The sequence below is a fragment of the Sanguibacter massiliensis genome (assembly GCF_900240335.1).
GTDB classification, from domain to species: Bacteria; Actinomycetota; Actinomycetes; order Actinomycetales; family Cellulomonadaceae; genus Flavimobilis; species Flavimobilis massiliensis.
Map to the genome: position 1 here is coordinate 1,849,716 of NZ_LT964979.1, position 115,343 is coordinate 1,965,058.

The 115,343-nt window shown below is 71.6% G+C and carries 94 protein-coding genes, 4 tRNA genes, 1 other RNA gene, 5 pseudogenes and 1 riboswitch (1 of these 105 only partly in view); of the genes and pseudogenes, 37 read left to right on the plus strand and 67 right to left on the minus strand.

Going from position 1 to position 115,343, the window contains the following annotated elements; translation table 11 throughout:
- Window positions 1–122: 122 nt before the first annotated feature.
- The 4 genes from C1729_RS08635 to ffs all read right to left on the minus strand — a co-directional run bounded on the left by C1729_RS08635 (window position 123) and on the right by ffs (window position 3,658).
- A complete protein-coding gene (locus C1729_RS08635; RefSeq protein WP_102509585.1) occupies window positions 123–821 on the minus strand; it encodes a methionine ABC transporter permease in 699 nt (232 codons plus the stop codon).
- The gene (locus C1729_RS08640; protein ID WP_102509586.1) at window positions 818–1,915 is read right to left on the minus strand and encodes a methionine ABC transporter ATP-binding protein; all 1,098 of its coding nucleotides are present in this window, start codon (window positions 1,913–1,915) and stop codon (window positions 818–820) included. The genes C1729_RS08635 and C1729_RS08640 overlap by 4 nt, the downstream gene beginning before the upstream one ends.
- 174 nt (window positions 1,916–2,089) lie before the next feature.
- The gene (locus C1729_RS08645) at window positions 2,090–2,992 is read right to left on the minus strand and encodes a MetQ/NlpA family ABC transporter substrate-binding protein (protein ID WP_102509587.1); all 903 of its coding nucleotides are present in this window, start codon (window positions 2,990–2,992) and stop codon (window positions 2,090–2,092) included.
- A 569-nt stretch (window positions 2,993–3,561) separates the two neighbouring features.
- An RNA gene (gene ffs, locus C1729_RS08650) (signal recognition particle sRNA small type) lies at window positions 3,562–3,658 on the minus strand.
- Between the two features lie 133 nt (window positions 3,659–3,791).
- On the opposite strand from ffs, the gene C1729_RS08655 reads away from it, so the two are divergent.
- The 4 genes and pseudogenes from C1729_RS08655 to C1729_RS08670 all read left to right on the plus strand — a co-directional run bounded on the left by C1729_RS08655 (window position 3,792) and on the right by C1729_RS08670 (window position 6,119).
- Window positions 3,792–3,876: transfer RNA gene (locus C1729_RS08655), tRNA-Ser, on the plus strand.
- Between the two features lie 252 nt (window positions 3,877–4,128).
- A complete protein-coding gene (locus C1729_RS08660; RefSeq protein ID WP_102509588.1) occupies window positions 4,129–4,731 on the plus strand; it encodes a copper resistance CopC family protein in 603 nt (200 codons plus the stop codon).
- A gap of 240 nt (window positions 4,732–4,971) precedes the next feature.
- A pseudogene (locus tag C1729_RS08665) lies at window positions 4,972–5,262 on the plus strand (type II toxin-antitoxin system VapB family antitoxin); the annotation flags it as partial.
- A gap of 134 nt (window positions 5,263–5,396) precedes the next feature.
- Complete coding sequence (locus C1729_RS08670) at window positions 5,397–6,119, plus strand: LytR C-terminal domain-containing protein (protein ID WP_102509589.1); 723 nt, start codon at window positions 5,397–5,399, stop codon at window positions 6,117–6,119.
- A 121-nt stretch (window positions 6,120–6,240) separates the two neighbouring features.
- On the opposite strand, the gene C1729_RS08675 is transcribed toward C1729_RS08670, so the two are convergent.
- From C1729_RS08675 to C1729_RS08685, 3 genes are all read right to left on the minus strand, one after another.
- Entirely contained in the window at window positions 6,241–7,551 is a 1,311-nt protein-coding gene (locus tag C1729_RS08675; protein ID WP_102509590.1) for a uracil-xanthine permease family protein, read from the minus strand.
- Between the two features lie 180 nt (window positions 7,552–7,731).
- Complete coding sequence (locus tag C1729_RS08680; RefSeq protein ID WP_102509591.1) at window positions 7,732–8,532, minus strand: tetratricopeptide repeat protein; 801 nt, start codon at window positions 8,530–8,532, stop codon at window positions 7,732–7,734.
- Between the two features lie 175 nt (window positions 8,533–8,707).
- Window positions 8,708–10,375 carry a glycoside hydrolase family 13 protein gene (locus C1729_RS08685; RefSeq protein ID WP_102509592.1) on the minus strand — a complete coding sequence of 556 codons (1,668 nt, stop codon included), beginning with the start codon at window positions 10,373–10,375 and terminating at the stop codon, window positions 8,708–8,710.
- Window positions 10,376–10,505: 130 nt separating this feature from the next.
- On the opposite strand from C1729_RS08685, the gene C1729_RS08690 reads away from it, so the two are divergent.
- Window positions 10,506–11,108, plus strand: a complete 603-nt coding sequence (locus tag C1729_RS08690) for a CueP family metal-binding protein (protein WP_102509593.1) — start codon at window positions 10,506–10,508, stop codon at window positions 11,106–11,108.
- A 106-nt stretch (window positions 11,109–11,214) separates the two neighbouring features.
- Window positions 11,215–12,504: a right-handed parallel beta-helix repeat-containing protein gene (locus C1729_RS08695; protein WP_102509594.1), complete on the plus strand. Its 1,290-nt coding sequence runs from the start codon at window positions 11,215–11,217 to the stop codon at window positions 12,502–12,504.
- Window positions 12,505–12,582: 78 nt separating this feature from the next.
- On the opposite strand, the gene C1729_RS08700 is transcribed toward C1729_RS08695, so the two are convergent.
- The 9 genes from C1729_RS08700 to C1729_RS08740 form a co-directional block, all read right to left on the minus strand.
- Window positions 12,583–12,671, minus strand: a tRNA-Ser gene (locus C1729_RS08700).
- Between the two features lie 83 nt (window positions 12,672–12,754).
- Window positions 12,755–13,453: an L-ribulose-5-phosphate 4-epimerase gene (locus tag C1729_RS08705; RefSeq protein ID WP_102509595.1), complete on the minus strand. Its 699-nt coding sequence runs from the start codon at window positions 13,451–13,453 to the stop codon at window positions 12,755–12,757.
- Window positions 13,454–13,487: 34 nt separating this feature from the next.
- Window positions 13,488–15,092, minus strand: coding sequence for an FGGY-family carbohydrate kinase (locus C1729_RS08710; RefSeq protein ID WP_207204585.1), 1,605 nt, complete (start codon window positions 15,090–15,092; stop codon window positions 13,488–13,490).
- A 70-nt stretch (window positions 15,093–15,162) separates the two neighbouring features.
- On the minus strand, window positions 15,163–16,110 hold the full coding sequence (locus tag C1729_RS08715; RefSeq protein WP_102509597.1) for a sugar phosphate isomerase/epimerase family protein: 948 nt from the start codon (window positions 16,108–16,110) through the stop codon (window positions 15,163–15,165).
- Window positions 16,107–17,228: a LacI family DNA-binding transcriptional regulator gene (locus C1729_RS08720; protein ID WP_102509598.1), complete on the minus strand. Its 1,122-nt coding sequence runs from the start codon at window positions 17,226–17,228 to the stop codon at window positions 16,107–16,109. Before C1729_RS08720 ends, C1729_RS08715 begins: the two co-directional genes overlap by 4 nt.
- Before the next feature lie 67 nt (window positions 17,229–17,295).
- Window positions 17,296–18,375 carry an ABC transporter permease gene (locus C1729_RS08725; protein WP_207204586.1) on the minus strand — a complete coding sequence of 360 codons (1,080 nt, stop codon included), beginning with the start codon at window positions 18,373–18,375 and terminating at the stop codon, window positions 17,296–17,298.
- Window positions 18,372–19,373: an ABC transporter permease gene (locus C1729_RS08730; protein WP_102509599.1), complete on the minus strand. Its 1,002-nt coding sequence runs from the start codon at window positions 19,371–19,373 to the stop codon at window positions 18,372–18,374. The genes C1729_RS08725 and C1729_RS08730 overlap by 4 nt, the downstream gene beginning before the upstream one ends.
- The gene (locus tag C1729_RS08735) at window positions 19,370–20,908 is read right to left on the minus strand and encodes a sugar ABC transporter ATP-binding protein (RefSeq protein WP_102509600.1); all 1,539 of its coding nucleotides are present in this window, start codon (window positions 20,906–20,908) and stop codon (window positions 19,370–19,372) included. The genes C1729_RS08730 and C1729_RS08735 overlap by 4 nt, the downstream gene beginning before the upstream one ends.
- A gap of 65 nt (window positions 20,909–20,973) precedes the next feature.
- Window positions 20,974–21,984 carry an autoinducer 2 ABC transporter substrate-binding protein gene (locus tag C1729_RS08740; RefSeq protein ID WP_207204587.1) on the minus strand — a complete coding sequence of 337 codons (1,011 nt, stop codon included), beginning with the start codon at window positions 21,982–21,984 and terminating at the stop codon, window positions 20,974–20,976.
- 294 nt (window positions 21,985–22,278) lie between these two features.
- Here C1729_RS08740 and C1729_RS08745 point away from each other — a divergent pair, with 294 nt between their 5' ends.
- Entirely contained in the window at window positions 22,279–23,166 is an 888-nt protein-coding gene (locus tag C1729_RS08745; RefSeq protein WP_102509601.1) for an NAD-dependent protein deacetylase, read from the plus strand.
- Entirely contained in the window at window positions 23,163–23,990 is an 828-nt protein-coding gene (locus tag C1729_RS08750) for a tyrosine-protein phosphatase (protein ID WP_102509602.1), read from the plus strand. The genes C1729_RS08745 and C1729_RS08750 overlap by 4 nt, the downstream gene beginning before the upstream one ends.
- Window positions 23,991–24,095: 105 nt before the next feature.
- On the opposite strand, the gene C1729_RS08755 is transcribed toward C1729_RS08750, so the two are convergent.
- Window positions 24,096–24,965 (minus strand): sigma-70 family RNA polymerase sigma factor, encoded by an 870-nt coding sequence (locus C1729_RS08755; RefSeq protein ID WP_165375463.1) that lies wholly within the window; start codon window positions 24,963–24,965, stop codon window positions 24,096–24,098.
- A gap of 85 nt (window positions 24,966–25,050) precedes the next feature.
- On the opposite strand from C1729_RS08755, the gene C1729_RS08760 reads away from it, so the two are divergent.
- Window positions 25,051–25,818 carry a hypothetical protein gene (locus C1729_RS08760; protein WP_165375464.1) on the plus strand — a complete coding sequence of 256 codons (768 nt, stop codon included), beginning with the start codon at window positions 25,051–25,053 and terminating at the stop codon, window positions 25,816–25,818.
- 157 nt (window positions 25,819–25,975) lie between these two features.
- On the opposite strand, the gene C1729_RS08765 is transcribed toward C1729_RS08760, so the two are convergent.
- From C1729_RS08765 to C1729_RS08825, 13 genes and pseudogenes are all read right to left on the minus strand, one after another.
- On the minus strand, window positions 25,976–26,380 hold the full coding sequence (locus C1729_RS08765; protein WP_277985809.1) for a heat shock protein transcriptional repressor HspR: 405 nt from the start codon (window positions 26,378–26,380) through the stop codon (window positions 25,976–25,978).
- Window positions 26,381–26,385: 5 nt separating this feature from the next.
- The gene (locus C1729_RS08770) at window positions 26,386–27,360 is read right to left on the minus strand and encodes a DnaJ C-terminal domain-containing protein (RefSeq protein ID WP_102509606.1); all 975 of its coding nucleotides are present in this window, start codon (window positions 27,358–27,360) and stop codon (window positions 26,386–26,388) included.
- A gap of 70 nt (window positions 27,361–27,430) precedes the next feature.
- On the minus strand, window positions 27,431–28,060 hold the full coding sequence (gene grpE / locus C1729_RS08775) for a nucleotide exchange factor GrpE (protein ID WP_102509607.1): 630 nt from the start codon (window positions 28,058–28,060) through the stop codon (window positions 27,431–27,433).
- On the minus strand, window positions 28,057–29,904 hold the full coding sequence (gene dnaK, locus C1729_RS08780) for a molecular chaperone DnaK (RefSeq protein WP_102509608.1): 1,848 nt from the start codon (window positions 29,902–29,904) through the stop codon (window positions 28,057–28,059). Before dnaK ends, grpE begins: the two co-directional genes overlap by 4 nt.
- 430 nt (window positions 29,905–30,334) lie before the next feature.
- Window positions 30,335–31,339: a cold-shock protein gene (locus C1729_RS15205; RefSeq protein ID WP_102509609.1), complete on the minus strand. Its 1,005-nt coding sequence runs from the start codon at window positions 31,337–31,339 to the stop codon at window positions 30,335–30,337.
- A gap of 177 nt (window positions 31,340–31,516) precedes the next feature.
- Window positions 31,517–31,981 carry a P-loop nucleotide/nucleoside kinase family protein gene (locus C1729_RS08790; RefSeq protein ID WP_102509610.1) on the minus strand — a complete coding sequence of 155 codons (465 nt, stop codon included), beginning with the start codon at window positions 31,979–31,981 and terminating at the stop codon, window positions 31,517–31,519.
- A 220-nt stretch (window positions 31,982–32,201) separates the two neighbouring features.
- Window positions 32,202–32,570, minus strand: a complete 369-nt coding sequence (locus C1729_RS08795; protein WP_102509611.1) for a fluoride efflux transporter FluC — start codon at window positions 32,568–32,570, stop codon at window positions 32,202–32,204.
- Window positions 32,567–33,136: a CrcB family protein gene (locus tag C1729_RS08800; protein ID WP_102509612.1), complete on the minus strand. Its 570-nt coding sequence runs from the start codon at window positions 33,134–33,136 to the stop codon at window positions 32,567–32,569. The genes C1729_RS08795 and C1729_RS08800 overlap by 4 nt, the downstream gene beginning before the upstream one ends.
- A gap of 340 nt (window positions 33,137–33,476) precedes the next feature.
- Window positions 33,477–33,710 (minus strand): annotated as a pseudogene (locus tag C1729_RS08805) (glycoside hydrolase family 3 C-terminal domain-containing protein); the annotation flags it as partial.
- 153 nt (window positions 33,711–33,863) lie between these two features.
- On the minus strand, window positions 33,864–34,217 hold the full coding sequence (locus C1729_RS08810) for a hypothetical protein (protein ID WP_102509613.1): 354 nt from the start codon (window positions 34,215–34,217) through the stop codon (window positions 33,864–33,866).
- Window positions 34,218–34,278: 61 nt separating this feature from the next.
- Window positions 34,279–35,322 (minus strand): ABC transporter ATP-binding protein, encoded by a 1,044-nt coding sequence (locus C1729_RS08815; protein ID WP_102510603.1) that lies wholly within the window; start codon window positions 35,320–35,322, stop codon window positions 34,279–34,281.
- 26 nt (window positions 35,323–35,348) lie between these two features.
- Window positions 35,349–37,133, minus strand: coding sequence for an ABC transporter permease (locus C1729_RS08820; protein WP_102509614.1), 1,785 nt, complete (start codon window positions 37,131–37,133; stop codon window positions 35,349–35,351).
- Between the two features lie 6 nt (window positions 37,134–37,139).
- A complete protein-coding gene (locus C1729_RS08825) occupies window positions 37,140–38,252 on the minus strand; it encodes a thiamine ABC transporter substrate-binding protein (protein WP_242493767.1) in 1,113 nt (370 codons plus the stop codon).
- A 65-nt stretch (window positions 38,253–38,317) separates the two neighbouring features.
- Window positions 38,318–38,431: riboswitch (TPP riboswitch) on the minus strand.
- Between the two features lie 329 nt (window positions 38,432–38,760).
- Here C1729_RS08825 and C1729_RS08830 point away from each other — a divergent pair.
- Entirely contained in the window at window positions 38,761–39,036 is a 276-nt protein-coding gene (locus C1729_RS08830) for a DUF4235 domain-containing protein (protein ID WP_165375465.1), read from the plus strand.
- A 15-nt stretch (window positions 39,037–39,051) separates the two neighbouring features.
- Here the strand turns inward: C1729_RS08830 and C1729_RS08835 are convergent, their stop codons facing one another.
- From C1729_RS08835 to C1729_RS08845, 3 genes are all read right to left on the minus strand, one after another.
- Complete coding sequence (locus C1729_RS08835) at window positions 39,052–40,005, minus strand: VOC family protein (protein WP_102509617.1); 954 nt, start codon at window positions 40,003–40,005, stop codon at window positions 39,052–39,054.
- Window positions 40,006–40,128: 123 nt separating this feature from the next.
- Entirely contained in the window at window positions 40,129–40,380 is a 252-nt protein-coding gene (locus C1729_RS08840) for a hypothetical protein (RefSeq protein ID WP_102509618.1), read from the minus strand.
- A 22-nt stretch (window positions 40,381–40,402) separates the two neighbouring features.
- On the minus strand, window positions 40,403–41,089 hold the full coding sequence (locus tag C1729_RS08845; RefSeq protein ID WP_242493768.1) for a DsbA family oxidoreductase: 687 nt from the start codon (window positions 41,087–41,089) through the stop codon (window positions 40,403–40,405).
- 116 nt (window positions 41,090–41,205) lie between these two features.
- Here C1729_RS08845 and C1729_RS08850 point away from each other — a divergent pair, with 116 nt between their 5' ends.
- The 4 genes from C1729_RS08850 (at window position 41,206) to C1729_RS08865 (ending at window position 46,806) form a co-directional block, all read left to right on the plus strand.
- Entirely contained in the window at window positions 41,206–42,183 is a 978-nt protein-coding gene (locus tag C1729_RS08850; RefSeq protein WP_102509620.1) for a hypothetical protein, read from the plus strand.
- A 283-nt stretch (window positions 42,184–42,466) separates the two neighbouring features.
- On the plus strand, window positions 42,467–43,444 hold the full coding sequence (locus C1729_RS08855) for an ATP-binding cassette domain-containing protein (RefSeq protein WP_207204588.1): 978 nt from the start codon (window positions 42,467–42,469) through the stop codon (window positions 43,442–43,444).
- Window positions 43,441–46,110, plus strand: a complete 2,670-nt coding sequence (locus tag C1729_RS08860) for a YhgE/Pip domain-containing protein (protein WP_102509621.1) — start codon at window positions 43,441–43,443, stop codon at window positions 46,108–46,110. Before C1729_RS08855 ends, C1729_RS08860 begins: the two co-directional genes overlap by 4 nt.
- 96 nt (window positions 46,111–46,206) lie before the next feature.
- Entirely contained in the window at window positions 46,207–46,806 is a 600-nt protein-coding gene (locus C1729_RS08865) for a TetR/AcrR family transcriptional regulator (protein WP_242493769.1), read from the plus strand.
- 84 nt (window positions 46,807–46,890) lie between these two features.
- Here the strand turns inward: C1729_RS08865 and C1729_RS08870 are convergent, their stop codons facing one another.
- The 3 genes from C1729_RS08870 to C1729_RS15365 form a co-directional block, all read right to left on the minus strand.
- Window positions 46,891–47,148, minus strand: a complete 258-nt coding sequence (locus tag C1729_RS08870; RefSeq protein WP_102509622.1) for a hypothetical protein — start codon at window positions 47,146–47,148, stop codon at window positions 46,891–46,893.
- A 39-nt stretch (window positions 47,149–47,187) separates the two neighbouring features.
- Complete coding sequence (locus C1729_RS08875; protein WP_102509623.1) at window positions 47,188–48,066, minus strand: nuclease-related domain-containing protein; 879 nt, start codon at window positions 48,064–48,066, stop codon at window positions 47,188–47,190.
- Window positions 48,067–48,229: 163 nt separating this feature from the next.
- On the minus strand, window positions 48,230–48,856 hold the full coding sequence (locus tag C1729_RS15365) for a restriction endonuclease (protein WP_422917657.1): 627 nt from the start codon (window positions 48,854–48,856) through the stop codon (window positions 48,230–48,232).
- Between the two features lie 141 nt (window positions 48,857–48,997).
- On the opposite strand from C1729_RS15365, the gene C1729_RS08885 reads away from it, so the two are divergent.
- The 4 genes from C1729_RS08885 to C1729_RS14770 all read left to right on the plus strand — a co-directional run bounded on the left by C1729_RS08885 (window position 48,998) and on the right by C1729_RS14770 (window position 54,480).
- A complete protein-coding gene (locus tag C1729_RS08885; protein ID WP_102510605.1) occupies window positions 48,998–49,414 on the plus strand; it encodes a (deoxy)nucleoside triphosphate pyrophosphohydrolase in 417 nt (138 codons plus the stop codon).
- A 38-nt stretch (window positions 49,415–49,452) separates the two neighbouring features.
- Window positions 49,453–52,539 (plus strand): DEAD/DEAH box helicase, encoded by a 3,087-nt coding sequence (locus C1729_RS08890; protein ID WP_102510606.1) that lies wholly within the window; start codon window positions 49,453–49,455, stop codon window positions 52,537–52,539.
- Window positions 52,540–52,991: 452 nt separating this feature from the next.
- The gene (locus tag C1729_RS14615) at window positions 52,992–53,585 is read left to right on the plus strand and encodes a DUF6318 family protein (RefSeq protein ID WP_165375372.1); all 594 of its coding nucleotides are present in this window, start codon (window positions 52,992–52,994) and stop codon (window positions 53,583–53,585) included.
- A 229-nt stretch (window positions 53,586–53,814) separates the two neighbouring features.
- Entirely contained in the window at window positions 53,815–54,480 is a 666-nt protein-coding gene (locus C1729_RS14770; RefSeq protein ID WP_242493885.1) for a PKD domain-containing protein, read from the plus strand.
- A gap of 67 nt (window positions 54,481–54,547) precedes the next feature.
- On the opposite strand, the gene C1729_RS08910 is transcribed toward C1729_RS14770, so the two are convergent.
- From C1729_RS08910 to C1729_RS08935, 5 genes are all read right to left on the minus strand, one after another.
- Window positions 54,548–57,769 carry a putative Ig domain-containing protein gene (locus tag C1729_RS08910; protein ID WP_165375466.1) on the minus strand — a complete coding sequence of 1,074 codons (3,222 nt, stop codon included), beginning with the start codon at window positions 57,767–57,769 and terminating at the stop codon, window positions 54,548–54,550.
- A 2,661-nt stretch (window positions 57,770–60,430) separates the two neighbouring features.
- Window positions 60,431–61,162: a glutamine amidotransferase gene (locus tag C1729_RS08920; RefSeq protein WP_102509629.1), complete on the minus strand. Its 732-nt coding sequence runs from the start codon at window positions 61,160–61,162 to the stop codon at window positions 60,431–60,433.
- A gap of 267 nt (window positions 61,163–61,429) precedes the next feature.
- Window positions 61,430–64,552 carry an efflux RND transporter permease subunit gene (locus tag C1729_RS08925; protein ID WP_165375467.1) on the minus strand — a complete coding sequence of 1,041 codons (3,123 nt, stop codon included), beginning with the start codon at window positions 64,550–64,552 and terminating at the stop codon, window positions 61,430–61,432.
- A gap of 92 nt (window positions 64,553–64,644) precedes the next feature.
- Complete coding sequence (locus tag C1729_RS08930; RefSeq protein WP_207204590.1) at window positions 64,645–65,385, minus strand: TetR/AcrR family transcriptional regulator; 741 nt, start codon at window positions 65,383–65,385, stop codon at window positions 64,645–64,647.
- 228 nt (window positions 65,386–65,613) lie between these two features.
- Entirely contained in the window at window positions 65,614–67,206 is a 1,593-nt protein-coding gene (locus tag C1729_RS08935; RefSeq protein WP_102509631.1) for an aspartate-alanine antiporter-like transporter, read from the minus strand.
- A gap of 253 nt (window positions 67,207–67,459) precedes the next feature.
- Between C1729_RS08935 and C1729_RS08940 the strand changes: the two genes are divergently transcribed.
- The 3 genes from C1729_RS08940 to C1729_RS08950 all read left to right on the plus strand — a co-directional run bounded on the left by C1729_RS08940 (window position 67,460) and on the right by C1729_RS08950 (window position 72,391).
- The gene (locus tag C1729_RS08940; RefSeq protein WP_102509632.1) at window positions 67,460–69,271 is read left to right on the plus strand and encodes a methyl-accepting chemotaxis protein; all 1,812 of its coding nucleotides are present in this window, start codon (window positions 67,460–67,462) and stop codon (window positions 69,269–69,271) included.
- 10 nt (window positions 69,272–69,281) lie between these two features.
- A complete protein-coding gene (locus tag C1729_RS08945; RefSeq protein ID WP_102509633.1) occupies window positions 69,282–71,201 on the plus strand; it encodes a heavy metal translocating P-type ATPase in 1,920 nt (639 codons plus the stop codon).
- A gap of 122 nt (window positions 71,202–71,323) precedes the next feature.
- Window positions 71,324–72,391 (plus strand): pirin family protein, encoded by a 1,068-nt coding sequence (locus tag C1729_RS08950; RefSeq protein WP_102509634.1) that lies wholly within the window; start codon window positions 71,324–71,326, stop codon window positions 72,389–72,391.
- A gap of 79 nt (window positions 72,392–72,470) precedes the next feature.
- Here C1729_RS08950 and C1729_RS08955 read toward each other — a convergent pair whose 3' ends face one another.
- Together C1729_RS08955 and C1729_RS08960 are read right to left on the minus strand one after the other, a co-directional pair.
- Window positions 72,471–74,963: a YhgE/Pip domain-containing protein gene (locus tag C1729_RS08955; RefSeq protein ID WP_102509635.1), complete on the minus strand. Its 2,493-nt coding sequence runs from the start codon at window positions 74,961–74,963 to the stop codon at window positions 72,471–72,473.
- Entirely contained in the window at window positions 74,960–77,845 is a 2,886-nt protein-coding gene (locus C1729_RS08960) for an MMPL family transporter (protein WP_207204591.1), read from the minus strand. Before C1729_RS08960 ends, C1729_RS08955 begins: the two co-directional genes overlap by 4 nt.
- Before the next feature lie 111 nt (window positions 77,846–77,956).
- On the opposite strand from C1729_RS08960, the gene C1729_RS08965 reads away from it, so the two are divergent.
- Together C1729_RS08965 and C1729_RS08975 are read left to right on the plus strand one after the other, a co-directional pair.
- Window positions 77,957–78,676: a TetR/AcrR family transcriptional regulator gene (locus tag C1729_RS08965; protein ID WP_165375468.1), complete on the plus strand. Its 720-nt coding sequence runs from the start codon at window positions 77,957–77,959 to the stop codon at window positions 78,674–78,676.
- Window positions 78,677–78,855: 179 nt separating this feature from the next.
- A complete protein-coding gene (locus C1729_RS08975; RefSeq protein WP_102510609.1) occupies window positions 78,856–78,930 on the plus strand; it encodes a ribosomal protein bL36 in 75 nt (24 codons plus the stop codon).
- A 225-nt stretch (window positions 78,931–79,155) separates the two neighbouring features.
- Here the strand turns inward: C1729_RS08975 and C1729_RS15375 are convergent.
- The 3 genes and pseudogenes from C1729_RS15375 to C1729_RS08990 all read right to left on the minus strand — a co-directional run.
- Window positions 79,156–79,209 (minus strand): annotated as a pseudogene (locus C1729_RS15375) (hypothetical protein); the annotation flags it as partial.
- Window positions 79,210–79,268: 59 nt separating this feature from the next.
- A complete protein-coding gene (locus tag C1729_RS08985; protein WP_102509639.1) occupies window positions 79,269–79,883 on the minus strand; it encodes a phosphoribosylanthranilate isomerase in 615 nt (204 codons plus the stop codon).
- Window positions 79,874–81,151, minus strand: a complete 1,278-nt coding sequence (locus C1729_RS08990; RefSeq protein WP_102509640.1) for a hypothetical protein — start codon at window positions 81,149–81,151, stop codon at window positions 79,874–79,876. The genes C1729_RS08985 and C1729_RS08990 overlap by 10 nt, the downstream gene beginning before the upstream one ends.
- A gap of 244 nt (window positions 81,152–81,395) precedes the next feature.
- Between C1729_RS08990 and C1729_RS08995 the strand changes: the two genes are divergently transcribed.
- A complete protein-coding gene (locus C1729_RS08995) occupies window positions 81,396–82,010 on the plus strand; it encodes a PadR family transcriptional regulator (RefSeq protein ID WP_102509641.1) in 615 nt (204 codons plus the stop codon).
- A gap of 23 nt (window positions 82,011–82,033) precedes the next feature.
- On the opposite strand, the pseudogene C1729_RS15020 reads toward C1729_RS08995, so the two are convergent.
- Window positions 82,034–82,333: pseudogene (locus C1729_RS15020) on the minus strand (family 1 glycosylhydrolase); the annotation flags it as partial.
- A 61-nt stretch (window positions 82,334–82,394) separates the two neighbouring features.
- A pseudogene (locus C1729_RS15380) lies at window positions 82,395–82,538 on the minus strand (family 1 glycosylhydrolase); the annotation flags it as partial.
- 150 nt (window positions 82,539–82,688) lie between these two features.
- Between C1729_RS15380 and C1729_RS09005 the strand changes: the two are divergent.
- A complete protein-coding gene (locus C1729_RS09005; RefSeq protein ID WP_102509643.1) occupies window positions 82,689–83,147 on the plus strand; it encodes a hypothetical protein in 459 nt (152 codons plus the stop codon).
- Window positions 83,144–83,452, plus strand: a complete 309-nt coding sequence (locus C1729_RS09010) for a sulfurtransferase TusA family protein (protein ID WP_242493771.1) — start codon at window positions 83,144–83,146, stop codon at window positions 83,450–83,452. The genes C1729_RS09005 and C1729_RS09010 overlap by 4 nt, the downstream gene beginning before the upstream one ends.
- Before the next feature lie 41 nt (window positions 83,453–83,493).
- Here C1729_RS09010 and C1729_RS09015 read toward each other — a convergent pair.
- A tRNA-Arg gene (locus C1729_RS09015) sits at window positions 83,494–83,566 on the minus strand.
- Window positions 83,567–83,779: 213 nt separating this feature from the next.
- Here C1729_RS09015 and C1729_RS09020 point away from each other — a divergent pair.
- From C1729_RS09020 to C1729_RS09035, 4 genes are all read left to right on the plus strand, one after another.
- A complete protein-coding gene (locus C1729_RS09020; RefSeq protein ID WP_102509644.1) occupies window positions 83,780–84,361 on the plus strand; it encodes a DUF2231 domain-containing protein in 582 nt (193 codons plus the stop codon).
- A gap of 41 nt (window positions 84,362–84,402) precedes the next feature.
- The gene (locus C1729_RS09025; RefSeq protein WP_102509645.1) at window positions 84,403–85,461 is read left to right on the plus strand and encodes an iron-containing redox enzyme family protein; all 1,059 of its coding nucleotides are present in this window, start codon (window positions 84,403–84,405) and stop codon (window positions 85,459–85,461) included.
- Complete coding sequence (locus tag C1729_RS09030; RefSeq protein ID WP_102509646.1) at window positions 85,458–85,664, plus strand: CDGSH iron-sulfur domain-containing protein; 207 nt, start codon at window positions 85,458–85,460, stop codon at window positions 85,662–85,664. Before C1729_RS09025 ends, C1729_RS09030 begins: the two co-directional genes overlap by 4 nt.
- A 62-nt stretch (window positions 85,665–85,726) precedes the next feature.
- Window positions 85,727–86,944 carry an alcohol dehydrogenase catalytic domain-containing protein gene (locus C1729_RS09035; RefSeq protein WP_102509647.1) on the plus strand — a complete coding sequence of 406 codons (1,218 nt, stop codon included), beginning with the start codon at window positions 85,727–85,729 and terminating at the stop codon, window positions 86,942–86,944.
- Window positions 86,945–87,151: 207 nt separating this feature from the next.
- Here the strand turns inward: C1729_RS09035 and C1729_RS09040 are convergent, their stop codons facing one another.
- The 7 genes from C1729_RS09040 to C1729_RS09070 form a co-directional block, all read right to left on the minus strand.
- Entirely contained in the window at window positions 87,152–88,420 is a 1,269-nt protein-coding gene (locus C1729_RS09040; protein ID WP_102509648.1) for a threonine/serine exporter family protein, read from the minus strand.
- Window positions 88,421–88,591: 171 nt separating this feature from the next.
- Window positions 88,592–88,677 (minus strand) — tRNA-Ser (locus tag C1729_RS09045).
- A 37-nt stretch (window positions 88,678–88,714) separates the two neighbouring features.
- Entirely contained in the window at window positions 88,715–89,158 is a 444-nt protein-coding gene (locus C1729_RS09050) for a hypothetical protein (protein WP_129590710.1), read from the minus strand.
- A gap of 184 nt (window positions 89,159–89,342) precedes the next feature.
- Window positions 89,343–89,936 (minus strand): GTP-binding protein, encoded by a 594-nt coding sequence (locus tag C1729_RS09055; protein WP_102509650.1) that lies wholly within the window; start codon window positions 89,934–89,936, stop codon window positions 89,343–89,345.
- Entirely contained in the window at window positions 89,917–90,315 is a 399-nt protein-coding gene (locus C1729_RS09060; RefSeq protein ID WP_102509651.1) for a DUF742 domain-containing protein, read from the minus strand. Before C1729_RS09060 ends, C1729_RS09055 begins: the two co-directional genes overlap by 20 nt.
- 15 nt (window positions 90,316–90,330) lie before the next feature.
- On the minus strand, window positions 90,331–90,774 hold the full coding sequence (locus tag C1729_RS09065) for a roadblock/LC7 domain-containing protein (RefSeq protein ID WP_102509652.1): 444 nt from the start codon (window positions 90,772–90,774) through the stop codon (window positions 90,331–90,333).
- A gap of 20 nt (window positions 90,775–90,794) precedes the next feature.
- Window positions 90,795–94,817 (minus strand): sensor histidine kinase, encoded by a 4,023-nt coding sequence (locus C1729_RS09070; protein WP_165375469.1) that lies wholly within the window; start codon window positions 94,815–94,817, stop codon window positions 90,795–90,797.
- 182 nt (window positions 94,818–94,999) lie between these two features.
- Between C1729_RS09070 and C1729_RS09075 the strand changes: the two genes are divergently transcribed.
- Window positions 95,000–96,019, plus strand: coding sequence for a zinc-binding dehydrogenase (locus C1729_RS09075; RefSeq protein ID WP_277985810.1), 1,020 nt, complete (start codon window positions 95,000–95,002; stop codon window positions 96,017–96,019).
- 159 nt (window positions 96,020–96,178) lie between these two features.
- Here C1729_RS09075 and C1729_RS09080 read toward each other — a convergent pair whose 3' ends face one another.
- From C1729_RS09080 to serS, 6 genes are all read right to left on the minus strand, one after another.
- The gene (locus C1729_RS09080) at window positions 96,179–97,138 is read right to left on the minus strand and encodes a carbohydrate ABC transporter permease (RefSeq protein ID WP_102509654.1); all 960 of its coding nucleotides are present in this window, start codon (window positions 97,136–97,138) and stop codon (window positions 96,179–96,181) included.
- On the minus strand, window positions 97,135–98,070 hold the full coding sequence (locus C1729_RS09085; protein ID WP_102510612.1) for a carbohydrate ABC transporter permease: 936 nt from the start codon (window positions 98,068–98,070) through the stop codon (window positions 97,135–97,137). Before C1729_RS09085 ends, C1729_RS09080 begins: the two co-directional genes overlap by 4 nt.
- A 240-nt stretch (window positions 98,071–98,310) precedes the next feature.
- Window positions 98,311–99,723 (minus strand): ABC transporter substrate-binding protein, encoded by a 1,413-nt coding sequence (locus C1729_RS09090; protein WP_102509655.1) that lies wholly within the window; start codon window positions 99,721–99,723, stop codon window positions 98,311–98,313.
- 173 nt (window positions 99,724–99,896) lie between these two features.
- Window positions 99,897–100,919, minus strand: coding sequence for a LacI family DNA-binding transcriptional regulator (locus tag C1729_RS09095; RefSeq protein ID WP_102509656.1), 1,023 nt, complete (start codon window positions 100,917–100,919; stop codon window positions 99,897–99,899).
- Window positions 100,920–100,967: 48 nt separating this feature from the next.
- A complete protein-coding gene (locus tag C1729_RS09100; RefSeq protein ID WP_242493773.1) occupies window positions 100,968–101,858 on the minus strand; it encodes an HAD family hydrolase in 891 nt (296 codons plus the stop codon).
- On the minus strand, window positions 101,855–103,144 hold the full coding sequence (gene serS, locus C1729_RS09105; RefSeq protein ID WP_102509657.1) for a serine--tRNA ligase: 1,290 nt from the start codon (window positions 103,142–103,144) through the stop codon (window positions 101,855–101,857). Before serS ends, C1729_RS09100 begins: the two co-directional genes overlap by 4 nt.
- Window positions 103,145–103,206: 62 nt before the next feature.
- On the opposite strand from serS, the gene C1729_RS09110 reads away from it, so the two are divergent.
- Entirely contained in the window at window positions 103,207–104,319 is a 1,113-nt protein-coding gene (locus tag C1729_RS09110; RefSeq protein WP_242493774.1) for a diacylglycerol/lipid kinase family protein, read from the plus strand.
- A gap of 84 nt (window positions 104,320–104,403) precedes the next feature.
- Window positions 104,404–106,533: a thioesterase domain-containing protein gene (locus tag C1729_RS09115; RefSeq protein ID WP_102509658.1), complete on the plus strand. Its 2,130-nt coding sequence runs from the start codon at window positions 104,404–104,406 to the stop codon at window positions 106,531–106,533.
- An 84-nt stretch (window positions 106,534–106,617) separates the two neighbouring features.
- Here C1729_RS09115 and C1729_RS09120 read toward each other — a convergent pair whose 3' ends face one another.
- The gene (locus C1729_RS09120) at window positions 106,618–107,490 is read right to left on the minus strand and encodes a glycosyltransferase family 2 protein (protein ID WP_207204592.1); all 873 of its coding nucleotides are present in this window, start codon (window positions 107,488–107,490) and stop codon (window positions 106,618–106,620) included.
- 252 nt (window positions 107,491–107,742) lie between these two features.
- A complete protein-coding gene (locus C1729_RS09125; protein ID WP_102509659.1) occupies window positions 107,743–108,573 on the minus strand; it encodes a DUF5926 family protein in 831 nt (276 codons plus the stop codon).
- Window positions 108,574–108,677: 104 nt separating this feature from the next.
- Between C1729_RS09125 and pgm the strand changes: the two genes are divergently transcribed.
- Complete coding sequence (gene pgm / locus C1729_RS09130; RefSeq protein ID WP_102509660.1) at window positions 108,678–110,360, plus strand: phosphoglucomutase (alpha-D-glucose-1,6-bisphosphate-dependent); 1,683 nt, start codon at window positions 108,678–108,680, stop codon at window positions 110,358–110,360.
- Window positions 110,361–110,429: 69 nt separating this feature from the next.
- On the opposite strand, the gene C1729_RS09135 is transcribed toward pgm, so the two are convergent.
- The 3 genes from C1729_RS09135 to C1729_RS09145 all read right to left on the minus strand — a co-directional run bounded on the left by C1729_RS09135 (window position 110,430) and on the right by C1729_RS09145 (window position 112,903).
- Complete coding sequence (locus tag C1729_RS09135; RefSeq protein WP_242493775.1) at window positions 110,430–111,203, minus strand: hypothetical protein; 774 nt, start codon at window positions 111,201–111,203, stop codon at window positions 110,430–110,432.
- A 533-nt stretch (window positions 111,204–111,736) separates the two neighbouring features.
- A complete protein-coding gene (locus tag C1729_RS09140) occupies window positions 111,737–112,015 on the minus strand; it encodes a GNAT family N-acetyltransferase (RefSeq protein WP_102509662.1) in 279 nt (92 codons plus the stop codon).
- 48 nt (window positions 112,016–112,063) lie between these two features.
- Window positions 112,064–112,903 (minus strand): hypothetical protein, encoded by an 840-nt coding sequence (locus C1729_RS09145; protein WP_129590711.1) that lies wholly within the window; start codon window positions 112,901–112,903, stop codon window positions 112,064–112,066.
- A 356-nt stretch (window positions 112,904–113,259) separates the two neighbouring features.
- On the opposite strand from C1729_RS09145, the gene C1729_RS09150 reads away from it, so the two are divergent.
- From C1729_RS09150 to C1729_RS09160, 3 genes are all read left to right on the plus strand, one after another.
- Window positions 113,260–114,492: an MFS transporter gene (locus tag C1729_RS09150; protein WP_102509664.1), complete on the plus strand. Its 1,233-nt coding sequence runs from the start codon at window positions 113,260–113,262 to the stop codon at window positions 114,490–114,492.
- Between the two features lie 103 nt (window positions 114,493–114,595).
- On the plus strand, window positions 114,596–115,261 hold the full coding sequence (locus tag C1729_RS09155) for a hypothetical protein (protein WP_102509665.1): 666 nt from the start codon (window positions 114,596–114,598) through the stop codon (window positions 115,259–115,261).
- On the plus strand, window positions 115,261–115,343 hold the start of the coding sequence (locus C1729_RS09160; protein WP_102509666.1) for a helix-turn-helix domain-containing protein. 181 nt of this gene lie beyond the right edge of the window; 83 of the gene's 264 nt are visible here — the first part of the coding sequence; the start codon lies at window positions 115,261–115,263; the stop codon falls past the right edge of the window. Before C1729_RS09155 ends, C1729_RS09160 begins: the two co-directional genes overlap by 1 nt.

A 115,343-nucleotide genomic window follows, 5' to 3' on the forward strand; every position in this document is an offset into this window, starting at 1 on the left:
CTGCGAGTGTGACAGCAGCTGGTCGGTCTAAGTCTCCGCATGCAACTCAATTCGCTGATTTTATGTGTTTTGTGAGGTACGGAGAGCCCCAGAAACGTAGCCGTCGGGCGGTGTCGGCAGCGTCAGATGTGTATACGCGACACCCGCAGCACCTTGCGGGCCAGGAGGTTGCCGGCCCCCTGGACGATCTGCACGACGACGACGATGACGATGACCGCGACGTACGTGACCTCCCAGTTGAAGCGCTGATAGCCGAAGCGGATCGCGAAGTCACCGATGCCGCCGCCGCCGATGAGCCCCGCCATCGCGGACATGTCGACGACCCCGATGAAGAGGAACGTGTAGCCGAGGATGAGCGGCCCGAGCGCCTCGGGGATGAGCACCGACCACACGACCCGGAACCGCGACGCACCCATGGCGCGCGCGGCCTCGACGACCCCGGGGTCGACCGCGACGAGGTTCTGCTCGACGAGCCGCGAGAACGCGAACGACGCCATGATCGTCATCGGCAGGATGACGGCCCTCGTGCCGATCGTCGTGCCGACGACCGCATAGGTGAGGGGCCCGATCGCCGTGAGGAAGATGATGAACGGGATGGGCCGCACGATGTTGACGAGCACGTTGAGCACGACGTTGACGACGCGGTTGCCGTAGAGGTTGCCCGCGCGCGTCACGTAGAGCGCGAGGCCGAGCGCGAGCCCGACGGCTCCACCGATGACGACGGCGACGCCGACCATGTAGAGCGTCTGGCCGAGCGACTCCCACATGACGGGCAGGAGCCGGTCCCAGTCCGTGGGCCGGGCAGCAGCGACGAGGGTCATGCGGGCTCTCCCTTCGAGGCACGCGGCCCGACGGCGTCGGGGTCGACGAGGGGGTGGTCGGCGGTGCCGAGGTCGAGGACCGTCGTGGTGCGTCCGAGGTCGGCGACGAACGCCGCGATCGCGTCGTCGTCACCGGCGATCTCGAGCGTGAGCGACCCGTAGGGGCGCTCCGCGATCTCCGTGATGCCGCCGTAGATGACGGTGCCGTCGACGGGGTGGTCGCGCAGCGCGCGCGTGAGCTCGCCCGACGCGCCGCCGTCCTCGCGGACGCCGACCGTGATGATGCGGCCCGGGTGCCGTCGTCTCAGCCGCTCGAGCGCGGCCGGGCTCGGCCGGTCGCGCAGCGCCGTCCCGACGAAGCGACGGGTCGCGGCGTGCCGGGGCCGCGCGAAGACGTCGTACACGTCACCGTGCTCGACGACCATGCCGTCCTCCATGACAGCGACGCGGTCGCACACGTACTTGACGACCTCCATCTCGTGCGTGATGACGACGACGGTGACGCCGAGCTCGACGTTGACGCGCTTGACGAGGTCGAGGACGTCCTGCGTCGTCTCGGGGTCGAGCGCGCTCGTCGACTCGTCGGCGAGGAGGATCGTCGGGTTCGTCGCGAGGGCGCGGGCGATGCCGACGCGCTGCTTCTGGCCGCCCGAAAGCTGCGACGGGTACGCGCGGGCCTTGTCGGAGAGGCCGACGAACTCGAGGAGTTCGGCGACGCGCGCGGCGCGTCGGGCACGCGACCACCCGGCGACCTTGAGCGGATAGGCGACGTTGCCCGCGACCGTGCGCGAGGCGAGCAGGTTGAACTGCTGGAAGATCATGCCGATGCCGGCGCGGGCCGCGCGCAGCTCGGACTCCTTGAGGGAGTGGACGTCACGGCCGTCGACGAGCACGCGACCGCTCGTCACCGGCTCGAGCGCGTTGATGAGGCGCACGAGCGTCGACTTGCCGGCGCCCGAGTAGCCGATGACGCCGAAGATCTCGCCGTCGCCAATCGCCAGGTCGACGCCGTCGACCGCACGCACCTCGCCCTTCGCCGTGCGGAAGATCTTCGTGGCGTTCTCGAAGAGCACCTTGGGCTGGGTCTGGCTCATGCGGCGTGGGTCCTGTCGTCGTCAGGGCGTGCGGTGCCACCCCTATCGTGCCGTGCTCGAACGGTCGCCGCCCAGGGCCCCCTGAAATCCCGGGCGACGACCGCGACGGTGACGCCTGCCCCGGCCGCACCGTCGTCATGCCCGGGGCGCGCGCTGCGCGCCCCGGGCATGTACTCACTCGCCTGCGCGCACCTGCGCCTCGACGTCCGCGAGGTAGCCCGCGAGGGTTGCGGCGTCCTCGTGGACGATGACGCCCGTGCCGCCCGACGCGGTCTTGAGCGCCTCCTCGACCTCGGGGGTCTGGGCGAGCTCGATGAGCTTGAGGAACGTCGGGTTGTCCTTGTCCTCGGCGCGGGCGGCCCACACGTTGATGTACGGACGCGCGCCGACGGACGCCGGGTCGTCCTGCGCGAGGGCGTCGGTGGGCTCGAGGCCCGCGTCGGCGATGAAGTCGTTGTTGATGATCGCGCCGTCGACCGACTTCAGGGAGATCGCGGTCTGCGCAGCGTCGACCGGCGTCACCTTGACCTTCGACTCGGGCAGGACGTCGAGCTCGGTCGACGAGAGGGTTCCACCGTCACGGAGCTGGACGAGGCCCGCGCTCTGGAGGACGAAGAGCGCACGGTTGAGGTTCGTCGGGTCGTTCGGGACGGCGATCTCGCCGCCCTCGGGGATGTCGGCGACCGACGTGTGCTTCTCGGAGTAGAGCGCGAGCGGGTAGATCGCGGTCGAGCCGAGCGCGACGAGGTCCTCGTCGGCCGAAACGTTGTAGTCCGCGAGGTACTGGATGTGCTGGAACTGGTTGAGGTCGAGCTGGCCCTGCGTGAGCGCGGGGTTGGGCTCGGGGTAGGCCGTGAAGTTCACGAGCTCGACCTCGATGCCCTCGGCCTTGGCCTTTTCGACGAGCACGGGCCACTGGTCGTCCTGCGAGCCGACGACGCCGACGCGCACCTTGACGGGCGTCGTGCCGCCGGACGTCGTGCCCGTCGCGGCGGGCGTGCCGTCGTCGGAGGAGCAGGCGGCGAGACCGAGCGCGAGGGCGGCGGTCGCGGCGAGTGCGGTGAGCTTGCGGTTCATGGGAGTTCTCGCTTCGTGTGTCTCGCGTGCAGGGGCTGCACGCTGCGGCGCGTGTGCGCCAGGAGGCATGGGGATCCGGGGTCTGCTCCGAGGCACGACCGTCCGGAGGCGTGCTTCTGGGGTGAGGCGGGGATCAGGGCACCTGGGGTGCCCGGCAGGGAGGCCTTCCGACTGACGACCGCGGCGCGGTCGGGTCCCTCTGGACGCGGCTCGGTGGCTCAGGCCTGCGCGGCCCGCTGCGGCATTCGCCCGCACATCACGTCGCGACGACAGGTCGCGGCGGTGCGGGTCGTGGTGCAGCGGGTGGCGGTCATGGGACAACCATGCGCCGACGACGACGGCGAGGGCCAGCCAGCACCGGCAGAATCTCGCATGGTGGACCGTACGATCTCGCGACGGCAGTGCATCGAAGGACGTGAACGCGGAGATTCCGCCGATGCTGCTCGTTCACGAGTGTCCACATGGCGAGTGCTTCGTGGGCTCACGATTGCGCGCCGGCCCCCGACGTGACCGGGCATCGCTGGGCGCCTCCGTGGCGCGCCTCCGTGGCGCGGAGAGACAGCGCGGACACAAAGGACCCCCCGTGCACCCGCCAGAGCTCACCTACCCTTGCTGCCTTCCGGCCCTGGGGGAGTTCAGCGAGATAACGCCGCACGAGGGGTCTGCCCGGAAGTCTAGCGGAGGGCCACGCCCCCGGCCGAATCGGCCCGCCCCGCGCCGCAGCGCCCCGCTGCGGGGCTGGCCCGCGCGGATTCGGCCTGCGAGCCATCCTCGGGTATTCTCGGAGACGCTGTTGCCAGGAGGATTCGCCTAGTGGCCTATGGCGCCGTCTTGGAAAGGCGGTTGGGTGCAAGCCCTCGGGGGTTCGAATCCCCCATCCTCCGCAGAATGAGAGAGACCCTCGAACCACGCTTTTCGGTTCGAGGGTCTCTCTCGTTCTGCGAACGCACGGAGCGGATTCGGGAGGGCCCGCAGCGAAGCGAGGAGCCCGGCTCCCCCGACTCGTAGGTCTCCAGCACATCGAACAGTGCCCAGCACCTACGAGTCGCGGGGAGGGACCGCGCCGGGTGGGTCGGTTGCGGCATGTCCTACCCAGGGCCGAGTCGCGACGCGCCGAATGGTGGGACCATGGGGCCATGCGTTCTGTCCTTCGTGGTTCCTGCGTGCTCGCGGCCGTCCTGCTCGCGCTTTCGCCCGTTCACGCCTCCCCGGCATCGGCGCACAACCCGCCCCCGGTCCCGACGCCCGCCGACGGCGCGACGCTCGACGCCGCGCCCGCGGAGGTGCGTCTCGACTACAGCGCCCCGATCCTCGCGGTCGGTTCGGTGCTCGAGGTCACGGGCCCGGACGGGTCGACGGTGTCCGACGGCGCGAGCGTCGTCGGTGAGAAGGACGTCGTCCAGGCGATCACGGACGCGGGCCCGGGCGAGTACACGCTCGTGTGGCGGGTGACGTCCGAGGACGGTCACCCGGTCGACGGCACGAGCACGTTCACGGTCACGGCTGCGGAGCCGACGACGGCTCCCGAGGAGACGTCGGCCGCGCCGACGAGCGAGGCTCCGACGACGGACGCTCCGACGTCCGAAGCACCGACGACTCCCGCCCCCTCGGCGACGGCCGCTCCGACGCCCGCGCCCGAGGACGGCTCGGACCTACTCGTCGTCGGCGGCGCCGTGGCCTTGGTGCTCGCGGTCGTCACGGCCGCCGTCCTCGTCGTCCGCAAGGCCCGCACGCGCTGACGCGTGCTCGCCCCGCGAGACACGCGGCACGCACCCACCAGCGCGACGTCCCACCCGCCGCCGCCCCGAGCCCACCCACGACCCCACCCCGGAGGTGCACCCATGTCCGCAGGCCAGATCCGTCGGACGAGCGTCCGTGAGGTCTACGTGCGTCGCGCCCAGGCCGCGTCCGGTGAAGGTCGTGCGCAGGACGGCGGGCTTCCCGGGTCCCGGGACGACGCGCGCCCTAGACTCGCTGGCGTGATCTTCCGTGGCGTCGGCGAGGGCCGTCCGTACCCCGACCACGGCCTCGTCACGCCCAAGGACTGGTCGGCGGTGCCGCCGCGTCAGGTGCGGCTCGACGAGCTCGTGACGACGAAGAAGACACTGAGCCTCGACTCGCTGCTCTCGGACGACTCGACGTTCTACGGCGACCTCTTCGCGCACGTCGTCCAGCACAAGGGCGTCATGTACCTCGAGGACGGGCTGCACCGCGCTGTGCGCGCCGCGCTTCAGCAGCGTGCGGTGCTGCACGCGCGCGTCCTCGTCGTCGCGGACGACGCCGCGCCCGTGACGCCGGCTGCCACGTCGAGCGACGGCACGCCGAGTCCCGCGCCCGCGCCGTCGCCCGCGACCCCCGCTCTTCCTGCTGATGACGACTCCACGACACCGCCGAGGACCACCCTGTGAACGCACGCTTCACCCCCGAGCAGGCCCGCGCCCTGCGCCGTCGCCGCGAGCACGAGCGTCAGACCGTGATCTTCGGTGTGCTCATCGCGACGCTCGCGGTCGCCGGCCTCGGGGGCGTCGCGGCGTACACGGGCAACTTCTCGCTGCCCGGTTCCTCGGACTTCATCTCGAAGGAGCCCGAGGGGACCCCGGTGACGTGGGACCAGCCGTGCGTCCCTGCGGACAAGAAACCGGCCGGTCGCGCGAAGATCAAGGTCACGGTGCTCAACGGCACCAAGCGGGCGGCCCTCGCGGTGACGGTCGCCGAGGAGCTCGCCGACCGTGGTTTCGCGATCGAGGGCACGGGCAACGACACGCGCCTGCCTCGTCAGACGCTCGTGACGTCGGGGCCGTCGGGCCTCGTCCAGGCGTACACGGTGCTCGCGCGGTTCCCGGAGGCACGGCTCGTGCTCGACGACCGCCCGGGCAAGTCGGTCGACGTGACGATCGGCGCCGAGTTCACGGTCGTCACGCCCGAGGACGAGGTTCAGCTCGACTCGAAGGTTCCGTTGACGTCCGTCGAAGGCTGCGTCGAGGCCGCGCAGATCACGCCGCAGCCTGCGCCCGCGCGCTTCGACGAAGCGAAGAAGAAGGCCGCTGAGAAGGCTGCGAAGGACGCGGAGGAGGAGGAGAAGGCGGCGAAGGACGCCGAGTCCTCCGACAGTTCGACGACGGAGTAGTGACGCGACGACGACGACCGTGCGGTCGGCTACGTCATCGGTGCCGCCGACACACAAGAGTCCGAGCGGATCGCTGCTCGCAGCAGCCATCCGCTCGGACTCTTGGGGGCGGGTTGAGGACTTACGCGTCCGGGTTGCCGACCGCCGTGTCCGGGACCGAGCTCGGGCTTGCCGGCTCGGCCGACGTCCCGCGCCACACCGCGATCGCGCGCATGCCGTGGTAGAGCACGAGCGCCGCGATCGTTCCGGTCGCGATGCCGCCGAGGGTGATCGAACCGATCGTGAACGTGTAGTCGCCGATGCCCATGATGAGCGCGACCGCCGCCGACGTCAGGACCACGGGGTCGGAGAAGTTCACCTTGTTCTGCACCCAGATGCGGGCGCCGAGCAGGCCGATCATGCCGTAGAGGATCGTGCCGGCGCCGCCGAGGACGCCCGCGGGCATCGCCTGGATGATCGCGCCGACCTTCGGGGAGAACGCGAGGAGGAGCGCGGTCGAGCCGGCGACCCAGTAGACGGCCGTCGAGTAGACGCGGGTCGCGGCCATGACGCCAATGTTCTCCGCGTAGGTCGTCGTGCCGGAGCCGCCGCCGACGCCCGCGAGCATCGTCGAGACGCCGTCGGCGACGAGGGAGCGGCCGACGCGGTCGTCGAGGTTCTCGCCCGTCATCGCGGCGACGGACTTCACGTGGCCGATGTTCTCGGCGACGAGGACGAGGACGACGGGCACGAACATGATGAGCAGGCCCGGGTCGGTGAACGTCGGCGTGTGGAAGTCGGGCAGACCGAAGAGGTCCGCGTCCCTGATCGCCTTCGAGCCGAAGTCGATCTCGCCGCGGATCGCGGCGACGACGTAACCGACGACAATCCCGACGAGGATCGACAGGCGCCCGAGGATGCCCTTGAAGAGCACGGAGACGACAGCGACGGTGAGGATCGTGACGAAGCCGGTGACCTCGTGGCCCTTGAAGTTGCCCCATGCGGCGGGCGCGAGGTTGAGGCCGATGAGCGCAACGATCGTGCCGTTGACGGCCGGCGGCATGAGCTTATCGATCCAGCCGACGCCCGCGAAGTGGCCGAGCGCGCCGACGACGACGAGGCACGCGCCGGCGAAGAGGATGCCGCCCGAGGCGTCGCCCATCGTCGCGGCCGCACCGATGGGCGCGAGGAACGCGAAGCTCGAACCGAGGTAGCTCGGGAGCCGGTTCTGGTTGACGAGCAGGAAGATGAACGTGCCGATCGCGCTGAAGAACAGCGTCGCGGTCGCCGGGAACCCGGTGATCGCGGGGACGAGCAGCGTCGCGCCGGACATGGCGACGACATGCTGCATGCCCATGCCGATCGTCCGCGGCCAGGAGAGTCGTTCGAGGGGGGCGACAGCCTCCCCGGGTCGGACGGTCTTGCCGTCACCGTGCACGGTCCACAGAGCCATGTGGGTTCCCATCAGGAGTCTGGTGCGAGAGGGAGCGCGCGCAGGGGCGCCGCGCCGCGGAGCATCCTACTCCTCGTCCCACCTGTCGAGAGGACGGTCTCGCGGCGCGCTCGCGACGCGAACCTGCGGTAATGCGGGTTGGCGGTGCGCGTCAGGCGGGGGCGCGTCAGGTGGGGCGTGTCACGCGGGGTGCTGCTCGAGGAGCCGCTGGGCGAGCGCGTCACCGCGCAACGCCGCGTCGACCCATGCACGGCGGGCGGCCTCGAGGTCGCCGTTGTCACGCCAGTGCGTGCCGAGGTTCGTGAGCGCCTGGACGTCACCGGCTTCGGCGGCGACGAGGAGCACCGCCTCGGCGTCGTCGGCCCGGCCGTCCTCCTCGAGGAGCAGCGCAAGCGTCACAGCGACGCGCGTCTCGCCGCGCGACCAGTGGTGGTCGAGGTGCGTGAGCCCCTCGGCCACCGGGGTCGTGTCGCGCAGCGCGTGCTCGACCGCGGACTCCCAGCTCATGGCGGCGGACTCGGCGACGATGTCGTCGGCCTCCTGTGCGAGGCCGATGCGACGCAGGACGCGCGCAAGCCGCACGGGGGTCTCCGGGAGCTCGAGTGCCCGCGCGTAGTGGAGCGCCGCACGGTCGTCGTCACCGCAGGCCTCGAAGATCTGCGCCGCCATGAACGCACCCTTGGCGTCACCCGCCTCCGAGGCCGCGACGAACCCGGACCGCGCAGTCTCGGTGCGGCCATGCTCGTGGTGGAGCAGCGCGAGGTTGTATGTGGCCTCGGGGACACCCGCCTCGATGGCCTTCTCGTAGAACGGCACGGCCGCGTCGTCGCAGCCGAGCGCACGCAGGTCGTTGGCGATGTTGAAGAACTCCTCGGGCGCCGACGAGCTCAGCCGATGCAGGGCGACGCGGATGTCCTCCGCTGCGTCGCGCGGCTCCGACACCGTCGTCGGGTGCGAGTGCGTCGTCGTGTCTGCGGCCATCGCAGGACTCCTCGGTGTGAGGGCGACCGGATCGTTCCGGGCGCACCGCCTTCCCTGGCGCAGAGCGGACAGGGGTCGTGCACTCAGAAGTCTGGCAACGCGCGCGGGGGGCAGCAACCGGTACAGCGGTGGGTCACCCGTCGCCGAGCACCCTCACCCGCCCGACCGCCCGCGGTCAGGCGAGGACACACGCAGACTCGCCCGCGAGCATCCCCCCGACGAGCGGCGCAGTCGCGAGGAGCAGCTCACCGTCGGGCAGCGGTGCCGCCTCCTCACCGAGGTTGACGACGAGCGTGAGCGCCCGGCCCCCGACGCCCGCGGCCGGGGTCCGGCGCAGCACGAGGCGCGTCGCCGTCTGCTCGAGCCACTCGACGTCACCGCCCCGCAGCGCGGGCTCGGCACGCCGGAGCGTGCCGAGCGCCCGGTAGAGCGCGAGCATCGAGGCGTCGTCGTCGGCCTGGGACTCCGCCGTCAGCGACGCCCAGTCCTCCGGCTGCGGCAGCCACGTCGTCGTGCCGTCGGGCGCGAAGCCGTACGGCGGCCGCGAGCCCGCCCAGGGCAGCGGAACGCGGCAGCCGTCGCGCCCGCGCGACGTGCCGCCCGAGCGCGCGACGATCGGGTCCTGGAGGACCTCGGCAGGGAGGTCGACGACCTCCGGGAGCCCAAGTTCCTGCCCCGCGTACACGTAGGCCGCGCCCGGCAGCCCGAGCAGGAGCACCGCCATGGCGCGAGCGCGGCGCGTGCCGCGAGCGAGCGCGGCGCCGTCGAGCGGGAGCTCAGCCGTCGAACCCGGCACGTACTCGCCCTCGAGCCGCACGTCCGCGCCGTAGCGCGTCACCGAGCGCGTCGTGTCGTGGTTGTCCGTCACCCACGTCGTCGGCGCACCCACTGCGCCGTACGCCGCGAGTGACTCGTCGACCGCCGCGCGGATCGCGGCCGCGTCCCAACCCGCCTTGACGAAGCGGAAGTTGAACGCGAGGTGCATCTCGTCGGGCCGGAGAAAGAGCGCGACGACGTCGTCGGGCGCCCCCGTCTCGATGACGGCCATGCGGTCGCCGTCGTAGGAGTCCATGACGGCGCGGAACGCCCGGTAGATCTCGTGGACTCCGCTCGCGTCGTCCTTGGGGATGAGCGGGTTGCCGTCAGGCGTGTCCTCCCACGCCGTGTCCTTGATGAGCGCGTCGGACACGTCGATGCGGAAGCCGTCGATGCCGCGGTCGAGCCAGAAGCGCAGGATGCGCTCGAACTCGGCGAGGACCTCGGGGCGGCCCCAGTTGAAGTCGGGCTGCTCGGGCGCGAAGAGGTGGTAGTACCACTGGCCCGGCGTGCCGTCAGGCTCGGTGACGCGCGTCCACGACGGTCCGCCGAACGCGGACCGCCAGTTGTTCGGGGGGAGCTCGCCGTGCTCACCGCGCCCGTCGACGAAGTGGAAGAGCTCCCGCTCGGGGCTGCCGGGGCCGGCCGCGAGCGCGGCCTGGAACCAGGGGTGCTGGTCGGAGCAGTGGTTGGGGACGAGGTCGATCGTCACGCGCAGGCCGCGCGCGTGCGCGGCCGCGACGAGCGTGTCGAGGTCGTCGAGCGTGCCGAACATGGGGTCGACGTCGCAGTAGTCGGCAACGTCGTAGCCTGCGTCGACCTGCGGCGACGGGTAGAAGGGCGAGAGCCACAGGGCGTCGACACCGAGCGAGGCGACGTGGTCGAGGCGGGCCGTGATGCCGGCGAGGTCGCCGGTGCCGTCGCCCGTCGTGTCCCCGAAGGACCGCGGGTACACCTGGTAGAAGACGGCCTCGCGCCACCAGGGCTGGGTCGTGGCGGGCGAGGTCTGGGCGCTCTGCGGGGTCACGCCCCCAGCCTATGCGTGCTCGCTGCAACGTTGCTCGCGTGTCAGATCCGACGGGACCTTCGTCCCTCCCGCGCACAATACCCCGGCGGGGTACCTTAGAGTCTTGAATCCCCACCGAAGGAGACCGCACGTGCGACGCCGCCACCTGCTCACCGCAGCACCCGCCCTGGCCGCAGCCCTTGTGCTCAGCGCCTGCACCCCCGGGCCCGACGCCGCCCCCACCGCGCCGTCGACCGCACCGGCCGCCATCGACGCCGCAGCACTGCTCGCACCGTTCAACCTCACCGGCCGCGACGGCCGCGAGCTCGTCGACCACCTCGAGACCCTCGGCGGCGACGACCGCCCCAGCGAGCTCATGGCGAGCGTCCGCACCGACCACCTGCTCCTCACGACCGACGCCGGCGAAGCCACCCTGCCTCTGCCCGCCGACCTCTTCTACGTCTCGGTCGCACCCTTCGCCGAGACGACCCACGAGTGCTTCTACCACTCCCTCACGACCTGCCAGGGCGAGCTCGTCGACACGCCCGTCACCCTCACCGTCACGGACGGGGACGGCACCGTCGTCCACACCGCCGAGACCCGCACCGGCGCCAACGGGTTCGTCGGCACCTGGCTGCCCCGCGGCACCACCGGCACGCTGTCCGTCACCACCGAGGACGGCCGCACCGGCCAGGTGAACCTCGGCACCAGCGACGACGACCCGACCTGCGTGACGACGCTCCGGGTGGCCTGACAGAACCGCCCGCAGGGGGGTGCGGGCACCCCCCGCGGTCCACCATCCGGGACGATCCCGGCGTTCCGGGGGACAGGTCGCCGCTCGCGGGCACACCATCATTGGCATGCATCGCCCTCGCCCGCGCCACGTCCTGCTCGTGTCGTCGCTCGCCGCAGCCGTGCTCGCCCTCACCGCGCCGGTCGGGCTGACCGTCATCGGCCGGATGACGGCCGAGCCGCTGCCCGCAGACTTCTTCGGGCCCGCGACAGTTACCACGGACGGTCACGGTGACGCCGGCGCTCCGGCATCCCGCTCCATCCTGCGCGACCCGGTGGGGGTGACGCGCACGCCGCCCGACGACGTCCCCACGACGCCCGGCACCACTGACGCGGAGGCACCCAGCGCCTCACCGTCCACGACCCTCGACCCGTCGGGCGCCCCTGGCGCTCCCGGGCCGACGACGGACCGGCCGCAGCCTCCGACTGCGCCTCCGACGACGAGCGCTCCTCCCGAGACGACGCCACCCACGACATCCGAGCCCAGGCAGACCACCCCGCCTGACCCTCGCCCCAGCAGAGAGCCGACGACCCCGGCGCCCTCACCAGAGACGCTGCCCGAGCCGACCGCAGCCCCGCCCCGCACGTACCCCGGCCCGTCGACGACCGGAGTGCCTCGGGGCACCAAGCTCACCCGGCACGACGGCGACCTCACCATCACCCAGGACGGGACCGTCATCGACGCCGTCGACGTCCGCGGGCTCGTGAAGATCTACGCCGACGACGTGACGATCAAGCGCAGCATCGTTCGCGGGCGCCCCGTCACGCAGCAGAGCTATCTCGTGCAGATCTCCGAGGACGCTAACGGCACCAGGATCGTCGACACCGAGATCTATGCGGCGCACCCGAGCCACCTCATCAAGGGCGTCGTCGGCTCGAACCTCACGATGCTCCGCACCGACGTCCACGACGTCATCGACCAGCTCTCGACGACAGGCGGCGGAGTCCACGTCGAGGCATCGTGGTTCCACGACAACCTCCACTACGCGAGCGACCCCCTGCACGGCGGCGGGCCGAGCCATGACGACAACATCCAGATCTCGCACGGTCGCGGCTTCCGCATCGTCGGCAACCGCTTCGAGGGCTCGCGGAGCGCCTCCGTGATGATCGTCCAGGGCCCGTCAGGTGTGAGCGACGTGCACATCGAAGGCAACCTCATCGACGGAGGCGCGTGCTCGATCAACCTCGCCGAGAGTGGGCGCGGTGCGATCGCGGGCGTGAGCGTCGTCGACAACACGTTCGGCACCGAGACGGGCCACCCGCACTGCGCCGTCATCAGGCCTGCAAGCACGCAGGTCACCCACAGGGGCAACGCGTTCACGGACGGCTACGAGTTCCGCCTCACGGACGGCGGATAGGCGCGTGACCTCCGGCCGCGCCAGAGGAAGCGACAGCACGAAGCCCCCCACGGTGAACCGTGGGGGGCTTCGTCTCGCTGGCGGTAGCGGTGGGATTTGAACCCACGGTGGCTATGAACCACACAGCATTTCGAGTGCTGCACCTTCGGCCGCTCGGACACGCTACCTAGCCCGACGAGAATACAAGCACGACGGCCCGAATCCGAAATCGAGTCGCGCTCCGAGACTGTGGGGCGCCGATCGTTCGGTGTCAGTGCTGGCCGTAGACGTTCTGGTAACGGGCGTAGAGGGCGTCGACGTGCTCGTCGGCGATGAGGTCGGGCTCGCCGAGCTGGCGGGCGATGTGCAGGGTGCGCGCGACCTCCTCAACCATGACCGCGGCCTTGACCGCGGCGGTCGCGTCGCGACCGATCGTGAACGGACCGTGGTTGCGCATGAGGACGGCGGGGCTGCGGGAGCCCGTGAGGGTCTCGACGATGCCGCGACCGATCGAGTCGTCGCCGATGAGCGCGAACGGCCCGACAGGCACAGGCCCCCCGAACTCGTCCGCCATCATCGTCAGCGCACACGGGATCTCCTCGCCGCGCGCAGCCCAGGCCGTCGCGTACGTCGAGTGCGTGTGGACGACGCCCCCGACCTCGGGCATGTGCCGGTAGACGTAGGCGTGCGCGGCGGTGTCCGACGACGGTGCACGATCACCGTCGACGAGCGTGCCGTCGAGGTCGCACACGACCATCGCGTCGGCCGTGAGCTCGTCGTAGGTGACGCCGGACGGCTTGATGACGAGGAGGTCCTCGCCGCCGGGGACGCGCACGCGCTCGGAGACGTTGCCGGCGGTCCACACGACGAGGCCCCAGCGGGGCAGCTCGGCGTGGAGGCGCGCGACCTTCTCGCGGACGCGTGCGACGTCGGCGCGGACCTCGGCCGACCAGTTCTCTGCTGCGTTCATGACGTCACTCCTGTCTCACTGCGGGACCCGACGATCACCGCAGCGACTCCACTGCGGCGCGGACCGCCGCAAGTCCAGACTCGAACCCCGCAACAGAACGTCGGAAGCCCTCGACGTCCTCGTCCTGCGGGCTCACCACGGGGTCTGCGCGGCCGACGAAGACCTCTGCGTCGAGATAGTCGGCGAGCGTCCGTCCAGCGCCCCGGAGCGCATACGAGGCGAGCACCGCCATCCCCCACGCACCACCCTCACCCGCGGTCTGCGCGACTGCGACGGGCGCTCCGACAGCAGCGGCACAGAACCGCTGAGCGACGCCCGGCGTGCGGAACACCCCGCCGTGCGCCTGCATGACGTCGACCCCGACACCCTCCGCAGCGAGCACGCGCATCCCGACATGGAGCGTCGTGAAGATCCCGTACACCTGCGACCGCATGAAGTTAGCGAGCGTCATCCGGCTTCCTGGCGAACGAACGACCATGGGGCGCCCGTCGCCAAGCCCGAGGATCGGCTCCCCCGCGAGCAGGCTGAAGGACAGCACACCACCAGCGTCGGCCTCGCCCTCGAGCGCAGCGCCGAGGAGCGCTGCGAAGACGGCATCCGGGTCCGTCGGCGCGCCCAGGGCGGCCGCCGCCTCACCCATGACGCCGGCCCACACCCCAAGCTCGCTCGCCCCGTTATTGCAGTGCACCATCGCGACGTCGTCCCCGGACGGCGTCGCGACAAGGTCCACTTCGTCGTGCACCTGGCTCAGCGGCCGCTCGAGCACGATCATGGCGAAGATCGAGGTACCGACCGAGACGTTCCCGGTCCGGGGCCGGACTGCACCCGTCGCCACCATCCCGGTCCCTGCGTCACCCTCGGGCGGGCACATGCGCGCGCCCGCGACGATCGCCCCTGTCGGGTCGAGGAGCAGCACTCCCTCAGCGGTGAGCGCACCGGCCTCGGCCCCGGCGACGAGCGGTTGCGGGAAGAGCTCCCGGATGCGCAACGGCGCACCGTGCTCCGCCAGAAGTTCCTCGACCACGGCACAGCGCTGAGCATCGTACTCGTGCGTCACGGGGTCGAGCGGGAACATCCCTGACGCATCGCCGACGCCGAGCACACGACGTCCCGTGAGCCGCCAGTGCACATAGCCGGCCAGCGTCGTGACGAAGTCGAGCGACCCGGCGTGAGGCTCGGCGTCGAGCACGGCCTGGACGAGGTGCGCGATCGACCATCGCTCGGGGATGTTCACGCCGAGGAGTGCGGACAGCTCACGAGCCGCGGGCGCGGCCGACGAGTTGCGCCACGTCCGGAACGGGACGAGAAGCTCGCCGTTCGCGTCGAACGCAAGGTATCCGTGCATCATCCCCGAAACACCGACGCCCGCGAAGCTCGCCGGGCGCACCCCCCAGCGGGCCTGCGCGTCGTCGAGCACAGCCGACACCGCCGCCTGCACCCCCGCCCACACCTCGTCGAGACCGTACGTCCACGAACCGTCGACGTAGCTGCTCTCCCAGGCACTCGACCCGGCCGCGATCGGGGTATCGCCGGCGCCGACAAGAACAGCCTTGATTCTCGTCGACCCCAGCTCGATCCCCAGCACCGCGCTTCCACGGCCGAGCACAGCCGAGGGCTCGGCCTCGTTCGTCCCGCTCATTACGCACACCTCCATCTTCGTCACCGACGCGCTGACACCCTCGCCTCCCGCAGCCCGGCTGCGGCAGCTATCACGACGCGAGCACGACCGCCTCACGCTCACGGAAGTACGACACGGTCCGGTTGACGAGCGCGTCGAGGCGCGCGGGATCCGGGAGCGCCGTCCGCGCCGCGTACGGGCCTGCGCCCGGCCCGAGTGGCTCCGGTGTGACGAACCGCCCGGGCTGGTTGTGGCCAATGAGGTAGAGCGCCATGATGATCGCGTCGAGGTCCATCGAGCCCTCGCCCAGCGCCCGACGGTTCGAGTCCGCCATGTGCAGGTTGACGAGGCGGTCGCCCGCGCGGAGCACGGCATCGGCGATGTTCCGCTCCTCCGACTGCATGTGATAGACGTCCCCATTGATGTGCTGCACACCGGGATGGTCGACGGCCTCGATGTAGGCGACCGCGTCGTCGACGGTGTGGACGAACGACACCTCGGCCGAGCGGATCGGCTCGATAGCTCCCTTGATGCCGTGCTCGACGAAGACATCCGCCGCACGGCGCAACGCATCGACGGACCGCGGCAACTCGGAGGTGTCGTAGGCGTCCGGACGCCCGACAGCGCCAGGCACGACGAGCAGGTAGGCGCCACCCACCGCCGACGTGAACTCCACCTCGCGGCGTATGTAGTCGATGGCCTCCTGCTGCTGGACGGGGCGGTTGCTCGAGAGGTCGTTGTCCTCCGAGAACATCCCGCACACGCCGGAGACGGCAAGCCCGTGGCGCGCGAGGGTTCCGAGCGTCGCGTCGACCTCATAGCCCAGGTCGGCGCCGTAGTGGTTGCCGTGCAGCTCGATGTACGAGAGCCCCGCGCCCGCAAGCCGGGCGCACGAGTCCTCGAGCGGCTCGAGGCCAAAACCCCAGTTGGACCACGAGAGATCCAGCGGCCGAGAGAAGCGCTCCGGATCCGCTGCGCGTGCTGCGTCAAAAGCCTCGCGAATCTCCGCGTGCCGCTGCTCGAAGACTTGCTGTGTCATGAGAGTTCCCGCCCTTCTGGCGTCTGGAGGTTGTGTGTCGTACCAGTGGTCGACCCCCGGACCACGACCACGTGGTCGAGCGGGGTCGGAGGCAGGATGTGCGTGCCGGACTCGACGGCGTCGATGAGGAGCTCCGCTGCACGCCGGCCGATCATCTCGACCGGCTGCCGGACGGTCGTGAGGGGGACCGCCAGCACGCGGGCGACGTCGACGTCGTCGAATCCCGTGAGTGCCACGTCCTCGGGGACGCGTCGTCCCGTCTCCTGCAGCGCCGCGAGCGCACCGGTCGCGGTGTAGTCGTTGATGCACATGATGGCGTCGAGGTCAGGGAAGCGTTCGACGAGGGTTCTGGCTGCGGCCCGTCCACCTGCCATGTCGGGAGCCGAGGCCATGATCTCGATCGGCTGAGCAAGGTCGCTGAGCCCTGCGCGTCGCACCGCATCCCGGACGCCGCGCATGCGGTTCTCGTGCTGGATCGCGCGTCCGGGCCCGTTGATCACACCAATCCTGCGCCGGCCCGTGGCGATGACGTGCTCGGTCAGCTCGGACATCGCCCGTCTGTCGTCGACGCCGATCCATCCGAGATCGGGGTGTGGGGAGCCTTGCGCAACGAGGACGAGCGACATTCCACGTTCCTGGAGGCGCAGCAGCGGACCGACATCATGGCGCGCGGTCGAGACCGCGATCCCGCGGATTCCGCGCCCGTAGAGAAAGTCGAGGCTCATCTCCTCGCGAAACACGTCCTGGTCCGAGCTCGACGCGGTCACCGCGTAGCCGCGGTCGGCAGCGGTCGAGCTCATGTGACGGGCGACAGAGGCGTAGAACGGGTTCGCGAGGTCGAAGAACAGGCCGCCGATCGACTCGACGCGGCCGGTACGCAACGACCGGGCGGTCGCGCTCGGCACGAATCCGAGCTCCTTGATGGCAGCGGAGACGCGTCGTGCGAGCTCGTCGCTGACGATCTCCGGCCTGTTGAGCGCGTTCGAGACGCTTGCCACCGAAACCCCGGCGCGCGCGGCGACGTCCTTGATGCCGACGGTCGTACGCCGACGTCCACGCGACCCGGTGGCAGCTGGTTGTTCGCCCTTGTTGTTGATGTTCTGCACGTCTGTCTCCATCGATCCCACGCGGTCGCCCCGGCCACCTTGTGCGGCCGGGACGACCCCGGGCTGCTGGTTGTCGTCGTTACTGCCGCAGTCCGTATCGCCGTGAGGCGAATGTATTGAGCAGCACGGCGCCCACGAGCACGAGGCCCAGGGCCAGCAGCTGGATCCTCGGCCCCATCGAGCCCTGGAAGGAGATGAGGATCACAGCGTTGAGCCAGACGACGAAGAGTGCTGCGAGCACCGTTCCGCCGATCCGGCCGATTCCACCGGCGATCGCAGCCCCGCCGAGCACGGCGATGGTGATCGCGGGCAGCGCCATCCCGTTGCCGGCGATGCCAGCGTCGGGCCGAGCCGACGCGAACTGCGCGACGTTGACGATCGCGGTGAGGCCCGCGAGGAGGCCCGACGCCGCGTACGCGGAGGTCCGCGTCAGCCGCGTATCGATCGCCGAATACCGCGCCGCGTTGTCGTTCGTGCCGATGGCGAAGAGCGAGCGCCCCCACCGGGTGCGGTTGAGCGCGAACCACGCGAGGATCGCGACGGGTAGGAGGACGGTGAGCACGTGCAGGGGAATCGCGAGCACGCCGTCGCCGAGACCGTGGGTCATCGAGTTGAGCTCGGTGAGCGCAGGCCCCGAGAAGGGAGCGCCGTCGTGGCTCACCATGGCGATCGAGCCGAAGGCGTAGCCCGTCGCGAGGGTCGCGATGAGCGGCGGAAAGCCGAGATACCCGACGAGGTAGCCGTTGGCCGCGCCCATGAGCGTCGTCGCGACGAGCGTGATGACGGACGCGAGCGGGACCGAGAGCTCGAGGCCGACGACGAGGTACCCAAAGATCATCCCGCCGAGCGACACGACACCCCCGACCGACAGATCGATCCCGCTCTTGCCCGAAAGGATGACAATCGTCTGCGCGAGCGCCAAGAGCGCAAGCGGGACGAACGAGATGAGCGACACGGACAGGTAGCTGAGCGTGAACGGGGCGACGAGCGCCGCGGACGCGTCGAGCACGGTCGCCGTGAGGATGAGGGCGACGATGAGCACCGCGAGGAGCAGGACGCGGTCGGTGAGGAGCCGGCGGCCGATCGCGGCGAGGACGGAGACCGCCCGAGATCCCGCCGTGGGCGCTTCGCCCTGTTCAGTGCTGGTCGTGATGGTCACAGCCGCGACCTCCTGTTCTGACGGACGAGGTCGATGCCGACCGCGAGGACGATGAACACTCCGACGAAGAGATTCGACAGCTGGGACGAGAGGCCGAGCAGCGTGATCGCGCTCGTCACCGTCCCGATGAGCACGGCGCCGAGCAGGGTGCCGACGACGGTCCCTCGGCCACCGAGGACCGAGGTGCCACCGATGACGCACGCGGCGATCACCTGCATCTCGAGGCCAATGCCGACGTTCTGCTGGACGAGACCGCCCGAGCCGAGCTGGACGAGCGACGCGATCGCCACCATGGCGCCGACGCTCACGTAGACGAGGAAGAGGCGCATGTTGACGCGCACGCCCGCGAGCCGTGCAGCGTGCTGGTCGTTGCCGATCGCGTAGATGTGCCGGCCACCCGCCCAGTAGCGCATGTACGCCCACTGGACCGCAACGAGCAGGAGCGTCAGCCACATCGCGTTCGGGATTCCGAAGGTCACGGCGGTCGACGACCCACCGATCGGGCGGAAGACGTCGGGAACACCGGCGATCTGTGCGTCGCCGAAGACCTGGAGCGCGACGAAGCGGAAGATGTTGAGCGTTCCGAACGTCACGATCATCGGATGGATCCGGCCGAAGACGATGAGCGCGGCGTTGACGGAGCCGAGGAGGCAGCCCACGACGAGCGCGATGACGACCGCCCCCGCAAGGCCCGTCCCGGAGTCGCGGATCATCGTCGCGACGATCGCTGTGACGATCGCGAGCTGGGAACCGACGGAGACGTCGATACCGGCAGTCACCATGACGGCAGTCATACCGACACCGATGATCGCGACGGGCGCGATCGCGTAGAGGATCGTCCGGATATTCGCGCCGGTGAAGAACGTGTCCGTCATCAACGACAGGACGAGCCACAGGACGGCGATCACGCCGATGAGGACGAGCTCCTGACCTTCGAGGACCGGGCGACGCGCCGATCGCGCACGGATCGGCCGCGCGGGCGCAGTTGTCTGGCTCATTCTTCGACTCCCTCGGTCGGGGCGACGGGGTCGGCGTCGCCGGACGCGGCCGCGAGGAGGTCGGACGCTGGCGCCCCTCGGTCGAGGATCGCCCCGACACGCCCCGCATGCATGACGATGATCCGGTCACAGAGCGTGCGGATCTCCTCGAGGTCCGTCGAGACGACGAGGCACGACGCTCCGTCGCGCGCGACCTTGAGGACCAGCCTATGAATCTCTTCCTGCGCACCCACGTCGACGCCCTGCGTCGGCTCCTCGAGGATCGTCACCGCAGGCGTCTCGACGAGCTGCCGAGCGATGACGACCTTCTGCTGGTTGCCGCCGGACAACGTGCCGATGCGCGTCTCCGGGGACGTCGCCTTGATGCGCAAGGTCGACATGAGCTCGTGCATCGTCGCGCGCTCGCGCTTGGCGCTCATGACGCCCAGCGCCGACGCGAAGTGCTTGAGGTGGCTCGACGCCATGTTGAACGTCAGCGACTTGTCGAGGAAGACACCGTCCCGCTTGCGGTTGCCCGGGGCCATCGTCATCCCCGCCGCCTTCGCGGCACGAGGCGAGCGGAGGCGCCGTTCGCGTCCGTTGACTTTGAGCGTCCCGGACCTGGCCGGGGTGATGCCGTAGAGGGCGCGCGCCACCTCGTCCGCGCCGGACCCGATGAGCCCGTAGATGCCGAGCACCTCGCGCTCGTGGAGCGTGAAGGAGATGTGACGCAGCGACTTGCCGGCGGCGAGGTCCGTGACCTCGAGCACCGGGCGTCCGACCCCTTCCGAGGTGACGTCGACGGTGCCGAGCTCGTGTCCGACCATGAGCTCGGCGATCTGCCGCGTCGTCAGTTCTCGGGTGTCCCGCGTCGCGACGACCTCCCCATCCCGCATGACCGTCACCCGGTCCGAGATCTTGCCGAGCTCGTCGAGTCGGTGACTGATGTAGATGACGCCGGTGCCCGCGTCCCGCATACGCCGGACGACGGTGAAGAGCATGTCGATCTCGCGGTCGGAGAGGATCGCGGACGGCTCGTCGAGGATGAGCACCTTGACCTTCGTCGCGAAGGCCTTGGCGATCGACACGAGTTGCTGCTCGCCTACCGGCAGGTCGGCGACATTGCGTCGCGCGATCGACGGGTCGAGCCCGAGCATCTCGAGCAACTCGATGCCGCGCCGGTCCTGCTCGTCCCACAGGACACGTCCGCCCTGGGTCAGCTCCCTGCCGAGGAAGATGTTCTCGACGACGGAGAGCTCACCGAACAGGCTCGGCTCCTGGTAGACAGTCGAGATGCCCGCTGCGAGCGACGCCTGCGGGTCGCCGGGGGCGACCGTCGCGTCAGACACGGTGACGACGCCCTCGTCGGGCGTCTCCGCGCCGGCGAGCATCTTGATGAGCGTCGACTTGCCGGCGCCGTTCTCGCCGACGAGGCCATGCACTTCACCAACGCGGATGTCGAAGTCGACACCGCGCAGCGCCCTGATTCCGCCGTAGGACTTGCGCATCCCGCGGGCGGAGAGCAGCACCGCGCGCGGCTCCTGACTGATGGTCATCTCTCGCTCACCTCGTCGTGGGTCGGGCCCGGGGTGCGTGTCACGCACCCCGGGCGAGGGCTCGGTCAGTAGTCGTAGTCGCCCGCGTTGTCCGCCGTGAGGATCAGCGGGTCACCGAGGAGCAGGACCTTGGAAGCGGCGTCGTACGTGACGCCCTTGAGGCGGCCGACGTCGAACGGCTGGCCGTCCGACGGGAACGCGATGCCCTGGGCGGCCTGCCACCCGGCCCAGCCGGTGAGGTACCCGTGGTCCTCGACGTTCCAGAGGACCGAGGCGGAGGAGGAACCGTTCGTGAGGAACGGAAGCATGGCCTGCGGGGTGCCGACGCCGACGGTGCGGACCGTGCCGGTCTTGCCGGCCTCGTCGACGGCCTGGGCGATGCCCGGGGCAGCGGTCGTGCACGGACCGATGAGTCCGCTGAGGTTCGGGTGCGCGTTCATGAGGTCCTTGGCCATGGTGACGGCCTTGGCCTGGTCCTCGTCGGCGTAGACCGTGTCGACGAGCTTGAGGTTCGGGTAGTCAGCCGCAGCCTTTGACTTGATGACGTCGATCCATGCGTTGAGGTTGGCTGCGGTGCGGCCGCACGAGACGATCGCGAACTCGCCGCTGTCGCCCATGGCGGTGGCGAGCTGGTCGATGAGCGCGCCGCCGATCCCCTCGGTCGAGGCCTGGGAGACGAAGAACTCGCGGGCTGAGCTCGCGGCGTCGGTGTCGGCGGTGAACGGGACGATGCCCGCGTTCTTGGCGTCCTGGAGGACCGGCGCCATGGAGTCGGGGTCGTTGGGTGCGACAGCGAGCGCGTCGACCTTCTGCTGGATGAGCGAGCGGGCGACGTCGGCCTGTGCGGCCGGGTCGGCCGTCGTGGCACCCGAGTAGACCCAGGTGAAGCCGAACTCGGTTGCGGCGTCCTTGCCGCCGCTGTTCATCGCCTCGAAGAACGGGATTCCCTGGATCTTCGGGATGAACGCAACCTTGACGCCGTCGGCGCCTCCGCCGCCCGTCGGCGTCGTGTCGCCTCCGCTGTTGCCGCACGCGGTGAGCGCAAGCGCTGCGACAAGGGTGGCGCCGGTTGCCATGGCGAGGCGAGCGGTCCTGTGGTTCCTGCGCATCATTGCATGTCCTTCCCCGAGGCGAGAGCCTCGGACTCATCGTTGAGCTATCGCCCGGGGGCGGGCCGCGGGCATCGACGCTCGCAACCTTTGAATCGTTTCAATCTCGCGAGGCATCTTCGGAGCGTCGATTGAAACGTTCTAATGCCATCTTGCACGACGCGATCCGATAGCGCAAGGCCTTCGTCGACTCGGGCTACATCCCGGCAGGCTGCGTCGTGGGTCACTGCGCCACACCCGCGCCCGGCGTAGCGTCACGGGATGCCTGTCTCCCGTTCCCGCCTCGACGACCTCGCCGCGCTCATGCGCGGTGCGCGCACGCTCGTGCTCACTGGCGCCGGGCTCTCGACGGACTCGGGCATCCCCGACTACCGCGGGCCCGGGTCGACGCCACGCAACCCCATGACGTACGAGCAGTTCATCAGCTCCGAAGGGTTCCGGCGGCACTACTGGGCGCGGAACCACGTCGGGTGGAAGCACATGGCCGCGACGCGCCCCAACGACGGCCACCGCGCGCTCACGGCCCTCGAGGCGGCCGGGCGTGTCACGGGCGTCGTCACGCAGAACGTCGACACGCTCCACCAGCGCGCCGGAACGCGCACCGTCGTCGACCTCCACGGGTCCTTCGACCGCGTCACGTGCCTGACCTGCGGCACCGTCGTTCCACGTGAAGCGCTCGATGCTCGCCTCACAGCCCTCAACCCCGGCTTCCGCGAGTCCCGCGGCCCCGTCGGGGACATCGAGATCGCGCCCGACGCCGACGCCGTCATCGAGTCGACCGCCGGGTTCGTCGTCGCCCCGTGCGACACGTGCGGCGGCGTGCTCAAGCCCGACATCGTCTACTTCGGTGAGCAGGTGCCGCGCGAGCGCGTCGAGCGCGCGTTCGCGCTCGTCGACGACGCCGACGTCCTCCTCGTCGCGGGGTCCTCGCTCACCGTGCACTCCGGACTGAGGTTCGTCCGCCACGCCGCCCGGCGCGGGACGCCCGTCGCGATCGTCAACCGCGGCGCGACCCGCGGCGACGAGCACGCGACACTCCGTCTCGACGCAGGCACGAGCGAGACGCTCGTCGGTCTCCTTCCCCACCTGCTGCCCGTGCCCGCACGCCCCGCGACTCCCGCCGCCGTCGGTGGGAGGATCACGGCATGAGCGCCCTCGACCTCTCGACCGTCCTCGGCTTCGCCAACCTCCGCGACGTCGGCGGGCTCGCAGCCGGGTCCTCGACCGTGCGGCCCGGCGTCCTGCTCAGGTCCGACGCGCCCGGTCCGCTCGACGGGTCCGCGCTCGACGCGCTGCGCGCGGCCGGCGTGCGGCACGTCCTCGACCTGCGCGACCTCGAGGAGGCCTCGCACCAGCCGACGCCCTTCGCCGCCGCAGGCTTCGAGGTGCGCAGCCTGCCGATCTTCGCGGGCTCGGCGCGCTCGTTCGCGACGGTCGGCACGTCGCTGCGCGCGATGTACGTGAGCATGGCCGCCGACTGCGGCACGACGCTCACGGAGGCGGTGCGGTTCGTCGCGGCGCCCGGTGTGCCTGGGGCGGTCGGCACCTCCAGGGGCGAGATTCCCGGGACCGAGGGTGGCGCGACCGACGTTCGCAGGTCCACGGCCGACGGGTCCGCGCCGGGCGGCGTGCTCGTCCACTGCACCGCGGGCAAGGACCGCACCGGCCTCACGGTCGCGCTCGCGCTGCGGGCCGTCGGCGTCGCGCGGGACGACGTCATCGCGAACTATGCCGAGACCGAGGCGCGCCTGCGCGGGCCGTGGCTCGACGCGAAGCTCGAGCTGCTCCGCCGCTTCGTCGGCGACGACGCCGAGTCGTACACGGAGGTGCTCGTCACGAGCCCTGCCGAGGTGCTCGAGGAGTTCCTCGACACCGTCGAGGACGGGTCGCGGGAGGCGACGCGCCCCTACCTGCGCGCGCACGGCATGAGCGACGACGACCTCGCGCGACTCGAACGCCGCCTCCTCACCTGACCGCCTCCTCACCTGACCCACCCCTCACCTGACCCGCCCCCTCCNTTTTTTTTCTGAGGCGTGTGACGAGCACGGAAATCAACGCGTAAGGGGCCGTCGGCAGCGTCAGATGGGTATAAGGGACAGCCCTGCAGCCCCAGCCGCCGACGCACCCGCACCCGCGACGACGAGCGGCAACCCACCGAGCGCCGCCAGGCCCAGCAGCCCGACGACGAGCGGGGCGACCGTCGCCCGCATGCCCGCCGCCAGGTCACCGAGCTCGAGCGCGACCGCCCGGCATCGCCCACAGTCCTCGAGGTGCGCCTCACCACGCGTCGCCTCACGACGCGACAACCCGCCACGCACGTACGCACCGAGCTGCGCGTTCATGCGCGCGCACGCGTCGTCGTCCGCGACGTCCGCGAGGTGCGCCTGCAGGTACGCCTGCCGCAACCCCTCACGCGCGCGGTACGCGAGCGCCGACACCGCGTTCGGCGTCATGCCGAGCGCAGGAGCGACCTCCGCCGGCGACACCCCCTCGATGTCCGTGTACCAGAGGACCGACCGCCACCGCTCCGGCAACGCCTGGAACGCACGCGCGACCGTCCGGTCCTCGAAACCCTTGAGCGCCGGATCCTCCGACGACGCGAGCGGGCCCACCGCCGACTCAAACACACGGTCGTCGTCCGTCGGTGCGGCCCGCCGTCCCCGCTCGAGCATCTCCACCGCACCGCGACGCACGACTGTGAAGAGATACGCACGGAACGCGACGTCCGGGCCCTTGCCCGCGTTCAGCACCCCGAGCACCTTCTCGAACGCGCCCGCCACCGCGTCATCGGCGTCCGACTCCGGCAGATACCGACGCGCGACCGCCGTCGCAGCCGCCGAGTGCCGCGCGAAGAGTACACCAAAAGCGGCCGTGTCGCCCCTGCGCACGGCCGTGATGAGCTCAGCGTCTGACTGGACGTAGTCCCCGACAGCGACGTCCTCGCTCACGGCACCACCCCCTGACGGATCTGCCACGCAAAAACAGGCTACGGGTTTCGCGTCATGACCGCGAACCTCCCCCCTCTCATGGGGTATGACGCACCGCGAACCACACGCCCACGCCGAGGAGCTCCACCTCCTCGGCTCGTGGCGAACCCGCGCGCTCGACACCGTGTGGCGCCACCCCGGCGACTGGTCGCACCCCGCGACCGAAGCCGTGGTCGAGGCGTTCGTCAACGGCACCGACCCCGCCGAGGCCGTCCGCCGGCTCGGCGAAGCACGCGCCCACGTCGGGGTCACCATGTCCGAGACGATCGACGACCTCATGTGCCTGTTCCGGGCTGTCGGGCTTCCTGCGGAGCCCGAGCTCGTCCGGGAGGTCGCGATCGGATGGGCCACCGGCACCGAGGTCGAACCCCAGACGGGCTGCACCGACCCCGTCACCGGTCTCCGCACGCATGGCTACCTCGTCGCCCGCTTGCAGGAGCTCTACGACGCGCCCGAAGGTGCTCGCTCGTGGGACGCGCACGCGCTGCTCGTCCTCGACGTGCGGCTCGACGGCGCGTCGACCCTCACAAGGTTCCGTGCCGGAGCGATCGTCGGGTCCGTCCTCCTCGACGTCCTCGGAACGGGTCACCCCTCGGCGCAGCTGCGCCCAGGGCTCTTCGCGATGCTCGTCGACCGTGCGACCGCACCCCGCACCGTCACGACGGTGCGGGCACGCGTCGACGCGATCACCGCCGAGCGGTTCTCAGGCTTCGGCCTGGAGCCACAGCTGCGATCACCCGCACGCACATGGCTCGAGCAGCTGCCCGACGACGCGACGCTCTGCCCGTCCCTCGTGGAGAGCCTCACCTTGTAGATCTGGCGCGGCCGTGCGCATCAACCGGTCCGGGGACCGTCGACACGCACGGGGCGCGTCGAGGTTCGTGCGTCGTCAGGGGGTGCACGAGCCTCGGGGGCGCGAGAGGCCCGGGAACCACAGGTTCCCGGGCCTCTCGCGTTGCCGGGGCCGCGGCTCAGCGCCGCGGCCGCCACACGACGAGCGTGCCGCCCCGTCCGGCCGGCGCGGGCTTGCCCCGCGGGACGGCGACGATGTCGCCCGACGCGTCCGCGGTGAAAACCCGGTGCCCCGGGTCCAGGGCCGTCGCGAGCATCTCGACACGCCCGCGGAGCACCCGAACCTGGTCCTCGAGGCGGAGGATGCGGCGGATGCCCGCAAGGTTGATGCCTTCGTCCTGGCTGAGGCGCTGGATGGTGCGGAGCTTCTCGACGTCGCGTGCGCTATACCGGCGACCGCGGCCGGCGGTGCGGGACGGCACGACGAGCCCCAGGCGGTCGTACTGACGGAGGGTCTGCGGGTGCATGTCGGCGAGCTCGGCGGCACGGGAGATGGGCAGCACGGGGACGTCGGCGGCATCCACGACGCTCACTCCCTCGCGCGGGCCATGAGGTCGCCGCGCACGTCCGTCCCTGCGGTCGCGTCACGGAACGCCTCGACGGCCTTGCGGGCGTCGGCGGAGAGGTTCTGCGGGACGACGACCTGCACGGTGACGAGCAGGTCCCCAGTGGTCTTCGCGGCCTTGACGCCACGGCCCTTGACGCGCAGCACACGGCCCGACGGGGTGCCGGGGGCGACCTTGACCTTGACGGTCTGGCCGTCGAGCGTCGGGACCTCGATCTGGGCGCCGAGCGTCGCCTCATCGAACGTCACCGGGACGGTGACGCGCAGGTTGTGGCCGTCGAGCGTGAACACGGGGTGCGGGCCGACCGTCACCGTGATGATGAGGTCGCCAGCGGGTGCGCCGCCCGTGCCGGGGCGGCCCTTGCCGCGCAGCCGGATCTTCTGGCCGTCGCGCACGCCCGCGGGGATGCGGGCCTTGATCGTGCGGTGCTCAATCTCGAGCGCGACCTCGGAGCCCTCAACGGCCTGCCGGAACGGCAGCGTCACGGACGTCGTGAGGTCGGCGCCCTGCTGCGGGCGCGGTCCGGCGCGGAATCCGGCGCCGCCACCGCCATTGAAGAGGCCGCCGAGGATGTCCTCGAAGCCGCCGCCCCCGCCGAAGCCCTGGCGGCTGCCGGCCGCGCCGCCGCCGAACATCGAGCCGAACATGTCCTCGAAGCCGCCCGCGCCAGCGCCGCCGGGGCCCGCGGAGAAGCGCGCGCCACCGCCCATCGCGCGGATCGCGTCGTACTTCTCGCGCTCCTCGGCGTCGGAGAGCACCGCGTAGGCCTCGCCGATCTCCTTGAAGCGCGCCTCAGCCTTGGGGTCGCCCGCGTTCTGGTCAGGGTGGTACTGGCGCGCGAGCTTGCGGTACGCCTTCTTGATCGCGGCCGCGTCAGCGTCCTTCGCGACGCCGAGGGCGGCGTAGAAGTCCTTCTCGAGCCAGTCCTGTCCGGTCAACGCGGTCCTTCCTGTCTGTCTGTGGGGTACGGCTGCGGCGGGCCCGCACGGGCCCGCCGCAGCCAGGTTGTTACTGCTGGGGTCCGACGACGGCGACGCGCGCCGCGCGGACGATCTTCTCGCCGATGCGGTAGCCGGGCTCGATGACGAACTTCACGGTCGTCGTCGTGGCCTCGGCCGAGTCCTCGTGCATGAGGGCGTCGTGCACCGTCGGGTCGAACTCCTCGCCGACGGCACCGAACCGCACGATCTCGAACTTGCCGAGCACATCGTCGAGCTTGTCCGAGATCGCCGCGAACGGCCCCTCGAGCTCGCCAGCCTGCCGAGCACGGTCGATGTCGTCGAGCACCGGCAGGAGCGTCGCCAGGACGTCCTCGATGCCGCGGGTGCGGGCCGCCTCCTGGTCGCGGAGCGCCCGGTTGCGGTAGTTCGTGAACGACGCGCGCTCACGCTGGAGGTCGTCGAGACGCTCGGCCGCGAGGGCCTGCGCTGCGGCGAGCTCGTCGTCTGCTCCCGCGCCGGACGCGGGCGCGTCCGCTGCGGGAGCGTCGGGCACAGAACCGTCGGTGAGCGAGGAGGCGTCGTCCGGGACGACGACCTCGGGCTCACCGTCCCCGGACGGGGCGGCCGCGTCACGCGGCTGCCCCGTCTCGGGGTCGATCCGACGCTTGTCAGTGAACTCGAAGGGCGAATCCGTCACTTGGACTCATCCTCGTCGACGATCTCTGCGTCGACGACGTCCTCGTCTGAGGACGTCGCGTCAGCGGCGGGAGCCTCGGCGCCTGCGGCCTGCTCGGACGCGTAGACGGCCTCGCCGATCTTCTGCGCCGCGGCCGCGAGGGCCTCCATCGTCGACCGCACCTCGGCCGCGTCCTCACCCTCGAGCGCCTTCTTGGCGGCGGCGACAGCGTCGCCAACCTCCGTCTTGACGTCGTCGGAGAGCTTGTCCTCGTTGTCCTTGAGGGCCTTCTCCGTCGAGTACACGAGGCCCTCGGCCTGGTTGCGGGCCTCGGCCTCCTCGCGGCGCGCCTTGTCCTCGGCCGCGTGCTCCTCGGCCTCCTTGACCATGCGGTCGATGTCCTCCTTGGGGAGGGCCGAGCCGCCCGTGATCGTCATCGACTGCTCCTTGCCCGTGCCACGGTCCTTCGCGGAGACGTGGACGATGCCGTTGGCGTCGATGTCGAACGCGACCTCGATCTGCGGGACGCCGCGCGGCGCCGGGGCGATGCCCGTGAGCTCGAACGTGCCGAGCGGCTTGTTGTCGCGCGCGAACTCGCGCTCACCCTGGAAGACCTGGATGAGGACGGAGGGCTGGTTGTCCTCGGCCGTCGAGAAGACCTCGGAACGCTTCGTCGGGATGGCGGTGTTGCGCTCGATGAGCTTCGTCATGACGCCGCCCTTCGTCTCGATGCCGAGGCTCAGGGGCGTGACGTCGATGAGGAGCACGTCCTTGCGGTCACCCTTGATGACGCCGGCCTGGAGGGCCGCGCCGACGGCGACGACCTCGTCCGGGTTGACGCCCTTGTTCGGCTCCTTGCCGCCCGTGAGCTCCTTGACGACGTCCGTGACCGCCGGCATGCGGGTCGAGCCGCCGACGAGGACGATGTGGTCGATCTCGCTCACGGAGATGCCGGCGTCGCGGATGACCGCGTGGAACGGCGTCTTGGTGCGGTCGATGAGATCCTGCGTCATCTGCTGGAACTGCGCGCGCGTGAGCTTGGAGTCGAGGTGGACGGGGCCGTTCTCGCTCATCGAGAGGTACTGCATCGAGATGTTGGTGCTCGTCGCGGACGAAAGCTCCTTCTTCGCCTGCTCGGCGGCCTCGCGCAGACGCTGGAGAGCGATCTTGTCCTTCGAGAGGTCGACGCCCGAGGAGTTCTTCACCTCCTTGATGAGGTGCTCAACGATGCGGTTGTCCCAGTCGTCGCCACCGAGGCGGTTGTCGCCCGAGGTTGCGCGGACCTGGATCGTCGAGAAGTCGTCCTCGTCCTTGCCGACCTCGAGGAGCGAGACGTCGAACGTACCGCCACCGAGGTCGAAGACGAGGATGAGCTCGTCCTCCTTGCCCTTCTCGAGGCCGTACGCGAGCGCTGCGGCCGTGGGCTCGTTGACGATGCGCAGGACGTTGAGGCCGGCGATCTGGCCGGCGTCCTTCGTCGCCTGGCGCTCAGCGTCGTTGAAGTACGCGGGGACCGTGATGACGGCGTCCGTGACGGGCTCGCCGAGGTACTCCTCGGCGTCGCGCTTGAGCTTGCCGAGGACGCGCGCGGAGATCTCCTGCGCGGTGTACTTCTTGTCGTCGATCTCGACGGACCAGTCGGTGCCCATGTGGCGCTTGACCGAGCTGATCGTGCGGTCGACGTTCGTGACGGCCTGGCGCTTGGCGATCTCGCCGACGAGGACCTCGCCGGACTTGGAGAAGGCCACGACCGAGGGCGTCGTGCGCATGCCCTCAGCGTTCGCGATGACCGTGGGCTCGCCGCCCTCGAGGACCGCGACGACGGAGTTGGTGGTGCCGAGGTCGATGCCGACTGCTCGTGCCATGTGTGCTGCCTCCATGCTGTGGTGGTGCGGTTGAGTCTGTTGCACTCAAGTCTGCGCCCGGCGCCTGCTCAATGCAAGCCCACACACTCAAACTTGAGTCTGCCTCACTCAACCTTGGGTGCCGGAGATCTATTCCCCCCGCCCCGCCCCAGCGTTCCGATAGCCAATCCATGCACGTCAGAGGTTCGGATCGGCTATCGGGACACAGGGGTCGCGACGCAACGCTTCTCGATAGCGGATCCGTACCGCACACGCGAACGGATCCGCTATCGAGCGGACGGCGGGACGGCGGGACGACGGTACGGCGGGACGACGGGACGACGGGACGACGGGACGGTGTGACGGCGTGACGGCGTCACGCACGGGAACGTACGAACGCCCTGGAGCGCACCTGGCGCTCCCGGGCGTTCGACGCATCCGGAGGTGAGACTCAGTCCAGCTCGACGCGATCCGCCTGCGGACCACGGTCGCTCTGACGCACCTGGAAACGCACCCGGTCACCCTCGTACAGCTCAACCCCGCCACGGATGACGGACACGTGGACGAAGAGGTCGTCGCCGCCCGAGTCCGGGCGGATGAAGCCGAAACCACGCTCAGGGTCGAAGCGCACGACCTCGCCCGAGCCGCCACGCGCCGGCGCGCTCGAACGCCCACGCCCGCGATCGCCGCCGCGGTCGAAGCGGTCACCACCACGGCGCCGGTCACCGCCACGGTCAAAGCCGCCGCGCCCACGGTCCTGACGACCGTACGACCGGCCACCGCGCCCGCCGCCGACCAGCTCGATCCGACGCGCCTGCGGACCCTTGTCACCCTCGACGGTCTCGAACTTCACGCGGTCGCCCTCGCCGATCTCGTCGACGTTCCGACCCAGCTCACGGACGTGCGCGAACACGTCGGCGCTGCCGTCGTCAGGCGTGATGAAACCGAAGCCCTTGCCACCGTCGAACCACGACACGGTGCCGTTGGCACCGTCGTTGCCGGGCGCACCGCCGCCCGCAGGCGCCGCCTGATCGCCGAGCGGCAGCAGGTGGTCCGCCTGCGGGCCCTTCTCGCCGGGCACGACGAGGAACGCGACACGCTGGCCCTCGCGGACGACGCCGCCGCCGACGATCGACGAGCTGTGGACGAAGATCTCGTCGCTGCTGCCGTCGGCCATCGCGAAGCCATAGCCCTTCGACGGCTCGTACCACGAGACCGTGCCGAGCACGCCGAGCGACGCCGCCGGGGCCTCACCCGTCACGCGGACGTTGCGGGCCTGCGGACCGCGGTCGCCCTCACCGGCCTCGAACTCGACCTCCTGGCCCTCGCGGAGCGCACGCACGCCCTCGTCGGCGAGCTCGGACGCGTGGACGTAGATGTCGTCCGACCCGTCCTCGGGTGCGATGAAGCCGAAGCCTCGGTCGGTGTCGAACCAGCGAACGGTTCCCTGGGGCACGTGATCTCCTCGTGAGAATGGTGGGTTGCTCGTCCCAGTGTCTCGCACGAACCGCCGAGCGTGTGCGGGTGCGGCAACCCGGAACTGTTCCGTCGGCCACGATCCGCGCTGCGCGCCTCGCGACCCGGAGGTCCGGAGCACCGTTCGACGGTGCTGGAGACTTTCGGGTCGCGCCGGTCAGGCCGTCGGGACGAGCTCGAGCGGCCCCTCGTCGGGCGTCGGCGCCTCGAACCCCGCGAGGTAGCGCTCCGCGAGCGCGGGCGGCACGACGACGTCGTGGGGCCCCGCGCCGCGGCGCGCGGCAAGCCGCGCGAGCACGACCTCGCGCGGGGCGACGAGGTGGTGCACGACGGGCACGACGTCCACCTCCGCGAGCCAGGACCGGTACCGGTCGCGCGACGCCCGGGACCAGAACGACGTGTCGACGACGACGTCTCGCCCCTCGGCGACGAGCGCGAACATCCGCGCGCGGAGGTCCTCGTGGATTGCGAGCGCGACGTCGTCGGGCAGCGGGTGCTCGCGGTGCCCCGCGTCCCACGCGACCTCGTCGAACGACAAGCGCGCGAACCCGGAGGCCTCGAGCCGCCGCGCATGCGTCGACTTCCCGGCCCCGGCCACCCCGCACACGAGCACGACGGTCATGCCCCACCCCTTCCGTGACTCGTAGCATCCCAGCGCACTCCGATGGTGCTCAGAGCCTACGAGTCGGAGAGGGGGCGTGACTCGTAGCGCTCCAGCACCGTTCGACGGTGCTCAGAGCCTACGAGTCGGAGAGGGGGCGTGACTCGTAGCGCTCCAGCACCGTTCGACGGTGCTCAGAGCCTACGAGTCGGGAGAGACTCGCGTCGGTCGAGGGATCGAGCTACGTGAGAACGCTCGTCACCGCGACGCCGGCAGACGCCGCCGCGACTGACAGGACGAGCGTCAGCGCGACGCTCCCCCACGCGCGTCGGACGTCGCCGTCCTGAAGCAGGCGCGCGGCCTCGACCATCGCGGTCGAGAACGTCGTGAAGCCACCGCAGAAGCCCGTCGCCAGCATCGCGAACCCGTCCGGGGCGAGCACACCGCCGAGCTGCAGACCCAGCAGCACGCCGATGAGCAGGGAACCGACGACGTTGATCGTCATCGTTGCGACGGGCATCGGGTCGGAGCGTCGGGCACGGATCGCGCCGTCGACCCAGAAGCGGGCGGCGGCGCCGACACCGCCGAGCAGGAACAGGCCGACGATCACGAGACCTCACCGTCCCCCGAGGTCCCCGTGCCGCCGGACTCACCATCTCCCGACGGATTGACGCCAGACCCCCGTTCAACGGGCGGGAGCCGTCTATCGGTCGGGGAGCCGGGGGCCGTCGGGGAGCCAGCGGCCGTCGAGGCGTCGGGGTCGGGCGGGAGGAGGCCGACGTTCCCGCGTACGCGCGCCGCGAGCGTCACGCCCGCCGTCGCCGCGACGACGCCGAGCACGACCGAACCCAGCGGATAACCGACACCGAGCAGCACGTCGCCCGCCGCGAGGAGGTTCCGCGTCTCGAGGGCGAGCGCCGAGAACGTCGTGAACCCGCCCAGCAGCCCCGTGCCGAGTCCGAGCCGCAGGAACCGACGCCGCGCATCCTCGCGGCCCGCGCGCACGAGCGCCTCGAGCAGCATCCCGAGGAGGAACGCGCCGACGACGTTCTCGAGGAGCGTCGCCCACGGCACGCCGTCGCCCGGCGGCAGAAGCCGCCCGAGCCCGTACCGCAGCGCCGTGCCGACCGCGCCGCCGAGGGCGACGACGGCGAGCAGGCGAGGGTCGGGGCGCACCGGACCAGTGTGGCGCACGGGCGCCGGCCGGTGGGGCGCTCACACGCACGGCGGGGCGTTCTGGAGCCCGCCTACCCGCAACTTCGTGCTCTACCCGCAAGTCTGAACTTGCGGGTGGAGCACAAACTCGCGGGTAGGCGGATCGCGGCGGCCGCGCCGCGGCGCGCCCCGTCAGCTCATCGTGCGTCGTACGTCAAGGAGACGACGTGCGCGGTGCGCGTCGTCGCTGTCCCGCCCGACGACGCCCACACGCCGATCCGTCGCAGGTCGCGTCCTGCGAACGCGAAGCGGGCTGCGGGAACGTGGAACGTGAGGCGGCGGGCCTCGCCGGGTGCGAGGTCGACGCGCTCGTGTGCGTGAACGTCGTGGAGGACAGGCCGAAGCCGAAGTGCCGCACGGGCGTGGGGTCGGCGGACGTCACGTCGGACGGGCCGCCGAGCACGGGGTGGAGGTACGTGAAGGGCTGGGCGCCGGCAGCCCGGGGTAGGGAGACGGGCAGGCGGTCCGACGGGTTCTCGCGGCCCGTGAGGACGTCGACGATCGCGTGGCCACCCTCCTCGCCGGGGAAGAACGCCGGGCACCCGACTTCGCGCACCCGCAAGTTTGTGCGCTACCCGCGAGTTCAGACTTGCGGGTAGCGCACAAACTTGCGGGTAGCGCACAAACTTGCGGGTAGCCGGGCAGGGCGGGTAGCCGGCGGGCGGGTAGCNGGGCGTGGCGGGGCGGGTCAGCGCCAGGCGGCCGGCACGAGCTCGTGCGGCGTGAGGTCCGTGAGCTCGTCGGGGTCGACGACCATCTCGTAGACACCCGCGTCGACCTTCACCATGCCGGCCGCCTCGGCCGCGTCGGCATCGTGCCCGACGGAGCTGATCGTCGCGCGCTTGTCGCCGCCCTCGTCGACGCCGAGGGCGTGGACAGCGTGAAGGTCGGCGGGCGTCGTCGCCCACGTGACGTCCGCGACCGGCACCGCGAAGCCCGCGACGCGGTCGTAGCCGAGCCGCAGGGAGGCGTCGGACATGCTCGGGGTGATGGCCTTCTGGTAACGCGTCACGGATCCTCCGTCATCGGGCTGATCGTTCATCCTCCCGCGTCCACGCCCCGCGCGTCCGGGAGCCGCCGCGCTCCTTCGGGACCCGCCGCCCTCAGGCGGGCAGGGGCGCGGTCTGGCCGGGGTCGAGGCGGAGGTCGAGCTCACTGCCGGGCACCGGCGCGAGCGCCGGGGGTCCGACGACGACGGTGACGCGCCCGACGCCCACGACGTCGACCGTCGCCTCGGCGACACCACGACGCACGTGGACGGCCCGGACGGTGCCGCGGAACTGCGGCCCGGCGCCGGGCGTCGCCCCGGCACCGACGACGCGCAGCGCGCCGGGCGCGAGCGCGAGCACGCTCCCGTCGACGTCGAGGCGGGCCTCGTAGCCGAGGAACGACGCGACCTCCCAGGTCGCGGGCTCGGCCCACAGTTGCGCGGGCGTGCCGACCTGCGCGAGGCGGCCGGCGCGCATGACGGCGACGCGGTCGGCGACGGTGAACGCCTCGTCCTGGTCGTGCGTGACGAAGACGGCCGTCGTGCCGGTCGTGAGGAGGGCTGCGCGCAGGTCGACGGCGAGCCGTTCGCGCAGCTCGCGGTCGAGCGCGGAGAGCGGCTCGTCGAGGAGGAGAAGGCGCGGGCGCGGGGCGAGGGAGCGGGCGAGGGCGACGCGTTGGCGCTCGCCGCCCGAGAGGGTTGCGACGGCGCGCCGGCCGTAGCCGGTGAGGCCGACGACGTCGAGGAGCTCGTCGACGCGGGCCGTCGTCTCGGTGCGGGTGCGGCGCGGGGCGCGTCGGCCGTCGACCGTCGTGCGGCCCTCGAGCCCGTACGCGACGTTGCCGGCGACGTCGCGGTGGGCGAAGAGCTGGCCGTCCTGGAACATGAGGCCGAAGCCTCGCTCGTGGACGGGTGTGCGTGCGAGGTCGGTGCCGTCCCACGTGACGCTTCCGCCGGCGAGAGGTTCGAGGCCGGCGACGGCGCGCAGGAGGCTCGACTTCCCGCAGCCAGATGGGCCGAGGAGCGCGAGGATCTCGCCGCGCGCGACGTCGAGGCTCACGCGGTCGACCGCGCGGACGGGTGCGGCGCCGCGCGCGTCGGGCGTGTAGGTGACGACGAGGTCGCGCACGGCGAGGCCGCCGGGTGCTGGCGTGGTCATCGTGGTCTCCGTGGGGTGGTCCGTGGTCACAGCTCTCCTGCGGTGTCGCCGCGCAGCCGTTCGGCGAGGAGCATGACGGCGGCGGTGACGAGCGCGAGGACGGTCGCGGCAGCCATCGCGGTGCCGAGGTTCTCGGTGCCGGGCCGGCCGAGGAGGCGCACGATGACGACGGGGAGCGTCGGCGCGTCGGGCCGTGCGAGGAACGAGGTGGCGCCGAACTCGCCGAGGGACGCCGCGAACGCGAAGCCGATCGCGAGCCCGAGCGGCCGGGCGACGAGGGGCAGGTCGACGGTCCGCACGACCCGTCCGGGGGGTGCGCCGAGCGTCGCGGCGGCCTCGTGCTGGCGCGGGTCGACGGCGCGCAGTACGGGCAGAAGGAGGCGCACGACGACGGGCACGGCGACGAGCGCCTGCGCGACGGGCAGCAGCCAGCCGGTCGTGCGCAGGTCGACGCCGAGCACGGGCCGCGTCATGGTGACGAGCAGGCCGAATCCGACGATGACGGCGGACACTCCGAGGGGCAGCATGACGACGGCGTCGAGCACCGCGAGCGAGCGTCGGCCGGCGCGTGAGCGGGGGCGTCGGGAGACGACGAACGACACGAGCCCGCCGACGACGACCGCGATGGTCGCGGCGACGGCCGCGGTCATGAGCGACGTGAGGGTCGCCTGCCACACGGTCACGGTGAGGCCGGTGCCGGGCCCGGCCTCGGCGAGCCGCCGGTACGCGTCGAGCGTCCACGCGCCGTCGGTCGTGCGGAACGAGCGTGCGACGAGCGTCGCCATGGGCCACGCGAGGAGCCCGACGACGACAAGGCCCGTCACCGTCGTCGCGAGGACGTCGGTGCGGGAGCGCCACGTGAGGGGACGTTCGTCGCGGGGCGCGGCGTGGAGGGGCAGCGCGCGCTCGCGGGCGGTGCGGGCGCGCGCCGAGACGAGGAGCGCGGCCGCGACGACGAGCATCTGGAGGACCGAGAGGACGGCGGCGGTGCGGAGGTCGAGGAGCTGGGTCGTGCGCGTGTAGATCTCGGTCTCGATCGTCGCGTGCTCGCGCGAGCCGAGGACCATGACGACGCCGAACGCCGTCGTGCAGAAGAGGAAGACGAGCGCGGCGGCGCTCGCGATCGCGGGGACGAGCGCGGGCAGGGTCACCGTCCGCAGGACGCGGCCGGGGCTCGCTCCGAGGGCGCGCGCCGCTTCCTCCGCGCGCGGGTCGAGCCGCGACCAGAAGCCGCCGACGGTCCGCACGACGACCGCGTAGTTGAAGAACACGAGCGCGCAGACGATCGCGGTGAACGTGCCGTCGAGCCCGAGGGCGCCGAGCGGCCCGCCCGGGCCGAGAAGCGCCCGGAAGGCGACGCCGACGACGACGCTCGGCAGGACGAACGGCACGGTGACGAGCCCTCGCACGAGCGTGCGCCCGGGGAACCGCCGCCGGTAGAGCACGTACGCGCCGGGCACGCCAAGGACGACGGCGACGGCCGTGCCGACAAGTGCCTGGACGATCGTCGTCGTGACGACGCGCCACGTGCGCGGCTTCGCGAGGACGTCGGCGACGCCCGCGAGGTCGAGCGCGCCGGCCGCGTCGGTGAGGCCGCGCACGAGCATCGCGACGACCGGCCACACGAAGAAGAGGCCGAGGAACGCGAGCGGCACGGCGGCCGCGAGCGCGAACGAGGCCCTGCGTCCCGCCGTGGCCCATCCCGTCGACGACCGCCGCTCCAGGGGAGCGGCGTCGGGAGGGATGAACTCGCCGGCGGGGCGCGTGCGGGGGACACGCACCTCACCGGGGACGGGACGCAGGGCTGTCATGAGGTCTCAGCCCAGGACCGTGTCGGTCCAGTCGGAGATCCACGTGTCGCGGTCGCGGGCGACGGCGACGGGGTCGACGGGGATGGGGTTCTCGGCGAGGGCGCCGTGCTTCTGGAACGACTCGGGCAGCGCGACGTCCGGGTCGACGGGGTACATGTACGCCGTGTCGGGGAGGGTCGCCTGGAGTTCGGGGCTCAGCAGGTAGTCGACGACGGCGCGCGCACCGGCGGGGTTCTTCGCACCTGCGAGGACGCCCGCGTACTCGACCTGGCGCGTGCACGTCGCGGGGAGCGACGCGGTCGTCGTGCCGCCGTCGTCCGTGAGCGTGTAGGCAGGGCTCGAGGAGTACGAGAGGACGATGGGCCGCGTGCCGTTCTCGCCCTGGCTCGTGAAGTCCGTGTAGTAGGCGTCGGACCAGGAGTCGGCGATGCGCACGCCGTTGTCCTTGAGCTTCGTCCAGTAATCGAGGTATCCGTCGGCGCCGTACTGGCTGACGGTGCCGGCGAGAAAACTGAGGCCGGGCGTCGACGTCGCCGGGTTGGTGAGGACGACGAGGTCCTTGTAATCGGGCTTCGTGAGGTCGTCGAGCGTCGCGGGGACGGGGACGTCCGGGTTCTTGCCGAACCACTCCGTGTCGATGTTGATGCAGACGTCGCCCTGGTCGACGGGCGTGACGGCGTCGCCGCCCGCAACCTTGAGCGGGACTGCGGCTGCGGGGAGCGCCGGGGAGGTGTAGGCCTCGAAGACGCCCGCGTCGATCGCGCGTGACGCGAACGTGTTGTCGACGCCGAAGACGACGTCGCCGAGCGGCGCGTCCTTCGTGAGGATGAGCTGGTTGACGAGGGTGCCGCCGTCGCCGACCTGGACGACCTTGACGTCGAGGCCCTTCTCCTTGAGGTCGGCGATCTGCTCCTTGCTCAGCTCGTAGGAGCTGTGGGTGAGGAGCGTGACGGGGCCGCTCGCGGGGGCCTCGCTCGTCGAGGCGGTCGCGCCGGGGGTCGTCGTCGGGGCCTGGGTGGGGCCCTCGGACGCGCAGGCCGCGAGGAGCGTCGCCGAGGCGAGCGCGAGCGCTGCGAGCCGCATGGGGCGGCGGCGGGTGGTGCTGGTCGTGCTGTGCAACGTGGTTCCTCCTGTGGTGCTAGGAGGGGTCCCGTCGTCCGTCACGGCAGGCCGCGTGGACGACGTGGTGAGATGTCCCGACTTCCTCCACCGGTGCTAACCGGGTCAGGTTCGAGGGTCTGCGGTGGTCCGCACTCTCAGCGCTCACGGCTCCCCGCAGCGCTCCCCTGTCGTATCCCGACCATCATAGTCAGGATCCGCGGGCCGTCCCTCTGTGCACGACCTCCGAACTTCCCCGACGGATTGATGGCTTCCGACCATCGGAGGGGCGGAAGCCGTCAATCCGCGCGTCTTCGTCAGGACTCGATAGCCCATCCGTGCGCGTCGCACGTACGGATCGGCTATCGAGCGGCGCTCCGTTCGGTCCGATAGCCGATCCAGGCACGTCACTGGTGCGGATCCGCTATCGAGCGGCGCACCGGCCGGGACGCCCGCTCGGCGTTGGGACGCTAGCGTGGGGTGAGGTGCCGACGACGGTTCGGCACGCCGACCTGCGATGGAGGACACCGTGGCTGACGAGAACAAGGAAGCTCTGCTCGAGAAGGTCATCCTGCTGGCCGCGTCGGCGGGCACGGCGTGGATCGCGCAGCGCGCGCTCGCCTATGCGTGGAAGCGCACGACGGGCAAGGACGCGCCGCGCAATGCGCTCGACACGGACGCGCCGAACTCGTCGATCATCATCTTCGCGGCCGTCACGGGTGCGGTCGCTGCCGGAGCGAAGATCCTCGCGGACCGAGGTGCGCGCCGGGTGACGCGCCGGATCAGCGCGGGTCGTCTGCGCTGAGGCTCGCGACTCCGGTCAGCCGACGGCGACCGCGATGCGGTTGTTCCACGGGTCGCTGAACCGCAGGACGGCGCCGTCGTCGGCGTGCTCGACGCCTCCGTGCGCGAGGCGGTCCGCGAGGGCGCCGATCTCGTCGCGCGTCGGGACGAGGATCGACACCTCGCCGAGGCCGAGCTGGACGGGCCTCGGCCCGGCGCCCATGGACCGCCACGTGTTCATGGCCATGTGGTGGTGGTAGCCGCCGGCGGAGACGAAGAGGGCTGACGTGCCGAGCGTCGCGGTGGCCTCGAAGCCGAGGGTGTCGACGTAGAAGCGGTGTGCCGTGGGGACGTCGCCGACCTGCAGGTGGACGTGGCCGAGGGTCGCAGCGGAGTCCTCGGGCCGCTCGAGCGCAGTCTCGGTGAGGTGCTCGGTGAGGAACGCGTTCGGGTCGATGTAGAGGGTGTCCATCTTCACGTGGCCCTGCGTCCATTCCCACTGGTCGCGGGGGCGGTCGACGTAGAGCTCGATGCCGTTGCCCTCGGGGTCGTCGAGGTAGAAGGCCTCGGAGACGAGGTGGTCGCCTGCGCCCGTGTAGAGCTCGGGGGCGTAGGTGGCGACGCGCGCGAGGGCGCCGGCGACGCCGGCGTGGTCGGCGAAGAGGATGGCGGTGTGGAAGAGGCCGGCCTCGCCGGGGCGTCGCTCGGGCAGGTCGCGGGCTTCGCGGAGGACGACGAGCGGCACGGTGCCGCGTCCGAGCGTGACGATGCCGTCGCGGCCGTCGACGGCTGAACGCTCCATGACCTGGAGGCCGATGACGCGTGCGTAGAAGTCGGTCATGCGGTCGATGTCGCGGACGTAGAGGGTGACGGCGTCCATGTGGGTCGCGGCGGCGAGGCGGTCGGCGGGGGCGAGGGCCGACGGGTTCGCGGCGGCGGCGTGCGCGAGGCGGTCGTTCGCGGCGGGGCCGGACGGGGTTGCGGTGCTCATGGGTGCTCCTCGGGTGGACCGCTCCCTAGTCTGCACCCATTTACTTGAAGCGTCAACTATTGAAGCGGCAACTTCCCGTCGGGCGCTCCCGCTGCGTCGACCGTCACGCTGCGTGCCCGACGGTCACGCGCAACCGTCAGGCCCGCACACCTCTCCCGTGCCGCCGAGCATCGCGAAGGCGCCCGACGCCAGCGCACCCGGCGCCGCCGGGGCTGCGAAGAGCTGCGTCGGCGCGTCCGACGGGACGGGCGCGGGCGCGCCGAACGCGTCGAGCATCGCGGCGTCACCGCGGGATGCAGCCTCGGCGACGGGTGCGACACCGTCGAACATCAGCGAGTTCTCGTGGCCGCGCGGGGCGGCAGGGAAGTCAGTCATGGATCCTCCGTGATCCTGAGGGTCAGTCGGTGGTCGCGCGCTCGGCGATGATCTGGCCGAGGATCTGCGCGAACGCCTCGCCGGGCTGCGCGCCGGAGATCCCGTACCGTCCATCGACCACGTAGAACGGCACGCCCGTGATGCCGAAGGTACGGGCCTGCTCGATGTCAGCGGCGACCGCGTCCGCATGGCGGCCGTCCGCGAGCGCGGCGCGCACCTCGTCGGCGTCGAGGCCGACCTCCGTCGCGAGGCGCACGAGCGTGTCGACGTCGGCGACGTGCTCCCCCTGCGCGAAGTACGCCTCGAAGAGGCGTTCGAGCATCTCCGCCTGGCGGCCCGCGGCCTTCGCCGCGTGGAGGAGCTCGTGCGCGCGGAGCGTCTTCGTGTGGCGCAGACGAGCGAAGTCCATGGTGAGGCCCTCGGCGGCGGCGGTCGCGGTCATCTGGGCGAGCATCTGCTCGATCTGCGCAGCGGGCATGCCCTTGTGGTGGGCGAGGAAGTCGATCTCGGAGCCCTCGAAGTCCACGGGGGTGTCGGGGGCGAGCTCGAAGGAGTGGTACTCGATCTCGACGGGGACGGCGGCGTCGGTCGCGGCGAAGGCCTCGAGCCCGGCGGCGAGCCGGTGCTTGCCCAGGTAGCACCAGGGGCAGGCGATGTCGGACCAGATGTCGATCTTCAGCGGCTCGGCGGCCGCGGGCTGGGTGCTCACCCCTAGGGAGCGTCGGGAAGCCCTGGGGTATTCCCCGTCCACAGGTCCGTGCTCCCGGGAGCGCCCCCGGCGCATGGCACCTATCCTGGCGGAACCTCTGGATGAAGGACGCCCCCGTGAAGACTAGGACCTCGCTCGTCGCCGCGCTGTGCGCGGCCGCTCTCAGCCTGCCGGTCGCGGCTCCGGCGATGGCTTCGCCGCTGTCCGGCGCCTCGACGCCCGCCGCGCAGACGCCCTCCGCCCCGGCCGCACGCTCGGGCAGCGTCGGCGGCGCATCGTCGGCCAAGCTCGGCAAGCCGAGCTACCGCAAGCTCCAGACGACGAAGAAGCGCACGTCAGTGACCGTCCGAGTGACGAAGCCGCGCTACCAGAAGGTCGCGCTGCAGCGGAAGGACTCCGGGAAGTGGCGGACGGTGTCGTCGACGCGCGCGCCGCGAACGGGCTCGAGCGCGAAGGTGACGCTCCGCGTGCCTGCGAAGGCTGGCAACCGCGCGTACCGCGTGGTGCTCGGCAAGAGCAAGTACAACAAGACGATCGCGTCGAAGTCCTTCAAGATCTTCCAGTCGGACTCGAAGAAGCACGCGAAGTACATCGCGAAGGCGCGCAGCTACATCAAGAAGTACTGCCCGACGACACCGATCTACATCGACTCCCCCCGCGTCAAGGACAGTTGGGCGATCGGCATGGCGTGGACGCGCTGGAATGCCAAGCCTCGCTGGACGGGCAAGCGCTGGGTCTACGACTGGAAGTGGACGCAGACGATCGAGCTCGCGTCCGGACAGGACGACGGCCAGCTGCGTCACACCGCGATCCACGAGTGCGCACACATCGTCCAGGCACGCCCGATCGGCAAGAGCGAGGCCGCGTACGACGCGTCGAAGAAGGCCGAGCAGAAGATCTTCGCGAAGGGCGCCGCGGACCCGCAGGAGCAGCAGGCGGACTGCATGGCGACCGCAATCACGGGGTCGACGCGATACAACTACTACACAAGCTCCTGCAAGGGATCACGCGCCAAGAACGCGAAGTCGATGTGGAAGAAGTGGGGCCTCAAGTACCAGAACCCCGAGCGCAGATGGACGACGCCGGCGACCTGACTCGCTGAGGACGGCGCACCCGCCGCCCAGTTTGCCGAACGACCCGTTCGCCGACCGCCCCGTCACCGACCGCCCCGAGCGGCCGGCGGCGGGGCGTCGTCGTCCAAGGCAGGGCCTCCGACCCCGGCGGGAGCGACGAGCCCGGCGGGAGCGACGAGCCCGAGCGGCGGTATGTGACGCGGTGTACACCTCGATCGATTGCGCGGCGCCTCGTCGTGCGCATATTTTTGGACTGACCAGTCAGTCCAAAGAATGGTGCGGGCCCGACCCGCCGGAGAACCCCATGGACACCACACCCCGCGCCGCGATCCTCGCGAAGTCGCTGCAGCTCGACGGCCCGCACGGCCCCGTCTACGGCCCGATCGACATGCACGTCGCCCCCGGCGACCTCGTCGTCCTCCAGGGCCCGCAGGGCTCGGGTCGCACGAGCCTCCTGCTCACCCTCGCCGGCCGCATGAAGCCGTCCCCGTCGACCGTGCAGCTCACGGTCCGCGGCCACCACCTCCCGCGCGACCGCCGCGCGGTCCAGCAGGTCACCGCGATCGCCGGGTTCGCCGGCATCGACGACCTCGAGCCGTCCGTCACCGTCGGCGACACGCTCCGCGAGCGTCTCGCATGGCTCACCCCCTGGTACCGACGCACGCCCCCCGTCACGGACGCGACCCTCCGCGAGCTCGCCACGCCCGTGTTCGGCACGCGCCGCGTGCCGACGGCCCGGACTCTCGTCCGCGACCTCGACGAGGTCGACGCGATGCTCCTGCGCATCGTCGTCGCGCTCGTGGCGCACCCCGACGTGCTCGTCGTCGACGACCTCGACCAGGTGCACGACACGGCGCGTCGTCAGATCGTCTGGGACCGCCTCGCAGCGCTCACGACCGCGACGACGGACCCGACGGACCCCACGCCGTCCACCCCGCCCGCGCCGGGCCTCACGGTCATCGCGTCGGTCGCGTCGGCCGGCGAGGTCGACGCGATGACGTGGGCCGCCCGCCCACGCGTCGTGCGCCTCACGACGGGTCCGCGTCTCGACGCGGACCCGCACGCGGACGCGCACGCGGACCCGCACGCGGACGCGACCCCGGCCGCACGGCCGACCTCGCCCGCGGCCCGGGCCGCGCACGCCCGCGGTCCGCACGCCCACGGTCCGCACGACAGCGACATCTCCCCGGCCGCGCGCACGGCCGCCCGCACCACCGAGACCCCCGTGCGGACCGGGGCCCCGTCCCCGTCCGCCCCATCCTCCGAGGAGCCCCTCGCATGATCTCCCTCACCTCGACAGGCACGGAGCTGCGGCGCTTCCGCCGCGGCACGCTGCCGAAGCTTGCGCTCGGCGCGCTCGTGCTCATCCCGCTGCTCTACGGCGCCCTGTATCTGTGGGCGTTCTGGGACCCGACGGGCCGCATGGACAACCTGCCGGTCGCGCTCGTCGTCCAGGACGAGGGCGCGACGATCTCCGGCGAGCACCGTGAGGCGGGCGCGGAGATCGCGACGCGGCTCACCGACTCGGGCGACCTGCGCTGGGTGCGCACGGACGCCGACGACGCCCGGACGGGCGTCGAGGACGGTGACTACTACTTCGCGGTGACGATCCCCGCGGACTTCTCGCAGCGGATTGCGGACGTCGCGGGCGACGACCCGACGGCGGCGAGCATCGCGGTGACGTACAACGACGCGAACTCGTTCCTCGCGACGACGCTCGGGCGTTCCGCGATGGAGCAGGTGCAGACGGCGGTGCGCGAGGAGATTGGCGCGCAGGCGGTCGGCTCGGTGCTCGTCGGGCTCGGTGAGGCGCGCGACGGTCTCGGGACGGCGTCGGACGGTGCGCTGCGGCTGACGACGGCGGCCGGAACGGTGTCCGACGGCGCGCACACGCTCGCGGACGGCGTGCAGAGTGCGGCGACCGGGGCGAGCACGCTCGCGTCGGGTCTCGGCGAGCTGCGCGCGGGTGCGGGCAGCGCGGCCGACGGTGTGACGCGCCTCGACGCAGGGGCGTCACGCCTCGCGGACGGGGCGGCGACGCTGAGCGGCGGGTCGAGCACGCTCGCGAGCGGCACGTCGAAGCTTGCGAAGGGAGCATCGACTCTCAAGACGGGCGCGTCGAGCCTCGCGGACGGGGCGTCGACGCTGAGCGACGGCACGCAGAAGGTGAGCGCCGGCGCGACGTCGCTCAGCACGGGCGCGACGACGCTCGCCGAGGGCGCGACGACGCTTGCGACGGGTGTGACGACGGCGCACGAGGGTGCGGTGACGCTTGCCGACGGCGCGTCCCGTCTCGCGGCTGGCGCCGCGACGGCGTCGTCGGGAGCGGACGCGCTCGCGTCCGGGGTCACGCGGGCCGACGGGCTCGTCGCAGGTGCCGCTGCGCTGGCCGACGGCGCCGACGACCTTGCCGACGGGCTCGAGGCCGCGGCCCCGACGCTTGCGGAGGTGCCTGCGACGCTGAGCGACATCGCGGAGCTGCTCACCGCAAATGTCAAGGCGCTCACGGCCCTCGATCCCGACGGTACGAGCACGACGGTCCGGGCGGTCATCGCCCAGGACAGGGCTGCGCTCACGCAGCTCGGCGGGATCGACGGCGCGGCGATCGCCGCGCAGCTCGACGCGGCCGTCACAGGGTCTCGGACGCTCGCGGACGGCGCTGCTGCGCTGAGCTCGGGCGTCACGAAGGCATCGGATGGCGCGCAGCAGCTCGCTGCGCAGCTGAGGCCCGGCACGCAGGGCACGACGACGCTGCGCGACGGCATCGACGGGGTGGCCGCAGGTGCGGCGGGACTCGAGCAGGGTCTCGGTCGGCTCAGCACGGGCGCGGGGAGCGTCGCGTCGGGCGCCGGAAGTCTCGCGACGGGTGCGGGCACGCTCGCCGACGGCGCGAGCAGCGCCGCGCAGGGCGCGGCGACGCTCAGGCAGGGCGCGTCGAAGGTCGCCACGGGCGCGCGGGACCTCGCGAAGGGCGCGACGGGTGCGTCTGCGGGTGCGTCGAAGCTCGCGAAGGGCGCGGGCTCGCTCGCGTCGGGTGCGTCGACACTCGCCGACGGCACCTCGACGCTCGCGGACGGGACGAGCGCACTTCTTGCGGGGGCGACGTCGGCGGCCGAGGGCGCGTCGACGCTCGCGGACGGGACCGCGCAGCTCGCCGACGGTGCGGGCCGGCTCGATGACGGGACGACGCAGCTCGCCGACGGGGCGGGCACGCTCGCGGACGGTCTCGCGGACGGGGCCGCGCAGATCCCCGACGACTCCGAGGCGCTGCGCACACAGCGGGCCGACGTCATCGCGGCGCCCGTCGTCGTCACGGACACGGACGTCGCGCAGGCCGAGGGCTTCGGCGAGGGCTTCGCGCCGTTCTTCATCTCGCTCGCGCTGTTCGTCGGCGCGCTCATCACGTGGCTGCTGCTGCGGCCGGTTCCGTCGCGGGCGCTCGCCGCACCCGTCTCGGGTGCGCGGATCGCGTGGGCGGGCCTGTGGCCGGCGCTCATCGTCGGTGTGGGCCAGGTGGTTGTCATGCTGAGCGTCGTCAAGCTGGGCCTCGGCATGCACACGGCGCACCTCGCGGGGGTTGTGGCGTTCACGCTGCTCGTCTCGGCGACGTTTATCGCGCTGCAGCAGGCGATCATCGCGCTCGCCGGGCCTGCGGCCGGGAAGGTCGTCGTGCTCGCGATCCTCATGCTGCAGCTCGCGTCGTCGGGCGGGACGTACCCCGTGCCCGTGACGGCGGACTTCTTCCAGGCGATCCACCCGTGGCTGCCCATGAGCTACGCGGTCACGGGGCTGCGCCAGCTCATCACGGGCGGCGTGGACGGGCGACTGCTCGTCTCCGTCGCGGTGCTCGGCGGGACGCTCGTCGCGTCGCTCGCCGTGACGGCGTGGCGGTCGGGGCGGATGCGCACGTGGACCGTGGACAGGCTGCACCCGGCGATCTCGCTCTGAGCTGTTCCGTCACCGGGTCGTCTGTGGGGGCTGGTGCACACGATCCGTGTGCACCAGCCCCCACAGACACTCCCGCATCCTGAGAGGATGAACCTCATGACCTCCCCTTCGCCGCGGTCGATGCCCGCTCGCACCGACGGTCACGCAGCGCGCCGCGCGGGCACCCGTGCGGCGGTCATCGACGCGGCCGTGCGGCTCGTGGCGCGCCAGGGCTTCTCGGCGACGAGCGTCGACGACATCGCGGCGGAGGCCGGGGTCGCCAAGGGCAGCGGCTACTACAACTTCGCGTCGAAGTCGGACATCCTCGAGGCCGCGCTCGGCGAGGGCACGGAGCGGCTGCGGACGACTCTCGCGTCGGCGCGCGACGCCGTCGCCGACGACGAGCGGATCGACGCGATGGTGCGTGCGCTGCTCGCGGCGGTCCACACCTACCCGGACCTCGCGAAGCTCGTTGCGGCCGAGGTGTTCCGGGCGGAGCGCGAGTGGCAGCAGTCGATCGGTGCGCTGCGTGCCGAGACGATCTCGATGTTCGAGGTCGAGCTCACCGTGAGGCGTCCGGGCGAGGACGTGTCGCTGCTCGCCGCGGCGGTCTTCGGGGCGACGCTCGTCGCGGGGCTCGAGTGGCTCGTCTTCCAGCCGGACAGGACGCTCGACGAGGTGCATGCGAGCGTGCGGGGGCTCACGGCGGGCCTGTAGGTGGAGCGCGACGCTCGCCGCCGCGGTTCCGGCGACGGAGTGCTCGGAACGGCTCCGTGCGGGCGCCGAGATGCCCGAGGTGACTCAGCCGAACCCGACGAGAGCGTCGTACGCCACGAGGACGACGGCGGACACGACGACGCACAGCCCGAACCACAGGCCGCCAAGGTCGACGGGGCGACGGTCCTCCTCGTGGACGGAGAGGAGCACGGGGATGTCGGACTCGACGACGGTGTACGCCGCCGGCACGTGATCGGCCATCGCGTGGAGGTGACGGGACTCCGCGAGCGTAGCGCGCCGCGAGCTGGCGGGCACTGTGGGCTGCACGTTGAGGTCCGTCATGTCCGTGTTATCGGACGGGGAGGGGCGGGGCTTGAGCGTTCAGGGAGATGAGATCGCCCCGGTGAGAAGGCTCGCGAAGGTGTCGCCGATCCAGGACGCGATCCCAGGCCCGTAGGCGATGAGCGCGACGACGCCGAGCGCCGCGAGGCCGAGACGGAGCAGCCCTGTCGCAAGCTGCCGACCACGGCTCGCCGGCTGCTTGGTTGTCTTCGCTGTGCCCCGGCTGGGGTCGTGCGCCTTCGTCGCGCCTCGCCTGCGTCCGTGCGCCTTCGGCGCCCGCGCGTCCCGCGGCTGCACGAGCTCGCGGTCGAGGACGGAGGCGACCGCCGCGACGTCGAACGGTGTGAGCCGCGGCGGCAGGCTCAGCAGCCACGGCCCCAGCTGGGCCCGCCCGACGACGGTCGTGGGCCCGATCTGCACGGGCTCGACGTCGTGCGCGACCGTCGTGAGCGCGCCGCGCGCAGCGGTGCGATGCTCGGGCCGCAGGAGCGCCGCGACCGACGCGGCCTGCAGGCCGACCGCGTCCGTCTCCTTGGTGCGCGCGTACCCGTTCTGACGGAGGACACCGCCCTCGGTCGTCACGGTGCCCGTCCAGTTCTTCGCATCGATGACGACGACGCCGCCCGGGCCGATCGCCACGTGATCGATGTTCGCGAGTTGTCTGTCAGGCTGGCGAACGTCGTGCAGAAGCGTCCAGCCGTACCGCTCGAGCGCGCCGAGCGTGTGCGCGACGAGCCGCTCCCCCTCCGCGCCCTGCGACCACGTGCGCTGCTGCTTGAGTGCCCGCTCGAGCTGCACCTGCGCGGCCGCGTCCGTCTGGTCGCGCAGCTCCTGCTCACGACGAAGCGCCTGGGCACGCCGGGCCGCGCGGGAAGCAACCTCCTCCGCGCCCCGGCCCGGAAGGGTGGGGTCGGTCATGTAGTGGGGATCGGCAGGTTGGGGTGGGGACGTGAGTGCCGCACCTCTTTTGACGCATCAGTGCGCCTGCAAGCAAAGATGGTCCGCTGAGCGGTCCGCTAAGTCCAGCTTCCGTTGTCCGCCGTGTGAGATCCTTCGGCCCGACGAGCGCGGCTGCCGGCGCCTAGAGCTTTCGGAAGTTCGGCCCGAGCCCTCGGACGTTTCGGAAACGCCACATCCCTGCACCGATCAACGCGAACGCAGCTGCGGTGGGAGGAAGAGACCAGTCAGCCTCCGCCGGATTAGCCAAACAGTCAATCGTCAGAAGAGGTGCGCTCACTGCCGAGAAGAGCGTGGTGGCCTCAAGCCAGTAGCGACGCGCCCAGAGCGTCAAGGGCGACGGCTCCGCTGGCGCGGCTTCAGCCGGCAGCCCAGCCGCCCGAGCCGGAGGCGCTACCGCCGAGGGGACAAGAGCGCGCGAGGCCGCTGGACTCGACGGAGTCAGACGACCCATTGAATCGAAGACAAACAAGGCAATGTCCATCTCTGCCGCATACTCCCGAGCCTTCGCGGAGTATCCACTTGCAGAGAAGAAGAACAGGTCCAGGAACACCTCCCGGGCGCGAGCACCAACAAGGCGCTGGAGGTCAGGCCTCCCCGTCTGCGCCCCCCTGAACTTCACCTGAGCAATAGCCCTTGCGGCACGGACGTCGACGCCCCCATCGGGCCCAACAGGCGTCTCCGACGCGTCGGGGTAGCCCATTCCTCGCATTGCGGCTGCGGCCATCTGTTCGGCATGCTGATCACTCATCACATACTGGCCATACTGCCAACGCGGTTCCCTCACAGAGCCTTGATCGGCCGCGGGCGGCACCTCCTTGAGTTCGGAACTCACGACCGCAGCGCTCCCACGCACAGACCTGAGCGATCGGCTGGCTGAGATACTCGCGTGGTGACTTCTCCTCGACTAGTAGTTGGCGCGGTCCTCGTTGACTCGCTCGGCGTCCCGACAACGTTTGTCGGAGCCCGCCGAACCAAGCCTGCTGAGCTGGTTGGCCGATGGGAGTTTCCTGGCGGGAAGGTTGAGCCCAACGAGTCGCCTGAAGCGGCGCTCATCCGTGAACTGCAGGAGGAGCTCTCGATCACCGTTCGTCTCGGTTCCGAGATCGTTGGACCGGAAGGCGGGGCGTGGCCGATCTCCACGTCGTACGAGATGCGCGTGTGGTTTGCGGTCGTCGACGAGGGCTCTATTGAGCCGACCGACTCGCACGACGAGCACCGCTGGCTCACGGCTGACGACGCCCTCTCGGTTCCGTGGCTCGACGCTGACATCCCGATCGCTAGGGAAATCGCGCGCCGACTCGTGTAGTCGGCGCTGACGAAATGTCTGTCGTCCATGCCAAGCTCATGTCCGTGGCTGAGAACAGGGTGGTCGGCCTCTACGAAGAGGTCCACACAGGGGCAGTAGAGCGGGAGTTCGCGAAGGCGCTGGGCATCAGCCCGGAGTTTCGTCCGATCCCGGAGGGCGACGTGCCTGCGGTCCTGGCGCGCCACGTGGCTACCGTCGTTGAGCGGCGGCTCAGCGGTCTCAAGTCGGAGCAGCAGACTGCGATTGCCAACGAGGCGCTCGCCGCGTTCGGCACTGAAGACGACGTACTTGTGGCCCTCGAACAGCTCGTGGCGGTCAACAGCACGGACTCATATCGCCCGCGTCTTCTCACTCCACCGTTGACGCCGCTCTCGCAGACTGCCCTGCTCACGAACGCACCGGGCGAGCCGAGCCTCGGCCATGAGCTCCGGTCGGAGCTCACAAGCGCCGACTCTGTTGACCTCCTGTGCGCCTTCGTGAAGTTCACGGGCATCCGGATCATCAAGGAGCAGCTCGAAGAGTTGCGTGATCACGGCATCCCGTTGCGGGTCATCACGACGACGTACATGGGCGCGACTGATCGCCGTGCACTCGACATTCTCGTGCGGGAGCTCGGGGCGACGGTCAAGGTTTCGTACGAGCGCGATTCGACGCGACTTCACGCCAAGGCGTGGCTGCTCAAGAGGGCCTCGGGGTACGACACCGCCATCATCGGGTCGTCGAACCTCTCGAAGGCGGCCCTGGTCGACGGGCTCGAGTGGAACATTCGCGCGTCGAACGTCTCGACTCCCGCGCTCATCAGGAAGTTCGAGGCCACGTTCGAGACGTACTGGAACGATCCTTCGTTCGAGACGTACGACCCCGATGTCGACGCCGAGAAGTTCGACCTCGCCATCCGGCGCGCCAGCGGAGACAGCTCCATCGTGCTGTCGGGACTCGAGGTCCACCCGCGGCCGTATCAGTCGCTCATGCTCGAGGCCCTTGCCGCGGAGCGCGCGCTTCACGATCGGCATCGCAATCTTCTCGTCGCGGCAACGGGCACCGGGAAGACCGTGGTTGCCGCGCTTGACTACAAGTCGCTCTGCGAGGGGCAGCCGCAACGGCCCACGCTGCTCTTCGTCGCGCACCGCAAGGAGATCCTCCAGCAGTCGCTCCGCACGTTCCGCGAGGTCCTGGGCGATCCGACGTTTGGTGAGCTCATGGTCGACGGGATCCGGCCGGCGCAGAAGCGGCACGTGTTTGCTTCCATCCAGTCGCTCAACGGTGCCGCCCTCGACGCAATCCCTGCAGATGCCTTCGATGTCGTCATCGTTGACGAGTTCCACCACGCAGCCGCACCTAGCTACCGTGCGCTGCTCGACAAACTTGAGCCGAAGGAACTCCTCGGACTCACCGCTACGCCAGAGCGGACCGACGGGCTCGACGTCAGAAGCTACTTTGGCGACCGGGCCGCGTACGAGCTCCGACTGTGGGACGCACTCGATCAGGACCTCCTCTGCCCGTTCCACTATTACGGCATCGCAGACGACGTTGACCTGTCCCGCGTCGAATGGCGACGCGGCAGCTATGCGACCGCCGACCTCGACCGCGTCTACACGGGGAATGACGCACGAGCGCGCCTCGTTCTCAGAGCTCTGGCCGATCGGGTCGCCGACCCGGCCCAGATGCGGGCGATCGGCTTCTGCGTCTCGGTCGCACACGCCGAGTACATGACGTCGGTGTTCAGCAAGCACGGGATCGCAGCGGAGACAGTTGTCGGTACGACGCCTCGCGACGAGCGCACTCAGGCGCTGACCAACCTGCGCAACGGCACCACTCAAGTGATCTTCACCGTCGACGTCTTCAACGAGGGTGTCGATGTCCCGTCTCTCGACACGGTGCTTCTCCTTCGGCCCACCGAGTCGGCAACGCTCTTTCAGCAGCAGCTGGGGCGCGGACTGCGCCGTTCCGATGGCAAGGCGCTGCTTACGGTCCTCGACTTCATCGGCCAGCAGCACCGCGAGTTCCGGTTCGTCGACAAGTTCCGTGCGATGGCCTCCGGGACACCGGCCGATATCGAGCGTCAGGTTGACGAGGGCTTCGGGTACTTGCCCTCTGGCTCACAGATCTCACTCGACCGTGTCTCCCGCAAGATCGTGCTCGACAACATCAGGACCGCGGTTCGAGGCGCACTCTCGACGCTCGCGCGGGAGATCCAGGCGGCGGGCGACACCGGCCTCGCCGAGTATCTCGAGGCCCATGACCGATCGATCACCGACATCTACTCAGGCGGGCGGTCGTGGACGGCGCTTCGTCGCCGCGCGGGGATCGAGACATCACCGGTTGGGGACGACGAAGCGAGCCTTCTCTCGAAGATGTGGCGCTTCGCGCACGTCGACGACCCTGAGCGGGCGACTGCGTACGCCATGTGCGCGAACCCCGACGGCACCTCGTACAACGACATGACGAGGCGCGAACAGCTCTACGCAGCAATGCTCGTCGGCCAGCTGTGGCCTGGATGGCGCGGAATCACAACCGTCGAAGAAGGCCTGGCACGACTACGCGCCGAGCCCCTTGTCGCCGACGAACTCCGCCAGCTCGTGCACCTCACCTCTGAATCCGCCCGGCGCCTGACGGAACCACTGGGTAGGGGCCTCCACGACGTCCCGCTCTACAGCCACGCCACCTACACGCGCGACGAGATTCTCATCGCGACTCGGTGGGCGGAGCTGCGCAAGGGAGGGCGCACCACGACTGGCAGCGCCACTGGCGTCCTCTGGGTCGACGAGATCAACACCGACCTCTTCTTTGTCACCCTGCAGAAGGACCAGAAGGAGTTCTCGCCGCAGACGATGTACCGCGACTTCCCGATCAGTCAGGAGCTCTTCCACTGGGAGAGTCAGAACCGGACTGCGATCGAGTCGGAGGTTGGCCAGCGATACGTCAACCATCTCGATCGGGGAAGCAGGGTCGTCATCTTTACGCGCTTCACCAAGAACTCTGACCTCGGCCAGGCGTCTCCGTACGTCTGCCTCGGCACGGTGACCCACGTCGACCATCGAGGATCGCGGCCGATCGCGATCACCTGGAGACTCGACAACGCTATGCCCGCCAGCGTGTTTCAAGCTGCGTCCGCAAGCGCGTAGCAGAACCCAAGTCGTGATAGGCGAGCACGTAAGCGGCTCTTCGCCGATCTGGTGGGGAGTAGTTCGGGCCCCGTGACGGGCTGGGTGTAGGGGTCGAGGTCCCCGATGATCAGAAGCGCCAACCACTGATCGACCTCGAGGACCTCGACGTTGTCCAACGCTACGCGGTGCGCCGACGCGCCCACCACTACTGACCCTTGTTCGCGCTGTGACGTGCTGCTCGGCCTGAGGACCACCTCCTCCGCGGGGATATCGCTTTGCCCGTTCGTTCGCACCGAACGTTCGGTGCGAACGAACGGACATTCGCCGAGGCCTCGTCGCCGCCGCGCACACCCGGCTACGGGGTTGCATGCTCGGATCCTTCTCTGTTCATCCCCAGATTGGCACTTCCGCGTGCGTTCGTCCCGAACGCGCTCTAGGTTCGACGACGGACCGACGACGGAGGACGCCCCATGCCAGCAGCACGACCAACCCGCGCACTGACGCTGCCAGCAGCCTTTGTGGCCACGGCGCTCACAGTCGCCGCGTGCGCTGGAGGCACACCCACACCCGTACCCACGACCCTCCCGACCTCGGCGCCGACGACCACCGCGCCAACGCCGTCACCCACGCAGACCGAGGACCCCAACCCCGCCGGGCTCAAGCCGCTCCCCGCTGACGAGATCGACGCATCGTTCGTCACGATCGAGAACTTCTTCACGGCGTACGAGTACGGGCTCCGGACGGGCGACCCGTCCGCACTCAACTCACTCTCCGCCCCCGGCTGCGAAACGTGCGAGACGTTGGCCGACAACATCATCAACGTGAGAGACCTCGGTGATCGCGCGAAGGGTGGAGCCTTCACCATCAAGATCTCGGAGCTGAAGCAGAGCCTCGTTCCGGGCCGAGTCGCCTGGTGGCTCCACGTCTCCCAAGATGCCACGTCCATCACCCACTCCAACGGTGAGAAGACGACGCTCAAGGGCTTCGACGGCCCTGTCCTCGTCGAGGTGTCCCCTGAGGATGCCTTCCGCATCACCGCGTTCGACACGTCGATCAATGACTGAACTCGCGGCGATCAGCACCGCGATCTTGCTCGCAGCCACATTCGCATCGGCGCCTGCGCCCGTACGCGATCACTCCGGAGACGACGCTACTCCCGCCTTGGTGGTGACCTTCCGGCAGCCTCTTGTCGCTGGCGCTTGGAGCACGTTCGACGGACCGGGAGACGTCAAGGTCGAGGACGCCACCATCAGCCCTGGAACACCGCCACGGGAGCCAATCCCTCAGGACGTGATGGTCGACCGCCTCCCCTGGGAACCCGAAGACTGCCAGATCATCACCATCCCCCTCGCCGAGACCAACCTCCGCGCCCAGTGCGCCAGCCCCGCAACGTTCGTCTGCCCCGAAGGTGCCATCGGCGTCACCGCCTACAAGTACCGCACCCGCCCCCTGAACTCCGCCGACCCTTGGTCCGGCTGGCGCCTCCTCAACGGCCCCTGCGCCCCCATCGGCGACCCCACCGACGAGCTCGCCGACGCCGTCGCCCGCGAGCTCAAGACCCTCAAGATCCCGCCCAAGCACGCCAAGATCGCACCTATCACCGACTGGTTCACCGTCCAGACCCCCATGACCTACTACACCGACGCCGGCACCGAGCTCCTCACGACCACGGTCCTCGGCACGAACGTCGAACTCGAGCTCACCCCGTCGTCGTACTCCTGGGACCCCGGCGACGGCAGCAAACCCCTCACCACGACGAAGCCCGGCGCCCGCTACCCCGACCAGACCGTCACCCACGCGTACACGAAGGTCGGCACCTACCGCGTCACCCTCACCACCACCTGGACCGGCCGCTTCCGCACCACCGGCGGCACGTGGCAACCCATCGCCGGCACCGGCACCACCACCCACACCACCGCACCCTTCGAGACCCGCGAGATCCGCTCCGTCCTCAGCTGAGGCCAAGAACGTCGACGGGCCCGCACCCCTCGTGGGATGCGGGCCCGTCGACGTGCCGTCGCGCGTGTCAGGCCGTGCGGCGCCTCACCGCGAGCACGACGACGCCCGCAGCGGCCAGCAGCGCCGCGAGGCCGAGCCCGACGAGCGGGCGCGCGCCCGTGACGGGGAGAGCGTCGTCGTCGGACGGCTCGGTGGTCGACGGTGCCTGGGTCGACGGCTCGTCGGACTCGTCGTCCGTCGGCGTCTCCGTCGGGTCGTCAGTCGGCGTCTCCGTCGGGTCGTCGGTCGGCGCCTCCGTCGGGTCGTCGGTCGGGCCGTCGGTCGGGCCGTCAGTCGGCGCTTCCGTCGGGCCCTCCGTCGGCTCCGGCGCCGGCGGCGCCGCGACGACGAGCCGCACCGTGCGGTCCACGGCGCCCGTCGCGTTCGCGCCGCGCACGACGACGTCGAACACTCCAGCCGTCCTCAGCGTGCCCGCGATCGTCGCGGTCCCGTCCCCGTGGTCGGTGAGCGTCAGGCCCAGGAGCGCCGTCGGAGCGGACAGTGCCCGCACCCCGAACGTGGCCGCCGCAGGAGCAGTCGCGAGGACCGGGGCGACGGACACGAGCGTGACGCTCGGCGCCGGACGCCCCGCGAACGCCACCCCGAAGGACGTCGCACCGGTCGCCGGCACACGGATCGGATCGGCGGCCGTTCCCGCGCCCGTGAGGCCCGCGTCGAGCGAGACCCCCGCGAACGTCGTCGCCTCCGTCACAGCGACCCGCAGCCGGGCGGCACCCGGCAGCGACGTCGCGCCCCACGGGTCGACGGTCGCGCCCTCACGGACCTCGACGACGAGCTCACCGTCGATCGCACCGGGGGCGAGCGTCACGGCGATCGTGTGACCGGTCGCGGTCGGCGTCACCACGATCCCGGAGACGTCCACGCCGGACGTCGTGACGTCGTCGGCGTCGAGCCCTTCGGGGCCCGCGACGGGAACACGGCCAGCCGCATCCTGGACGACGTCGAACAGCACGGTCGAGCCCGGCCGCACCGACTGCGTAGGCCCACCGACCGGCGTCACCGTCGTCGTCGCACGCGGCGCCTCGACGATCACCCTCACGGTGCGCAGCACGGTCGCGAACGTGTGCGTCGCACGCAACGTCACGTCGTACGTCCCCGTGGTCGTCGGCGTGCCAGCAATCGTCGCCGTGCCGGCGGCACCCGCCACGAACGTCAGCCCGGGCGGGAGCGCCGAGGCGAGCTCGAGCGCAGGCACGGGCATGCCCTCCGCCACGACGTCCCATGCAAGGGGATCGCCCGCGCGCACCGTGGCGTCCGCGGGGAACTCGCTGAACACCGGCTCCACCCACGGCGTCACCATCGCCGAGCCGGCCCCGCTCAGCGCGCCGAACGCGTCGATCGCGGCCCCGTCACGCACGGTGACGGTGAGGTCGGCGTCGGTCCAGCCGACGAGGTCGAGCACGAGCGTGTACGCGCTGCCCGAGCCGGTGAGGTCGATGCTCCTCACCGTCGCCCCGGTGACGTCGATGTCGCTCGCGTCGAGTCCCGTCACCGGCCACGGCTGGCCATCGCGCGTGACGCTGACGTCATAGCGCAGCGTGGAACCGCTGAGCGCGACCTGCGGCGTGGCGCCGCCCTGCGGGACGACCTCGACCTCGGGCCGTGTCGCCGCGCCGACCGTGAGCTGCACCGGCTGGAACGTATACCCGAACCGGTTCTGGGCCATGAGGTTCAGCGTGGCCGGCCCCGCGGCAGTCGGGGTCCCGATGAGACGCAGCTCGGTCGTCCCGACGAGGGTGAGTCCCGCAGGCAGCCCCGCCCCCGTGACAGGGACGCTCGATCTCGCGACGACGACGTCGACGGGATAGCCGACGCGCAGGCCCGTCGGCTGCGTCACTGTAATGACGGGCGCCTCCCCCGCGTCCACGACAACGTCGCCCCGGCCGACGACGATCGTGTCGGGTCCGACGGTGCGCCGGACGACGAGCTCCGAGGTGAACGTCCCGGCCTCGGAGAGCGTGCCCCGCAACTGAGCTCTCGCACCCGCCACCTCGACGTCGACACCCTCGATTGCGGGCTCGAGGGACAGGGACACGTCGGCGTCCGTCGGCACCGCAGGCCCGGGGAGTGTGAACGGGGATCCCACGGGCCAGCTCACCGAGGTACTTCCCACCTGGAACGTCGGCAGGACCTTGAGCGTGAACTGCTTCTCCCGCGTCACACCGTACGTGTCCGTCGCCGCGACCGTGAACGCGAACGTCCCGGACGACGACGGCGTGCCCTGCAGCACGCCGGTCTGGCTCAGCGAGACACCCGACGGCAGCGCGCCGGAGGAGATCATGTGCGTGAGGCTCGTCGCGCCAGAGGCGCGCACCCACCGGGTGAGCGCGGACGGCAGCGGCTCGTCGACGAGCGTGCCACGCTCCGGCGCGCCGTTCCACGACGGGGCGGGCATGCGCGCATACCTGAGCGGAAGGGACGCGCCCACGCTCGCCTGGCCCCACGTGTCCGTCGCCGCGCCCTGCGGCACGACGAGCGTGAAGGCGCCCGCGGGGGAGCCTGTGACGTCGGCGGTGACGCGCAGGACGTTGCCGACGACGGCGACCGTCCCGCCGTCGACCGTCACCCCTGCTGCCGACGGCGCCCCGGCGAGGGAGGCAGGCGTGGCGCCCGAGCGCATCTCGATGTCCCACGTGGCAGTCCTCGCGTCCGCCGAGATCGCGAGCGGGCTGTACCCGATGATCGTCGGCACGGGCGCGGCGGGCCTCGCGCCGCCGAGCGGCGTCGACGTGATGCCGGCGATGCGGAACGTGACCGCGGGGGCTGCGGCGTTGCCGTTTCCGTGGCGGAACTCGACCGAGAGCCGCGTGATGTTGCCAAGATCGGCGTTGCCCTTGAAGCACGCGCTCTGCCCGGCGGTGCACGCGTAGTTGAAGACGAAGCCGTGGCTGGGCGTCGGCCCGATCCCCGCGTTGTACGTGCTGCGACCGCCGTTCGCGTCGGTGACGACCGCCGTGATCGAGAGCGCCATGTAGTCCCGCCCGCCCTCGACGTCGAAGAGGTCGAGGAACAGCTGGCCGTTCGTCGACGCGAGGAGGTCCGTGGGACTCATCGTGTACGTGAGCGCTACGAGCGGCGTCTCGTTGAGCTGACCCTTGTTCAGGCGGACGACGCCGGAGCCGCCAGACTCTGCGAACGTCGAGTCGCCGACGGTGTCGACCGTGCGGGTGCCCCGCACCGCCCCCGCGAAGTCGTCGAACGCGACGGCCCCGACGGCAGTGGCGGGCACCGCGACCGTCGACGCCACCACTGCGAGGAGTACCGCGAGACTTGCCCGCGCAAAACCTGAAAGACCCCGTGTGACGTGCATGTTCTCCCCAGTTGACGACGCCACGTCAGGTGGCGGCCCATCGTGTCACACGCAGTCCGACCTGCGGAAGGCTCCTTCCCGAGCGTTGGACGCTCTCGTGCACGTCCTCGCTACGCATACTCCGGATCACCGGCGAAACGACCCAGTCGGCCGCCCGCTCTCGTGCTTTGCTGGGACGAGACCGCCCGACCCCACCCCGGGAGCCACCGTGACGAACCGCCTCGCCGACGCCCTCTCGCCCTACCTGCGCCAGCACGCGTCGAACCCCGTCGACTGGCACGAATGGACCGATGATGCCTTCGCCGAGGCCCGCGAGCGCGACGTCCCCGTGCTCCTCTCCATCGGCTACGCGGCCTGCCACTGGTGCCACGTCATGGCCCGAGAGTCGTTCTCGGACCCGGACGTCGGCGCGCTCATGAACGCGGGCTTCGTGAGCATCAAGGTCGACCGCGAGGAACGCCCCGACGTCGACGCCGTCCACATGGCCGCGCTCCTCGCCCTCACCGGCCACGGCGGCTGGCCCCTCACCGCGGTCCTCACGCCCGACGGCCGCCCCTTCATCGCCGGCACGTACTACCCGCCCGAGCCCGTCGGCGGGCAGCCGTCGTTCCGGCAGTTCCTCGACGGCGTCCAGGCCGCGTGGCACGGGCAGCGGGAGGCCGTCGAACGTCAGGCGGACGCGCTCGCCGCGCACCTGCGACGCACGTCGGCCGCGGACCCGTCGCGGGTCGGGACCCTGCCCGATGCGTCCGTGCCCGACGATCTCGCGCCCGATGCTCTCGTACCCGACGCCCTCGTCGAGACGCCGTCGACCGGGCGGATGCCCGGGCGCCGGGCGCCCGCGGCCCCGGGACCGGACGACCTCGCCACCGCCGTCGAGCATTTGCTCGACGCCGAGGATCGCGTCCACGGCGGATTCGGCGGCGCCCCGAAGTTCCCGCCGTCCGCAAATCTCCTCCAGCTGCTGCGCCACCACGGCCGCACGGGCGACACCCGCGCGCTCGACCTCGTGCGACGGACGATCGTCGCGATGACGTCTGGCGGGCTCCACGACCAGCTTGGCGGCGGCTACGCCCGCTACACCGTCGACGCGACGTGGACCGTCCCCCACTTCGAGAAGATGCTCACCGACAACGCGCAGCTGCTCGCCGTCCTCACGGGCCTGTGGCGCGCGACGGGTGAGGACTGGGTGCGCACGACCGCCCTGCGGCTCGCCGAGTTCCTCGAGCGCGACATGCTCACCCCCACCGGGTTCGCGACATCGCTCGACGCCGACACGGACGGCGCCGAGGGCACCTTCTACGTGTGGACGCCCGCGCAGCTGCGCGACGCGCTCGGGGACGCGGACGGCGCGTGGGCGGCGGACGTCTGCTCCGTCACCGACGCGGGCACGTTCGAGCACGGCACGAGCGTCCTCCGCCTCGACCCGTCGGTCCTCACAGCCCCCTCGCGACGGATTGACGGGTTCCCCCCGCCCGACGGGGGGAACCCGTCAATCCGTGGGGGTCGGGACGAGACGGACGGTGAGAGGTGGACCCGCGTGCGGGGGCTGCTCGCCACCGCACGTTCCGCGCGCACCGCCCCAGCCCGCGACGACAAGGTCGTCGCCGGCTGGAACGGCCTGACGATCGGCGCGCTCGCCGAGGCCGGCCGCACCCTCGACGCCCCGCACCTCGTCACGCTCGCGGCACGCGCCGCCGACGCCGTCGTCGGTCGCCACCTCGACGGCGACGTGCTGCGCCGCACGAGCCTCGGCGACCGCGTGAGCCCTACCGAGGCGACGCTCGAGGACCACGGTCTCCTCGCCGACGGCCTCCTCCAGCTCCACGCCGCAACCGGCGACACCCGCTGGTACGACGTCGCCGCGCGGCTCGTCGACCGGCTTCTCGACCGCTTCGTCGACGGCGACGCGTTCTACGACGCCCCACCCGCGGGTGACGGCCCGGCGCTCGTCGTCCGTCCGGGCGACCCGACCGACGGCGCGTCACCGTCGGGCAGGTCCGCCGCTGCAGGCGCGCTCGTGCGCCTCGCCGCGCTGAGCGGCGAGCACCGTCGCCTCGCGGCAGCGCACGCGGCCCTCGCGCCCTACCGGACTCTCGCGCACGGAGCGCCGCGCGCCGCCGGGTGGGGCCTCGCGGTCGCGGAGGCGCTCGCCGACGGGCCCCGCTGCGTCGTCCTCGCCGGCACGACATCTGACGGGCCCCTCGCCCGCACCGTCTGGGCCGCCACCACCCCCGGCATCGTCCTCACGCTCGTCCCTCCCGCGCCGGAGCAGCCGTCCGACGTCGAGCGCGACCTCACGCCCGTGCCCGCGCACGCGGACCGCGGCCCTGTCGGTGGCGCGCCCACCGCGTACGTCTGCCGGGGCACGACGTGCTCCCTCCCGCAGACTCTGCTCTTATACACATCTCCGAGCCCACGAGACCGTACTAGATCTCGTATGCCGTCTTCTGCTTGAAAAAAAAAAACCGATCAGTACCATCTCACGCCCCTGGTTCTTTTTCCTTCCTTTCTCTCCCACCATGGTTACAATCTCCTGATTCTTTNCTCCGGGGCTCTGGGGCTCTGGGGCTCTGGGGGTCAGCGTCCGAAGAGCTCGACGAAGCGTCGGAGGATGCGTGGGGGCACGGGGGCGTCGCTCGCGCGGGCCGTCGCGAGGACCTGCTCGGCCTGCTCGGGCGGGTAGTAGCCGTGGCCCGCGTAGGCCTCGAGCCGCTGCACGTAGGCGTCGCGCGTGAGCTCGGGGTGGAACTGCGTCGCGTACGCGGCGCGGCCGACGCGGAACATCTGCACGGGGCACGCGGCCCCGGTCGCGAGGACGACGGCGCTCGGTGGCAGCGTGGTGATGGCCTCCTTGTGCCCGACGTATGCGGCGAAGACGTCGGGCAGGCCCGCGAGCAGGGGGTCTGCCCGGCCGGCGTCGGTGAGCGTCACGTCGACGGTGCTCGCCTCCTCGCCGTAGGTCGTGCCGACCACGGCGCCGATCTTCGTGCCGAGCGTCCCCACCCCGTAGCACGCGCCGAGGTAGGGGATGTCGCGGGCGAGGACGTCGTCGAGCAGCGCGGAGATGTCACGCTCGACGCGCAGCTGCGTCGCGCTCTTCGACGCGACCGGGTCCGACGACGTGAAGGGGCTGCCGGCGACGATGACGCCCGAGACGTTGTCGAGGTCGAGCGCTGGCATCGGGCCCTGTTCGAGGCGCACGCGCACGAGCTCGTCGGGCGCGAGGCCACCGAGCTCGAGGTAGGCGGCGTGCTCGACGTCGGCGATCTCGTCCTCGCCACGCGTCGCGAGCAGCACGAACGGCTTCATGGCGGACCTCCTCGCGTCGACGCGGCCGTCGTCACATCCTGCCGGACCCACAGCCTCGCCGCCCACCCCGTCCATCCCAGCCCCACCCCCAGCGTGCCGATAGCCGATCCGTGCACCTCAGGTGCACGGATCGGCTATCGAGCAGCCCCACCCCGCGCTCGATAACCAATCCGTACGGGACACGTGGTCCGATCGGCTATCGAGCCACAACGGGGTCGGGAGGAGAAGCTCCGGGCCCACGCAGACGCCCAGGGCGCGAGCGGCGGGTCAGTCCTCCAGGACGCGCGTCGCCCCGCGCTTCCCGACGCTCTCCACGAGGTGGTACAGCGCCGGCAGCACGATGAGGGTCATGAACGTCGACGAGAACAACCCGCCGATGACGACGATCGCGAGCGGCTGCGAAATGAACCCACCATGCCCCGTCACCCCGATCGCCATCGGTGCGAGCGCGAGGATCGTCGCGACCGCCGTCATGAGGATCGGCCGCACACGGTGCACCGCACCACGCCGCAGCGCGTCCGCCATCGGCACGCCCCGGTCCCGATACTGCTTGACGAGGTCGACAAGCACGATCGCGTTCGTCACGACGATGCCGATGAGCATGAGCACACCGATGAGCGACGGCACCCCGAGCGCCACACCCGTCGCGACCTGCAGGAGGATCGCACCGGTCGCCGCGAACGGGATCGACACGAGCAGCAGCAGCGGGTGCAGCAGCGACCGGAACGTCGCGACCATGACGACGTAGACGATGAGGATCGCCACGAGCATCGCGAGACCCAGCTGGCTGAACGCCTCGTTCTGCTCGGCCGTCACGCCTCCGATCTCCGCCGTCACACCATCCGGCAGGTCGACGCCGTCGAGCGCCTCCTGCACGACCGACGCCGTCTGGCCGAGGTCGTCCGACTCCGGCGTGACGTTGACGACCTGGTTGCGCACGCCGTTCGACGTCGTGATCGACACCGGGCCGTCGACGACCTTGACCTCGGCGAGGTCGCCGACCGTCCCGCCCTCCGCACCGAGCGGCAGGTCACGGATGCCGGCGACGGAGCGCGCCGGGTCCTCGGGCGTGAGGTAGACGTTGACCGACGAGCCGTCGAGCGTCACCGCACCGATCTGCTGCGGCGTGATCATGCCCGCGACCGCCTGCGACAGCTGCGTCTCCGTGAGACCCGCCGCCGCAGCCCTCGCCCGGTCGATGACGACCGACACCGTCGGCCGCGCGTCCGTGAGCGACGTCGACACCTGACGCACGCCCTCGAGCGGACGCATCGCGTCCGCGATCGCCGACGTGCCGCTCGCGACAGCCTTCGCGTCGGAGCCCGTCACGCTGATCTGCACGTCGTTCGACATACCCATCCCCGCGAACGGCGAGATCGTGAGGTCCTCCTCGTCGACGACGTCCGCGAGCGCGGCACGCACGGCGTCCTGGATCTTCGCCTGGTCGCCGTCGGCGTCCGTCGTGAGCGAGTACGAGATCGACTCCGCGCCACCGAGCAGCATGCTCTGGTCCGTCTGGCCGATCGTCGCCGCGACGAGCTCGACACCGTCGACCTTCCGCAGCGCCTCGTCGACCGTGCGGGCCGTCCGCAGCTGCTGCGTGAGGCTCGTGCCCGGCTTCACCTGCTGGGTGATGCCGAGGGAGTTCTGCGCCATGTCGCCGAGGAAGCTCGTCTTCATGAACGGCACGAGCGCGAGCGTCCCGGCGAGCACGGCGACCGCGATGCCGATCGTCGTCCAGCGGTGCGCGAGCGTCCAGTCGAGCGTGCGGCCGTAGCCGCGCTGGATGGCGCCGGTGTCAGGTTCCGAGAGCTCCTCGTCCTGCGCCGTCGGCGCCGCCGCGTGCGCGTCGGGTGTCGTGGCGTCGTGCCCCTTCCAGCTGAGGAACCAGAACGCGAGCACCGGCACGATCGTCAGCGACACGAGGAGCGACGCACCCATGGCGATCGCGACCGTGAATGCGAACGGACGGAACAGCACGCCCGACATGCCGCCGACGAGCGCGATCGGCACGAACACCGCGACGGTCGTCACGGTCGACGCCGTGATCGCGCCGCCCACCTCGCGCACGGCGTCGATGATCGTGCGCCGTCGCGACTTCCCGTACCGCACATGCCGTTCGACGTTCTCGATGACGACGATCGAGTCGTCGACGATGCGCCCGATCGCGATCGTCAGACCACCGAGCGAGAGGATGTTGAGCGTGTAGCCCGCGGCCTGCATGCCGACGAACGCGATGAGCAGCGACACCGGGATCGACACCGCGGTGACGAGCGTCGCGCGCCCCGAGCGCAGGAACGCGAGGATGACGATGACCGCCATGACGAGGCCAAGCAGCCCCTCGGTCGCGAGGCCCGAGATCGAGTCCTCGATGAACGGCGCCTGGTCGACGAGCACGTCGAAGCTCGCGCCCGCGACGCGCGCCTCGAGCTCGGGCAGCGCGTCCTGGACGGCGTGGGAGACGTCGACCGTGTTGGCGTCGGGCAGCTTCGTGATGGACAGCGTGAGCGCCTCGACCCCGTCGACGAGCGAGTACGACGCCGTCGGGTCCGTCGTGAGCTTGACGTCGGCGACGTCACCGAGGGTGGCGGGAAGGCCCGACGGGATGTCGACGGGGAAGCCGTCCTCGTCGGTGAAGGATTCCGTGCCCTGCGTGCCGACGAGCGGGAGGTCCTTGATCTGGTCGACCGACCGCAGGCGCGACCCGATCTGCACGGCCATCTCCGAGCCTGCGTCGACGACCGTGCCGGCCGGGACGAGCACGCCGTTCTGCATGAGCAGTGTCGCGATCGACTGCGCGTTGACGCCGTGGCGGGCCATGTCCTCGGCACGCGGCGTGATCGCGACGCGCGGTCCGGGCGCTCCGATGATCGACGCCGACGCGACGCCGTCGATGCGCTCGAGCGCGGGCACGACCGAGTCCGCGAGCGTTCCCGCGAGCTTCGTCGTGTCGTCGGACGACACCGCGACCTGGATGACGGGGAAGTCGTCGAGGCTGATCGCCATGACCGACGGGTCCGTGCCGTCGGGCAGGAACGAGCGGATGCGGCTGATGGACTGCGCCATCTTCTGCTCGACCTTGGCCGTGTCTGTGCCGAACTCGAACTCCGCCATGACGACGGAGACGCCCGTCGAGGAGGTCGTCGTCGTGCCGAGCAGGCCCGGCACGGTCTGCAGGGCCTTCTCGATCGGAGCCGTGACGTCGCTCGCGACGACCTCGGCCGACGCACCCGGGTGGACCGTGAGGACCGCGAGCTGCGGTACCTCGATCGACGGGATGAGCTCCTGCTTGAGGCTCGTGAAGGCGAGGCCGCCGAAGATCGCGACCACCACCGTGACGAGCGCGATGAGCGCCCTGTTCTTGAGGGAGAAGGCGGAGAGCTTGTGCACGAGAGTCCTGTCTGTGGGGCGTGCGCGGGTGTGGACGGAGGACCCGGGGACGGGGCCTGTGGGCAGGGCGCGCGGGCGGCGCGCCCGCGAGGTCAGGGGGCGGGCGACGCGTCGCTGGGGCCGGGCACGAAGCCGTGACGGAGATACCCGAACGCCTCCGCGACGAGCGCGCGCAGCCGCGCGCGCAACTCGGGCGTGAGGTCCGGCAGGGGCGCGAGCGGCGGGCCGCCCACGTGCCGGGGGGCGGCGAGCGCCTCGGCGCGGCGCTCGTCGGGGTGCGCGGCGTCAGGGCCCGACGGTTGTGCGCTGGGCGCGCACGTCGCACCGGTCTCCTCCGCGACGACATGGATGCTGCCGCCGAGCAGCCCGACGAGCGCCGAGAGGTAGAGCATCGTGCGCGTCGCGCCGAACCGCCGCGCGAGGGCGGTGATCGTCGGGGAGGCGCGGAATGCCTGGAGGCGCGCGTGCGCGACCGACTCGAGGGCGGGGTGCTCGCGCGCGATCGCGGCGAAGTCCCGGACGTCGTCGAGCGCGGGCCCGTCGAGGAGCGCGACGAGGAAGTCCTCGCTCGCGTCGACGAGGTCCGCGAAGGTGCGCGGCGCGGTCGCGTCGTCGAGCGGCTGCGGCTGGAACCGCTGGAGGAACCCGTCGACGACGGCCTCGGCCTTGCCGCCGAAGTGGTTGGCGAACGTGCGGCGGGAGTAGCCGGCGTGCTCGGCGATCTGGTCGATCGTCACGTCGTCGTAGCCGCGCTCCCCGACGAGCCTGAACGCTGTCGCGGCGAGCTCGCGGGCGGTCGCGGCCTTCTTGAGGTCGCGCAGCGAGGCGGTCACCGGACGACTCTAGACACGTCGTTGCCCACAGTGCAACGTTGCCCAGTGAGCAGTCACCCGCACTCCCCGCCGTCCGTCGTCCGGCGCCCGTCGTCCGTCGTCCGTCGTCCGGCGTCCGGCGTCCGGCGTCCGGCGTCCGCCCCACCCTCCGGCTTCCCCCACCCCCGCGACTCGTAGGTCTGGAGCACCATCGAATGGTGCTCCAGACCTACGAGTCGCGGAGAAGGGTCAGAGCGAACCGAGGATGCCGCCCGCGACGATCTTCACGATCATCGCCGCCGGGTACACGAGCGCGTACCCGAGCGCGACCCGCGGGTCGAAGCCCGTCCGCACGTTCGCGTACGCGAGCACCGCGGGCTGCGTGTGCGTGCCGGCGATCATGCCCGACACCGTCGTCGCACCCACGTGGCACAGCCGCCGCAGCACGACCCACAGCCCGACCGCGACCGTCGTCGTCACCGCGACACCGAGCGCAAGGATCCGCAGCCACTCGCCCGACGCGAACGCCGGAGCGACCTGCCCGCCAGCGACGAGCCCGGCCTGCGCGAGGAAGATCAGCAGCCCCAGCTCGCTGAGCGCCTGCGCCGCCGTGAACGACATCGACGTCGAGAACGGCCCAACGCGCCCGAGCCGCCCGAGGATCAGCCCCATGATGAGCGTGCCGGCGGCCGCACCGATCGTCACGCGCACGCCCGGCACGGGCAGGGCGACGAGACCGAGCAGCACGCCGAGCGCCATCCCGACGCCGAGGACCGCGGGGTTGATGTCGGAGAAGCCACGGGTCGAGTCGCCGAGCAGCCTCGTGATCTCACCCATGTGACCGCGCGGCGCGACGACCCGCACCCGGTCGCCGAGGCGCAGCACGGTGCGCGAGTTCGCGACGGCGTCGACGTCCCCGCGACGCAGCCGCGTCACGACCGCACCGAAGCGGGAATGCAGCTCGAGCTCCTCGAGGGTGCGGCCCGCGACCTTCGTCGACGAGACGGTGATACGACGCATCGCGACGACGCGCCCGTCCTGCCGGAGCTGGTGCGACGACACGTGACCGAGCGCCGCGACGACCTCCTCGACGAGCCGCTCGGGCCCCACGACGGTGACGACGTCGCCGACGACGAGCACGTCGTCGTCGAGCGCCGTGTGCGGCGCGGCGTCCTCGGAGCCGCTGCGCAGCCGCGAGAACGCGATCCGCTCGCCGTAGAGCTCCGTGAGCTCACGGACCGACTGGCCGCTCGCCGACTCGACCCGCACGGCGCGCTCGACGATCTTCGGCGGCGCATCGGTGTCGTTGCCGCGCGTCCGTAGCGCGAGGTGCGCGACGACGAGCACGCCGACGACACCGAAGACGTACGCGACGGCGTAGCCGACGGTCGGGGCCGCGTCGTCGCCCGCAGCCTCACGCGCCGCGGCGAGCGCCGGGGTGTTCGTGAGGGCGCCGGCGAACGTGCCGGCGATCGTCGCGGTCGAGAGGTCGAGCAGACGCCCGAGCCCGACGGCGACGCCGGCCCCGGCCGCGACGACGGCGATCATCCACGCGATGACCTTGAGGCTGCGCCGCAGCGACGCGAAGAACTCGGCGCCCGAGACGATGCCGACGGTGAACGTGAAGAGCGTGAGGCCGAGGGTGCCGAACGCGTGCGGCACCTCGAGGTCGATGTTCCGCGAGGCCCCGAGAGCGCCGAGGAGCAGCGCGCAGAAGAGGACCGCGGCGGCGCCGAGGCCGACGCCCCGCACCTGAACGTGGCCGATGGCCGCGCCGAGGCCGACGAGCACGACGAGGAGCAGCACGGGCTGCTCGGCGAGGAGCGAGAGGACAGCGTCCATGACGACCTTTCGACAGGGAGGGGGCCGGCGGGTCGTCCTCGTCCCAGCCGTGCCCCCACCTCATCACGCTGTGACGTCGGTCTCATGGGACCAGAGGCCCGCGCTGGCCGGGATCCCGGCCGCGGCGCGACCTCGTCGTCCAGGGTGACGTCGATCACCGATCCGCCTCACGCTGCGCCTCACCCGTCCGATAGGGCATCCAGACGGGGCCCGAGCCGCGGTTCGCCCCACCGTGCAGAACGAGGAGTCAGGGATGACACTCACCCCGACGGCGACAGACACAGGCCGTGCCCACCCGCAGCCCGCCACCGCCGCGGAGGGACGTGCCACGGCTCCCGAGCCCACCTCCACCCGGCGCCGGGGCCGCGCCGGGCGGCACCCGTCGGTGCGGCGCAAGCTCTTCCTTCTCGCCGGCTTCGGGCTCGGCGGGATCGCGATCCTCGGCGCGCTGTCGGTCGGCCTGCTCAACAACCTCGCGTCGTCCGCCGACGAGATCGCCCAGGTCAACGCGACGGTCGGCCGTCAGCTCAACCTCGTCCATCAGGACCAGCTCAAGGGGCGCATGATCGTCGCCCAGATGGCGGCTGCAGGGGACAAGGCCGTGCTCGCGAACTGGTCGAGCAAGCTCGAGGAGAACGACGCGACGATCGCGGAGAACATGGCCGCGCTGAGCACCATCCTCGGCGACACCTCCGAGACATGGTCCGACTTCACCCTCACCTACGCCGACTTCCTCAAGGTGCGTGACGAGCAGATCATCCCCCTCTTCGACACGGCGGACCACGCGGCGACGTACACGCAGATGCAGACGGCCTACCTGCAGCCGGTCATCGACGCGTACGTCGCATCGCTCGATGCCGCCGCGGTGGAGATCCAGGCGTACATGGACGACATCGCGGACGCGGCCCGGGCGCGGGCGCAGGTGTCGACGATCGTCGTCGTGGCGGTCATCGTCGTCGCGGCGCTCGCGCTCCTGCTCCTCGCACGCTCGGTCATCCTCTCGGTCGGTCGCTCGGTGAAGAGCCTCGAGACCTCGATCGAAGCCATGTCGCACGGGGACCTCACGGTCGAGGCGACGATCGTCACGCGTGACGAGCTCGGACTCACCGCCGAACGGCTCAACACTGCACGCGAAACGCTTGCCGGCACGCTGGCACAGGTGGGCGAGACCTCGGCGACGGTCGCGAGCGCCGCGGAGGAGCTCGGCGCTGCGGCGACAGAGGTGACGCGCGGCACGGACGAGACCTCAACCCAGGCGGGTGTCGTCGCGGCCGCGGCCGAGCAGGTCTCGCGCAACGTCCAGACGGTCGCTGCGGGCGCCGAGCAGATGGGTGCGTCGATCCGTGAGATCGCGCAGAACGCGTCTCGGGCAGCAGAGGTCGCTGCGCGCGCGACGGAGGTCGCAGGGACGACGAGCACGACGGTCGCGCGTCTGGGCACGTCGTCGCAGGAGATCGGCGCGGTCGTCCGCGCCATCACGTCGATCGCCGAGCAGACGAACCTCCTCGCGCTCAACGCGACGATCGAGGCCGCACGCGCCGGCGAGGCCGGCAAGGGCTTCGCTGTCGTCGCCGGCGAGGTCAAGGAGCTCGCCCAGGAGACCGCACGCGCGACCGAGGACATCGCCCGACGCGTCGAGGCCATCCAGGCCGACACCGACGGCGCGGTCACCGCGATCGGCGAGATCACGCACATCGTCGGACAGATCAACGACTACCAGATGACGATCGCCTCCGCCGTCGAGGAGCAGACCGCGACGACGAACGAGATGTCGCGCTCGGTCGGGGAGGCCGCGACCGGGTCGACGCAGATCGCCGAGAACATCACGGGGGTCGCGGAGTCGGCGGCGCGGTCGTCGCGGACGGTCGAGCAGATGAGTTCGGCGGTCTCCGAGCTCGCGCGCATGGCGGTCGAGCTCGACGGTCGCGTCGCGACTTTCACGTACTGCCCGGGGGGGGGTGGCCACCCCCCCCGCCACGTCCGTTCCGGCGCGCCTGCCGGACGCATCCGCGCCCGAGGTGAGGTCAGCCTTCGCTTGCTGGAAATGATTCTCGGTAAGGCGTAGGACTAGGACCATGGAACGTCTTCGCGCCTACCCCTGGGTCATCGCCACGCTCGCCGTCGGCGCCGTCGGTCTCGCCCTCCTCGCCGCAGGCCTCGACGACGCCTCCCGCTGGACCGTCGTCGCCTGGGTCGTCCTCGTCGCCGCCATGCAAGCCTGGGACATGGTCCGGTCGCTGCGCGCCGGAGACGTCGGCCTCGACATCCTCGCCGTCCTCGCCATCTCCGCAGCCGTCGCCGTCGGCGAGCACTGGGCCGCCCTCGTCGTCGTCATCATGCTCACCGGAGGCGAAGCCCTCGAGGACTACGCCGAGCGCCGCGCCAAGCGCGAGCTCACCGCCCTCCTCGACCGCGCACCCCGCACCGCCCACCGCGTCGACGGCTCCGGCACCGTGACCGACATCCCCGTCGAGGACGTCGCCATCGGCGACATCCTCCTCGTCAAGCCCGCCGAGGTCGTCCCCGTCGACGGCGAGCTCGTCGACGACACCGCCGTCCTCGACGAGTCCTCCGTCACCGGCGAGCCCCTCCCCGTCGAGCACGTCCGCGGCGACCGCATCGTCTCCGGCTCCATCAACGGCGACGGCGTCGCCCACATCCGCGCGACGGCGCTCGCCGCCGACTCCCAATACCAGCAGATCGTCGACCTCGTCGCCGCCGCCGAGGAGACCCGCGCCCCCATGGTGCGGCTTGCCGACCGCTACGCCGTCCCGTTCACGATCGTCGCCGTCGCCATCGCGCTCCTCGCCTGGTGGGTAAGCGGTGATCCCCGCCGCCTCGCCGAGGTCCTCGTCGTCGCCACCCCCTGCCCGCTGCTCATCGCCGCGCCCGTCGCCTTCGTCGCCGGCATGTCCCGCTCCGCCAAGGCAGGCGTCGTCGTCAAGGGCGGCGGCGTCCTCGAACAGCTCGCACGCGTCCGCACCGTCGCGCTCGACAAGACCGGAACGCTCACGCACGGCCACCCCCACATCACCCGCGTCGTCGCGACCGACGGCCTCACCGAGGACGACGTCCTCGCCCTCGCCGCGGCCGCCGAGCAGTACTCCGCCCACCCCATCGCCGTCGCGCTCGTCGCCGGAGCCCGCGAGCGCGGCACCACAGTGCAGCCCGGCACCGACGTCACCGAGGAGACCGCGCACGGCGTCGCCGCGACCGTCGGCGGCCGACGCGTCGCCGTCGGCAAGGGCACGTGGGTCGTCCAGGCGTCGGCGCCCGACGCGATTGCCGACGCGTCCCGCACCGACGACCCGCTCGCCGCCCAGAGCGACGTCACCCCGGGAGCCGTCGCCGTGCACGTCGCCGTCGACGGCGAGCGTGTCGGCATCGTCGAGCTCGCCGACGCCGTCCGCGACGAGTCCGCCGCCGTCCTCGCAACCCTCCGGGGCGTCGGCGTCGAGCACATCGTCATGCTCACGGGCGACGCCGAAGCCACCGCGCAGCACGTCGCCGCCGAGGTCGGCGTCGACGAGGTCCGCGCGTCCCTCCTCCCCCAGGAGAAGGTCGCGGCCGTCGCAAGCTTGCCCGAACGGCCCGTCCTCATGGTCGGCGACGGCGTCAACGACGCCCCCGTCCTCGCTGTCGCCGACGTCGGCGTCGCGATGGGCGCCACGGGCGCGACCGCCGCGAGCGAGTCGGCCGACGCCGTCCTGCTCGTCGACGACCTCGGAGCGCTCGTCCGCCTCGTCGGGATCTCCCGCCGCACCGTGCGGGTCGCACTCGAGAGCATCTGGGCCGGCATCGGCCTATCCGTCGTCCTCATGCTCGTCGCCGCATTCGGCTTCCTGCCCGCCCTCGCGGGCGCTGCGATGCAGGAGGTCGTCGACCTCGTCGCGATCCTCGGCGCCCTCCGCGCTCTCACCCCCGGACAGGGCGAACCGACGCTCGCGTCCGTGGCGCACGCGGCCGAGCCTGCCCAGCAGTCGGTCCCCGCCTGAGGGCGCGCCCCTTCGCGGGCCGGGCTGCGCACCTCGCAAGCCGGGCTGGGCAACTCGTGGGCAGGGCTGGGCGGGGCGGCGCTCGTGGCGGAGGATAGGGGAACGCCGGACGAGGAGGTCACATGTTCGCCACGGGCATCGACGCACGCGACGCGTCACGCTCCGAGAGCGCCGACGACCTCGAGATCGTCGCGGCCCGCGACGTGCCGCTCGGTGGTCCGCGCGGGATGACCGTCCGCCGCACCCTGCCGTCGAAGGCACGGTCGATGGTCGGTGCGTTCTGCTTCGTCGACCACTACGGGCCCGACGACGTCGCGGCGACGGGCGGCATGGACGTCCCGCCCCACCCGCACACGGGGCTGCAGACCGTCACCTGGCTGTTCGAGGGGCGCGTGCTCCACCGTGACGCGCTCGGCTCCGTCCAGGAGATCGCGCCCGGGCAGCTCAACCTCATGACGGCCGGCGCGGGGATTTGCCACTCCGAGGAGGCGACGCCCGGGCTCTTCCCCACCAACGGCACGCTCCGCGGCGTGCAGCTGTGGACCGCGCTGCCCTCGGGGACGCGCGACGGTGAGCGCGCGTTCGAGCACGTCGCGGACCTGCCGTCGTTCGTCGTGCACGACGTATCGGAGCGCGCGGAGGCGGCGAGCGGTGAGGCGGCGTCCGGTCGGCACCGGGCGCGTAGCGTGGGGCCGCGCGAGGCGGGGCTCGTGCGGGTCTTCATGGGCTCGCTCGGCGGGGTGGCGTCACCTGCCCGGGCGGACACGCCGCTCGTCGCGGCGCAGCTCGATCTCGCTCCGGGTGTCGTCGTGCGGCTCGACGTCGAGGAGTCGTTCGAGCACGCGGTGCTCGTCGACCGGGGTGCACTGCGCCTCGAGGGTGCGTCCGTGCCGGTCGCGTCCCTCGGGTACGTCCCGCCGGGCCGGAGCACGCTCGAGCTGCGGACGGGTGACGAGCCGGTGCGGGCGGTGCTCATCGGCGGGGAGCCGTTCGAGGAGCAGGTCCTCATGTGGTGGAACTTCGTCGGGCGCACTCATGAGGAGGTCGTCGAGGCGCGACGGCTGTGGCAGGACGCCGTCGCTGGAGGGGCGGAGGGCGAGGCGCGCTTCGGACGGGTGATCGGGTACGAGGGCGCGCCGCTGCCAGCGCCCGAGCTGCCCCATGTCCGTCTCCGACCTCGGTCCCGCTGACGGAGGAGTAGCGTCGGAGGGTGGGAGGGCAACGAGTTCTGCGTGCTCTCGTCCCGCGACCGCTGACCCACCGAGCTCGTCAGGCGGCCGCGAGGATCGCGTGGCCGGCCTGGCGGCGACGCCAGGCCGTCGCGCCCACCGCAGCCCCGACCGACGCTGCCGCCCACACGATCATCACGACGAGCGCACCGCCCGCAGCGCCTTCGTGCGCGAGCCCGCCGAGCACCTGACCCGCCGCGTGTAGCGGCCCGAGCTCACCGAGGTCTCCGACCCAGGCGGGCGCCGACGGAGCCGACGCCGCGACGAGCACGGCGACACCGACGACGAGCGCGAACGCACGACCCACGTTCCCCGTCCATGCGACGACGGCGTGGAGGAACCACAGGAGCACGACGGCGACGAACGCGGCGGCCGGGACGACGACCCACGACGTGTCCGTGACGGCCGCGACGACAACACCCGCGAGAACGCCCTGCACGGCCGCGACCGCGGACGTCGCGCCGAGACCGCGCGCGGTGACCGCGAACGACGAGCGCGTCGTGCCGAGCGCGGCTGCGCCCGAGACGTGGGGGCGCATCGTGAGGACGAGCGCGCCGAGCCACAGGGCGACGGCCATCGTCACGCCGACCCCACCGAGCGGGCCGAGCCCGCGCGGTGCGGGGGTCGCGACGGGCTGCGCGATGACCTCCGCGAGCGCGGTCGGGTCCGTGACGTTCTGCTGGGCGAGGGCGTCGACGGCCTGGGTGAGGCCGCCCGCGAGCTCGCCTGCCCCGTCGGTGAGCTGGATGGTGCCGGGCAAGGTCTGCCCGAGTCCGTCGGCGAGCGTCGACGCGCCGTCGCGGAGCGCGCCCGCGCCGTCCGACGCTCCGCGCGCACCCTCGGAGAGCTGGGAGACACCCCCGGCGAGGTCCTTCGCGCCGTCCGCGAGACCGGCCGTGCCCGTCGACAGGGTGTGCGCACCGCTCGCGAGCGTGCCCGCGCCCTTCGACAGCGTCGACGTGCCGGCGGAGAGCTTCGAGAGCCCGCCGGAGAGGCTCGTTGCCCCGGTCGACAGCGTCGACGTGCCCGTCGCGAGCGTGCTCGCGCCCGTGGCGACCTCCTTCGCCCCGGCGGCGAGCTCGGTCGCTCCCGTCGCGAGCGCGTCCGCGCCGTCGGCGACGCCGCGTGCACCTGCGGCGAGGCCGTGGAGGCCCGCGGCCGGTGACGTCGGGTCCGCGTCGGGGTTGCCGACGAGGGCGCCGAGGCCCGCGACGAGGCCGTGGAGGCCTGTGGCGGAACCGGCGTCGCCCTCAAGCTGTGCAAGGCCGTCGACGATCTGGGTGCTGCCCGCGCGGTATGCCGCGACGGCCCCGGCGATCTTGGCGTCGAGCTCGCGGCATGCGGTCTCGGTGCCGGGTGCGGGCTCGGGGAGGCATCCGGCGGCTGCCTGGGCTGCGGTGAGCTGCGTGACGCCGGCGACGAGCTCGTCGAGCCCGTCACCGACGAGCTTGTCGACCCCGGCGCGGGCCTGTCCGACCGCTGCGGGAAGCCCGGCGACGTCGGGCTGCATCGCGCTCATCCCGTCAAGCAGCTGCTCGACGCCGTCGGCGACAGCGTCCGCACCGGTCGCGAGAGGCCCGGCACCCTGCGCGAGCGCGGCGGCGCCGTCGGAGAGACCCGACGTGCCGGTCGCGAGCGCGTCGGCGCCGTCGGCGAGCTTCTTCGCGCCGGAGGCGAGGTCCTTCGCGCCCTTCGACGACTGTGCTGCACCGTCCGCGAGGGGCTTGGTCCCTGCGGCGAGGTCCTTGGCCCCACCAGCGAGGTCCTTCGCCCCGGTCGCGAGGGTCCCGGCGCCGTCGGCGAGCGTCGTCGCACCTGTGGCGGCGCTTCCGGCGCCGGTCGCGAGAGTGCCGAGCCCGTCGGCGAGCGTCCCGGTGCCGGTCGCGAGGGTGTCGGCGCCGTCGGCGAGCTGCTGCTGCCCGTCGGCGAGCTTCCCGGCGCCGTCGGCGAGCTGCTGGGCACCGTCGGCAGCCTCGCCGAGCTGGTCGCTGGTCGTCGAGAACCCGACGAGCACCTGCTCGACGTACGTCTGCGTGAGTTGGCGGCCGAGCCCGACGGTCGCGGCGTCGGCGAGCGCCGTCGTCACGAGGTCGCGGGTCGCGGTCGAGCCGTCGGGCGTCGCGACGTCGATGCGGGCCTGGCGTGCGCCGTCGCCGTCCGCGAACGACGTGGCGTCGGCGGAGAACGACGCGGGGATCGTCACGACGGCCGCGTACGTTCCGGCCTCGAGGCCTGCCGCGGCGTCGTCGGAGTCCGTGACGACCCACGTCCAGCCGCCGCGCGAGCGAGATCCTTTGACGAGTTCGGCCGCGAGCTGGCGGCCGAGAGGTGTGAGCTGGCCGTCGATCGTCACGGCCTCGTCGTGGTTGACGACGGCCGCGGTGACCTCGCCAGCGCGGGCTGCGGGATCCCACTGGGAGGCGAGCAACGTGGCGACGAGTGCGACGGGTACGAGGAGAGCGACGAGCGCGAGGAGCCAGCGTCGCTGCGCGGAGCGGGTCATGGCGGGGGCCTTCCGGACGGGGGCGGTCATCGCAGCGCTCCGGCTGCGGCTGGTGACGTGGCGGTGGGGGCGTCGATCGTCGTGAGGCTGAGCCGGTGCGTGGGTGTGACACCGGGTGGCAGGACGTCGGCGCCGGACGTGCCGAGGACGAGGGTCGTGCCTGCGGCCTGCGCGGCAGTCAGCGCTGCACCCGCGCGGGCGGAGCCGTGGAGGTGGTGCGCTGCGTCGACGACGAGCACGTAGGGGTTCTCTCGGAGCGCTGCCTCGACGGCGCGTGCATCGGCGTGACGCGAGTCGACCCAGCCGACCCGTCGCCTCACGGCGCCCGCGCGGTGCGGCAGCGCGAGCCCGCCGACCTTGAGGTCCCCGCCGGCGGGCGCGACGCGTCCGGCGAGGGTGAGGAGGAGTCCGGTGACGGCCCGCGCAGGTCCGTCGACGACGAGGACTCCCCCGTCGGGCACGTCGAGCGCGACGTCCGGGGCGAGCCGTGCGCGTTCGTCGACGCGCAGCCCGCGGGCGGCGATCGCGGTGCCTGCTGCGGGCCAGCCCTCGAGCGCGAGCTCGGCGTGGAGGCCCTCGCCCTCGACGTCGAACGACGGCAGGAGGCGGTCGAGCCAGCGCGGCATCCACCACGCCTTGTCGCCGAGGAGCTCGAGCACCGCGGGGACGAGGGTCATGCGGACGAGGAACGCGTCGACGAAGACGCCGACGGCAAGGCCGAGGGCGATGGGCTTGATGTTGACGTCGCCCTCGGGGACGAAGAAGAAGAAGACGGAGAACATGATGACGGCCGCAGCCGTGACGACCTGGGCGGAGCCTCGGAAGCCCGAGTGGATCGCGGCGCGGGCGTCGCCTCCGTGGACGTACTCCTCGCGGATGCGGGAGACGAGGAAGACCTCGTAGTCCATCGCGAGGCCGAAGAGCACGCCCATGAGGACGATGGGCATGAACGAGATGACGGGCCCGAGCTTCGCGACGTGGAGGAGGTCCGCGGCGATGCCGTTCTCGAAGACGGCGGCGACGACGCCGAAGGCCGCGACGACCGACAGCAGGTAGCCGAAGGTGGCCTTGAGGGGGACGGCGATCGAGCGGAACACCATGGTGAGGAGCACGAGCGAGAGCCCGACGACGAAGATCCCGAACGGCAGGAGCGCTGAGCCGAGCTTCGCGGAGACGTCGATGCCGACGGCGGTGAAGCCGGTGACGGCGATGTCGATGTCGTACTCGGCGGCGAGGCGGTCACGCTGGTCGCGGATCTCCTGGACGAGGTCGGCGGTCGCTTCGTCCGTCGGGCCGCCCTCGGGGACGACCTGGACGATGAGCGTGTCGGCGGACGCGTTGGGGGTCGAGAGCGGGACGTTGGCGACGCCCGGCAGGGCGCGCATCTCTGCGGCGATGTCCTCGGCGAGGCCGAGGGGGTTGTCGCTCGTGAGGATCGACGCTGTGACGATGAGCGGGCCGTTGGCGCCGTCGCCGTAGTGCTCGGTGATGCGGTCGTACGTCTGGCGGGCCTGGCTGGACTCCGGCAGGACGCCCGCGTTGGGGAGCGCGAGGCGCAGGTCGAGCGCGGGCAGGGCGAGGAAGGTGCCGACGGCGAGGACGGCGGCGATCGTCACGAGCGGGCGCCGGGTCACGGTGTGCACCCAGCCCGCGAAGAACCGGTCCGCTCGGGTGCGGGGCGCCTCGGTGTGGGCGCCGCGTGACGCGGCGGCATCGGGAGCCGGTGCCGTGCCGGCAGGAGCCGGAGCGGCGTCTGGGGCGGCCTGCACGGCCGGGTCCAGCGCCGACGGGCCCTGGGCGGCCGTGCCCTGGGCGGCGTGAGCCGCCGCGCGAGCCTCGGCGCGGCGGGCGCGGCGGGACGGGCGGGGCCGCACACGCTCGCCGGCGAAGCCGAGCAGCGCGGGGGTGAGGGTGACGGAGACGACGACCGCGACCGCGACGGCGACGGCCCCGGCGACGCCCATCGTCGTGAGGAACGGGATGCCGGCGACGCCGAGTCCGACGAGCGCAATCATCACGGTGAGGCCGGCGAAGAGGACGGCGGAGCCGGACGTCGCGGTCGCGCGCGCGATCGACTCCTCGACGTCAAGGCCGTCGCGGAGCTGGTCGCGGTGACGGGCGACGATGAAGAGCGCGTAGTCGATGCCGACGGCGAGGCCGAGCATGAGCGCGAGCATGGGCGTCGAGGAGTTCACGGGTGTCACGGCCGTCGCGAGGAGGACGAGCGCCATCGCGAGGCCGACGCCGACGAGTGCGTTGGCGAGCGGCAGTCCCGCGGCGACGAGCGAGCCGAGGGTGAGGACGAGGACGACGAGCGCGACGCCGACGCCGAGCGCCTCGGTCACCGTGATCGCCGGGAACTCCGAGGAGTAGAGCTCGCCGCCGACGGAGGCGGTCCAACCGTCGGGGAGCGCCGTGCTGAGGTCGGCGACGATGTCTGCGATCTCGTCCTTGACCTCGGTGGGGATCTCGGTGCCGGCGCCGTTCATCATGACGGTGACGAGCGCCGCGCGGTCGTCGTCGGAGAGTCCGTCCGCGTCGGCCGCGGCGACAGGGTCGCCCGTGAGCGTGTCGGTGAACGGCGACTGGACGCCGCGGACGTCGTCGCGTGCCGCGAGCGCGTCGGTCGTCGCGCGGACGGCGTCCGCGACGCCTTCGTCGCGGACCGACGTGCCCTCGGGGGACACGACGAGGATCTGCGCGCTCGACCCGGAGACCTCGGGGAACGTCGCCGCGAGGCGGTCGAGCGCGGCCTGCGACTCCGTGCCGGGGATGGAGACGGAGTTGTCCATGCCCTTCTGGAGGAAGCCTGCCGCGGCGCCGAGCGCGACGAGGAGTGCGAGCACGACGGCGACGGCGGCCCGCCGGTGGCGGACCATGCTTCGGCCGAGCCGGTAGAGGAAGGAGGACACGAGGGCTCCCGAGGAGACGGACGATCGATGCAGGACTGGATCCGATACGAGACTGTATCCGATGCAGGACTGTATCCGATACAGTGGCGTATCGAAAGGTACCCTGGGGGGATGACGACGGGAGCGGGCGTGGACGACAACCAGGGCGTCGGCACCCCTGTCGAGGACACGTTCGCCGACGCGATCGCGACGTCGCCACGGCGCGCACGCACGCGCGAGCGGCTCCTCGACGCCGCGCTCACCCTCTTCGCCGAGGTCGGGGTCGACGCGACGTCGATCGAGGCGATCTGCGAGCGCGCCGGCTTCACCCGCGGCGCCTTCTACTCGAACTTCAGCGACAGGTCCGCGCTCATCGACGCCCTGGCCGCACGGGAGCAGGGTCGCGCGATCAGCGAGCTCCGCGACGCGATCGAAGCGAGCCCGTGGAACGACGTCCCCGACGGCACCGACGACGTCGGCGTCGTCGCGTCCGTCGCGACCCAGCTCCTCGACGCCCTGACGATCGATCGACGCTGGGCGCTCGTCAACGGCGAGATGCGACTCATGGCCCTGCGCGACAGGTCGCTCGCGCCCGCTCACGAGGCGCGTGAGAACCTGCTCCTCGACGCCATCGCCGACGAGATCCGGCGGCTCACCGCGTGCCTGGGCCGGCGGCTCGCGATCCCGGACCGGACGTTCGTGCGACTCCTGTGGGCGGGCTTCCAGGCCGACCTCGAGGCCGCGGACCGGTCGCTCGGCACAGACCGCCCGACGACCGCGGTCGAGCTCGCGACCTCGTGGATCCCCGAGGTCGTCACGCGGCTCACCGTGCCGGTCGAGCCCGGCCACTGACACACCGCGCCGCCGCGGCGAGCGCACCCGGGAGCGCCCGGAGAGGTGCGTCGGCGCCGGAGACGGTGACGTCGGCGTAGCCGACCTGCGCTGCGAACGCCTCGCCGACGGAGCGCTCGTCCCCCCTCGACGAACTCGAGCCCTCGTCCCTCCGGTCGCTCGCACGCAAGGACGGCTCAATCGTCGTACGCTGCCGCGGCCGGATCTACGTCATCAACAAGCACAACCCACGATGGAAGGACCGGCAGGGCTGATCTGCTGGCGGCCGACGCCTGCGGGCCGCTCTCCCTCAGGGCACCTCGCCTCGTGTCGTCACTGCAGCCCGCCTCGAACGAGAAGCACTCACGCTCCGGGGGCCCGGCGCGATCCACGTCCTCGTCGGCCACCGTGCCGGCCCCGTCGAGCGTCCCGACGGTCGCCGCGGCGAGCGCGGTCGTCAAGGGGATCGCGAGCACGAGGCCGATCGACCCGACGAGCGTCCGCACGACCTCGTGCGCGATCTCGCCGGACGTGAGTGACTCACCGAGGGTCATCGAGACGAGGTAGACGACGAGGGCGGACGCGCGATGCCGTCCGCCGGGCAGCTCCGCCCTCACGTGCCGCGTGCCGCCGCGATGAAGTCGCGCACGAGCCCGGCGTCCTTGACGCCCCGCGACGACTCGACGCCCGAGGACACGTCGACGCCCCACGGTTGCACGGCACGCACGGCGTCGGCGACGTTCGCAGGCGTCAGGCCGCCTGCGAGCAGCCAGCGGCCCTCGGGCCGACGTTCACCGAGGAGCGTGAGGTCCCACGTCGCGCCCGAGCCGGGCACGGGTGCGTCGAGCAGGAGCACGTCCTCGCCGTGGGCTCCGACGACCGGGGCAGGATCGTCCGCGAGCGACACGGCGCGCCACGGAACGAGACCCGCGGCGGAGACCTTCGCGAGGTCGCCCCGGCCGTAGCGAGGCCCGTGGAGCTGGACGGCGTCGACGCCGGCCACGAGCGCCTCACGCACCGCGTCGGCTGCGGCGAGCTCGGCGGTGACGAGCACCGTGAGCGCGTCGGGCCGTGCGCTGCGCGCCGCAGCGACGACCTCACGGGCGCGCTCGGCATCGACGTGGCGAGGGCTGCACGGGCTCACGACGACACCTATCGCGTCGGCGCCCGCCTCGAGCGCGACGAGCGTGATCTCGGGGGTGGACAGTCCGCAGATCTTCACGAGCACGGGGTTCCTCCTGGGCCTTGTGGATCGAGGCTACCGGGCACGGCGCTGCGCCACACGGAGCCCTCGACGACGTCGACCGCGTGGATCTGACGGCTCGCAGGGTCGGTGACGTACGCCATGCCGTCGAGGACGGTGAGTGCGGGGTGCGCGGTCTGCCACTCGGCCGGTACCTCCCATGGGTCGACGACGGAGATACTGTCGACCTCCTCGCCCGTCGCGGGGTCGAAGACATGGAGCGCGCCGTCGGTCCCGAGGACGAGGGCCTCACCGTTCTCGCCGCGGCCGAGGCCTCGGAAGGTGTACGTCGTGCCGGTGTCGACGGTCGTGATCCGCTCAGCCTCGGTGTCGACGAGTGCGATGGTCGTGAGACCGAGGCCACCATCCGGGTCGGTCTTGTAGTCGCCGAGGACGACGGCGGAGTCGTCGGCGGCGAAGAGGTTGCCGGTGCGACCGAAGTCGTCGGGCGCGTCGAGCTTGTGGACGCGGTCGTCGTGGATCGCGACGACGCCGTCCTCGCACCCGAGAAGGACGAGGTGGCCCGAGGTCGCCTCGCCGTGGACGCCGGGGCAGTCCTCGGTCGTCACGAGCGCGTCGCCGTGCGCGTCGAGGACGGTCGCCCCGCTGCGACCCTCGGCGTCACCGACGGTGAGGACGATGGCGTTGTCCTCGGTCGGGACGGCGACGCCGTGGTGGGCGGCTGCGGCGGTGAGCTCCCGGACGGGGGCGACGTGGCCCGTCTCGGCCGCGGTCGCCCAGGCGTCGGCCTCGACGACGGTCACGTGGCCGGTGCCGTCGTCGAACAGTGCGACGAGACCGTCATGGGGGACGACGTGCCCGGGGGTGTCGGCCGCGAGCACGACGCCCGTGAGGGACGGTGCCTGCGTGTAGTGGTGGGCGTGCTCGCCGTGGACGACGCTCCAGGCGCCCGTGTCGAGCAGCGCCCATCCGCCCGAGGTCGAGACGGCGACGTGCCGGTCGTCGCCGGCCGGGCTCACGCGGTTGAAGCCTGCGAGCGGGAGGTCGTCGACGACGTCGAGCTGGAGCGCGTCGACGACGAGGAGGCCGCCGTCGTAGGTGAGCACGAGACGGGGTTTCGCGGCAGCGGCCTCGGTGCGGGTCGGGGCGGTGTCGGGAGCGTCGGTTGTCGCGGACGCGGCGGGCGTCGTCGGGGCCGTCGTGGGTGCCGTCGGGGTGGCGCACGCGGTGAGCGCGAGCGCGCAGGCCGCGGCTGCGCCGAGGAGCGCGTGGGTGCGGGGTGTTGCGGACATGGGTCGCCCGGAGGCGTCCTTCCTCGTGGGTGGTTGACGACCGGCCGGTCCGTCGTGACGCAGCCACCCTAGACGAGAATGAGACTCATTCGCAACTAGACCCTCAAGGGCCGACCGACCGCACGGCCACGACCTCCCGCACCAGGTCACGGTCCGTCGCAGGGTTGCCACGCGATCGGTTAGCGATATATCGTGAAGTATCGCGAGGGCGAGAACCGCCCTCCATGAACGCAGGAGGCACCCCATGTGGAACCCCACGAACCTCACCCCCCGTCGACGCGGACCGCGCGCGGCGCACCACCACCACGACGGCTTCGGCCCCCAGGGAGGCCCTCGCGGCGCAGGCCGCGGACCCTTCGGCCCCGGCGGCCCCGGTGGCTTCGGACCCGGCTTCGGGCCGCGCGGCGGAGGCCGGGGACGCCGCGCAGGGCGCGGCGACGTCCGCCTCGCCGTCCTCTCGCTCCTCGCCGAGGCGCCGTCGAACGGCTACGGGCTCATCAAGGCCATCGCCGAGAAGACCGGGGACGCCTGGCGCCCGAGCCCTGGGTCCGTGTACCCGACGCTCCAGCAGCTCGTCGATGAGGGCCTCGTGACGACGACGGGCGAGGGACGCTCGACCGAGCACGCGCTCACCGACGAGGGACGCACGTACGTCACCGACAACGCCGAGGCGATCGCCGCGACGTGGGCCTCGACGCCGGGGCTCTCGGCGGCCGACGCCGCGTTCCACGAGTCGGCCATGAAGCTGCGTGGCGCGATCCAGCAGCTGCGCCACAGCGGCACCGACGACCAGAAGACGGCCGCCGCCGAGAAGCTCGACGAGGCCCGCCGCGCCCTCTACCTGCTCCTCGCGGAGTGAACAACCCGCCCCCGGGGATGCGGTCAGAGCGTGCGGGTCGCGATGACGTCCCGGTACCAGAGCGCCGAGTCCTTCGGGGTGCGCTCGAGGGTGTCGTAGTCGACGCGGACGATGCCGAAGCGACGGGCGTAGCCGTAGCGCCACTCGAAGTTGTCGAGGAGCGACCACACGAAGTACCCGCGGAGGTCGACGCCGTCGGCGCGCGCGTCGAGGGCGGCGGCGAGGTGGCGTCGGACGTAGTCGATGCGCGCGTCGTCGTGGATCGCGCCGTCGGGCGCGACCTCGTCGTCGAAGGCTGCGCCGTTCTCGGTGATGACGAGTGGCAGGGTAGTGGTCGGCGGCCGTGTCGCCGGTGTCGTCGCCGAGGATGGTCCCGGGGGCGTGGCTGAACGTGTCCCAGCTCGACGGGCCGCGCCCGTCCTCGGCTGCTGCGCCCTCGATCTGGTAGGCGGCGGTGGCCGCTCCGAGGACGAAACCGTCGGGCACGCGCATGTGGGCCCCTTCGCCGCAGTGGGAACGCTTCCACATCCTGCCACCGAAGCCGCCCGACGGCGACCAGCCGCGCGTCGCCCCACCACGCCGTCTCGTCGGCCTCCACCACGATGGCGCTCCCGACCTTCGAGCCACGGGTCGATGGATACCGTCGACCCGCACGGACCGTCCCGCTAGGGTCGACCCATGACGACCGCGCCCCGCCCCGGCTACGACGGCCCCCACGGAAGCATCGTCGCGCGCTCCGTCGGCCTCGGCCTCCTCGTCGGCACGACGGCAGGCCTCCTCATGGGCCTCGCCGCGTCCTGGGACGCACTCGAGTACGCGCCCCTCACCGCAATCTTCGGCACCCTCGCCGGCGTCATCGGCGGCGGTCTCGTCGGCCTCGGCCTCGCCCCGCTCGCCCGCAGGCTCGCGCTCGCGCGCACCGGACGTCCCACGACGGCCGAGCTCGTCGCCGTCGGATCCTTCCCCGTGAGCCTCGTCCTCGCGGTCACGGTGTACTTCAGCGGTGGCGCATGGTCACTGCTCCTCCTCGGGCTCGGGGCGCTGAGCGTCTCGCTCGTCGTCGGCGCCGTCGTCACGCTCCTACCGTGGGTGTGGGCGCCGCTGCGCAGCAGCGCCCCGGCGCGCGCCACCCCGTGACGCTCCCCCCGCAGGTCGCCGCGTCGATCGACGACGACGGCGTCTGGCACGTCGACGGCGGCGACCTCGGCTGCGCGCGACTCCTCATCCACCTGCGCCGGCACGTCGCGACGCTCGAGGCCGGGACCGTCGTCCACCTCACGTCGACCGACCCGGTCGCGCCCATCGACCTGCCCGCCTGGTGCCGGCTCACCGGCCACGTCTACCTCGGACCCGTCGAGCCTGCCGCGCGCCCGACCTACGCGATCGAGGTCGCAGCCGCTCCGACGCCGACCGACCCCAACAAGCCCTGGCACCGGGCCTGAAGACGACGAGAGCCACCCCGCGGGGTGGCTCTCGTCATATGTGCGCCCGGAGGGATTCGAACCCCCAACCTTCTGATCCGTAGTCAGATGCTCTATCCGTTGAGCTACGGGCGCGCAGCCAACCTCGCGGAAGACCTCGAAGAGCATACCTGCTCCGACGCCCGAGCGCTGCCACCCTCCCACCTGTTGCCGCTCCCCCGAGGTCGGCCGATAGTGAGATCTCGGCGACTTCTCGCCGTCGACGACAGTCAGCTCTTCACGCACGCCAGATCCCGCCGTCTCCCGGAGCTTCCGGGGACGGGGGCCACCGAGGATGAGGAGAGAGCCATGACAGACAGCACGTTGATCCTTCGGGGCCTTCGCCGGCTCGAGAACGCCCGCAGCCTTGACGGCGCGGCCGACGTCCTGCGCCGCGCGAGCGCCGCCGTCACGGCCGCCGGACCGCCGCGCGACATCCTGCAGGGAAGGCAGCTCGGACATCCGGTCCACGCCGCGCTCGCAATGGCGCCGGTCGGTGCGTGGATGTCGAGCGTCCTGCTCTCCCGCGACGGGCACGGGCCGGCGGCACGAACCCTCCTGCGGTTCGCGCTCCTGTCGGCGCCCGTCGTGGGACTTGCGGGCGTGGCCGACGTGGGCCGCCTCGACCACGCCCGCCGGCGCGTGGCCGCCGTCCATGTCGCGTCGAACGTGGTGGCCGGGACCCTCGGCGCCACCGCCCTCGTCCGCTCGCGCGCGGGTGACCAGCCTGCGCGTCTGCTCTCGTGGGCGGGGTTGGGCGCGCTCATGGCCGGCGGGTTTCTCGGCGGCCACCTCGCCTCCCGACTCGACCCTCCGCCGCCCCCGTCCACCGCTGAGGACCGGCCGCTCGGCCAGCTCGTCAGCGCCGACGAGCCCGGCTCCACGCCGTAGCAACGGCGTTCCGTCCGCACCCCACCCGTAAGGAGACCCCGATGTCCTCTGCCACGCTGTCGACGTCCCCGCTTGCCGCCACTGGCTCGCGGCTGCCCGTGCCTGCGGCACGAGGTCCACTGAGCGAGCAGGTCCTCGGAACGCTCACGGCTGGCGGGCCGGGGACGGCGGTGCTGCCGTCCGCGGCAGGGATCGACCCGACGAGCGACCTCGTCGCCGACGAGGACGTCCAGCTCACGCTCTTCTGTCTGCAGGAGCTGCACTACCGCGGCCTCGAGGGCGTCGACGACGCGTGGGAGTGGGACGTGTCGGCGATCGCGCTGCGCCGCGACCTCGAGGACGCGTTCGAGGCGCACCTGCGCGGACGCGTCACCGTGCCGGACGTCGTCGCGACGACGGCGGACGACGTCGCACGCGTCCTCTTCGGGATGACGGCGAGCAGCGGCGGGCCGAGCCTCGCGCGGTTCGTTGCCCGGAAGGCGTCCCTCGCCCAGCTCCGCGAGGTGCTCGTCCACAAGTCTGTCTACCAGCTTAAGGAGGCGGACCCGCACACGTGGGCGATCCCGCGCCTCACGGGGCGCGCGAAGGCTGCGGCGGTCGAGATCCAGGCCGACGAGTACGGCGGCGGGCACCTTGCCTCGATGCACTCCGAGCTGTTCCGCAGGACCCTGCGGGCGCTCGACCTCGACGACCGTTACGGCGCGTACGTCGACGCCGTGCCGGCGGTGACGCTCGCGACGTCGACGTTCATGTCGCTCGCGGGTCTCAACCGCCGCCTGCGCGGCGCGATCACCGGCCACCTCGCCGCGTTCGAGATGACGTCGTCGATCCCGAGCCGCCAGTACGCCGACGGCATGCGACGCCTAGGCCTCGACGAGGACGCAACCGGGTACTTCGACGAGCACGTCGAGGCCGACGCCGTGCACGAGCAGATCGCGGGCCGCGACCTCGCCGGAGGGCTCGTCGAGGCGGAACCGCACCTCCTGGGTGACGTCCTCTTCGGCGCCGGCGCATGCCTCCTCCTCGACGACCTCGCCGCCGCCCGCCACCTCGCCGCGTTCGACGCGGGCGCGTCCTCGCTGCGGGAGGTGGCCGCATGAACGCGCGCGACGGCGTCGAGATGACCTTGTGCCCCGACGGGCCCATCCTCGTGCGCGGTGCTGCGCACATCGTCACGAGCGACGGCCGGACCGTCGCCCGCAACCGTCCCACCGTCGCCCTGTGCCGCTGCGGCGGCTCGGCGATCAAGCCGTTCTGCGACGGCACCCACAAGGTCAACGGATTCACGTCCGACGACGCCTGACGGCCGCCCCTCCCCGAGCCCCAGTGACAGGGGCGGGCGCCCCACCACACCTGGAGGTCAATATGCGCGCAGTCACCTGGCAGGGCGCAGGACGCGTCTCGGTCGAAACAGTTCCGGACCCGACGATCATCGAACCGACCGACGCGGTCGTCCGCATCACCTCAACCGCGATCTGCGGCTCCGACCTGCATCTTCACGGCCCGCTCGCGCCGTTCTGCACGCAGGGCGACGTGCTGGGCCATGAGGCCATGGGTGTTGTCGAGGAGGTGGGCCGGGACGTCCGGCACGTGGGGCCGGGGGACCGCGTCGTCGTGCCGTTCAACATCTCCTGCGGACGCTGCTGGATGTGCCAGCACGGCCTGCAGTCGCAGTGCGAGACCACGCAGGTGCGCTCGGAGGGGCGGGGCGCCGCACTCTTCGGGTACACGCGCCTCTACGGGGCGGTGCCGGGCGGGCAGGCCGAACTGCTGCGGGTACCGCACGCCGACTACGGGCTCGTCCCGGTGCCGGACGACGGCTCGCCCGACGAGCGCTACCTCTACCTCTCCGACATCCTGCCGACGGCGTGGCAGGCCGTCCGCCTGGGCGGGGACGTCGCAGGCGCGACGGTCGTCGTCCTCGGGCTGGGTCCTGTCGGCCAGCTCGCGGCACGGGTTGCGCTGCACCTGGGGGCCATGCGCGTCGTCGGCGTCGACCCGGTGGCGGAGCGGCTCGCGATGGCGGAGCGGCACGGCGTCGAGCCGCTCGCGCTGCCGCGGTCGGCGGCGGCCGACGTCGCGGCCGCGGTCGCCGACGTCACGCAGGGACGGGGTGCGGACCTCGTCGTCGACGCGGTCGGCATGGAGGCCGACGGCTCCCCCGTCCTCGCGGCGGGGCACCGGGCGATCGCCCATCTGCCGTCGGCGATCGGCGACCCGCTGACGCGCAACCTCGGCGTCGACCGGACGGACGCGCTGTCGATCGCGCTGTCGACCGTGCGCCGCGGCGGCACGATCTCGCTCGCGGGCGTGTACGGCGGGAGCGTCGACCCCGTTGACCTCGGCACCTTCTTCGACAAGCAGCCTGCGCTGCGCGCCGGTCAGTGCAACGTGAGGCGCTGGACGGACGAGCTGCTGCCGCTCGTGGCCGACGATGCCGACCCTCTCGGTGTCCTCGACCTGCGGACCCACCGTCTGCCGCTCACGGAGGCCGCGCGAGGCTACGCGATGTTCCGCGACAAGGAAGACGGGTGCATCAAGGTCGTCCTCGACCCGGCGGCGGTGCCTGCCCCCGTGGACTGACGCGTCCGCCACAGGTCTCCGGGGCCACGGACATCAGCAGCCGACGCAGCGCCCANNCCACAACATATGCTCTGCCATGTCGAGTCGGAGGCATGTGTTTGGTGTTCAGGATGCCGGGCAACGCCGACATCAGCGGGGGAGGGGTCGGCGGCAGCGTCCGATGTGTGTAAGAGACAGGGCGGGGCGGGGGGAGGCGCGAAACCGCGGTCAGCGCTCGACGAGCCAGGACCGGTCCGTGAGCATCCGGCCCACCGCGAGCCCGATCGCGAGCGCCACCACGACGAGCCCCGCATCGACCGCGTACGCCATCGCCTGCACGGTCGCACCGTTGTTGAGGTGGTAGACCGCCCGGTACGCGGCCGCACCGGGCACCATGATGACGACGGCCGGCACGTAGACGGTGACCCGCGGGACGTCGATCCGCGGCGCAGCCCACGCCGCGACGACGCCGACGAGCAGCGCCGCGATCGCGGCCCCCGCCTGCGGCGCGAGCCCCTCCCCGACGAGCGTGAGGCGCACGACGTTCGCGACCATGCCGACGCTCGCCGCGGTGAGCGCCATGCCCCACGGACTGTTGAACATGAGGGCGAAGCCGAGGACGCCGAGGAAGCTCGCGACGAGCCGCAGCGTCGTGAGGAGCGCGAACGAGAGGTCGGGGGCGACCGCAGGGTCGGGCGTCACGCCGACGAGCGCCGACACCCCCCACACGGCGAGCGCCGCCGACATGAGGATCATGAGTGCGTATGCGAGCCGGGCGAGGCCCGCGGAGAAGTCGAGGCGCGCCAGGTCGAGCGCGCCGGTGACGAGCGGGAACCCCGGCACGAGGAAGAGCACGGCGGAGACGTAGGCGGCCTCGTGGTTGACGGCCGTCGCCCCGGTCGCGAGGAGCGTCGTCATGATCCCGAGGTAGAGGGCCGACGCGAGCGCGGCGGCGAGCATCGTCACCGCGAACTGGTTCATGCCCCGATGGAGGAGGGCGCGCCGCAGCAGCTGGCCGAGGCCGGCGGCGACGAACACGCCCGCGCACTCGACGGGCCCGCCGTTGTTGAGGAACGCGAACGCCGCGCATGCGACGGCCGCGAACAGGGCGTTGAGCCACGGCCCGTAGAGCGTCGCCTTCCCCCGGATGCGCGCGACACCGTCCTCGACCTGCTCGACGGTCGCTCCCGCGGGCAGCGCGGAGACGAAGCGCTCGATCTCCATGAGGCGGTCGGCGTTGACGCCGACCTTGCGCATCTCGGTGACCTCGGTCCGGAAGATCGGCCCACGGTGCGAGGTCGCGGTGATCTCGGTGAGCGTCACGTGCGCCTCGTGCCGGTCCATGCCGAGCGCCTTCGCGGCGCGCGCCATCGTCGCCTTGACGCGATAGCTGCCCGTGCCTCCCGAGAGACTCAGCCGGCCGAGGGCAAGGACCGCCCCGGACTGCCTGATGAGCCCGACCGGCTCGAGCTCGTTCTCCTGCGTCGTCTCGCTCACAGCCCCTCCTCGACGTTGCCCGGGTCAAGGGTGCCGTGCGTGCGGGTCGGGTCGCCGGGGCGTCCGAGCAGCGGCGCCCCCGACGATCCTCGCACCCCCGCGCGCCGCTCCTGTGGGACGAGAGACCCGACGACGACGGGGCCGCGTCCGTCACGGACGCGACCCCGTCGCTGGCGGAGGGCGAGGGATTCGAACCCCCGGTCCTTGCGGACAACGGTTTTCAAGACCGTCACATTAGGCCGCTCTGTCAGCCCTCCCTGCGTCCATTCTGGCATGCCTCGCGGCCCGCCGAGGTCAGGCCCACCAGTGGTCGGGCAGCCCCGGGGTGAGGACGAGCAGCCCGTACATGCGCGCGAGCTGCGCGGACTGACGCTCGTACGTGAGGAACGTGTCGATGTCCGGGTCGGCGACGGCCACGCCCAAGTGGACGGCGTCGACGGACGGTACGACTCCTCCGACCATCGCCGCCACGGGAAAGGCCTGGTCCGGGATCCGCAGCACGGTGAGCCGTTCGCCGAGCACCCGCACCGTGTCGCGCGCTTCCCAGCCGAGCGGGATCGCGGCGCTCTTCGCGGCGCTCAGTCCCATCTCGGTGACCGCAACCTCGTCGGCGTGCTCCTCGAGCCACGCGCGCCACGCCGCGGCGTGCGCGACGGCACCTCGGTCCTCCCCCGGCAGGAAGGGGTAGTCGTCCCCGACGACCGACAGACGCAGCGCGGAACCGTCCGCGTAGTACACGACCCACACCTCCCGACGAGGCGCGCGACTCCGCGCGACCGTCGCCAATCTACCGCCCCTCACCTGCAGCGGCGCGACGCGCACGGCTCGGGTCACCCCTGCCGGAACGGTCAGACACCCGTGCGGACGACGACGGCCCGCGCCCCTCGTGACGAGGAGCGCGGGCCGTCGGACAGCGAGCTGCTCAGGCGGCCCGGAGACGGGCCATCGCGAGCTGGACGAGCGCGATGAGCGTCTGCTTCGTCGCAGCGCGCGAGCGGGCGTCCGTGTAGAGCATCGGCACGTGCGCGGGCACCTGGAGGGCCTCACGGACGTCCTCGAGGCGGTGCTTGGCCACGCCGTCGAAGCAGTTGACGCCGACAACGAACGGGATGCCCCGTGACTCGAAGTAGTCGACGGCCGGGAAGCACTGCTCGAGCCGGTCGGTGTCGACGAGCACGACCGCGCCGATCGCGCCGCGGACCAGGTCGTCCCACATGAAGAGGAAGCGGTCCTGTCCGGGCGTGCCGAAGAGGTACAGCCAGAGCGAGCTCGAGAGTTCGATGCGACCGAAGTCCATCGCGACGGTCGTCGTCGTCTTGCGGTCGGTCACGCCGCCCGCGTCGTCGACGCCCACCGAGTGCTCGGTCATCGCGGCCTCGGTGTTGAGCGGTTCGATGTCGGAGATCGATCCGATGAACGTCGTCTTGCCGACGGCGAAGCCGCCCGCGACGACGATCTTCACGGCCGTGGGGGCCTGGTGCGCCTGGGCGCCGGGCTCAGAGGGAGGAAATGCCATTGAGAACACTCTCCAGGACGCTCAGGGACAGGGCGGGGTTCTGGTGACCAGGCTGACCGTGACCCGTGTGGACATTGACGGGGGCTGACGTGTGAACGGTGAGGAAACCGTCGTCCGCAAGGTCCGAGATGACGATGCGCACCACACCGATCGGCAGACGCACGAGCGCCGAGAGCTCGGCGACGGAGACGTAGTTCGTGGCCGCGTGCCGGAGGATCTCGCGCTTCTCGGGCGTGAGTCCACGTCCGTTGACGGCAGCGGGCGTCGCCTCGACGAGCGCCTCGAGAGGCAGGTCGGACGTCGCCGACCGCACACGTCCACCCGTCACGGCATACGGCCGGACGGTGGAGTGCTGCACCTCGTTGTCGAAACTACTCATGGCGTCATCACCTCATCAGCTCTGCGGCAGCGTAGCGCCGTTGACGGGCAGGTTACCGCGCATCTCGGAGATGAGTTGCGGCGTGAGCGTCGCCTCGGTGCGCGAGACGAGAAGGGCCATCTCGTAGCCGATGAGGCCGACGTCGCACGTCGCGTCGGCGACAGCGCCGAGCACCGAGCCGTTGGAGACGTTCATGAGGAACATGAACGCGTCGTCCATCTCGATGATCGACTGGCGGACGTTGCCGGAGTTGAGCTGGCGGGCTGCGCCGCGCGTGAGGCTCGACATGCCCGAGACGATCGCGGCGAGCTGGTCGCCCGAGGTCCGGTCGAGGTTCTCCGACATCGCCATGAGCAGGCCGTCGGCAGAGACGACGAGCGTGTGGCGGACGCCGGAGACGGTCTTCACGAAGTTGTCGAGCAGCCAGCCGAAGTTGGTTGCCTCGGAGCTGATGGTCACGGGATCTCCTTGTGCCGGCGTCAGTACGACTGCGGTGCGTGGTCGGGAACGGTGGACTGGTCGGGCTCGTCGCCCACGCCTTCCTGGCGACCTCGGGTGGTCGCGCTCATGAAGGACGAGAGTCGGGAGCGGAGCTCGGCCGCGTCGCGGCTGATCTTCGTCTCCTCGGGCTTGGGCTCGGTCGTCGCAGGCGCCTCGGCGCGGACGCGCTTCGTGAGGCCCTGGCTCTTCGCCGAGAGGTCCTGGTTGGGACGGTAGGACGAGAGCTGGCTGAGCTCCGAGAGCGCCTGCTCCTGGATGCCGGCCTGAAGCGCGAGGCGCGCCGTGAGGTCGGCGTCGAACGCGAGCGTGGGGCCGCCCCATGCCTCCTCGGTCGGGGCCGCGAAGGTCTCGGGCGCGGACTCGGCAGCGGAAGGGCTGAACGCCTCGGGCGCGTCGAAACTGTGCTGGATCTGCGGGGCATGGTACGAGAAGCCGGACGACGGAGCTGAGGGTGCGCCCTCAGGGACGGGCGCGGCCCACGCGTCGTCGGCAGGTCCTCCCCACGAGGTCGCTGGGGCGGGCGCAGCCGACGGGAGCGTGGCAGCCGCCGGTGCGGCCGCGGCGTCCGCAGCGGGGCGGCGCTTGAACAGGCGGCCGAAGAGGCCCTTGCGCTCTTCGGCGGCTGGCTGCTCCTGGGCTGCGGACTGTCCGAGCACCTCGGAGAAGCTCGGCAACTCGGTGCCGCCCGGCGTGACCGCGTACGGCGCGAACGCGCCGCCTTGGACGGACACGGCACCCGAGGCGGGTGCCGGCGCAGCGGCCGGAGGCGCCGGGGCGTACCCGTCGGGCGCGACGTCGCCCTGCGCGGGGTAGCCGGCGTCGACCGCAGGCTCCTCCGGCGCGTAGAGCTCGGCCGCCTGCTGAGCGGGCGACTCGTCCACGAGTCCGGGGACCTCGGGCTCGAGGTAGACCTCTGGCTCCACGTTCTGCTGCGGTTCGACGTCAACCTCAGGCTCGACGTCGACCTCTGTCTCGACGTCCGGCTCGGCCGCGGGTGCGGCCTGCTGCGGCGCGGCGACCCCCTGCCAGGCTGGGGCGACGGGCTCCTCGTCGACGTACCGCGCGTAGCGGCCACGCCGCGCGGGCGCGTCGTCCTCGGGCAGGTCCGCGGCGGACGCGATCGAGCCGACGTGCGCGCCGAGGGCACGCAGGCGGGCGAGGACGTCGTCGTCGTTCTCGGCGACGGGCTCCTCCCACTGCTGGGGCGCGGGCGCGGGCGCACCCCAGGCCTCGGCGGTGGGGGCGTCCCACGTCTCGGCGGCGGTCGGCGTCGAGGCGAACCAGCCTTCCTCGGCGCGCGTCGGCAGCTCCTCGTCGGCCGGGGCCGACGGCGCGGACGGCGCCCACTGCTCGTCGGCCGCGAAGCCGAGCGGCCCGGCAGGCATTGCCGGCGTCCAGGCCTCGTATTCCTGGCTACTCGGGCTCTCCACGAGCCCGGGGACCTCGTCGTCGAGCACGATGTCCGGGACGACGAACTCCGGCTCCTGAGCGGCGACGGCCTCCGCGGCGACGTCGCCCGCGGGCACGGCACCGCCAGCGGCGTGCGCCTGCTCCATGAACTCGATCGAGCGGCGCGTACGGAAACTCGAGAACACTGCGGCACGCGCGGGGACCGAGTCCGCGTCGAGCTCGCTGGCCGTCGGGGCCACCGGGGCCTCGATGGGCGCCGGTGCACCGTTCCGTGAGCGCAGCGGGAGGCTCGCCCCACCGCGCGTGGGGAGCGCCGACGCTGTGATGTCCGCCTCGGGCGGGGTCCAGGCCTCGGCGTTGGCCGCGAACTCGGCAGGGAGAGCTGGAGCAACAGTCTCGGGCAGCACGATCGTGGACTCGTCGAGGTCACCGGACAGGGCGACGCTCGGCGCGGTGGCGTCTGCATCGACGCGGGTCCGGCGGCGCGGCATGCCGGTCGCGGTCGCGCCGTCCGTGAGCGCGTCGAGGTCGACAGGTACCGCGACGGGAGCCTCCGGCTCGGGAAGACCGCCACGGCGCGGCGCGAGCGGCGTGCTGCCTGTCGTGACCTCGGGGCCCACCCAGGCCTCGGTCGCGTCCTGCGTCGACTTGTTGAGCGGGTCGACGGGCGCGTCGAGCGGCACCTCGGACTCGGCGACGAACAGCGCTCGGGCGAACGCCACGCGCACGACGGTTCCCGTGCCGTCCTCGGCGGTCATGAAGCGCACCGTCGCACCAAGCTTGTAGGCGAGGCGCCCGACGACGTAGAGGCCGAGGCGCTGCGCGCCGACGATCTCGCTCGCCGCATAGGTCGCGGCGCGCTCGTTGGCCTCGTCGATCTCCTCGGGCGACATGCCGAGGCCCTGGTCCTCGACGACGACGTTGATCCAGCGGGAGTCCTCGGACACGGAGACGACGACGGGCGTGCCCGGCTCGGAGAAGACGGTCGCGTTCTCGAGGATCTCGGCGAGGAGGTGCGCTGCGGGGAGCGCGTTGTGACCGAGCATGAGCGGGTCGGTGCCGAGGTCGAGCTGGACCCGGTCGTACTGCTCGATCTCGGAGGATGCCGTACGGACGACGTCCGAGAGCGGCATGGGCTGACGCACACGACGACCGGAGTCGATGCCGGCGAGGACGAGGAGCGACTCCGCGTTACGACGCATTCGCGTGGCGAGGTGGTCGAGGCGGAAGAGGTTCGAGAGCGTGTTCGGGTCTTCCTCGGAACGCTCGAGCTCGTCGAGGAAGACCAGCTGGCGGTTGAGGAGCACCTGGTCGCGGCGCGCGACGTTGATGAACATCTCCGCGATGGAGCCACGGAGGAGCGCCTGCTCACGGGCGACGCGCAGCGTCACCTCGTTGACCTCGTTGAACGCGGTCGCGAGCTGGCCGACCTCGTCCTGGGAGTTCACCTTGATGGGCTCGACGACGACGTCGGGACCCTTGCCGGGCTCCGCGACCTGGTCGACGATGCGCGGCAGCTCGTCACGGATCTTGCCGGCCGCGTCGCGGAGCGCGCGGAGCGGGGCGGCGATCGTCCGGGCGACGAGGAAGGCGATGACGAGGGTGACGGCGAGTGCCGCGACGATCGCAATCGTCGTGATGATGAGCTCGCGGAGCGCGGCGCTCTCGGCGTCGGCGGCGACGTCGCCCATCGCGGCCGAGATCTGCTGACGGACCGCGTCGATGGCCTGGATCTGCTCGGGGTACGCCCTGTCCCAGACCCTGGTGGCGGATTGTCCGGCGGACGCGATGTTGCCGTCACGGAGCGCGTTGTGGACCTGCGTGTAGTAGAACACCTCGGTCGGCACCTTGAGCCCTGACGCCTGCCCGGTGATCTGGCTGAGGAGGGCGTCGGCGTTGTTCTGGATCGCGCCGACGTTGTTGGCGAAGAGCGCGACGGACCGACGCTGACCCTCGGTGAGTGCGTCGGCGTCGTCGAGCGCGATCTGCTGGAGACCGAGGACGCCCTCGAGCTGGACGGCGTCGTAGAGGCGGTTAAGCGCCGCGTAGGCCCCGACGTAGGACGCGAGCTTCCGGTCGGGAAGCACATTCGCGAGGACGTCGACGAGGTCGAGCTGCGGGTCGATCATCGCGGTGTAACGCGTCTGGATCGTCGGCGCGTGCATCGGTGTGGCCTCGAGCGCGGCACGTGCGTTGAGCAGGGCTTCGTCGGACCGGGCTGCGAACGAGGCCTCGAGCGCGGCACGGGAGTCCTCGTTGTCGGTGTCGAGCTCTGCGCCGGCCAACGCGTTGTTGAACGCCTTGATAGCGGCGTCGGTCGTGGCCTTCGCGGTCTCAAGCGCCGTCGTGAGTTCCTCGGGCGCGGCATCGCCGAGATGCGCGACACGCATCGCGGTGTCACGCTCGTTCTGCATGGCGGCGAGGTACCGCTCCTGGCCCGCGACGAGCGTGACGAAGCGGTTCTGGAGGCGCGCTTGGTCGAACGTGTCGATCGCACGCAGCGACAGGAGGCCGAACGCGACGACGAGCACGAGGACAGGGACGCCGAGCGTCGCCAGGATCTTCCCGCGCACCCCGAGTCTGCGGAGCATCGGTACCTCTCTCGTTCGTCCTCGTCCGGGTTTCGTCATCGTGACCAACCCCGGGATCTGCGTGTGTCGGCATGACCGGCACAGCTCTTCGTGCTAAATGGCATCGGCATCCAGCCTGCCCACCTTAACGGAGAAGAGCAGAACCGTTCTGCGACGGCTGTGACAACAGTAGAGTCGACGCCGTGCGCATTATCGCGGTCGACCCCGGTGACGGGATAGCCCCTGCCCGTCTAACGGACGCCTCGGCGCCGGTTCCGGACGTCGGCCCAGGTGAGGTGCTCGTGCGTGTCGGAGCCGCCGGGGTCAACCCTGCGGACGCGCTCCAGGTCCGGGGACTTTACCCGCCTCCCGCCGGGGCCCCCGCGTGGCCCGGCCTCGAGGTGGCGGGCACGGTCGTCGCCGTGTCCGAGGGTGTCGGTGGGCCGCGCGTCGGCCACAGGGTCGCGGCGCTCCTGCCCGGCGGAGGCTACGCCGAGCTCGTCTCGGTTCCCGCAGGTCACACGTGGCCCGTGCCCGCGGGTCTTGACGACCCGCACGCGGCAGCCCTGCCCGAGGGCCTCTGCACGGCGTGGTCGTCGCTCGTCGATGTGGGTCGCCTCACACCCGGGGAGACGGTGCTGGTCCACGGCGGGTCGGGCGGAGTCGGCTCGCTCGCGGCACAGCTCGCGCTCGTGCTCGGATGCCGCGTCATGACGACGGCGCGCGGCGCCGCGCGGGTCGCAGCCGTGCGGGAGCTGCTCGCTCCCGCGGTCGCGCACGCGGTGTCGCAGGGCGCGGGCGACGATGTCCTCACGGTCGTCGACCGCGAGTCCGACGACTTCGTCGACGTCGCAGCCCGCCACGGTGGGGCAGACGTCGTGCTCGACGTCGTCGGGGCTGCAAACCTCGGTCGGAACGTGCGCGCCCTCGCACGCGACGGCAGGCTCGTCGTCATCGGCATGCTCAAGGGCCGTCGCGGCGAGCTCGACCTCGGCGAGCTGCTCGCGCGCCGCGGCACTGTCGCCGGAACGACGCTGCGCTCGCGCTCGGACGACGAGAAGACAGCGATCATGGCCACGCTCGGTGAACGGGTGTGGCCGCTCGTCGAGGCCGGTGTCGTGAGGCCGCGGGTCCACGCGCGCGTGCCGTTCGAGCGCGCCGACGAGGCGCACGCGCTCCTCGCGTCAGGCGAGGTCGTCGGCAAGGTTGTCCTCGTCCCCTGACACCCCGCTGCTCGCGGATGGTGACAGGTTTCACCCGCGGACGCGTGGAAACCGTCCCACAGGCTGGGATCCTCCCGGGGTGGGGCGGACGACGCGGCCAGACCACGCCCTGGGTCAGAACGGGGCGCACGCGTCCCGTTCCGACCCAGGGCCGCGTCGTCACCCCTTGACGGAGCCCGCGAGCAGACCGCGGACGAAGTACCGCTGGAGCGCGAGGAAAACGACCATCGGGACGATCATCGCGATGAACGCACCCGCCGAGAGCAGGAACCAGTCGCTGCCGCGTGTCCCGACCATCTCGGCGAGCCGCACCGTGAGCGGCGCGACCGCCGCGCGTCCGCCCGCGAAGGTGAGCGAGACGAGCAGGTCGTTCCACACCCAGAGGAACTGGAAGATCGCGAACGACGCGATCGCTGGCACGAGCAGCGGCAGCAGGACGCGGAAGAAGATCTTCACGTGCCCGGCCCCGTCGACACGTGCAGCCTCGACGAGCGACGCCGGGATCTCCTTCATGAAGTTGTGGAGCAGGAAGATCGCGAGCGGCAGAGCGAACATCGTGTGTGAGAGCCACACAGGCCAGAACGAACGGCCGATCCCCCAGCTCACGTACTGCGTGAGCAGCGGGATGAGCGTCACCTGGATGGGCACGATCTGCAGCGCGAAGATCGCGACGAAGAGGACGTCGCGCCCCTTGAAGGGAATCCACGCGAACGCGTACGCCGCGAGCAGGGCGATCGAGATCGGGATGACGACGGCTGGCAGCGTGATCACGATCGAGTTGACGAAGTACGTCGAGAGGTTGTTGCCGCCGCCAAACAACGCCTGCTCGTAGTTGTCGAGCGTGAAGTTGGGGTTCGTGAGGGCGGTCCACCACCCCGAGCGGGTGATGTCACGTTCGGGCCGGAACGACGTCACGAGGAGCCCGATGGTCGGGACGGTCCACAGCGCGGCGATGATGACGGCTGCGAGTGACGCCCACGGGTTCTGCAGGCCGCGACGCGCCCGGCGTGCGCGGCGCGCGAGTGGCGTCTCGGTCGCGGTCTCGACGAGGGCAGCACCCTCCGTGGGGCGCGCGGCGGCGTCTTCGGCGGTCTCGCGGCCGGGGTTGACGGTGCTCATCGGATCTCCTCCACCTTGCGCATCTGCCGGACGTTGTACACGACGAGCGGGATGACGAGGATGAAGAGGATGACGGCGAGAGCCGCTCCCATGCCCTTGTCGTTGAACTTGAAGCTCTGCGTGTAGAACTCGTTCGCGATGACCGACGTCCCGTAGTTGCCCGCGGTCATCGTCCGCACGATGTCGAAGACCTTGAGCGTCGCCATGGCGATCGTCGTGAGGACGACGACGAGAGCTGGTCGGATGCTCGGCACGGTGATGTACCGGAACATCCCGAACCCGCCGAGCCCATCGAGGCGGGCGGCCTCGACGATGTCGTCGGGGATCGCCTTGATCGACGCCGAGAGGATCGTCATGGCGAAGCCTGCCTGGATCCACACCATGACGGCGATGAGGAAGAACGTGTTGACGGGCTGGTTGAGCAGGAACTGCTGGGGCTCGAGCCCCAGCATGACGAGCACCTGGTTGAGCAGGCCGATCTGTTTGCCCGACGCGGGCCGGTGCTCGTAGACGAACTTCCAGATGACCGACGCGCCGACCATGGAGATGGCCATGGGGAGAAAGACGAGCGTCTTGGCGAACTTCTCGAAGCGCGTGCGGTCGACGAGGACGGCATAGATGAGGCCGATGAGCGTCGCGAGCAGGGGGACGAGGAACACCCAGGCGACGGTGTTCCTCAGCACGACCTGGAAGTCGCCCTCGCCGAACGCGCGGGCGTAGTTGTCGAGCCCCACGAACGTCGTGCCGCTCTTGTCATAGAGCGAGCCGCGGGCCGTCTGGACGGCCGGGTAGACCAGGCCGAAGCCGACGAGCAGGAGCGCAGGTCCGGCAAAGGCTCCGGCGACGAGCCAGTTCCTCGCGCGTCGAGGACGGTCGACGAGCCACAGCACAAGGCCCATGACCGCGACGAACAGGACGATGACGACGAGCATGAGGACGAGCTTCTGCCCCGGCGTGTTGGCGACGAGCAGGAAGTTGCGGATCTCGCCGAACAACCAGGAGAAGTAGTACTGGGGATCTTCGAAGGGACTCACTGTGGGCCTCCTGCTCGGGCTTCACTGACCGGGGCTGCAGGACGGCCCGCGCCGAGTGGCACGGGCCCATCCCTGGGGGCGTGAACCCCGGGGCCGCGCTACGGACGGCGCGGCCCCGGGAGCTCGCTCAGACCTGCATCACGGCCAGGTGGCCTCGATCGCGTCGGCGACGTCCTTGGAGGACTTGCCCTCGGCGAAGAACTTCACCATCTCCTTCCAGAAGGAGCCCGCGCCGACCTCGGCCGGCATGAGGTCGGAGGCGTCGAAGCGGATCACCGAGTTCTTGTCTCCGAGGACGCTCGCGGCGAGCTTGTCGAAGTCGGTCGCGAGGTTGTTGACGTCGAGCCCCGAGTTCGCCGAGACCCAGCCGCCGCCCTCGGTGGCCTTCGCCTTGGCGTTGGCCCAGGTGTCGGAGGCGAGGAACGCCTGGAAGGCCGCAACCTCGGGCGCGTCGCGGAACGCGGCGACGAACTCGCCACCGCCGAGGACCGGCTTGTCGTCGGCCGTCTTGCCCGGCAGGTAGAACGCGAAGACGTCGCCGTCCTCCGCCACGGTCGTGCCGTCGGGCCAGTTGTTCTGGTAGAAGTTCGCCGCACGGTGCAGCACGCACTCGGGGGTCTCGCCGTCCTCGGCGAGGATGGGCAGGCCGCCGTCGGTCCACGGCGTCGTCGCGATCGTCTTGACGTCACCGAAGCCACCGTTGACGCGTGCCGGGTCCTTGAGGATCTCACCGACGGCGTCAAGGGCCGCGACGACCTGCGGGTCGTTGAACGGGATCTCGTGGCTCACCCACTTGTCGTAGGCCTCGGCGCCCGCGGTGCGGAGCATGACGTCCTCGACCCAGTCGGTCGCAGGCCAGCCCGTCGCGTCGCCGGACTCGATTCCGGCGCACCAGGCCTTCGTCGATGTGCCGGAGAAGTCTGCGGTGATCTTGTCGGTGAGCGCGAGGAGCTCGTCCCACGTCGTCGGCACGGTGTAGCCCTTGTCCTTAAAGACGCTCGGGTTGTACCAGACGAAGGACTTCATGTTCGCGCCGAGGGGTGCGGCGTAGAACGTGCCGTCGACGGTGCCGTACTCCTTCCAGGACGCGGAGAAGAACTTGTCGACGTTCGCGACGGTCCCCTCCGAGGCTGGGATGACCTTGTCCGGGAAGCGCTCGACGAGCGTGCGGAGGAGGCCCGGCTGGGGCAGGTAGGCGATGTCCGGGGCGTTGCCGGCCTCGATGCGGATGGGCAGCTGTGCCTCGAACTCGCGCGAGCCCTCGTACTCGATGGTCGCGCCGGTGCACTCCTCGAACTTGTCGTACGACTCCTCCTGGTCCGCCTGCTCGACCTCGACGATCGACGTGTAGACCGAGACCGTCTTGCCGGACAGGTTGCCGTAGACGGCGTAGTCCTCGCACCCGGCCTTGACGTCGCCGGTCGGGGCGGCGCTGCCGCCCGTGCCCGTCGTGCCGTTGGAGTCCGCGGGGTCGGGGGCGCAGGCGCCGAGCGCCAGCAGAAGGCTTGCGGCGATCGCCGAGGCGGCGATCGTGGACTTCCTCGTGCTCATCGTTGAGTCTCCTCCATGAAGGGGTGTGTCAGCTCCAGCAGCGCCACCGTCGTGGGAGCGCTGCCCTCGCTCCATGCAAGCGCTTACATGTAACGTACGCAACTGGGGAGCGGCCACAAAGCTGTAACGATTGCGCAACAAGCGACCGCAAACGCGCAGGCCGTGCGACCCGGTCAGTCCCGCGGCGCCGCCGTCGTCCGCCGCACGACGAGCGTCGTCGGGAACGCCACCGCACCCTGCACGTCCTCCACCCGCCGCGGCTCCGCCCCGATGAGACCGAGCATGATGCCCGCCGCCGCCGCCCCCTGCGCCTCGACCGGCTGCGCCATCGTCGTGAGCCCCACGAGCTCCGAGATGTCATGACCGTCGACCCCGACGATCGACACGTCCTCCGGGACCCGCAGCCCCCGCTCCCGCGCCGCGAGCAGCGCCCCCATCGCCATCTCGTCCGACGCGACGAAGATTGCCGTGAGCTCCGGGTGCCGGTCGAGCAACCGGTGCGTCGACGCGGTGCCGCCCTCGATGTCGAAGAAGCCGAACTCCTCCCACGTCGGCTCAACCTCAATCCCGACGTCACGCAGCGCGCTCGCCCACCCGAGCCGCCGGTCGACCGGCGGCGTCCAGCTCCTGAGATCGTCGGGCGTCCCCGTGATGTGCCCGATCCGCCGGTGGCCCAGCCCGATGAGATAGTGCGTCGCCGCCCGCGCGAGCCCCACGTCGTCGATCCCCACGACGGGATGGTCGCCCCGCCCCGTGCCGACGAAGACGATCGGCACGCCGAGCGCCTCGAGCGCCGCCACTTCCGCAGGCTCGAGCGGCAGACCCACGACGAGGATCCCGTCGACCCGCCGTCGCAGCACCTCCGGATCCACGCGCGGCGTCCTGCCCTGCTCCGATACCGCGAACGAGTACAGCAGCGCGTCGTAACCCGCAGCACGCAGCCGACGCTCCGCACCCTCGATGACGTTCGAGAAGTACCAACGGTTGATCCACGGCGTTAGCACACCGATCGTGCGCGTCCGCCCCGTCGCGAGCGCCGCCGCCGACGGCGACGCGCGGTAGCCGAGCCGCCGCGCTGCAACCTCGACGCGCGCACGCGTCGCCTCCGAGACGTTCGGCATGCCACGCAGCGCGCGCGACACCGTCGCGGTCGACACCCCAGCCTCCCGCGCCACGTCCTCGATGCCGTGCGCCATGCGTGAAGTGTCCACCCTGCCCTCCGGGTTGCGCGACCCGGCCACGCCTCAGTCCCGGCCCGCCGCCAAGACGTCGTGGAGCACCGGCACCGCACCGTCGTCCGTGATGGGACCGGTGACACGGTCCGCGGCCGCGATGACTTCGGCCCCCGCATGCCCCATCGCGACGCCCTGCGCCGCCCAGCCGAGCATCTCGACGTCGTTGCCGCCGTCACCCACCGCAACCGTCGCGTCCCCCCGCACCCCGAGCCGCACGCGCAGGTCCTCGAGCGCCGACGCCTTCGTCACACCGTGCGGCGCCACGTCGAGCCACTGCGTCCCCGCGATCGTGAAGTGGACGATGTCCAGCCCTAGGAGCGCGAGCTCGGCGTCGAGCCGCGGGTCGTGTGCGGCCGCATGCACGGCACAGATCCGCGTCGTCTCGACGCCCTCGAGCGCGGCGAGGTCGACAACCTTCTGCCGGCCCATGATCGTCCCCTCGGGGAAGTCCGCGCCAACCCAGTAGCCGACCCCGACCTCCTCGACCGCGAAGAACGTCGACGGCATCCGCGCGAGCAGCACGTCGAGCGCCCGCTCCGGACGGAACGTCACCGCGTCCGTGAGCCGGAACGACCCGTCCTCGCGCAGCACCGCCGTCGCCGAGCCGTTCGCAGCGACGAGCGGCGTCCCCACGAGCCCGAGTTCCGCCGCGACCGGCAGCAGCGCCACGAGCGGGCGCCCCGTCGCGAGCACGACGTGGTGCCCGTCCCCGCGCAGCAGCGCAACCGCCCGCTTAAGCTCGGGCGACACGAACCCGTCCTCCGACATGATCGTGCCGTCGACGTCGAGGGCGACGAGGAACCTCTCACCCTCACCGAGCAGGGGCAGGTCGAGCGGCTCGCCGAAGCGCTCGTAGTCCGACGCCGAGCGCAGCCGCGGCGCGGAACCCGGGAACGTCACGCGCCCGCCGGGCTGAGCACCTCGAGTCCACCGAGGTACGGCCGCAGCCCCTCGGGCACCCGCACCGACCCGTCGGGCAGCTGGTGGTTCTCGAGGATCGCGACGATCCAGCGGGTCGTCGCGAGCGTGCCGTTAAGCGTCGCGACCGCACGCATCTCCGAACGGCCGTCACGCTCGACGCGCTCCCGCACACCGAGACGCCGGGCCTGGAACGTCGTGCAGTTCGACGTCGACGTGAGCTCGAGGAAACGCTGCTGCGTCGGCAGCCACGCCTCGCAGTCGAACTTCCGCGCGGCCGACGAGCCGAGGTCGCCCGCCGCCGTGTCGATGACCCGGTAGGGAAGCTCGACGAGCGCGAGCATCTCCTCCTCCATCGCGAGGAGGCGCGCGTGCTCGGCCGCCGCGTCCTCGACGCGCGCGTACGAGAACATCTCGACCTTGTGGAACTGGTGGACGCGAATGATGCCGCGCGTGTCCTTGCCGTACGAGCCGGCCTCGCGGCGGTAGCACGCGCTCCAGCCGGCGTAGCGCAGCGGACCGTCCGCAAGGTCGACGACCTCGTTCGCGTGGTAGCCCGCGAGCGCGACCTCCGACGTCCCGACGAGGTACTGGTCGTCCGCGCCGAGGTAGTAGATCTCGTCCGCGTGCGCACCCAGGAAGCCCGTGCCCCGCATGATCTCCGGGTTGACGATCGTCGGCGTGATCATCGGCGTGAAGCCGTGCTCGACCGCCTTCGCGACCGCAGCGTTGAGCAGCGCGAGCTCGAGGCGCGCGCCGATGCCCGTGAGGTAGTAGAAGCGCGATCCCGAGACCTTTGCACCGCGCTCGGTGTCGATCGCGCGGAGCATCTCGCCGAGCTCGAGGTGGTCGCGCGGCTCGAAGCCCTCCGCGGCGAAGTCGCGGGGCGTGCCGACCTCCTTGACGACGACGAAGTCGTCCTCACCGCCTGCCGGGACACCGTCGAGGACAACGTTGGAGATCTGCAGGAGCAACTCGTCGAGCCGGGCCGACGCGGCGCCCGCCTCGGCTTCGCGGGCCTTGACGTTCTCCGCGAGCTCCTTCGTGTGGCGCAGCAGCTCGGCGCGCTCCTCGGGCGAGGACGCCTGCGCGACCTTCTTGCCGTGCGCCTTCTGCTCGGCGCGCAGCTGCTCGAACTCGGCGAGCGACGAGCGGCGCAGCGCGTCGGCGTCGAGCACCGCGTCGACGAGGGTGGGGTCGTCGCCGCGCGCCACCTGGGAGGCACGCACGACGTCGGGCTGGTCGCGCAGGAGCTTGAGATCGATCACCCCCCGAGGATACCGGTCTGCCGCGGGGGGCCCCGGCGCGCTCGCAGCGCTATCGTCGCTGCATGGAGACGATGTCGGGCTGGGAGATCTTCTGGATCGTGCTCGCGGTAGCCCTCGCGGCCGGCGCGTTCGTCCTGTCGTTCCTCACCTGGCGTGCACGTCACCTCGTCCGCGCCCCGCACCCCGCTGGACCCACCCCGACACCCGAGGCCGAGCGGCGTCTCGTCGCGTTCGTCGCCAACCCGTCGAAACCTGACGTCGCCGCCCTGCGCGACCCCGTCGAGAGGGCGTGCCGCGGGCTCGGCCTCGAGCCCCTGTGGCTCGAGACGACCGTCGACGACCCCGGCACGGGCCAGGCGCGCGCCGCGCTCGAGGCGGGCGCCGAGGTCGTCGTCGCCGCCGGGGGCGACGGCACGGTGCGTGCCGTCGCGACGGCCCTCCAGGGGACCGGAACCCCCATGGGCCTCCTCCCCGTCGGCACCGGCAACCTCCTCGCCCGCAACCTCGACATCCCCGTGACCGACCTCGCCAGGTCGCTCGAGATCGCGCTCGAGGGCCGCGACCGGCCGATCGACGTCGCGTGGCTCCGCGTCACCGACGCCCCGTCCGGAGACGACGCCGCCGAGGTCGGCACCGACCACATCTTCCTCGTCATCGCGGGCATCGGCTTCGACGCCGCGATGATCGCCGACACCGACACGACACTCAAGGCGAAGGTCGGCTGGATCGCCTACTTCCTCGGCGGGATCCGGCACCTCCACGGACGTCGTCTCGAGGCGCACGTCGCGCTCGACGAGAGCCGCCGCGCGTCGATGAAGCTCCGCACCCTGCTCGTCGGCAACTGCGGCCGCCTACCCGGCGGCATCACGCTCCTGCCCGGCGCCCTCGTCGACGACGGCATCCTCGACATCGCCGCGATCGACACCCGTGGCGGCGTCGCCGGTTGGGCGCAGCTCTTCGGCGAAGTCGTCATGCAGGGCCTCGGCGTTCAGCCTCTCACCACGACGAAGATCGGCCGCATCGACCACACCCAGGCCAAGCACGTCGAGATCCGCGTTCCGGGCGGCGCCCAGGCCCAGGTCGACGGTGACACGGTCGGCATCGCGACCGCGATCGAATGCCGCGTCGACCCGGGCGCGCTCGTCGTGCGCGTCCCCCGCACGATCACTCTCTGACCCGTACGACCCACCGCGCGTCCCGCACGGGACGTCCACGCGAACCCCGCGTCCACGCCGCGGACCGCCCGTAGGCTGAGGTCCGTGCGTGCCCTCCTCCTCAGCGTCCTTGCCGTGGCCCTCGTCGTGGTCGCCCCCGCGTCGGCGGTGGCAGCGGCCGAGAGGCCCGGCCCGGACATCGTCCTCGTCGGCACGACGGGCCTGCAGTGGGAGGACGTCGACCCGGCGACGACGCCCGCGCTCCACGACCTCACGACCCGGGGCGCCCTCGGCTCGACCTCGGTCCGGTCGCTCCGCACCTCGACGTGCCCCGCCGACGGCTGGCTCTCCCTCTCGGCCGCGACCCGCGCCGTCGACGTCGACCTGCGCGGCTCGTCGGGCGTCGACCTCCTGCCCTTCGGCGACTGCCGTGCCCTCACCGACCCTGGTGCCGACGGCCGCATCCCCGCGTGGGACGTCTTCACGTCGGTCGACGCCCGCGGCTCCTACGGGGCCGTGCCCGGCACGGTCGGGGACGCGCTCACCTCCGCCGGGCGGACGACGGCCGCGCTCGGCCCGGGCGCCGCGATCGCGCTCGCCGCGACCGACGGTCGCGTCACCGGCACGTACGCCCCCGTCGACCCGGCCGACGCCGCCGCGCTCTCGGCCGCGACGGCCGACGCCCTCGCGCACGCCGACGTCGTCGTCGTCGACCTCGGCGCCGTCCGCGGGACGACCGCGGCAGAGCGCGCCCCGTCCCTCGCGCTCGTCGAGCAGGCCGCAGCCGTCGTACGCGACGCCCTCGACGCGTCGGCGCCGACGACCCTCCTCGTCGCGTCCGTCGCCGACGCCTTCGCCGCCCCACGACTCCAGGTCGGCGCCGCCTCCGGGCCCGGGGTCGGCTCACCCACGCCCGGGTCCGCGCTCACGAGCGCGTCGACCCGTCAGCCGGGCTACGTCATCACCGCGGACTGGGCGCGCACGCTCCTCGCCGCCGCAGGCGCCGACGGTGGCGTCCGCACGACCGGCGCCGTCGTCACCGGTTCCGACACAGATCGCTCGGCACCCGACGCGATCGCCGCGGCACGGGACGACTCCGTGCGCACCGTGGCCGTCCGCGCGCTCGTGAGCCCGCACTACGTCGGCTATGCGCTCCTCATCGTCACACCCGTCCTCGTCGCCGGTCTCGTCGTCCGCAGGCGCGCGACCCACGGGCAGTCGCGCACGACGCGGGCCGTCCACGTCGCGGCCCTCGTCGGCGCGGCCGTCCCGCTCGCCGCGACACTCGCGGGCCTCGTCCCGTGGTGGCGCACCCAGATCCCCTGGGTGACGCTCGTCGGCATCGTCGTCACCCTCGCCGCCGTCACCGCGGGGCTGGCACTCGCACGGCCGGTCGCCCGGACGACGCTCGGCGGCGTCGGGCTCGTCGCGGGGCTCACCGTGCTCGTGCTCGTCGCGGACGTCCTCGCCGGTTCGCGCCTCCAGCTCAACGGCGTCATCGGCACGCAAGCCCTCGTCGCGGGGCGCTTTTACGGCGTCAACAACACGAGCTTCGCGCTGCTCGGCGCGGCGACGCCGTTCGTCGGCGTCGCCCTCGCCTCCCCGCTCGTCGCACGCGGGCGACGGCGGCTCGGCGCGCTCATCGTCATCGCGACCGGGCTCGTCATCGTCATCGTCGACGGACTGCCGTCGCTCGGTGCCGACTTCGGCGGGCCCCCCGCGCTCGTCCCGGGCATCGCGGTGACCGCGCTGCTCGTCGCCGGCGTGCGGCTCACGTGGCAGCGCGTGCTCGGTGTGCTCGGCGCCGGGGCGGTCGTCGTCGCGGCGTTCGCGATCGCGGACTGGCTGCGGCCCGAGGCCGCCCGCACGCACCTCGGCGCGTTCGTCCAGCAGGTGCTCGACGGCGAGGGTCTCGACGTCGTCGCACGCAAGCTGTCGCAGAACGTCGGGGGGATCGTCTCGTCGCCCGCAGCGATCGCGGGCGTCGTCGTCGGCGGACTGCTCCTGTGGGCCGGCTTGCGGTGGCGCGTCCTTCCTGTCGAACCCGTGCGCGAGACCGTCGCGGCCCAGCCGCTCGTCGGCGCTGCCCTCGCAGGCGCGTGCACGACGCTCGCCCTCGGGTTCGCCGTCAACGACTCCGGGATCCTCGTGCCACTCGTCGGGCTCGCGCTCGTCATCCCGCTCGTCCTCGCCGAGTGGACTGCGCAGCTACGTCGTGTCGAGCCGGCTGCGTAGCGGCGCGGACCCCCGCGACTCGTAGGTCCCCAGCACCATCGAACGGTGCTCCAGACCTACGAGTCGCGGCGGGACAGCTGCGCGTCAGCCTCGCGGGGTGCGGCGGAAGGCGGACTTCACCTTTCGCGCATTGACCGCGAGCAGCACGTCCCGGTACTGCGCCGCACGGTGGAGGCTGCCCTTGAGGTCCTTCGCGGACGCGCGGTGCCGCAGGTCGCACGGGACCTCGACGGCAACGTACCCCTGCCGGACAAGGTCGATCGTCATGCCGGTCTCGACTCCCCAGCCGTGTGCGAGCGGCGTCGCGGCCTCGAACGCCTCACGCGTGAGGCAGCGCTGGCCCGAGAGCGGCTGCGTCGGGGTCCACCCGGTGAGGCTCGCGATGGCACGTCGCGCCGCGCCGACGACGATGCCGCGGCCGCCCGCGCCGGGCTGCGGCGGCAGGAGCGCGATCGACATGTCCGCGGCACCCTTGAGGACCGGTGCGATGAGCGGCGCGGTGTTGACGGCGGTCTCGCCGAGGTCGGCGTCGAGGAACAGCAGGAGCCTCGCGGGACGGTCGGCGGCGTCCCGCATCGCGACGACGCTCGCGCCCGTCTCCATGGCCGCGGCCTTGCCGCGGTTGTGCGGGTGACGGACGACGACGGCGCCGGCCTCGCGCGCGACGTGCTGGGTGTCGTCGACCGAGCCGTCGTCGACGACGAGGACCATGTCGACATACGGGATGGCGCGCGCAGCGCGGACAGTCGCCGCGATGCGCCGCGCCTCGTCCTTCGCCGGGATGACGACGGCGACCCGCTGGCGGCCGCGGGCGGTGCCACCCTCGGGACGAGGGGTCCGGGCCACGGGAAGATCGGTGAGCTCGCGCGCAGGAGGCCGTCCGCTCGGCTCGGTGACGCCGTCGTCACCCTGTCCGCGGACGTCGTCGGCACTCTGGGGGCCACGCGCACTTTCCACAGTCACAGCCTAGTGGAGACCACGAACCGATGCAGAATCGGGCCCGAGCGTCAAGACAACGCAAAATCGGTGGCGTGGCGCGGAGGCGCCCCACACCCGGCCCTCCAGCCGACTCGTAGGTCTGGAGCACCGTCGAAAGGTGCCAGACACCTACGAGTCACTCCCACCCCACGACTCGTAGGTCTGGAGCACCGTCGAAAGGGGCTCCAGACCTACGAGTCGATCGAGAGAGCGATCAGCTCGATTGAGGGATCAGCGGAGCGAGACCTGGCGCGCGACGATGCCCGCGCGGGCACGCCGCTCGTCCGAGGTGAGCGGCTCGGTGCTCGCGATCGCAGCCTCGAGACGCGGACGCATCTCCTCCGCGAGCTGCTCGAGCTCCTCGAGCGTCACGCCGTCGGCGACGTCCCACACCGGCACGACGATCCCGCACGCACGGAAGATGCCGAGGAAGCGCGACGTCCCAAGCGCCGACTCACGCTTCGCGTGGAGACGCGCGACACCGTCGACGAGACGGTCCTCGTCGACCGCCATCGACCAGCGCAGGTAACGACGCCTGCCGAAGGTCGCGAGATACGCCGAGTCGACGCCCGCAAGCTGCTCCGTCGGGATGATCGTCTCCGCCGCGTCGTCGAGCGCCTTGCGGAGGTCGGCGTCGATCGGCTGGTCCGCACCGAACCAGTAGTCGAAACCGTCGTGCAGCGTCACCGCGAACGGCACCGACGCGTCGAGGACGTCCTGGAGGCGCGGGCCGTCCTCAGCGGGCGTCTCGACGTGCGTGAGCGACGTGCCCGGCTCGGAGTCGAGGATCGCGAGGAGGTTCGCCGCGAGCGTCCGGGAGAGGTCCCCGCCACCGAGGACGTTCTGCAGCGCGAGCAGCACGGTGCCGTCGGTGCGGTGCAGCGCGGGCCAGCCGTCGGGCAGCGACGTCGTCACGACGATGTCGCGCGCACCGTGCTCGGCGGTCGTACGGGCGGTCGCGGTCGCGGCCGGGACGATCTCGCGGAGCGCGACCCAGTCGGCCTCGCCGGGGAGGTTCTCGAACGGGCGCAGCACGAGCGCGGGGGAGGAGTTCTTCGCCATGCGCACCAGCGTACCGACGCCACGACCCTGCAACGGTTGCACCGGGTTGCGCAAGGGGCGGACGGGGCACGACGTGACCCCTGTCGCAGTGGCAGGATCAGAGCATGCATCCACGTGCCGGAACCGTCGCCCAGCCCGACGACCTCATCGATGTCGACGCCCTCCTCGCCGCGTACTACGACCGCGCGCCCGACCTCGACGACCCCGCCCAGCGCGTCGTCTTCGGGACCTCGGGCCACCGCGGCTCGAGCCTCGACGGCGCCTTCAACGAAGCGCACATCGTCGCGACCACCCAGGCGATCGTCGAGTACCGCCGCAGCCAGGGCACCGACGGCCCCCTCTTCATCGGCCGCGACACGCACGCGTTGTCCGAGCCCGCGTTCCGCTCCGCGCTCGAGGTCCTCGCCGCGAACGACGTCGAGGTCCGCATCGACGCCCGCGACTCCTGGACCCCGACCCCCGCCGTCTCCCACGCGATCCTCCTCCACAACGGCGCGACGACCGCGGACGGCGTCCGCACGCACGGCCCCGGCCTCGCCGACGGCATCGTCGTCACCCCCTCGCACAACCCCCCGCGCGACGGCGGCTTCAAGTACAACCCGCCGCATGGCGGCCCCGCCGACTCCGACGCGACGAAGATCATCGCCGCGCGCGCCAACGAGATCCTCGCGCAGGGCGTCGGCCAAGTCCGTCGCGTGTCCTACGAGGCCGCGCTCGCCGCGCCGACGACACGCAAGCACGACTACCTCACCGCGTACGTCGACGACCTCGGCTCCGTGCTCGACCTCGACGCGATCCGCGCCGCGGGCGTGCGCATCGGCGCGGACCCCCTCGGCGGCGCCGCCGTCGAGTACTGGGGCGCGATCGGCGAGCGCTACGGGCTCGACCTCACCGTCGTCAACCCGACCGTCGACCCCCGCTGGGCGTTCATGACGCTCGACTGGGACGGCAAGATCCGCATGGACTGCTCCTCCCCCAACGCCATGGCCTCGCTCGTCCACACGATGCGTCCCGCCGCCGGCGGCGCCGCACCGTACGACATCGCGACCGGCAACGACGCAGACTCCGACCGCCACGGCATCGTCACGCCCGACGCGGGCCTCATGAACCCCAACCACTTCCTCGCCGTCGCGATCGACCACCTCTACGGCGGCGCGCGCCCCGGCTGGCGTCCCGACGCCGCGATCGGCAAGACGCTCGTGAGCTCCGCGCTCGTCGACCGCGTCGCGGGCGGCCTCGGCCGACGCCTCCTCGAGGTGCCCGTCGGCTTCAAGTGGTTCGTGCCCGGCCTGCTCTCCGGCGAGGTCGGCTTCGGCGGCGAGGAGTCCGCCGGCGCGTCCTTCCTCCGCAAGGACGGCACCGTGTGGTCGACCGACAAGGACGGCCTCCTCCTCGCGCTGCTCGCCTCCGAGATCCAGGCGACCACGGGCAAGAGCCCCTCGCAGCGTCACGCCGAGCTCGTCGCGACCTACGGCGAGAGCTGGTACGCCCGCGTCGACGCCGCCGCAACCCTCGAGGAGAAGGCGACGCTCGCCGCACTCGACCCCTCGCAGGTCCGCTCGACGCACCTCGCCGGCGAGGAGATCACCGCGAAGCTCACCGCCGCTCCCGGCAACGGCGCGGCCATCGGCGGACTCAAGGTCACCACCGAGAACGCGTGGTTCGCCGCGCGCCCGTCGGGCACGGAGAACGTCTACAAGATCTACGCCGAGTCCTTCGTCTCCGCCGAGCACCTCACGCAGGTGCAGGAGGAGGCCAAGCAGGTCGTCGCGGACGCGCTCGGCTGAGGCTCCCCACCCCGCACGACGACGAGGGGCCCGCGACAGATGTCGCGGGCCCCTCCCTCGTTGCGTGGACTACTTGATCGAGGTCGTCGCCGTGACGTCCTCGAAGGCGTTGTCGTGATCGAGCTCGCCGTCGCTGGTCGACGGTGTGAGTTCCATCGTGAAGGTAATCTCGCTGCCCTTCTGGTACTTGAAGTTCTCGCCGTACGAGAACGACGTCCCGGGCTTCCACCGGTACGGGGCCTCGGGGCCACCGATGAGGTACGCCTCGTCGTTGACCTTGAGCTTCTCGAAGAGGTCACGGTCGGTGATCGTGTCCATGCCGCCGAGGTAGGGCCAGTCCGCGTACTCTGCTCGGACCTGGACGAGAAGGTTGGAGAGCAGGATCTCTGCGTCGCCAGTGTTCGTCACGACATAGTTGACGAAGACGATGTCGTCCCCCTCCGCGATGATCGGCTTGTTGGTGTCAGGATCGGCGAAGAGCCCGTCCTTCGTCGCCTTCTCCACACCCACCTGGTACACGTCGACCGTGACGCCCTGACCCTCGATCGTCGCGATCTTCTCTCCCGGCGACGTCACGGGTCGCGCGAAGTCTGCTGTCACGAGGTCGCCAGCAGCGGCCGGCGGCTGCGACACCGTGGTCTCGTCCGCCTCAGGCGTGGTCTCGGTCTCGTCAGGCGCCGGTGCCGTCGACGTGCTCACGGGCGGCGGCGTCGTCGTGGGCGATCCACCGCCTGCGGTGCTCGAGCACGCGGCGAGCGCAGCGACGAGCGCGATCGAGGCAAACGGGAGCGACCAGGTGCGTGCAGTTCTCATGCGGAGGATCAACCCTTCAGTGTCAGTCATCTGCATTGTTGGCAGAATGGACAGAGGCGAGAGTAGTCGCACGTCCGAAGATCTCCCTGGTTCATCCCACGACCTGGGCGCGCAGCCGCGCACATCGGCGAAGTCGCACAACTGGGTCGCACTGCGGAGGCCATGGACGGCCGCAGGGCGAGCGTGGCGGCGAGCCGGGCCGTCTCCACGTCACGGCCGCATGCCAGGGCGACAGCGCTCCGAGCACCTCCGCCAGCGTCCGGCCCCAGGTCGTCAGCAGGCCGTGGCCGACCACGGCCGAGCGCTGCGCGCAGCACGGCAGGTGTGAGACGGGTCGCGTGCACACACCCGGGCGAGCTTCTCGGGACACGCCCCTACGGCAACCTCAGCACCGGCCACCGGCGCCCGTCGCGCACCCGGTAGGCGGGACGCATCTCCTCGACGACGTTCGCGCGCGCCTGCGCGCAGGAGGGCGCGGAGCACCGCGACCTCGGCTGGGTCCGCTGTGGGGAGCGCGAAGAAGCGCCCGACCCCTTCGTCGAAGTCGATGCCCTCGGGCGGCTTCACACGCGCGTCGCCTCGTCCGGGTGCCGGTCGAGGTACGCCACGACGAACGGGCACGTCGGGCGGACGCTGCCGCCGACCGCACGGATCTGCGCGAGGACGTCGCGGAGCATCGCCGTGGCGATGCCGCGACCACCGAGCTCGGGCGGGACGTGCGTGCCGTCGAGGTCCCACACGTCGCCGTCGCGGCGGTAGGTGACGTCGCCGACACGCTCCCCGTCGGGGGAGAGCGCGTCGAAGCGCCCGAGGTCAGGATCGTGGACGACGGAGATCTCCATCCCTCCATCCAACCCCACGCACGCGGGACTCGTCGCGTCGAGGGGGTGTTAGCCGAGCGGAGTGATCGTGATGTCTGCGCCGAGGTCGTAGAAGAGCTGCGTGATCGTCGACCGCTGCCCCATGACCGACATCGTCGCCGCCGCGCTCACCGGCACCCAGTCCGCACCGAACTCGACGACGTACTCGTCGATCGGCACCTCGTTCCACGTGAACGGCTTGTCGCTGACGATCCGGAACGCGTCGACGGACGAGCCGTCGGGCAGCTCGACGGCCTTCGTTCCGCTGTCGGCGGTCCAGGCCTTCGACGACTGCACGAGGTCCGCGTACATCGCCGGGTCCGAGTAGACGCGGTACATCTCGGCGACGAGGCCGGCGAGCATCTCCTCCTGCTTGTCGGACTTCACGTCGCCGCGGACGGGTCCGTCACCCTGGTCGACCCAGATCGTGCCGTCGTTGTACGTCATGCGGATGCTCTCGGGACCGTTCTTCCCGACGACCTCGAACGCGTACTCCGGCGTGTACGTGAACGCGACGGTGCCGTCGAGGTCGTCGCCGAACATGCGCATTCGCCCCGAGCCGTAGCTCGGCAGGGTCGTGGCGACGCACGCGCCGAGGGCCTTGCCCGTGTACGTCCCGCCGCCGGCGAGCGGGAGCGCCGCGCACTCGGCAGGGACCTCGCGGGCGGCCGCGGGCGCGTTTGGGCTTGCGCCCTCAGGCGCGGGGCTGCTCGGCGTCCCGGACGCGCTGGCCGTGCCGGGTGCGTCGGTCGCGCCGGACGTGCTCCCCGACGACGGGGCGCCGTCCGTCGTCGGCGTCGTCCCCTCGCCGCAACCTGCCAGCAGGACGACGGCCGCAGCCGCCGTCACGATCATCGCTCTCGTCCTCATCCGTGTCCTCCACGTCACGTCGGGCACGTCGCCGGGCGGCAACCGGCCGACGCTAACACCACTGACCTGCGACGACACCTCGGCAACGGGCATCCGACCCATCCGACACAAGGCGCGCCGACCTCCCCCCGCCGCGACGGATTGACGCGTCCCGCCCGTTCGATGGGTGGAAGCCGTCAATCCGTCGCGGCGGGGGGGGGGCGGCGCCGCCTGCGGGCGGGGGGGCCGGGGGCCCGGGGCCGGGGGGCGGCCGCGGGCGCGGGGGGTAGGGGCCGCGGGGGGGCCCCNGATGGGGGCGGGCACGGGGTGTCGGATCTCACCGCCTGAGACCGGTTGACGGGTGAGAGAATGTCCCAATGGCATTTGGCGGTCCTTACCGGGAGATCCTCGCGCGACCCGGCGCAGCCCAGTTCTCCATCTCCGGGCTCATCTCGCGCTTCCCCATGGCGATGGTCGGCATCGGCATCGTCCTCATGATCGAGGGCCTCCACGGCTCCTACGCCCTCGCAGGCCGTGTCTCCGCCGTCTACGTCCTCGCACAGGCCGTGTGCGGGCCCCAGATCGCCCGCCTCATCGACCGCCACGGCCAGTCGCGCATCATGCGCCCCCTCCTCGCGATCGCCGCCACCGGCATCACCGGACTCATCGTCGCGTCCGTGCTCGACGCCCCCGACTGGGCGCTTTACGCGATCGCCGCCCTCGGCGGCTCGACGATCGGCTCGATGGGCACGCTCGTCCGCGCCCGCTGGTCGAAGCTCGTCGGCGGCAACCCCCACGACCTCCACACCGCCTACTCGCTCGAGGCGTCGCTCGACGAGGTCGTCTTCGTCATCGGCCCCGTCCTCGCAACCTGGCTCGCGACCTCCGTGACCCCGTGGGCGGGCATCGTCTTCCCCGTCGTCGCGATGCTCGTCGGCGGCTACTGGTTCCTCTCCCTCAAGGACTCTGAGCCCGTCCCCACGCCGCAGACGCGCGAGGAGCGGCAGCCGACCGTTCTGCGTTTCGGCGCGATGGTCTCGCTCGTCCTCGTGTTCGTCGCGCTCGGCGCCGTCTTCGGCGCGACCGACGTCGCGACGATCGCCTTCGCCCAGGAGCACGGAGACAAGCGCGCGGCGGGGCTCATCCTCGCGGTCTTCGCGTGCGGGTCGCTCGTCGCGGGCCTCTGGTACGGCGCACGCCGCTGGGTGACGCCCCTGTGGGTGCGGTTCGTCGTGACGATGCTCGGGCTCGCCGGCGGCGTCGCGTTCTTCCCGCTCGTCGACTCGCTGTGGGCCCTCGCCGGGCTCATGTTCTTCACCGGGCTCATGATCGCGCCGTCGCTCATCGGCGGGAACGGCCTCGTGCAGCTCATCGTCCCGCAGACCCAGCTCACCGAGGGCCTCACGTACGTCGGGACGGCTCTCGGCGTGGGTGTCTCGCTCGGCTCGTCGGTCGCGGGCTCGCGCATCGACGCCGCCGGCGCACACGCGGGGTTCATCGTCGCAATCATCGCGGCAGGCGTCGGCGCCCTGCTCGTCGTCGCGTCCGCGCCCGTGCTGCGGCGCTCAAGCACGCGCCGGTCCGGGGACGTCGAGGTCGCCACGCACTGAGCGAGTGGGTCGCGGCCGCACCTCTTGCGTCGCGTATCGAGGATCGATACATTCTCCGTCTCGGATGTATCGATCCTCGATACCCCTGGCGTGTGGAGGACCCATGACGACGACGCCCGACGCCCGGCCGCGGCTCCGCTCCGGCCTGTCCCCGTGGGCCCGCGTGAGCGCCGCACTCCTCACGCTCGCGATCCTCGGCCTCTCGCTTCCCCGACTCGGCAGTGCGCTGTGGTCCGTCGTCCGCACGTGGCTCGCGACCGGCGAGGTCGAGGTGACGCTCCCGACCCGCGTGGAGATCGTCGAGACCCTCACCTCCGACGAGTTCCCGAGCGTGAGCATCGTCTACGGCCTGGGCGGGCACGCCGACCTCTCACTGCAGTTCTTCGACGATGGCGGCCCACACCTCCAGCTCACCCTCGCCCGCACGCTCACCGCACTGACGATCCTCTGCCTCGTCGCGCTCGTCGCGACCCTCGGCGCCCGCGTCGCCCTCAACCGCTCCGTCTACCGCATGCTCGTCCGCGGCAGCACCGTCTGCGGCGTCATCCTCCTCGTCGGCCCGGTCGCCGCAAGCGTCCTCGAGGCGAACGCCCTGCGCAGCATCGCCGCACGCCTGCGCACCGAGCGCGGCGTCACGACGATCTTCCCCGAGGACATCGAGCTCGTCGTCAACCAGGTCGCCCTTGTCGGCGGGCTGGCGCTGCTCGTCCTCGCCCTCGTCCTGCGCGCCGCCGAGCGCGACGCCGAGGACCTGCGGGACCTCGTCTGATGGCCCGCCACCGCCCCGCCGAGCCCGCAGGGCCCGCCGACGACGGGCTTGTCGTCCGCTGCCGTCTCGACGCCCTGCTCGA

Coding starts and splice junctions, on each gene's coding strand:
- C1729_RS08705 (WP_102509595.1), bottom strand. CDS start 13,453: ATGAACGCAGCAGAGAACTGGTCGGCCGAGGTCCGCGCCGACGTCGCA.
- C1729_RS08810 (WP_102509613.1), bottom strand. CDS start 34,217: ATGAACGATCAGCCCGATGACGGAGGATCCGTGACGCGTTACCAGAAG.
- C1729_RS09025 (WP_102509645.1), top strand. CDS start 84,403: ATGTCCTCTGCCACGCTGTCGACGTCCCCGCTTGCCGCCACTGGCTCG.
- C1729_RS08945 (WP_102509633.1), top strand. CDS start 69,282: ATGGAACGTCTTCGCGCCTACCCCTGGGTCATCGCCACGCTCGCCGTC.
- C1729_RS08955 (WP_102509635.1), bottom strand. CDS start 74,963: ATGACCGCCCCCGTCCGGAAGGCCCCCGCCATGACCCGCTCCGCGCAG.
- C1729_RS08720 (WP_102509598.1), bottom strand. CDS start 17,228: ATGGAGACAGACGTGCAGAACATCAACAACAAGGGCGAACAACCAGCT.
- C1729_RS15365 (WP_422917657.1), bottom strand. CDS start 48,856: ATGAGTGATCAGCATGCCGAACAGATGGCCGCAGCCGCAATGCGAGGA.
- C1729_RS08730 (WP_102509599.1), bottom strand. CDS start 19,373: ATGAGCCAGACAACTGCGCCCGCGCGGCCGATCCGTGCGCGATCGGCG.
- C1729_RS08635 (WP_102509585.1), bottom strand. CDS start 821: ATGACCCTCGTCGCTGCTGCCCGGCCCACGGACTGGGACCGGCTCCTG.
- C1729_RS08715 (WP_102509597.1), bottom strand. CDS start 16,110: ATGACACAGCAAGTCTTCGAGCAGCGGCACGCGGAGATTCGCGAGGCT.
- C1729_RS08640 (WP_102509586.1), bottom strand. CDS start 1,915: ATGAGCCAGACCCAGCCCAAGGTGCTCTTCGAGAACGCCACGAAGATC.
- C1729_RS14615 (WP_165375372.1), top strand. CDS start 52,992: ATGCCAGCAGCACGACCAACCCGCGCACTGACGCTGCCAGCAGCCTTT.
- C1729_RS09125 (WP_102509659.1), bottom strand. CDS start 108,573: ATGGCGAAGAACTCCTCCCCCGCGCTCGTGCTGCGCCCGTTCGAGAAC.
- C1729_RS08835 (WP_102509617.1), bottom strand. CDS start 40,005: ATGAGCACCGCAACCCCGTCCGGCCCCGCCGCGAACGACCGCCTCGCG.
- C1729_RS08735 (WP_102509600.1), bottom strand. CDS start 20,908: ATGACCATCAGTCAGGAGCCGCGCGCGGTGCTGCTCTCCGCCCGCGGG.
- C1729_RS08940 (WP_102509632.1), top strand. CDS start 67,460: ATGACACTCACCCCGACGGCGACAGACACAGGCCGTGCCCACCCGCAG.
- pgm (WP_102509660.1), top strand. CDS start 108,678: ATGCATCCACGTGCCGGAACCGTCGCCCAGCCCGACGACCTCATCGAT.
- C1729_RS08995 (WP_102509641.1), top strand. CDS start 81,396: ATGTGGAACCCCACGAACCTCACCCCCCGTCGACGCGGACCGCGCGCG.
- C1729_RS09060 (WP_102509651.1), bottom strand. CDS start 90,315: ATGAGTAGTTTCGACAACGAGGTGCAGCACTCCACCGTCCGGCCGTAT.
- C1729_RS08710 (WP_207204585.1), bottom strand. CDS start 15,092: ATGAGCGGGACGAACGAGGCCGAGCCCTCGGCTGTGCTCGGCCGTGGA.
- C1729_RS08860 (WP_102509621.1), top strand. CDS start 43,441: ATGATCTCCCTCACCTCGACAGGCACGGAGCTGCGGCGCTTCCGCCGC.
- C1729_RS09145 (WP_129590711.1), bottom strand. CDS start 112,903: ATGAGGACGAGAGCGATGATCGTGACGGCGGCTGCGGCCGTCGTCCTG.
- C1729_RS08745 (WP_102509601.1), top strand. CDS start 22,279: ATGCCTGTCTCCCGTTCCCGCCTCGACGACCTCGCCGCGCTCATGCGC.
- C1729_RS09090 (WP_102509655.1), bottom strand. CDS start 99,723: ATGAGCACGAGGAAGTCCACGATCGCCGCCTCGGCGATCGCCGCAAGC.
- C1729_RS09140 (WP_102509662.1), bottom strand. CDS start 112,015: ATGGAGATCTCCGTCGTCCACGATCCTGACCTCGGGCGCTTCGACGCG.
- C1729_RS09005 (WP_102509643.1), top strand. CDS start 82,689: ATGACGACCGCGCCCCGCCCCGGCTACGACGGCCCCCACGGAAGCATC.
- C1729_RS08660 (WP_102509588.1), top strand. CDS start 4,129: ATGCGTTCTGTCCTTCGTGGTTCCTGCGTGCTCGCGGCCGTCCTGCTC.
- C1729_RS09020 (WP_102509644.1), top strand. CDS start 83,780: ATGACAGACAGCACGTTGATCCTTCGGGGCCTTCGCCGGCTCGAGAAC.
- C1729_RS08920 (WP_102509629.1), bottom strand. CDS start 61,162: ATGAAGCCGTTCGTGCTGCTCGCGACGCGTGGCGAGGACGAGATCGCC.
- C1729_RS09110 (WP_242493774.1), top strand. CDS start 103,207: ATGGAGACGATGTCGGGCTGGGAGATCTTCTGGATCGTGCTCGCGGTA.
- C1729_RS08645 (WP_102509587.1), bottom strand. CDS start 2,992: ATGAACCGCAAGCTCACCGCACTCGCCGCGACCGCCGCCCTCGCGCTC.
- C1729_RS09150 (WP_102509664.1), top strand. CDS start 113,260: ATGGCATTTGGCGGTCCTTACCGGGAGATCCTCGCGCGACCCGGCGCA.
- C1729_RS09030 (WP_102509646.1), top strand. CDS start 85,458: ATGAACGCGCGCGACGGCGTCGAGATGACCTTGTGCCCCGACGGGCCC.
- C1729_RS08820 (WP_102509614.1), bottom strand. CDS start 37,133: ATGACAGCCCTGCGTCCCGTCCCCGGTGAGGTGCGTGTCCCCCGCACG.
- C1729_RS08865 (WP_242493769.1), top strand. CDS start 46,207: ATGACCTCCCCTTCGCCGCGGTCGATGCCCGCTCGCACCGACGGTCAC.
- C1729_RS09155 (WP_102509665.1), top strand. CDS start 114,596: ATGACGACGACGCCCGACGCCCGGCCGCGGCTCCGCTCCGGCCTGTCC.
- C1729_RS08870 (WP_102509622.1), bottom strand. CDS start 47,148: ATGACGGACCTCAACGTGCAGCCCACAGTGCCCGCCAGCTCGCGGCGC.
- C1729_RS09095 (WP_102509656.1), bottom strand. CDS start 100,919: ATGGCGCACGGCATCGAGGACGTGGCGCGGGAGGCTGGGGTGTCGACC.
- C1729_RS08790 (WP_102509610.1), bottom strand. CDS start 31,981: ATGACCGTCGTGCTCGTGTGCGGGGTGGCCGGGGCCGGGAAGTCGACG.
- C1729_RS09070 (WP_165375469.1), bottom strand. CDS start 94,817: ATGCTCCGCAGACTCGGGGTGCGCGGGAAGATCCTGGCGACGCTCGGC.
- C1729_RS08675 (WP_102509590.1), bottom strand. CDS start 7,551: ATGGCTCTGTGGACCGTGCACGGTGACGGCAAGACCGTCCGACCCGGG.
- C1729_RS09055 (WP_102509650.1), bottom strand. CDS start 89,936: ATGGCATTTCCTCCCTCTGAGCCCGGCGCCCAGGCGCACCAGGCCCCC.
- C1729_RS08990 (WP_102509640.1), bottom strand. CDS start 81,151: ATGTCCGCAACACCCCGCACCCACGCGCTCCTCGGCGCAGCCGCGGCC.
- C1729_RS08680 (WP_102509591.1), bottom strand. CDS start 8,532: ATGGCCGCAGACACGACGACGCACTCGCACCCGACGACGGTGTCGGAG.
- C1729_RS08935 (WP_102509631.1), bottom strand. CDS start 67,206: ATGGACGCTGTCCTCTCGCTCCTCGCCGAGCAGCCCGTGCTGCTCCTC.
- C1729_RS08855 (WP_207204588.1), top strand. CDS start 42,467: ATGGACACCACACCCCGCGCCGCGATCCTCGCGAAGTCGCTGCAGCTC.
- C1729_RS08840 (WP_102509618.1), bottom strand. CDS start 40,380: ATGACTGACTTCCCTGCCGCCCCGCGCGGCCACGAGAACTCGCTGATG.
- C1729_RS08750 (WP_102509602.1), top strand. CDS start 23,163: ATGAGCGCCCTCGACCTCTCGACCGTCCTCGGCTTCGCCAACCTCCGC.
- C1729_RS14770 (WP_242493885.1), top strand. CDS start 53,815: ATGGTCGACCGCCTCCCCTGGGAACCCGAAGACTGCCAGATCATCACC.
- C1729_RS08740 (WP_207204587.1), bottom strand. CDS start 21,984: ATGGCAACCGGCGCCACCCTTGTCGCAGCGCTTGCGCTCACCGCGTGC.
- C1729_RS08695 (WP_102509594.1), top strand. CDS start 11,215: ATGCATCGCCCTCGCCCGCGCCACGTCCTGCTCGTGTCGTCGCTCGCC.
- C1729_RS08965 (WP_165375468.1), top strand. CDS start 77,957: ATGACGACGGGAGCGGGCGTGGACGACAACCAGGGCGTCGGCACCCCT.
- C1729_RS09035 (WP_102509647.1), top strand. CDS start 85,727: ATGCGCGCAGTCACCTGGCAGGGCGCAGGACGCGTCTCGGTCGAAACA.
- C1729_RS08890 (WP_102510606.1), top strand. CDS start 49,453: ATGTCCGTGGCTGAGAACAGGGTGGTCGGCCTCTACGAAGAGGTCCAC.
- C1729_RS09085 (WP_102510612.1), bottom strand. CDS start 98,070: ATGCTCGTCGTCATCGTCCTGTTCGTCGCGGTCATGGGCCTTGTGCTG.
- C1729_RS08875 (WP_102509623.1), bottom strand. CDS start 48,066: ATGACCGACCCCACCCTTCCGGGCCGGGGCGCGGAGGAGGTTGCTTCC.
- C1729_RS09080 (WP_102509654.1), bottom strand. CDS start 97,138: ATGAGCACCGTCAACCCCGGCCGCGAGACCGCCGAAGACGCCGCCGCG.
- dnaK (WP_102509608.1), bottom strand. CDS start 29,904: ATGGCACGAGCAGTCGGCATCGACCTCGGCACCACCAACTCCGTCGTC.
- C1729_RS08950 (WP_102509634.1), top strand. CDS start 71,324: ATGTTCGCCACGGGCATCGACGCACGCGACGCGTCACGCTCCGAGAGC.
- C1729_RS08760 (WP_165375464.1), top strand. CDS start 25,051: ATGACGCACCGCGAACCACACGCCCACGCCGAGGAGCTCCACCTCCTC.
- C1729_RS09135 (WP_242493775.1), bottom strand. CDS start 111,203: ATGACTGACACTGAAGGGTTGATCCTCCGCATGAGAACTGCACGCACC.
- C1729_RS08815 (WP_102510603.1), bottom strand. CDS start 35,322: ATGACCACGCCAGCACCCGGCGGCCTCGCCGTGCGCGACCTCGTCGTC.